Origin of the sequence: Ktedonospora formicarum (genome assembly GCF_016587355.1) — a bacterium.
GTDB lineage: Bacteria > Chloroflexota > Ktedonobacteria > Ktedonobacterales > Ktedonobacteraceae > Ktedonobacter > Ktedonobacter formicarum.
This window is the reverse complement of sequence record NZ_BNJF01000003.1, coordinates 574528-689870: the sequence shown is the minus strand read 5'-3', so window position 1 is coordinate 689870 and position 115343 is coordinate 574528. Positions and strand designations below refer to the sequence as shown.

The window sequence follows — 115343 nt, the reverse complement described above, 5'->3', positions numbered from 1 at the left end:
ATGCACCTTGAGCCGGGTTTGCGTCATGAGACGTTGGCTGCGCTCAACATTGGAACAGGGGTGGGCGCGGGTATCGTCTATGAAGAGAAGCTCTACCGAGGGGGCAGTAATAGCGCTGGCGAGTGGGGTCATACGCCGATGGTGCTGGGTGGTGATCTCTGTCGCTGTGGCAGCTATGGTTGCCTCGAAGCCTACATCGGCGCGCCCGGCATCATTCGACGCCTGAGTACCCTTAGCCCCACAAGCGCGGCCCTACGCCATGGAACCGAGGAGTGCATCATTGGCGCGATAATCCAGGCCGCGATCCAGGGCGATCCTGCTGCCCATGAGATTATGCAGGCCACAAGTCATTACCTGGGAGCGGGAATCGCTAACCTTATTAATCTCTTCAATCCCCAGCGCATCATCCTGGGAGGCAAGATCGGCCTCTTATTGGGGCAAGCCTACCTGCCAGAGATCGTCCAGCAAGCTCGCCGTTACGCGCTCAAAGAGCCGTTTGAAGCAACGAGTATCACGGTGAGTAGTCTGGGTGAGGATGCCGCGAGCCTTGGGGCAGCACGCCTGGCCCTTGAGGGTTTCATGGTTCAAGTAGGTGGTGGGGCCAACTTCGCGCGGCTGCATATGTAGGGATGTCACTTCTCTATTGGTACTCGATTCGGTTGAGTTTGGGAGATTATAGAGATGAAACCGCATAGAGATTATGAATGCAGTATGCTACAATAGTAGGCATCATATCTATCTCTTCAAGGTCTGATTGGACTTGAGAGACGATTCGCTAGTATTTTGCTCTGATCGCGCCTTTTGCGCGGAAGCATACCAGCGAAACACAAGCTCTGGGCGATGTGGTATGTCATCAACTTCTGGACTCTGCGGAGTCGTCTGAGAGATACAAAGCATCCCTCAGACGAGCCCACGGAGCCTTGTACGTTGAGGTCCGTTTCTGGAAGTGGTCGCCAAGGACCCTTCCCCTACCTGACCGGGAGGTCAGTCATGCCGCAAGACGGTTACACTGCCGAGAAGGCTCAGGCTCTCACCGCCGATGAGATCCTGGGAATGACGGGCCAGGAGGTTCGTAAGAGCCTCGGGCCCCACGCTCACCTCCTCGATGAAGGCCAGATCGATGCCGCGAACGAGAGGCTCGTGGCGGACCAGGCCGGTTGCATCTTCTCGATGGGCATCGGGGTCATCGGGATCTGATCCCAACCACACCGCACAAGGCACCAGGCGAACCCGGGAATCTCCCGGGTTCGCCTGCGTTAGTGTCGCCGCTGCTAAAGCGACGCGGCTACATATAGGTGGAGGCGTTCGGGAAGTGGATACCAATGTGGGATGCAGTTGATGTTGTGCTCACGCTCACAAGCCTCTTCATCATATGTAGCTGCGTGGCTTTAGCAGCGGCATTCTCTCGGTTGTTTCCCACAAAAAAGAGGGAGAGGCCTTTGGCTAGCCTCTCCCCCCGTCTCCCAAACAGGATGGTAGGGTGTATTCTTTTCGATCCTGATGCTTCAGCTATAGGAGCTTACTTGCTGTGGGCCTGGTTGAAGGCTTTCAGAAGGCCAGCGTACCAGTAACCGCTCTCCTTCACAACGCGCTTCTGCGTTGGATAATCGATATAGACAATGCCGAAGCGTTTGCTATATCCCTCAGCCCACTCGAAGTTATCCATCAGAGACCAGACGAAGTAGCCTCGCAGTGGTGCCCCTTGCTGGATGGCCTCGGCGAGACCCGCGATATGCGTGCGTAAGTAATCGACGCGCCTGGGATCACTCACATGCCCATTGCCGTTCCAGGCGTCCTTGAAGGCCGCGCCATTCTCGGTCACATAGAGCTTCGAGACCGCGTAATCTTTTGTTAGACGGAGCAGGAGATCTCGCAAACCGTTAGGGTAGACCTCCCAGCCCATCTCGGTATAACAGGCACTGGGAATGGGTGCGACCAGAGAAACCTGATCCGCCAGGGGGATGCGCTCTGTATTGCCCTTGACGAGCAGGCGTGTGTAATTGTTCACGCCCAGGAAATCGATTGGGGTTGAGATGGTAGCGAGATCACCATCCTGTACAGGTGGCGCGTTCAACCCAAGCTGTTCAAAGAAGCCCTCGGTATAGTGCCCACGCAGGATGGGATCGAGGAACCAGCGATTAGAGAAAGCATCAGCGAGCGCGACATCACGCTGCGTCTCAGGGCGCTCGTCATTCGCGTAAACGTGTGCCAGATTTAGGGTAATACCAACCTGTGAATTGGGGGCGCTATGAGCGCGGATACGAGGCACCGCCAGCCCATGACCGAGCATCAGATGGTGTCCGGCATCGAGCGCGGCCTGGCGATCCTGCACTCCCGGCGCGTGGATGCCAATGCCATAGCCCAGGTAAGCGCTACACCAGGGCTCATTGAGCGTGATCCAGTTTGTCACTCGATCACCCAGGCGCTTCGCGACAACTTCGGCGAAGTCGGCATAGGCGAAAGCGGTCTCGCGCTTGACCCAGCCTCCCTCCTGTTGCAGGGGAGAGGGTAGATCCCAGTGATAGAGCGTCACGTAAGGCGTAATGCCCTTCGCCAGCAAGCCATCGACGAGACGATCATAGAAATCCAGGCCCGCGTTATTGATTGCGCCCCGCCCCTCAGGGAGGATGCGAGGCCAGGCGATAGAGAAGCGGTAAGCTCCCAGACCCAGGCTGCTCATAAGCTCGGTATCCTCGGCGAGACGGTGATAGTGGTCGGCTGCCACATTCCCGTTCTCACCCTGGAAGACCTTACCGGGGGTTGCCGAGAAGTCATCCCAGATCGACGAGCCGCGTCCATCCTCGAACGCCCCACCCTCGATCTGATAGGAAGCCGTAGCGGCACCCCAGAGGAACCCTTCAGGGAAGGCCCTGGCTAGCTCCAGATCAGCCGAGGTTAGCTGGGACATATTGTGTATATCTTGCATAGTGAAATCCCCTTGTATTAGTAAGATGGCCCGCCTGCGCTGACAACCCCCATTGGTAGGCTCGCCGGAAGTGATCCGACATGGAATGTAGTCGCTACGGTTTCTGTCAAATGTGGACATTGAGCTTTAGCCAATGCCAGCCCCAAGGCTCAAGTGTTTCAGGCACTCTTATGCATCCTGAGCGGTCTTGATGCCTAGAGGATAGATTTGAGCGAGCATGCGTTTGAAGCCACGAATGCTGCGCAGATTGGGATTAGCAATCTCGTCGATACCAAAGTTGATCAAGGCGAGACCCGCGCCGAGCAGAGCGATGCACAGACCGGGCGCGACATACCACCACCAGGCACCCAGCAGTAAGGCATCATTGTTCTGAGCCCAGTAGAACATGGTTCCCCAGTCAACGACGTTTGAATCGCCCAGGCCCAGGAATTCCAGACCCGCAGCCGCAAGAATAACGTAAATGGCGGTTCCCACGAAGCCCGAGGCCACAATCGCCACCTCGTTAGGAAGAATTTCAAAGAAGATGATACGCCAGGTTGACTCGCCACTTGAGCGAGCCGCCTCGACGAAGTCTCGGTGGCGCATCGTCAAGGTTTGCGCGCGTAAGACGCGAGCCTGATAGGCCCAGCTTGTCAGGGCGATCACCATCGCGACTGTAAACGGCCCCTTGATCGGGACGTAAGCGGCGAGCACGACCGCCAGGGGGAAGCCTGGAAGCACAAGGAAGACATTGACGAGCAGCGTCAGAGCATCATCAACGATACCACCCATATAGCCCGCAACAAGACCTACAAGCACTGAAAGAACGGTCACGAATAGCCCGGTCGCGAAGCCCCAGAGGATGGAGACACGCGTGCCCACCAGCACTTGCAGGAAGACATCCTGACCAGTTTGGGTGGTGCCGAGCCAGTGTGTAGCAGATGGCTCCTGAAGCAAATCAGGGGAGAAGGCATTGGGATCTGCCTGAACGAAGAATGGCCCAAAGATCGCAAGTATGAGGAATATAGCGACAATACATACACCAATGGTCGCTTTACGGTTGCGCCCCAGGCTCTCCAGAGCATTGCGAACTGGCAACAAGGCTCGCGAGAGACTCGAAGCCTCGCTCGGAGTGAGCGTCGCGACCTGCGCGGAGGCAGTTGGTGGAGGTAAGATGCTCGCGGAAGGAATGGTCTGGCTCTCAGCAGACTCTTTTTGAGGGGTATTCATATGCGTAACTCCTTTCTTCCCTTATGACCGAACCCGAGGATCAAGCACAACATAGACCAGATCAGCGATAAAGTTTGCCCCTAAGACCGCCAGAGCGATCAGCAGGAAGATACCCTGTAGAAGCGGATAGTCGGAGTTCTGCGCCGCCTGAAGCAGGGCGAAACCGATGCCTGGATACGAAAAGACGATCTCAGTCAGCAGTGAACCACCAACGACGAAGCCCAGCGAGAGCGCGAAGCCCGTGACATTGGGCAGGATAGCATTACGAGCGGCATAAGCATACATGACACGTCTCTCGCTCAAGCCCTTGGCCTTCGCTAGCAAGACGTAATCCTCAGAAAGTGTCGTAATCATCGCATTACGCATACCAAGCATCCAGCCAGAAATCGAAGCAATGACAATCGTAAAGGCTGGTAAAATACCGTGTTCGAGAGCGCTGAGAATGAAGTCCCCATTCCAGCCGATAGTGACTGATGTCGAGTAGCCACCATTGAGAGGGAACAGGTTCAGGGTATAGCCCAGGACATAGAGGAGAATTAAGGCCAGCCAGAAATAAGGTATGGCGGAGAAGAAGGTCAAGATAGGCGGGAAGAAGCTATCAAGGAAGGAGCCTCGACGCCAGGCGATAAAGACTCCCAGGAGCGACCCTAGCACAAAGCTGATAATCACCGAAATGCCAATCAACGCCAGGGTCCAGGGCACCTCTTGAGCCATAACGGTCGCAACCGGAGTCGGAAAATAGGTAAAGGAGGTTCCAAGGTCTCCATGAAGGGCTTTGCCGAGATATTGGAAATATTGGACCCACAGCGGATCGTTGGTGATGCCAAATTGTAGCTTTAGCGCGTCAATCGCGGCGGGATTCATACGCCCCTGAAAGCGTGCCAGGAGATTGCCAGCGGGATCGCCGGGAGCCAGGCGAGGTATAAAGAAATTGATGGTAACGGAGGCCCAGAGAGCCACCAGATAGAAACCTATGCGGCGGAGTAGATGCTTCATCCAGGTTTTCCCTTCCTTGATTTGTTTCTCATTATGCAAAAACCTGAGCGCATTGCACGATGGTTTTTTGTATAAGAGCTTTTCAACACCCCTGTTTGGGAAGAGGTGGTATTTGTGGGGCACTTTACGGCCCGATTGGGAGGTCCCCATTTGTAGATACTGAGCGCAGTTCGCTAGTGTCCACAAATGGGGAAGCACTGAGGGCTGTTTAAGGCCCTCAGTGCTCGCGTCGAAATGAAAGACCTAAGAGGCAATCTTAAGGTTCAATGCGACGATTTCTGCATCCGGGAAGTCGAAGGGTGCGGGTGAAGCGTAGGCATTGTCCTTGTCAGGCCAGCCAGAGAAGTTAGACGTATTGTACTCATACCATGTCGCGCCGTACACCAGCGGAATGCTGGGGATCTGCTCGACCATGATCTTCTGCAATCCGTTCAACGCCTCTTGCTGTTTCTGAGGATCAGCCGTAGTGGCGTACTGCGTCAGGAGCTGGTCTGTCGCAGGGTCCATCCAGCGCTCGAAGTTCGAGGAAGCCGACTGACCAACAGGCGCGCTATTCTTGCTATTGAGCAGTGAATAGTAGAGGTAGTAAGCGGTTGGGCCAGGGTTGGTCCAGGAGATAGCCATGTCGTAGGAGCCCATCTGGAGGGCGCTGAAGTACGAGTTGAACGCTACAGAATTGACCTTGGCCTCAATACCAATGGCCTTGAGGTTGGCGGCCATGATCTGACAGGCGCTGACCCAGTCGGTCCAGCCAGTGACTACGTTGATGTTGAACGAGAGCTTCTTGCCGCTCTTATCGACATAGATGCCGTCCGAGCCCTTCTTGTAACCAGCGCTCTCCATCAATGTCGCCGATTGGGCAGTATCAAGCTTGAACTGGGTATTGGCGTAGTCGGGGTGCAGATTGCTCTGGTTGGCGGGCAGGACCAGACCTGTTGGGCTGGCGACTGGCTCGTAGCCGCTTTCCGCTACCTTGTAGATCTGCTCGCGATCAATGGCGCTGCTGATAGCCTGGCGAACCTTCAAGTCATTGAAGGGGGCCTTCGCGGTGTTGAGGTAGAGCATGACGACGTTGCGGTTGGGGAACCAGTACTTATTGTGTGCCTTGTCCTTAGCGACAAACGTCTTCTCAATGTCAGGTGTGAAGAGACCGGTCCAGTCGATGCCGCCGCGAGAGAGCAGCAGTTCCGCGCTGGTGTTTGAGTTGAAGGAAGGATAGCGAATCTCCTTCACCTCTGGCTTGCCGGGCTGCCAGTAGTTAGTATTTTTTTCCAGATCGATCAACTGAGGTGTGAAGGACTTCAATTTGAAGGGACCGGTGCCAACGGGCTTGGTGTCAGCATACTTGCTGGGGTCACCGGCGTTGGCCCACAGGTGCTTCGAGACGATCCAGGTCTGACCAGCCAGGTACCACAGGAGTGGAGTATAGGCTGTTTTCAGGTTCACGACAACAGTGCTCTTATCGGGAGCCTGTACGTCTTTAATCGTCTGCCAGAGGCCATTGCCATCGGCTGAAGGATACTTCTTGAGCATCTCCAGGGTGAAGGCAACATCATCAGAGGTGAACTCTACCCCATCGCTCCATTTCACATCGTTGCGCAGGGTAAAGGTGATGGTCTTGGCGTCGCTAGAGAACTTATAGCTCTCTGCCAACCAGGGCTTAACACTTCCATCCATGCGGTTAAAGAAGAGCAGGGTTTCGTAGATCATGCCCTGTGAGCCATAGTTGGCGGTCGAAGAATAAGGGCTAAAGACATTAGTGAAGTCACCCTTAGGGCTGGGAACAACATTCAGGATGCCATCTTTAGGGCGCTGAATCTGCTGCGACCCGCCGCCGCAGGCGGAAAGGATGAAGAGACAAATAGCGAGAAGAGAGAAGAGAACTGTCGTAGTTCGCTTTTTCGCCTTACTAAGCGAAAAGGTAGGGTTGGGAGACATGAAAAACCTCCAGACAACAAGGATCAAACGTTGATCCAGACATCTTGGATGTGGCACTCCTTATAAGAAAACCTTGCCCTCGAATGAGGGTTGGTTTTCACATAAGACCTAAGTGCAAACGAGAAATTAATACTACGCTGTAAAAATGGTCGTTATAACAACAGGCCGTCCTATCATAAGCATTGAAGAACGAACCTCTGTCTGGGTATAAAATAGAGAAAGTTGCGAGCGGCGAGCCTCCCGAGAAGTGCGTAAACTGCTTCGAGGGTGACTATGTGCCTCACACGTTTGGGTATCCCTCCTTTCGCGTGAGCCCAATTCGGGGTTCTAGCATCTGTCTTACGTCTTAGTATAAGTATTAAATTAAGGGTTGTCAATGCGTAAATGATGAGCAAAATGCCCTATTTCGCGAACTCCTTACTTGCCTGTTGGCGAGGTACAAGACTGCCGCTCAATCAAGCGTGTAGGAAGGATTACGCGGCGCATATTCAATGGCTCCTGGTTGATTAAGCTCAAGAGCATCGTCGTGGCAATCCGCCCCAATTCAAGGCGGGGTACCTGCACCGTCGTCAAAGGTGGATTCATAAGCTCCGTAAAGGGCAGATTATCGAAACCGATTACACTCACAATCGAAGGAATTGAGATACCAAGCTCATAGAGCGCGCGATAGACGCCTGTGGCTTGATGATCGTTGCCCGCGAAGATCGCCGTTGGTGGGTCTTCGAGTGCCATCAGTTCCCTGGTCGCGATATAGCCATCGGTCGCGCTAAACTCTCCCTCACGCTGTAGGGCGGGATCGAGAGGGACATTCGCCACCTCTAGCGCTGTGCGATAGCCCGCGAAACGCTCAATTCCGTCCATGGCATAGACGTTCTTGCCGATGTAGGCAATGCGCCTGTGACCAAGTGCGAGCAGATGATTCGTGGCGGCAAACCCACCATCCCAACTGGTAATCGAGACCGATGGCACCGTTGGGGGTGTCCCGCCTTGCTTATGAATTATGACAAAGGGCAGACGATGACGAGAGAGGGCCTCGATGACGTCGTCCGAAGGCAAGACAAAAATGATGCCATCGGCGGGTCGCTCTTTTTCCATCTCCAGCCACTGTAACTGCTGCTCTACCGCATAGTCGGTTGTCGAAAGTACGAGACGCATACCGGCTTCTTTGAGCACCTGCTCAACGCCTTCGAGGATTGGGAAGAAGAAGTCGTCATCCAGACGTGGGACGACCAGATCCACTAATCCTGTCTTCCCCTTCCGGGGGGAATGCGCGGGACGATGACGGGTAAAACCATACTCCTTAATAACGCGTTCAACACGCTCGCGCGTTGGTGGTGAGACATCAACGCGACCATTCAGGACCTTCGAAACCGTCGCCACCGAGACCTCCGCCGCCTGCGCGATTTGGGCAATGGTCGGACGCGCGTCCGCTTTATGCCGTTTCGCCATGCAAGACTCCCTGTGATGAGAGCAATGCCTTTAAACTTTCGCATATTACCGAAAGTTTTTTGCATTTACTATTCGTAAGTGTAGTCAATAATGGCTAGTCTGTCAAGGCTTTTTGAGCTTGTTTTGTAAGCCCTGCAATTCTGCTTAAACGCGAACTTAATGGTTGCTCTGAAGTAGCTGACGCAGGCTTTTTTGAGCTCAGGCTGAGCACTTATAGCCTCTGAGCCCGCATGGGGGGAGGGTGTGCCTTTCGCGCTTTACACTCGCATTATTGATTTTCGAAAACTTTCGAAAATTTAGATAGGGCTTGACAATTTGTTCACGATGTTCTATATTTTCGAATATCAATATAATGACTAAATATGCTGAATTAGTCAAAAAGTTGGGAGCGAAGGAAGGGTGCGACAATTGGCTGTACTAGAAGAGCGCGAGGCGCGGGCGCATCGCATTTTGGATGCTGCTGCTGAGCTTATCTTGCGCTGGGGCTTTCAGAAGACGACACTCGATGATATTTCCAGGCTGGCAGGGGTGGCGAAGAGCACGATGTATCTGCACTGGAAGACGCGCGAGGAACTCTTTAAGGCCTTGCTCAGGCGTGAGAGAGTGGGGCTGGCGGAAGATATCGAGCGGGGAATCGCGAGTGACCCTCTGGGGGTAACGCTGGGAGGTATTCTCAGGCATTGCGCTCTCGCTACTCTGAAGCGTCCCCTGATGAAGGCTATCCTGTTGCGCGATATGGATGTGCTGGGGAAACTGGCGCATAGAGAGCAGCATACTCCGATGAATGTGAGTCGTCTACTGGGCTTCAAGCACTATATTGCCTTTCTGCGTGAGCATGGATTGGCTCGCACCGATATGAGCCTGGAGGAGCAGGTGGTGGTCTTTAGCTCTATCTTTATGGGCTTCTTTATTACAACCCCACTCCTACCAGATGAGTTCGCGCCAGCAGATGAGAAGATGGCGGCATTGATGGCGGAGACCGCGCACCGCACGCTTGAGCCCGCTGAACCTATTTCGCCAGATAAGCTACAAACAGTCTCGGAAGCCTTCACTCTCTTTCTGAGCCAGGCCATAGAGGCAGTGCGGGAGCAGTTTCAAAAGTCGTTATAAGACCTTTAGACTCTTCAGGAAGAAGAGGGGAGCATGGAATATGAGCATAGAGCAGGGGACACCGCTCGTTGTAGCCTTGGATGAGCCTTCGGTTACTCTGGAACAGGTGGGGGGTAAGGGGGCATCGCTGTCCAAATTGGCGGGGGCGGGCCTGCCAGTGCCGCGTGGGTTTCACGTCACGACGGCGGCCTATAAGCGCTTCGTAGCCGAGAATGGATTACAGGAGCAAATCCTGGCTATCGTACCTACCGATGCCTCCGATATATTGGCCCTGGAAGCGGCATCAAGCCAAATTGGTCAGCTCTTCGCGCAAGGCAAGGTTCCAGACGATATCGCCGAAGCCATCCAAACCGCCTATATGGCGTTCGGCGATGAGCGCTTATCTGTGGCGGTGCGCTCATCTGCTACCGCCGAGGACCTGCCCGGAATGTCGTTCGCGGGTCAACAGGACACATATCTTAATATTCAGGGCGTCGATGAGGTCCTAAATGCCGTCAAGCGCTGCTGGGCGTCACTCTGGACCGTCCGCGCCCTCGGGTATCGCGCACGCTACCAGATTGCGCCGCAGGATGTAAGCCTGGCGGTCGTGGTGCAAGAATTGATTCCTGCTGACGCGGCAGGTGTGCTCTTCACGGTGAACCCGCTTACAGGCTCGCGGAATGAGGTGATGATTAACGCGACCTGGGGCCTGGGTGAGGCGCTCGTCAGCGGTCAGGTCACGCCTGACACGCTTGTAGTTGAGCGAGCCAGTGGGAAGGTTATCAAGCAGGAGATTGCGGACAAGGCCGTTATGACTGTGCGCGTGCCCAGTGGCACGCGCGAAGAACCTGTCCCCGAAGATAAGCGCTCAGCGCCGGTGCTCTCTCTTGAGCAGACGCGCGAATTGGCAAACCTCGGCGTACAAATCGAAGCGCTCTATGCACAGCCCATGGATATCGAGTGGGCGCGGAAGGATGCGGGCCTCTTCATATTGCAGGCTCGACCTATTACGACCCTGACCGCCGATAAAGTTGAAGTCGAGGAATGGAATGATAGTCTGGCTCACAATTATCTGTGGTCAAACGGGAACCTTGGTGAGGCCGTGCCGGATGTGATGACGCCCAGCACATGGTCGCTGATCCAGATCTTTATGTCGGAGGCGACCGCGCCGATGTACGCGAAAGGTATCCGGGAGTTTCAGCCTATCGGCAATATTGGTGGGCGCTTTTATATGAATATCAGCCTGACCATGAGCATTGCCGGGGTCTTTGGGATGGGAAAAGAGCACTTCAAGGCGAGTATCGAGGAGGTCTTTGGGCGTATCCCCGCGAGTATTGATGTGCCTCTGCTGCCCGCTTCGCGCTGGCGGCTGCTCAAGGGCGTTTTCTCGGTCTTGAGTTGGTTCCCGAAGCGCCTGCGAGCTAATCAGAAAAGGATGCGTCCCTTTCTCGCTACGGCTACGGAGCGTTGCGAGAATCTGCGTACACGCCTGGACTCCGCGTCCAGCATTGCGGAACTGGTTACGCTGTGGCGGGAGGAGCTAGAGCCGCTCTTCCGTGAGAGTAGCGCGATGCTGGAAGCGGCAGCCAGGCAGGATGGCAACGCGCTCCTTAACCTCCGTCAGAAACTTCGTAAACTGGTAGGGGAGGCTGATGCCAACGCCCTACTCTCTGGCCTGAATAGTAGCACAAGCCAGCTAGCGAGCCTGGGCCCGCTCCTGGGTCTGGCCCAACTGGAGCGGGGCGAGATTGACCGCGAGACATATACGCTGCAATATGGACACCGGAGTCCACATGAGTTCGAGATCTCTATTCCACGCCCGGTAGAAGATCCAAACTGGATTGAAGGTCAGCTGGCGAGCCTGCGCGAAGCCCCTGTGGATATCGAGACTCGACTTGCGCGACAGCAGGAGGTTCAAGCTAACGCATGGATGCGCTTCAGGCAGCGCTATCCGCGCAAGGCCGAGAGCATTCGCAAACGCATTGAGAAGACTACTGCCGTCTTCCGTGACCGGGAACAGGCACGCTCGGAGGTCGTTCGCGTCATCCGGGCGCTGCGAACCTTCGTCCTGCGCGCTGGCAAGCTTACTGGCAAGGGAGACGATCTGTTCTTCCTCTCTATAGATGAGATCATATCTTATCTCAATGGAGACGAAGCGTCCCTGGCGCATGTCGCCACGCGCCGCGCGACGTATGAGCGCTACCACGCCATGCCAGCTTATCCGGCCCTGATCTGCGGTCATTTTGATCCCTTCAAATGGGCGGCGGATCCCCAGCGCCGTAGTGATTTCTACGACGCGAACCAGCAGCATCAAGCGCCGGCCAGTGCGACCATTACTGGCTTTCCAGGCTCGGAGGGTGTCGTAGAGGGTCTGGCGCGCGTCATTATGTCCACCGACGAGGGCGACCAGTTGCGCCCTGGTGAAGTTCTGGTTACAGTGGTAACTAATGTTGGTTGGACACCACTCTTCCCCCGCGCCTCCGCAATCGTTACAGATGTCGGCGCACCTCTATCACATGCTGCTATCGTCGCGCGCGAACTGGGTCTTCCAGCCGTGGTTGGCTGTGGTAACGCGACTATGCGCCTGCACACCGGCGACCGCGTACGTGTCAACGGTAAAGAAGGCACCGTCGAAGTGCTCGCGACCGCAAGTATTGCGTAGAGCGCAACAAGGGGACAAAGCGAGCGTATCACAAGCTCGCTTTGTCCCCTTATGGCGTGAGGTGATGGGCGCTCGTACCACCAACTCAACATTTGTTAGTGCTCCCTATAATGAGAGTGAATAGACATTCTGGGCCGAAGAAACGCGACTTCGCGAAGTAAAGCGAGCAAGCGGCCTATTTACACAAATATGCACTCGGTTACGTCAACAGGCTTTTAGCTAGGATAGCATGTACTGATGTAATGATGTTATGTCATGCTCTGGCAGCGTCTTTTTTGAAGTAAATTGGTGGATGAAAGCCAGTTTTTAGAGCATTGCCCGGATCTGCATGAGCCAGTCGTTGGAATTTTTGGTTTCAGTGCCCTAAATAACGTGACCTGCTGCATGAGAAAGGGACATCTATGTCACACTCGTCCATGATAAAGGGTGCGAGGTCAATAGTATTGTGGGGCGTGTGTGCAGCGCTCCTGGTTGGTATGCAAGAGCGTATTGCCATAGCTACCGATACGACACCAGCCCAATTAACTTCTAATGCGAATGCCACTAAGGTTGCCAAAGCGCAGAATGGTTGTCCGGTGAACATTGGCTATGGCACGACGCCAATATCTGAGGATGGACAGGCTAGCATTGCCATCAATGGTGGAACCAGCGTAACGGTTGAGATCGAGATGGATACCGGGCAGGCAAGCCCATGCAAGATGAAAGTCAAGTTTTCGGCACCTTCAAGCACCGATGATCCTGGCGCTAGCGATAGCACAGACAACAAAGATAACAAAGATAACAAAGATAACACAAGTAAGAGCGGTAAAACAGACTCCAAAGGTGGCGCAAATACCGGTGGGGGCGCGACTATGAAGGGCGGCATGCCGTCGGATTCTGATTATGACTTAACACCCACTCCTACTGAAGATGACAGCTATTACTATTATGAGGGACCCTAAATCCTCATAAGTTTTCAGACATATACAGAAGAGGCGATACCATATGGTATCGCCTCTTCTGTATATGTCTGCTATCTGTGCTCTCTCGTAAGCCAGTTTCCCTATTACTCTGTATGGTCAGCGCAAGCCACGTTCTTGCAGGACGGCTTTCATCAGGTCGGGGCGGTTGGTGAAAAGTCCGTCCGCGCCCAGGTCGAGCAGAGCATGCATGGTGGGCTGGTCGTCGATAGTCCAGTAGTAGACATCCATTCCCAGGCGGTGCGCACCATCGATAATGCGCCGATCCTTGAGGGAGATGCCATGACTCCTGAGCGGAATCTCAAGCGCGTGGGAGTAGCGGCGGTAGAGGCCAGGTAGACCAAGTTTGTGGGCGAGGGTAAAGCGGGTGACCTCAGCCGTCCCTGCTCCCAGCACAGCCTCACCTTCGGCTAGTCGGTTGAAGCGCTTAACGATCTCCTGCTTGAAGGAAGCTACGATGACCTTTCGCTCCAGGTGATATTTTTGGATCAGTTTCCATAGTTCCTCTTCGATGCGCGAGGGTTCGCCTTTGGGGTATGTATCTTTAATCTCGAAGTGAAAGTAGTGCTTCGAGGCATACTTTTCAAAGACTTCCTCAATCGTAGGAATGCGGACACCTTTCCCCGGTAGTTATATTCCCCATGTAGATCTTGAAAGCGATAGCCCGCATCAAGCGCCTGTAGCTCTGCCAGGGTATAGGCATCGACGCGTCCACGCCCATTGGTGGTGGCATCCACAGTGCTATCATGAATGCCAACGACATGCCCATCCCTGGTAAGATGCACATCGATGTCGAGGAAATCTACCCCTATGGCGTCGGCGACCTCAAAGGCCGCCATTGTGTTCATTGGGGCGAGGTCCGCGCCGCCCCGGTGCGCCAGAAGATACGGTTTACGCAACTCTGCGAACATAGGTACCTGCTTTTAACTATCGAAAATGACGGAAGGTGCGGCGCAGGTCGTCAATCCAGCCATATGGGATTTCCCAGGGAATGAAGTGACCACCACGCTCATGCACGTTGATGTTCACATGATTGTACCAGGAAGCCCGGTCACTACTCAAGAAGTGCTGGACCCTATTCTCCGTTGAGACGCCAGGAGGGTTTTCATAGCCCACGAACGTGATCCCGGTTGGAGCTTCGATAATTGGCTGACGTTCATGAGCAGGGGTCCACGGATAGCGGTTTGCATTGGCGTACATGCGCATGGAGGTTTCAATGGCGTTATTGACCCAGAAGATCATGGCATGGGTAAGGAGATCGTCTTTAGAGAAGACCTTTTCAATGTTGCCATCGTTATCGCTCCACTTCGCCCACCGCTCAAGAATCCAGGCCAGCATCCCTACTGGGGAGTCACTGAGACCATAAGCCAGGGTCGTCGAATCGAGCACATGCACCGCGAGATGAGACGCGAAACGGCGATCATATGAGATAATCCCGGTACGAATATGTTCTGGTATATTCTCTGGAATGGGTTGTCCACCACTGAGATCCCATCCCCGATCACCATTGAAAAAACTCAACTTTAGTGCGGAGCCAATATGGATGGCGTGCAGTTCGTCGGCGTATTTATGCCCCAACTGGCCTGTAACGAGGGCTCCAACATCACATCCGCCAGCGGCATACTTCTTGTAACCAAGAATAGTCGTCATCAGTGTGTGCCAGAGGTCCGCCACCTTCCAGAAATTCATGTCCGGGTTGTTGGGGAGTGGCGTCGAGAAGCCGAAACCAGGAAGCGAGGGCACGATGACATCGAAGGCTTCAGCTGGATCACCCCCGAAAGCTCCAGGGTCTGCCAGTGGATCAATAACTTTTGACCAGTGCCAGAAGGTCCACGGCCAACCATGAGTCAAGATCAAGGGAATCGGCTTCGGGCCTACACCAGGTTTACGCATGAAATGGACAGGTACGCCCTCGACATCTACCCGGTAATGCTCGTAGTGGTTGATCGCGGACTCCGCTTGCCGCCAGTCGTAGGTATTAAGCCAGTAATCAACAAGCTCTTCCAGGTAGGCTCGACCAACCCCATAGTACCAGTCGTCATTGCCAGCCGCCAGGGGCCATCTGGTATGCTTCAGGCGTATGCGCAGGTCAGAGAGCAGTTCGTCCGGGACATGAATCTGTATGGGTTGCAGAGGAAACGAGAAACCCGCTACAGAGGTTTCTTCCTGGCTTCCGGGCATAGTTTACTCCTTCGTTTGTTCTAGCGGGTGCTGTTGGGTATTGGTTGAAGAGCGCGGGTGTAATGGTAGCTCGGCCTTTCTGCCCAATTCGACCGCATGGGCCAGGGCTGGTAGGGCTTCCGCGATGGACTGACGCTCATCCTGGGACAATCGGTCGAGCAAGCTAGAAAGCTGGTTCACGCGTGCAGCATGGCGCACTTCGACGATCTGTGCCCCTCGCGGAGTAAGTTGGATCAGTACCGCGCGGGCGTCGCGGGGATCTGTTTGACGCTCCACTAATCCATCGTCTTCCAATCTCCTCACCAACTGGGTAATAGCCGGTTGTGTCATTTGCTCCGTGACAGTCAAATCGGTTAGCCGCATGGGGCCCTTGCGTGAGAGCGTATGTAACACAGACAGGCTCGTAAAGCTTAGTTTTTCCACCGAAGGCAGGCGAATGAAGATCGTCGTAAATTCTTCAATGATGGTTGTCAGATCACCGACATTCAGGTCGGCATCAGAGAATTGTTCTGTCATAGAGAAAATTATATCACAGATTTATATAAATATTTTATGCAAACATAAGCCTGTCACAAAAGTTCACCCTCAACCCTCTTCCAGTATGAGTCTCTTTTTTAAAGGGGGGTCTGGATATTGCAATAGAAACGATTTTCGAATATAAAATTAACAAATGCACATACACGGAAGAAGAGGACTTAGCCCGCTACATGATGTGTCATCTTGATAAGACTGAGGTCTTATTCGAAAACCACCCCTCATACGAGGGCACGGCGCCGCTGGTCGCGGCTAGCGCTCACGCGCTCAGGTTTTCAGATAAGGAGTAAGGGTTAATAAATCGAAAGGAAGATATATATGTCAGAAAGTAATGTTCAAGTGAGCAGAAAAGGCTTACCCCGTAGGCGACCGCCGTGGAATTCCTATGTCCTGGCTCATCCTCTCGTCAGGCGTGTGATGCGGTTCGCGGTCCTCAAACATACCGGGCGACGTTCTGGGCGGGTCTTTGCCACACCAGTAAGCGGACGACCGACAGCCAATGGTTTTGTGGTCCCGCTAACCTTTGGCGAAAAGACTGACTGGTATCGTAACGCGCTGGCTACGAACGGATGTGTAATACAGTGGGAAGGCGTTGAATATCGGTTGATTGATCCACAGATTATAAGTCCGAAGGTGGCCCTTCCAGCCTTCAATCTTGCTGAGCGGATACTGCTGCCGATGCTCGGAATCAAGCAGTATATCCAATTCCGACACGCCCCGGCTGGCGGAGAGGATACGGCTTCACCTAAGGAGGCATCCAGCCAGTCCCAGGTGAAGTGATACGCTAACAGAGATGAAACATGAATGAAACTTTTGAAACATACCGGTCGTACCTTTTTGCCATTGCCTATCGCATGCTTGGAAGCACGATGGATGCGGAGGACATGGTGCAGGAAACTTATCTACGATATCAGGCCACGCCGGGGACGATTCTCTCGTTGAAAGCGTACCTGACCACAATCATCAGCCGCCTGTGCGTGGATCAGTTGCAATTGGCGCGGCGCACGCGGGAGCAATATCTGGGGCCATGGTTGCCGGAGCCGATCGTCACCACAGATGCGCCAGAGTTGGTTGGAGTTGAGAAGCGAGTGGACGAATATGAGTCGATCTCGCTAGCCTTCCTGGTAATCCTGGAGCAGCTACAGCCGCTTGAGCGGGCCGTCTTTCTGCTGCGTGAGGTCTTTGAATACGATTATGCCGAAATCGCGGCCATACTGGACAAAAGCGAGGCCGCCTGTCGCCAGTCTTTGAGCCGGGCAAAGAAACATCTAGTCGATCACCGTCCACGCTTCTCGGCGTCGCCTGAACTTCAGCGTCAGTTACTCACCAGCTTTTTACAGGCCATTGACGCGGGCGAGATGAATGCCTTGATCGATTTACTTGCGCTGGATGTGACTTTCTGGAGCGATAGCGGTGGCAAAGTGAAAGGTTCTCCGACACGACCTGTTTTGGGCAGTCAGGCGGTCGCAAGTCTCTTTATCAGGAAGACCAGCACATTCAGAGGCACTTTGCCAGAAGGCGCGCGGGTGGATTTGGCGGAAGCCAACGGTCAACCCGCGTTGATTATCCGCGCTGGTAGTGATGCCTTTGCTGTGCTGACTATCGAAGTGGTGGCTGGGCGTATCCAGACGATTCGTATCGTTGCCAATCCCGAGAAGTTGACCCACGTCTAATCTCGCAAGTTTGTGGCAATTTGCGCACATTATCAGTTACTCCTTCTCCGGAAACCTGAGCGCGTGTGCTACAACGAACATCAACCCTCGTATGAGGGTTGGTGTTCGAATAAGACCTTAGAGGATGGCAGTGAGGTGTGATTCCAATAGGGGAGGTAGGCGCTGAGCATCAGCCAGCGCCTATTTATGGTTTAGGGTTGGACTTGAGTTTCGGTTTGTGGTTCGGATTGGTTTCGAGCGCGCACGCGCAGGGTCAGCAGGATCATCAAAATAATTGTGATGACAACAATGACCCCGTGAAAGCTCTGATTGAGAATGTCTGATTTACTCACTCCGAAACCAATGGCGCAGTAGTTCAGCAGCGCAGCGAAGGCCAGCGCGACCCGGTGTCTATCATTCCAGCCCCGTCCCGGTGCGGACCAGCGTGTGATAAACAGGATGGCGAGCGCAGCCAGCATCAGGTAAATCAGAGCTGCAACTACCGCTGGTAGTGAGGGGAGCAGTTCAAAGGACCGATGGAAGAAGAGGAAGGCAGCTCCCACAACGAGGCCAAAGAGACCAACCAGCCAGGAATTAGGCGCGTTCTTCTGAGTTGGCTCGCTGTTCTCAGTTTCGTCATGTTTCACAGGTAGGAAGAGAGCTAGTGAGATGATAATGAGCGCCAGGAGTCCGGTCACAACCAGCCAGAATGTATCAGGCTTGAAATTCGGCGTGACGAAGTTGGCATATACATAGGTCAGGAAGGCCATACCTAGCACGAAAATGATGCCGATAATGGAGAGGCCGATGTTGCCAATCCAGCTCTCCTGCCGTACGCGCGGGAAGATGAGCTCGGTCACCAGGATCGGCACTGAGATGCTCCACACGGTATGCAGTCCCAGGACATAGGGGGACCAGACCCAGCTTACCCCCAACGCGTGCCCAAAGTAACCCATAGCACTGATACCGGGGAAGTTGGGGTTAAACAATGAGTGCAGGACCAACCCTTCCTCAATCAAGCCATAGGCGAAGGCCAGTATGGGTATCCATCCCCAGTGCAGACCTCGCCGACGCACGATTTCGCGAATAATGATCGCGCCCGTCCCATAGTATGAGACATTGAGCAAGAAGAGGAATAGAATCGAGGAATTAAGCTCCATATCGCCTAGTAGTAGCTCGGAGATCGCTGGCGTAAGAAGAAGGAGAACAAAGAGTGGCAATAGATGGCGTTTCCGCCGGGGCTTACTTGCTTGTATGCTCTCGCTAGTTATTGTGTTCATAGCATATAAATCCTTTTTAATAGAGGGTGTTCTGTTTTAATGTCATATAGATTTTAGACGCAAAAGAGGCTCAGACGAAAAATGTAGGGCACGAGACAGCTTCGTGCCCTACGTTTTATTCCTTGCAGAGCAAGCGCGCCATAACGCTTGCCAAAGCAGGCTGTGGTTCGGCGATGAGTTCAATTGAGCGCCAGGCAACAAAGCCGTCGGGTCTAACCAGGAGCGCTCCGGTTGCGCTGATGTCAGCGTCCTGCTGCCAATCAGTGTCTGCGACTACAAGGTCCCCATCTGGTGCGATACGGTAAGCTGCGAGACCAAGGGCGCGTGCGGCCTCACACCATGACGCGCCCTCTGCTCCAGCCAGCAAGACAAAGCCGCGTCCGAGCAGATCGAGCGAGGAGACGCGCTGGCCCTCGTGCTCACCCCAAACATGCGGGACGTGGGTGCCGGGCCGACCGTCGATACTTAGAATGTTTTGTTCGGGTAGTTCTCGCTCCTCGGATATTATGGCTCGCGAGTCATACTGATAGCCAAAGCCCATAATACGCCCAAAGCGTCGTTTGAAGAGCTCACCAGAGACGCTGCTCATCGTGAACAGGCCATCCTCTCCCGCCGCTTCAGCAGATTCCTCAGCTGCAAGCGTACCAACGGGGCGGCGCTCGATATCGTAGGTATTCAGCAGTGAGGGGTCGGACTGACCTTTGAGGACTGCTGCAAGCTTCCAGGCTAGGTTATGCACATCTGCGATGCCGCTATTCGCGCCTTGACCACCCCAGGGGGGCATCTGGTGCGCGGCGTCTCCAGCGAAGAAGACGCGTCCATGCTGAAAGCCATCGGTGATGCGTACGGCGCAATCCCAGGGTAATACGCTCTTGATGTTGATGTCCAGGTTGGGCATTCCCAGTGCCGAATGTAGCAGGTCCCGGCAGCGTTCCGGCGGGTAATCCGCTGGTGTCTCTCCCTTCTCCACATGATAAACGATATGGCAGACCCAGCGATCCGTATTGTTGATTGAGGTCAGCAGCCCTCGCATCTCTGGATGATCTATCAGGCACATGCTGAACTCTCGCCCACGTATAAAGTCGGTTAAGTCAGCTTCGAAAAGCACGTTGAGCAGATGCCCAAGCACGCCTTTTCCGGTTGTAGCAATGCCCATTTTGCTGCGAACGGGGCTATTGGCTCCATCGGCGGCGAGCATATACGTAGCACGTACCTGGCTCTCCTTACCGCTCACCCGGTCGCGGATGATCGCGGTCACTCCATCTTTATCCTGCTCGAAGGAGACAAGCTCTGTAGAGAAGCGTAGGTCGCCTCCACGCTGGCGCGCGGCTGCAAGCAGTTCTGGTTCCAGCAGATCTTGTGTGCTCCGTGAGGCGGTTACTGGGCTGATATCAGGGAGGGGCGCTCCACCTCCACTACCTTTTAGCATAGCGGCACGCATGGCCTCGCGTTGTTCAGGTCCAAAGTCTTTAAGCGCCTCTGTCAGCGTACTTCCTTTTAGGATGCCCATAGCGGGATTAAGCAGGGCACCCGCTCTCTGTACTTCAGCCTCCAGCCCTATCTCGCGATAGAGTTCCATTGTCCGAATATTGACGCCACGCGAGCGGGGATGGATCGAGGTTCCCGCATGCCGCTCAACCAGGAGCGAGCCAATGCCGTGATGTTGAAGAAAGAGAGATGCTGATAAACCAACGATGCCACCGCCAACGATGAGCACCGGAACATTTTCCTGTGACATATGAAAACCCTCCGCACTGCTTGTAAAGTCTGAGAGCGCTCTTCTTCGCGCTGCTGTTGATGCAAGTATAGAGCGGAGGGGAGGGGGTAAACATCACCCACCTGGATAATAGAGCGGGTGATTATGGTGGGTGACTACTTAATTTATAGCAGATTGAGCAGGCTAGCAACCTTGCTGGCTTCGACGCGATTATTCACATCAAGTTTGCGGTAAATGCTTTGGACCTGCGCCTTGACAGTGTTGACAGAGACGACCAGCTCACGCGCTATCTCGGGATTTGTATGACCTGCGACGAGCAGGCGCAGCACGCGTAGCTCCTGTGGCGAGAGTGGTTCAAGGAGTGGGGATGCCGGTATGGTCAGTGGTGCGGACCCGGTTTGCTCCCGCTCGAAGACTGCCAGGAGCCCCTGGACATAGCTCACCTGGGCCTTCGCGTGCAAGTGCGGCAGAACTGAGCGCAGGAGTGTTGCCATTACCTCACCTTCATCAAGGAAGAGTCGCGTATAACCCTCTATGTGGGCGCGTGCGAGCACCTCCAGAAGCGCGTGGCGAGCCTCCTGCACCCGTTTCTCGGCTGCGTATGCCAGAGCGCTCAGCAGGCGTGCCTCAAGAGCATGGCGCATACGCCCACCCTCGCGTGCGGCCTCTTCCAGACCTTTGAGATGCTGTAGGGCCTCGCCGTTTGGTTCCTGTGCCAGGAACCAGCGCGCAACAAGGAGTTCTTCGCGATCCCGTTGTAGGCATGGAAGCTTTATTCGGACCTGGGCGCGTTCATCCAGCCAGCGTTGCACGGCTGATAAGTTTCCCGAAGCAAGATGTATGCTGGCCTGAGTGGTTTGAATACTGCGTTCAAGCTGGGTGAAGAGAGGGTACGATGGTTGTGCCTGGAGGTTGGGTGTCTCAAGCCATTCTAGAGCGCTCCGGGTATCTCCTCTGATCTGCTCGATCTGTGCCAACACTAGCACGCTCTGTACCTGGAATTCCATATTTTGGAGCGTGCGACCGATGTCCAGCGCCTCGCGGGCCTGTTTCTCTGCTTCCTCCAAAGTGTTCCACTCGTAAGAGAGGCCCGCGAGACCAACCAGGGCATCGCCAATGTCATCCAGATCTTGTTGCTCTCGCGCCTCATGCAGAATATATTGTAAGTGTTCGGAGGCGCGGTGGAGTGCTCCCATGTCGGTCAACACGCCACTGAGGAGGACGGTATTGGCGCGCATGATAGGCGGCAGATTGAAGGCTCTGCAATACTCGCGATTGCGTTCAATAGCTTGTAACGCGTCATGAAGATTCCCCAGGAAGATTGCGCCTATTCCCACGACAATATGACACATATGGCGCCATGCCATATCCTCTTCAGGCAAGTAGGCAAGAGCCTGCCTGGCCCAGTCCATACCACGCTCAAGATCCCCCCGTTGCCGTGCCAGCAGGGCGCGAAAGGCGAAGACTGAGCCCAACCCCTCTGTGTCCTGGTCGCGCCTCCAACCTTCTTCGGCGATATCAAGCAGGGTATGAATATGCTCGAAGATTGTCGCCGTGACGGATGTTTGAGCAGTGACTATGATATTCAACAATGTGGTGGCGTAGCGCAGGCAGAGGGCAGGATGTTGATGAAGCAGCGGTTCAGGCAAGCGTTCGAGCCAGCGCCGCAGCGCCTGGGGCCCTAGTGTACCTCGCGTCGGTATAAGTTCTGTCCCTAGCGTTTGATGTTGAGTCAGGCGTTCAAGCAAGCCAATCACTCGTTGCATGTCCTGCGCCTGGAATGCCGCCTCAATGGCCTCTGACAATAACTCGCGCGCTTCGTACCATTCACTCGCCTTTAGCGCGAGCGCTCGCAGCGTCTCATTGCCTAGACGCTTACGTGCCTCGGCCTGCATGGCCTCGGCGAAGAGTGCGTGATAGCGATACCAGCCTTCTCCATCGGCAAGTGGTTCTAGAAAGAGGTTTGCATGAGCTAGAGTTGTCAGCACCCGGTCACTCTCTACCCGTTCCACTAGAGCATCACAGAGAGGACCAGTCAGGCGCGCGAGAACGCTTGTGCGCAAGAGGAAGTCTTGAAGTGGCTCCGGTTGTACACTCAAAATCTCGGAGACAAAGTATTCCTGAAGCGCGCTCTGGCTTCCAGTAAAGGAAGAGACAACCGATGCAATCTCACGCTGATCTCGACAACGTTGTAGGGCGAGGGAGAGAAGTCTCAGACCAGCGGGCCATCCTTCCAGGCGGTTGTAGAGCTGTTGAATCATCTCTGGCGAGGGAACATTGATTGCTCCCAGGCTCAGAAAGGCCTGAGCCTCTTCTTGTGTAAATCTCAGATCGGCACTGTAAAGCTCGATGAGTTCTCCTCTAACACGAAAGCGAGCCAGCGCGAATGGTGGATCTGCACGCGTTATCAAGATAAGATGCAGATCAGGTGGAAGGTGTTCGATAAAGAAATTGAGTGACTCATGGATCTGGGGTGTATCGATGATGTGATAGTCATCCAGCACAAGCAACCCTGGCTCAGATATTTGACTTAGCTCGTTGAGAAGGGTGGTTATAAGGCCTTCCAACGGAAGCGGTTTGAAGGGGGAAGACATAGCATCAAGCTGTGATAACGCATCGCGCCCAGGTTGTGATGGTAGTCCAAGGCAGGCATGGGCTACATAGCGCCAGAAGTGGAGCGGATCATTATCATCAATATCGAGCGTAACCCAGGCTATTGGTGACAATTGTCCTTGTGCACGCTGACCCTCCATCCACTGCCGCACAAGGGTTGTCTTCCCTGAGCCTGCCGGAGCTGAGATCAGAGTCAGACGACTCTCAAGCGCCCTATCAATACTGATGAGTAAGCGCTTGCGCTCAATGAGGCCTGATGCCAGGCGCGGTGGCTGCAATTTGGATGTCAGTAGTGGTAAGCTCGCTAAACGGTTGGATTCTGGCTTCTTGCACTTCACAACTTCGGACATTCGATCTCCTCACGACACTTAGATACGTTTCTGACAACCACCATTTGCCAGCCTACAAGAGTATAACACATGTGATTGTTTATGGCTGCGTGCGGAATGAGTGGGCCAGGCTTTCAGCAGTGGACCAAGGATTTGAGCAAGATAAGAGAAGTTTTTTCCTGTCGCTGCGGTAGAATAGATTGTACTTACAAATCGTAAGAAGTCCTCCGCTCCCTGCCTGTGAATCATCCCTGATACAAGAGGGAGAAGGAAAGAAGGAGACACCTATGAATACACCAGACCTGCACGATTTCGCCAAAGTCCTCGACGCTTCTGCGCGGCCTGCAGTGGTCGACCGGGCTACCTGGCAGGCGGAACTGAACACGCTGCTGGTACGGGAAAAGGCTCACACCCGTGAAGGAGATGCTATCGCGGCAGCTCGCCGACGCCTGCCGATGGTAGAGGTGGACCCCTCCACCACGCTGATCGGCCCGCACGGACCGGTCTCGCTGCTGGAGGTCTTCGAGGGCAGAAGGCTTCTGATCGCCTACTTTCACATGTGGCACTTTGATCAACCTGCCGAAGGCCAGTGCGAGGGCTGCACCTTCTCTACCACCCATATCACCGAGCTGTCCTATCTGCATTCCCGCGACGTCACCTACGCGACCTTCTGTGAGGGACCTTACGAGGAGAGCTCGCGCTATCACGACTTCATGGGCTGGACCATGCCCTGGTACTCGGTGCCGCAGGACTCAGTGGACCCGCTGATCGCAGATCGGCACTTCGGCATCCTGGTCAGCTATCTCCGAGACGGTGACCGGGTCTTCGAGACCTACTGGACCACCGGTCGTGGCAATGAAGTGATGGCACCATCGTACGGACTGTTAGATATGACCGTGTATGGTCGGCAGGAGGTCTGGGAGAACTCGCCCGCTGGTTGGCCGAAACGATGGGGAGAAAACGCCAGCGAACCCAACGGCTTCCGTCTAAGCGGACGCCCCATCTCCCAATGGTCCCGGCTTGCCGCCGGACGCTCCGATGACCTTGGTACCGAGACGACGGCCACTGCCTCACATTGCTGCCAAAACGAGCCGTAACACCCACGGAAATGCAGCGAGTTGGCGCTGGTCATCCGGCTCGTTGCCCCCTCCTGAGTCTCACCCTTCCAACGATTTTGGCATATAATTTGAGCTTTTTTCAGGAATCCTGATCTTCTTTACCTTGTATCGTTGTGTGTCGTCTCTTGCAATGTGGTACAATTGTGGTACAAGCGTCATTCTATAATGAAAGGGCGATGTATGGTCAATGGCCTCAAACTGCCGCAGAACGCGAAGAACTCAATGGCCTGGATGCTGACCCACTTCTTAATGATGCTCGCCTGGATACCAACATTGGTTCACATTTGGAGTATGCCAACAGGACGGATGAGTGGACCAATGGGAATGTCGCTTAGCGCTTTCCTGCCCTACTGGTCGTTAATGATGGCTGCGATGATGTTGCCCGCGCTTTCACCAGTCCTCTCCGTCCAACTGGAGGCGCTCGCGGAGCGAGGCTACAACTTCGCTACGCTTATCGTGCGCCTGGGGGGCTTCCTCCTTGGCTACTTGCTGCTTTGGTCACTCTCTGCCCTACCCGTCTACCTGCTCTCGCTACTGGGCGAAATGCTCGCCCACAGTGCCCCTGCGCTGGGCGTGCTAGTGGGTGTGGCGCTGCTCGTACTGGTTGGACTCTACCAGCTCGCGCCGCTGGCTGGACGCTTCTTGCGCCACTGCAATCCTACTCTATTTCAAGAGCCTCAGCATGATTTTTCGCTCGGCTGTCCGGTAGAACTCTCGCGGGGTCGTTCAGTGATCAAGGGAGGTTTTCGGCATGGTTTGCACTGTATGGGGGCGTGTGGCCCTCTCATGCTGGTCATGGTTGTAGTGGGGTTGATGAATTTGCCCTGGATGCTGCTCCTGACCCTGCTGATCTTTCTGGAAAAGACATGGGACCAGGGCCAGCGACTCGCGCTCGCCGTTGGCCCCGCCCTTCTACTCTTCGCTTTGCTCGCCGCTTGCTATCCCACGCTGATGCCCGGCTTCTCCTTCTGATAAACTCAGATGCCAATGGCTTCTTTATAACGGCGTAGCGTCTGCATATGTTCGGTAGGAGATGTGTAGCCAGCATTCATTGTGTTGATGGAAATGTGGGTCGCGCCGAGCTTGCGCCACTCCTCTGTCCAGCGGACCAGGTCGTCGAGATTGCCTTGCGACGCGTCTATTTTGGCTTCGATGCCGAATGTGGAGGGATCGCGCCCGGCGTCTCTCAGATAACCTCGCAGGTGGTCAATCGCCTCGCGCATCTCCTCGCTGAGGGCGCCAAGGGGAAACCAGCCATCCGCGAGACGAGCGGCCCGCCGTAAGAATTTGTCGCCACTGCCACCCATCCAGATTGGGATAGAGTGGTGCGGGGGAAGTGGGTTCAGACCCGCTTGCGGGATGGTCGTAAACTGGCCCTTAAAGTCTACGACCTCTTTGCTCCAGAGTTGGCGCAAGACTTCGACCTGCTCCTCGATGGCTTTTCCGCGTGTTCTAAAATCCATCCCCAGCCCTTCATATTCGATGGCATTCCAGCCAACGGCGACGCCCAGGCGAAGTTTACCACCTGAGAGTACATCTATCTCTGCCGCCTGCTTGGCGACCAGGGCTACCTGACGTTGAGGCAGGATCAGGATGCCCGTGACCAGTTCCAGGTGTGTGAGTGCGGCGAAGTAGCCGAAGAGCACGAACACTTCATGGAACATAGTCTTTGAGGTATATGGTCCGCTCCAGTCTGGGCGAGTTGAGGTATCCGCGCCAAGAACATGATCATAGGCCAGAATATGCTTGTAGCCCAGACCTTCTACCGTCTGTGCATAATCACGGATGACGGCGGGATCTGACCCTATCTCTGTTTGTGGAAAAGTGACGCCGATTTGCATGGCATAATCTCCTATTATCAAGCTTCGGGATTGTCAGCCGCGAAGGCAAGCACTTGTCTGAAGGCAGTAGAGAAGAAGCTTTCATAGGTATCCTTCTCGACAAAGCCAATATGAGGTGTGCAGAGCGCGTTGCTCAGGTGGAGAAGAGGGGTGTCCGTAGTGGGCTCACTCTCGTAGACATCGACTGCCGCGTAGCCGGGGCGCCCCGCGCGTAGCGCTTCCTCCAGTGCCCCCGCTTCAATCAACCCCGCTCGGCTGGTATTGACCAGGAGCGCTGTGGTCTTCATGCGTGCCAGATGGCTTGCTGTGACTGCTCCGCGTGTCTCGTCAGTCAGTTTGAGATGCAGGCTAAGGACATCTGACTGCTCGAAGAGTTCATTCTGGCTGGTGGCGACGGTTAGATCATCCTGGCGCGCGCGTGTCAACGAGCCCTCACGTCCCCATACCAGGACCTTCATGCCAAAAGCCTGCCCATAGCGCGCGACAAGGCTTCCGATGTTTCCATAACCGAAAATACCCAGTGTGCGGCCATGCAGGCTTGTACCTATCTCTTGTTGCCATCTACCTGCTCGCATATTCGCCACCTCCTGGGGAATATGGCGCATCGCTGCCAGGATCAGCCCCCAGGTGAGTTCCGCCGTGGCATAGGGCGAGCCTGTGCTGGCATCTCCCCGAACGACCTTGATACCGCGCTGCTCACAGGCTGCGAGATCAATATGTGGCGCCCCCCGCCCGGTCTGAGCGATAAACTTGAGGCGTGGAAGCCGCTCCAATAACTCCTCGGTGATAGCGGTGCGCTCGCGAATGAGTACAAGAGCATCCGCGTTCTGAAAGCGCTCCGCCAGCGCCGCTACATCTTTCACATTATCGCGATAGATGGTTACTTCGTGCCCATCGAGTAGATGAAAGCAGTCCAGGTGGCGTACAGCGTCCTGGTAGTCGTCAGGAATAACAATCCTCATCTATAGCTTCTCTCCTCACATAATGTATTATGTTGCCAGCATACAACATTGTGTGAGCCTCGGTTGATTGTTCTTCTTATAGTAAAGAGCTCTGAGAACGCCATTACAAAGGGATGCTCTCAGAGCTATCTGTATGGAGCTATCTAGCAGGCATTGCGGCCTGGACTGCGCGTCCATATGCTGTTTCAGCGAAGTGCGTTTGTAGTTCATCTAAGTGGGTATCTACGTTTAATGTCAGGGTGGCGATCCTGTCGAGTAGTTCCAAGTCATCCGGAGTCAGGTCCGCCTCTGGTTTCGTGATCAGGTCGCCCCAGTCGTCGCTCCCTAGCATCTCGCACCGATTGAGGTAGGCAAAATCTTGTAGTAGGGCATAGCGGATCGGCGGCATACCTCGATCAGTGGGGCTATCCCCAAAGTCCTGCGGATCACGTTCACCCGTCCGACAGCGCTGCCAGACTTCGCCTGCCTGCATGAAGGGATCATCCGGGCCTATATCAAGCGTGTTGAAGGCGACATTGTTCCTGTGGCGTATCACCTCATCGATCATTGGGTCTACGCGTACCCAGCGCCCCTGCTCTTCCTGCCAGAACTCAGCGAGCCGGTGGTCCACCGCGTAAGGTTCCGCGAAATAGCTCCCGAAGCCAACGCGCGCCCGAGCCGGGACGCCCTGGTGTCGCAGAATCGATACGAGCAGGACCGCGAAGTTGCGGCATATCGCCCCAATGCGCAGAGCGGGGGGACGCTCGACCGTAAGTGGCATGTTGGAGCGGTTCTCGATGCGCTCCAACATGTCCTCCATACGCCTGATACCAAATCTGGTATTGTCGATCTCCTCTAGTTCGATGTGGTAGCCTTCGCGCAACAATTCGGTATAGGGAGGGATCAGCACGTTCTGCACAATCTTTACTATGCTTGCCATGTCATATGGCAACCCCTCATATAACCGGATCTGGCGACCTGGATTGGTCAACACGCTCTGTTGACGGTAATAGTCTTGAGTCTTCATGATGAGCCCTTTTCTCCTGAAGTGTTCATACTCTGCCAGAAAGGTATCACACTCCTCCTGACATCTCCTGTCAGGAATTTTACCTCGCCATGTTCCTCACATTGAAGGCGCTCTCCCTTTTCAGTTACAATACCTACCAAGCGGTAGGTTGGTTTGTAAGGAGAAGAAATATACAGCGAACTAGCTCTGATTCGGAGGCCCACGAACGCGTGTTGAACACGGCTGAGCGCCTCTTCGGCGAGCGGGGCTATCAGGTGGTGACGTTACGCGATATCGCGCATGAGATTGGTATTCGGCATACCTCGCTCTACCATCATTTTCCGCGTGGAAAGGAAGAGCTTTTTGTGGAAGCGACAACCCGTCGTATGCATGCCTATACAAAGTGAAAACATTGCCAGCGCTATCGTCTATGCTTTGGCACAACCACCTCACGTCAGCGTCAATGAAATCCTGATTCGCCCCACCGAGTCAGAACGCTAGTCATGATATTAAACAAGCCCTGAAAACTCTGCTCAGGGCTTGTTGCTCTTCCTCTCTGCTCATCCATTTAAGCTCAGCTCAGGTTTGGGCACTGTAAATATGAACTAGCAGTGCTCAAGTTATTGCGCAGGTATCAGGCGTTCTTCAAGCTCTTGACGAGTCTCTAAAAACCACACTTCATTGCCACGGTTGGTCTCATATACATAGTCCTTGAAAGCCTTGCTTTGAGCAATGTATTGGGAGATGTCGCCAAGAATGACGAGTCGCCGTCGATATTGTACAAATTTCTGCACGATCTGACCGGCAAGACCTGTTTTGAGCTGAAAGAAAGCCTCATCAAGCCGCTCCACGGGAAGAATGACCATCTCGGCGTGAAGGGAGAATGCATCACCAATCAGATCCAGAGCCTCACGTTCGCTTTTCACTGTTTCCCCATTGGCCTCACAGTCGAGAACCTGAACATCATGTATGGTTGTAAACGAATACGACATTATTCCCTCCATTGCTCTTATTTCGCATAAAAACCCGGTTCCTATATGCGTAAAAATCTCTTTTGGATCTTAACATATCCCCTTGCCTCAGACAATATTCATTGCTATCAATCATAATATTCTTGTCAAGGAATATTCCTTGACAAGAATATTCCTTATGGGTTATACTGTGGATATGAAAACACTATGGACTGCTCTGATGGAGCCAAACCGCTTGCACATTGTCGAGCTGTTGCGCGATGGCCCATTGACAGTAGGCGAGATCACCGAGCGTTTGGCGATCCTGCAGCCGCAGGTATCGAAGCATCTCAAGGTTCTGAGCGAGGCAGACATTGTGGAGGTGTTGCCACAGGCGAACCGGAGGATTTATAAGCTGAGGCGAGAGCCCTTCCAGGAGTTGGAGACCTGGTTACATTCGTTCCATCGCCTCTGGGAAGAGCGCTTTGACCGCCTGGATGACTACCTATTGGAAATACAGGCTGACGAGCAACAAAAGTGAGGATAGTGATGTTTGATAATCAATCGTTAGGCCCTTTTACCAACGAGCGGGAATTCACCGTAGAGCGTCAGTTCGCCGCCCCTCGCGCCCTGATGTTTCAAATCTTTACCCAGCCAGAGCATCTCAAACGCTGGTGGGCACCGCAGCCATTTACTGTCCCTACCTGCACTATTGATTTGCGCCCCGGTGGCATCTGGCATTATAGTATGCGCTCACCTGAGGGCCAGGATCATTGGGGACTCAGTGTCTACCGTGAAATCGTGCCGTCAGAGAAACTTTCCTATACCACGACGTTCGCCGATGAGCATGCTAACCCTATCGAAGGCATGCCTGAGCACCTGACGACCCTGACCTTCACGGAAGAAGATGGTAAAACCCGCGTGACTGCTCTGGTTCAGTTCAGCAGCGCAGCGGATCTGAAAGTCGCGACGGGCCTGGGGATGCTCCAGGGTATGAATATGACCTGGGATTTCCTGGTTACATATGTACATGAACTGCTTTAATATTGAATGGAATTAAAAGTAAAAACAAGGAAGTGATAGTATCATGAGCAATAATGGAAAAATAACCACGGCTTTCTCAATGTCACTTGATGGCTTTGTCGCCGGGCCTAATGAAGATTTTCAGCAACTTTTCGCCTGGATGATGGGCGGCGATACCGATTATGCCCTCAAGATAGGCGAGAACGAGCATAAGCTCAAGATCTCGACAGAGAGCGTCAAAATGTATGAGAACGCCATCAACACGACCGGGGCTCTTGTGGCGGGACGCCGATTGTATGAGCTCACCCAGGGATGGGGAGGTCATCATCCCATTGGTGCTCCTGTTATCGTTGTGACGCATCGCCCCAGGCCGGAATGGGTTCAGAATGACTGGCCGGTGACATTCGTTACCGATGGGCTCCAAAGTGCTATCGAACAAGCCAGAGAGATCGCTGGCGGTAAATCGGTCGCGATAGCCTCCGCAACAATTGCGCAACAGTGCCTTAATGCTGGTCTGCTCGACGAAATCCATATTGATCTGGTTCCCTTCCTATTGGGTGATGGTGTGCGCCTGTTTGAGTATCTCAAGGTCGCGCCCGTAGCCCTTGGAGATCCCCATGTGAGTGTCGGTCAGGGGGTTACTCATCTCACCTACTCCATTAAAAAGTAAAATGAGGAGAATAACATGGGAAAAGTCATGTTCGGCCTGTCAGTATCGTTGGACGGATTTATCGCTGACAAGAACGATGACATCACGGAAGTCTTTGCCTGGTTTGCCAATGCCTGGGATCGTTTCCATGAAGTGGTGGGTGATTCGCTAAACGAGACGGGCGCTGTGGTCATGGGGAGGCGCAGCTTTGATCAGATATACAACGAAAATGGGTGGGTCTTTCCCGATGGCACGGCTCCAGATTGGCCGGTTGTAGTCTTGCAATCGGCACCTCGCGAGGCGGAGCAGAAAGGCAAGACACGCTTCTACTTTGTCAATGACGGTATTGAAAGCGCCATAGCGAAAGCCCAGGAACTTGCGGGCGAGAAACATGTGGCCCTACACGGTGCCAGCGTACCCCAGCAGGCTTTGAAGGCGGGCTTGCTCGATGAGTTCCATATGGCGACCGCCCATGTGCTGCTGGGTGAGGGCGTCCGCCTCTTCGATCACCTTGGTTCAAAGCCATTGCACTTGGAGCATCTTCGCACGCTCGAAACGCCGGGAGCCACCCATCTCTCTTTTCGCGTGGTCAAATAAATCATCATCCGATTATGACCTCTCAGCGCTGAAGCGCTTCGCCGAATCAGGGGATGTGGGCGGGTTGCCATTGGCAATCCTGCCCTCATCCCCTTCTCTCACTTGTGGTAGTGGTCTGTGAGCCATTTTATGTATTCACGTAAGCGCAACCATTTCCACGCCATGATAGGCTAAGAGTATTAGCAGGCTTTTACACGATTACGCGAGAGCGCTCGGCCTCACATATGTAGCCGCGTCGCTTTAGCAGCGGTTCAAAGAGGAGAGATTTGGCGTTGGAAGAAGTGTTGAAGCTGTGGACGAGCTATCTGGCGTCAGGAGTTGAGGGGGTTGCGGGGCTCATTATCGCCTTCGCGGCCTTGCAGGCAACAATGCGTACCATAGGGGTCTTCTTTAGCAGCTATAAGAACGCGGGCCATATGCAAGAGCCCCAGCCTGAACGCATTCGCTTACGCCTGGGGCGATGGCTGGCACTGGCCCTTGAATTCGAGCTTGGGGCCGACATCTTGCGTACAGCCATCGCTCCAACCTGGAATGAAATTGGGCAGCTTGCCGCCATCGCGACGATACGAACGCTATTGAATTATTTCCTTCAGAAAGAGATTGACCGGGCTGCGCAACGCCAACCCTCCTCACCAGACACGTCCTCCCCCCCGCCAACTACAAAGGGGCCGAATAGTATCATGCGGGAGCTATGACTATGCTCTTGTCTCCAGTCTTCAATTTCGTGTTCTGGGCGGCGCTTATCGAGTTCATTGGCGCGTTGCTTATTGTTGGCTACATTGTGGCGGCCCTGTTCGCGCTATTGCGCAGGCGTAGCATACGGCAGGCACGCCTGCTGGTCACCGATGGTGTTCTCTATGCTCTTAGTTTCAAGGTGGCTGGAACACTCCTGAAGACCATCGAGTTGCAGTCATGGCGGCAGATTCTCATGTTTGTGGCGATCCTTGCCCTGCGAACGGCGCTTAAATACGTCTTTCAATGGGAGCGCGCCGAACTTGCCAGCGAAAGGGAGAGCTTGATTGAGCGTTCCAGGTGATATAATGGCTCCTGCTAACGTATGCTCCATACAAATGTATTTCTGTGTGGCTGATCACTATATATGACTGTATCGCTACAAGCCAATCTGTGTGAGGAATTGCTCTTGAAGATTCATTACAACCTTTTCGCGGGTCGTAGTCTGGAACGGCTATCCGCTCTGAGCGATGGTATTTTTGCTATTGCTACTACTTTACTTGTGCTCAACCTGCACGTGCCCCAGGCAGCAGAGGCGGCGGCGCACCTCGATTCGGAGCAATTACTCCTTGGGGCTCTGCTCAGGCATTTACCGGAACTCGTTACCTATCTCATGAGCTTTATGACCCTGGGTATCTTCTGGATTGGGCAGCAGACTCAAATGAGTCACTTCACGGAGAGCAACCGTAACTATTCCTGGATACAACTGGGCTTCCTGGCGACGGTAACGCTGATGCCCTTCTCTACCTCGCTGCTAGCGACATTCATTCAATTGCGCGTAGCTCTGATCATCTATTGGCTGAATATCCTCCTCATGGGGATTGCCCTCCTTGTGGGCCTGATCTATGGGCAGCGCTCAGGTCTGCTCAAAGAGCAGTCAAGGCAGGAGACGAGGCACCAGTTCAAGCGTATTGTTATCGCCCAGGCGCTCTATGCCGTTGGCGCGCTACTCTGCATCATTCATCCCTATGTGAGCATCGGCTTCATTGTGCTTGTTCAGCTCAACTATGTCATCGCGCCCAGAATCTGGAAACTGGACCGCATCTAAGAGGAATCCTTCCTTCATTGTTTGCACAGAGGCTAGAATTGTCCTGCTGAATTATCTGCTCTGATTGGACGGCTGCAAAATAATAATAATGTAGAAAATATTTAAAGAATTTGGAATGAATATTATGTATGTCGGTTTTAAGCTGATACTGCGCAGAGAAATGTTATGAAAAAGAACCGGTCTGCCTCCAAACGGCCAACGGCAACAGCACAGATAGGACAAGAGCAAAACACATCGGAGCTTATCGAGCAGCCATTAATAACGTTTGTTTCTCTGCTTCAAGCACTACCAGTTCTTCCATCCTTAATGTCACCTCAAAAAGCCTGGTACGCGCTGACAGAAATGAAGGATCTGGCACAGCACCTGATCCTACTTGCCAAGCAGGAAATTGATTGTGATCAAATCGGTATGTTTGCGCTCTCGTCTCCTGGAGAATATTTACATCTTGTGGCGGTCAGTGGATTTGCGCCGGAAGAAGCTCAATTCCTACAGGAAAGAACTGGTATTCACTCCCTCTCGGACTATTTTGATGCAGAAGTGGTAGCCAATCTTCATGTGGGACACGTATGCCAATTTTCTCGCGATCGCGTCCATATTCCTCCCGAATACGAGAAAATGATGCGAAATCAGAACGTTCTTATTGCCCCTCTCTCTACCAGAGATTCCTTCATAGGCGTTCTTATTACAGGAAAACAAGGTCACGGAAATGTCTATTCTCAAGAAAATATTGAGGTTGTAAAAGCTATCGCCACCTTGAGTGTGTTGGTGCTTGAGCGTTTCTTTGTGATGTATGAATGGATGCAATCTCAAGCAAACGCGATGGCGCTCGAAGAGACGAATCGACGCATGAACGATTTTCTCAATTTGACCAGCCACGAGTTGAATACACCACTCACTAGTTTGATGGGAAATCTTCAGTTAGCTCAACACCGGCTACAACAATGCGAGAGCGAGAACACCGATAAGCCACGGCTGGCAAGAAGCTTTGAGCGTATGCAACACGTTCTTGAGAAAGCCTGGTCAAGTGCTTGGCAGATGAAGCACCTCATTAATCACATGATTGATGATTCGCTCCTCCAATCTGGGAATCTTGTCCTCCATAAGCAACATCACGACATGGCAGAACTCACACGAGAAATTGTTGAAGATGTACAAGAGACTCATCCACAACGTGTTATACGCCTCTCCTTTGCCGAGCCACAGCCAGATTATCAAGTATATATTGATAGAGCGCGTATACAAGACATTTTATATTGTTTTCTCGATAATGCTCTCATCTATACGGCAAACGAAAGCCCCATCAATGTCTGGGTGGGTAAGCAAGATGTGTCTGTTCGGGTGGCGGTGTGCGACCAAGGACCAGGTATACCACCCGAAGAACAACCTCATGTCTGGAAACGCTTCTATCGTGGAAAAGGTGTGAGCATCCAACACGAGCTTGATTTAAGTATGGGTTTGAGCCTCTATCTGTGCAAGCGCTTTGTCGAACTCAATGAGGGGCAGGTTGGTCTTCATAGCACACCTGGAATGGGTGCCGTGTTCTGGTTCTCGCTCCCTCTGATCAATCATGATTCTGAAATCTCGCATCAAATACAAAGCAACTGATCTAAGCACAATCAAACACTGTTTAGTGAAATGAGGTAAAGGAGGGATACATAACCTATCTTCTCTTAACAATCCCAAACAAACCAAATCACTCTTTTAAAGTGTGAAGCGATATCGCGCCCGTGTGAGGCCCATGAGTTGCGCAACGAGGTATCTTCTGTAGATTTCTGCCTCTCCCGAATCACCTGCCACAAAGAAGCCTGGATGGTATACTCCCAGGAGAAGGTCTTTTCGCCATCACGCAAGGAGAGAGCTATGACGCAAGCTTCTTACAATGATATCGCGGAGTGGTATGATCAATTCCTGCAAGAAAGGCCAGTGTATAAGGAAGTGATTCTGCCCAACCTGTTAGCACTCACTGGAGAGGTCAAAGGAGAAATCATTTGTGATCTGGCTTGCGGCCAGGGCTGGGTCGCTCGCGAGTTGGCCCGACGCGGAGCGCAGGTCACTGGTCTCGACCTGGCCCCAAACCTACTGGCGCTCGCCCAGCGCTATGAAGAGCAGGAGCCACTGGGAGTTAGGTATATGCAAGGAGACGCTCAGCGTGCTGAGGGGCTGAACGACCAGCAGTTTACCGGCTGTGTCTGTGTCATGGCGCTGATCACTATTGCTGATTTGCAAGCAACCTTGCTGAGCATCCGACGGATTCTCCAACCGGGAGGCTGGTTGGTCTTTGCCATTCCTCATCCCTGCTTCGAGACCCCTCACGCTCAGTGGACTTCGTTGCCTGATCCAGAGCATCCACTCGGCAGGATTGTCACCGGCTATTTTGACGAACGGCAATGGTTCTCATCGAACCCAGATGGAGTTCGTAGCCGGGTAGGAGATTATCACCGCATGCTCAGCACGTTCCTCAACCAGCTCGCCACCGCCGGTTTTACACTGGCGCGGGCCCTCGAACCAGGCCCGTCAGTCAAACAGGCTGAGCGAGTGCCGGGCAACCGCGAAGTCCCCACGCTTCTTCTAATCCGTGCTCATCTCTCAGGCGGTTGAGACACATCATTCTCTCTTGATTACTGCCATTGCTCACCTTGGCAACGCCACAAGTATTTGGGCAAATGAGGACTGCGTACGGATGAAGATTGCGCGTATTGAGGGTGTGAAGAGGTGTCCACATCGCGCTAAGCGCGACGCGGACCTTGAGTAAGGCGTGTCTCACTTCTTTCGATCAGGCGAAGGATGCCGCCATGGACCGAGATGTGCTCAAAGCGCCGACCCTCTGGTTGGTAGCTAGCTAGATATTCGCGATATCAACTGGATCATTGCCTGATTGCCGGGATCAGTGAGCAAGAGCTGATGACAGATGGACAGAGCGGCTTCATCATAATGCAGATAGGCAAGGATATGCGCCTTTGCTTCGAGCGCAGGAGTATTGCCTGGTTGTATGCGTAATACTTGTTCAAAGGCTGCTAATGCCTCAGGATAGCGTTCAAGCTGAGAGAGGCATATTCCTTTGTTGAAATAGATGGAAGGGAACTGTGCTTTATAGAGAGGATCGGGAAATTGTCGCGTCGACAGTGCAATGATGCCTTCAAGTTGATCCAGAGCTTCACGGTAACGTTTTTGATTCATCAGCGACTTTATCATGGTATTATAGCTCTCATCTACAATGACAGGGTTTGAAATTGCTGTGTCTTTTGGGGTGTTGTCAAGGACATGTTGAGCAGCTTGCATGTTGTGAATGACTGAATTCTTCGCAGGCTGTACTTGCAGAATTTTCTTATATACATCGAGAGCGGCTTCATAATATTGAAGAGCCAAAAGGGTATTTCCTTTCTCTTCAAGGGCATAAAGATTTGATGGATCAATGTAGAGGGCCTGGTCAAAATCCTCTAACGCCTCCTGGTAACGTCCCAGGTCAAAGAGGACACCGCCCCGGTTATAATGAGCCTTTGAGTGGCGGGGATCAAGCTGGAGCGTCGTATCTAAGAAATCGAGGGCTTCGGCTGACCGTCCATATCTGCCAAAGATACAAGCGATATTATAATAGGTGCTTGCGTGATCAGGCTGAATGTGAAGCGATTGTTCATACGCTTGTAACGCTTCTTCAATACGATTGAGAGCGCTTAACAATACGCCTTTTTCATAGTACACACCATTGTATGTTGGATCAAGCTGAATGCACTGATCATAGACGTGAAGCGCTTCCTCTTTTCGTCCAAGTTGCTCTAATGTTTTGGCCTTATTGAAGTATGCAGCCAGGTCTTGTGGGTTGGCGTTAATAACCTGGTCAAAGGCGGCTAAGGCTTGCGTGAATTGGTGGTTATTAAACAGGCTGACGCCTTTTTGAAAAGCGGGACTTTCCATTCTGTTCTTCCCTTTCTGAGTATCAAGATATACCTTAGCGGGTGTGGGCTCAAATCCTCAAATGAGTATCTATATTGAGCAATGGCAGATGTGGTGAGGTGTATAGATAAGTAAGCAGAGGATCTCTATCTGTTATGAATACCACAATAGCAAGAAAACGCCATTCCCCCTATGGCATAGATCACATTTGCGTGATCGCTGTGGAGTAAACTACTTTGCTGGACACACGCGGTGTTGGTGGAAGCAGGAACCAGGCACTGAATATGGCATGTCCACAATTGGGGAAGTTCTGGATAATGGTTTGACTATTCAGGGAGTCTACCTGAGGTCCCTCTGATCTCTACACTCGTTTGGTGTCAAGAGCCAGGTGAGTTACGCCCTCCATGACGATCAACAAGACATCATCGGCCACCTGTTCCGCCGAGAGCTTGATGCCCTCCTGGTACCAGTGGGCCGCAGCTCCCAAAATTGTCCAGCTTATTACCCGGGCGATCGTTTCCACTGGGACTCGAAATTTGGTACCAGCGCTCATCTCCTGTTTGAGCCATGCTAACAGGAGATCGGCCAGTGCATCTTTGGTGGCCCGCTCAATCAGCGGATCAACCACCTCCGTCGGATCGCACTGATGATACTCATCCTCGAAGTGTTCCAGTACAACCTTCATGAGAAGACGCAATGTCTGCTTATTCCAGCGCGACTCTGGCGGAAGACTCTTCTTTAGGAGTTCTTGAAACTGATCATGAATCAGCTCATCCAGTAAGGCGTATTTGTCGAGATAATGGGCGTAAAACGTTCCTCGATTGACATTGGCCCGGTCGGCAATATCCTGAATCGTCATCGCCAGAAAGCCTTTCTCCTTCATCGTCTCGATGGCCGCTTGCCGTAAGAGTTGATGTGTGCGTTGAACGCGCCGATCCATACTCTTCGGTGGAGTCGCCATAGCGTGTTCTCCCTTCTTCACGGTGTATCTATCACCCAACAAAATTCACTATTTGTCCCCTACCCGACAAAAGCGCGAGTTTGCCGATTGATTGCCTCCATTTCAAGCCCTAGTATTATAAACGACCGTTGCTTCGGGAGCAACGGCTGATCACTATCCACCAGATGTAGGAAAAGGAGAAAACGTCATGCAATATACGACACTGGGAAAGACTGGTTTGGTCGTCTCCAGGCTCATGTTGGGCACGATGACCTTTGGTGAAGGCACCTCTTACGGCTTCGATCATCCGGTGAATCAGGAGCGTGCCAACAATATGGTCTCTCAGGCTCTCGAAGCTGGTATTAACTTTTTCGATACAGCAAACAACTATGGTGAAGGGCGTGCTGAGGAGTATCTTGGCCGTGCCCTTGGTTCACAGCGCTCAAATGTTATCATCGCTACGAAACTTGGCGCTCGGACAGGACCGGCCCTCACAGACGCCGGCCTATCCTACCGTCATGTTATTGCATCAACAGAAGCCAGCCTCAAACGATTGGGAACCGATTATATCGATCTGCTGCAACTCCATGTTCCCGATCCCCTGACACCCTTTGAGGAGACGGCTCGAGCCCTTGATCATCTTATCCAGCGTGGCCTGGTTCGCTATGTGGGATACTCCAACCTGAACGATTGGCAGGCTGCAACCTTCCTGGCAACGCAGCGCCAACATGGGTATGCTCCCTTTGTTTCCGCGCAGATGTATTACTCGCTCTTAGGGCGCGACATTGAGTATGGCGTGGTGCCATTCTTGCGCTATGAAGGGTTGGGGTTGCTGGTCTGGAGCCCGCTTGCAGGTGGTTTCCTGAGTGGGAAGTATTCGCGAGAGCTGACTTCAGAAAGTTCTGGACGGCTGGCCTCATTCGATTATCTCTCCATCCTCTCTATCGACCGCGAAAAGGGCTACACGGTTATCGAGAGACTCCGTGAGATTGCAGCAGCTCATGGGGAAGCGACCCCTGCTCAGATTGCCCTGGCCTGGTTACTGACAAAGCCCGTCATTTCCTCGGTCATTCTTGGGGCTAGTACACCTGAGCAATTTGCTGACAATATAAATGCTTCCAACCTTTGCCTTTCGCCAGAGGAAGTAGCGTCCCTCGATTCCCTTACTGAGCCAAAGCCGCTCTATCCCTATCGATGGCGAGCAAGCGGCGGCGATTCTGTAGTACGACAAGCGCTCAACATAAGCTAAGCTGTGCAAGTGAGGCAGCCTTTCCACGGTTTTCGTAAATTAACTTCACAAATTCGCCCAGGAATTCCTGGGCGAATTTGTGAAGTCCCGGCTTTCTCAAGCTCAAATTTATTCAAAGATTGATCCCAAATACTACATGCTCTTGCAGTCTCAAAAGGAGTGGCGTGCTTACTTTTGCCTGTAGGCAGGTGGTACACGATCATAGAGGTCGTGAAAGTAGAGATCTCCATGAGCAGAAAGCAAACAGATCCAATGTCCGAGAAACATGCCAAAGAGCATGACACATGTTTTGGGCATCGGCCCATTGAACCTTTTGGAGTATCTGCGGTACATACGTATAAGGAGGCAAATCTCATGATAATCATAGGATGCCTTAGAGCAATACCCATCCAGGTTCGTGTCAAACCCAGCCCACCGGAAAACGAGCATACGTTACTACAACGTGTAGCTCGCAAGGATCGCACAGCTCTGGCTGAGGTCTATACGCGCTTTCAGCGCCCCCTCTTCGCCTACCTATTTCACCTGTTAGGGCACAAAGAGCAGGCTGAAGACATATTACAGGAGGTAATGCTCGTTGTCTGGCAGAAAGCACATACGGTCAAGGGCAACGGTTCCATGTCTGGTTGGATCTTTGGAATAGCTCACCATCAGGCATTTAAAGCCCTACGTCAACCTTCACGAGTCATGCTCATTGAGATTGAGGCTGCTTCAATGATACCCGATACAGCCCTAGAGCCAGAAGCGCACGCGCTCTATCAGGCAAGCCAAGAAGAGCTTACGCAAGCGCTAGCTTGTCTGACTCCCGAACATCGCGAGGTCCTGGAATTGGCCTTCTTTCAGGATTTCTCCTACAAAGAGATTGCGGCGATTATTGGCATCCCAGAAGGTACTGTCAAGAGTCGCCTTAGCTATGCCCGGCGCGCTCTGAAGGCCGCATTACTTCGGAATGGATGGGAGATATAATCATATGTTCAACCCATATAGCAATTCTTCGACCTCCACTACCTGTCCACGAGAACATCTGGAAGCATACATCAATAATACTCTTGCGTATGAAGAGCGGCACATGATAGACATCCATTTCAAACAGTGCGCTTCCTGTAGGAAGGAGTTTGAGCACTGGTCTCGGATATATGAGACACTGCAGGCAATCAAAACCCAGACTCCCAATCCTAGACCCGATTTGTTTCAACTGGTGGAGCAACGCATTGATGAGCGGAATGTTGCCGCCTCTCTGCACAGACTAGTGGAGCATACATTCAGGCTTGGTGGCATTGTAATGGAACATGTTGGGGCACAGCTTCGCCTTGTTCGTCACGACCTCTGGTGGATGCCACTGCCACTGATTCCTCTGGCTCTAGCCATAGCAATCTTCGCGCGACAGATGGAGTACTCTGCCCCTATATTAGCCTTTCTTGGCTCACTCATAACAGCCCTGGGTCTTGCCTTTCTGTATGCTCGCGAGAGCGATCCTGCGCGGGAGGTGATTCTGAGCACACCCATGCCTGCTCACCTGCTTCTCTACTTACGTAGCGGCATCATGTTCACTTATAATCTGTTGATCAATCTGCTCTGCCTCCTCCCGCTGCTGCTCACGCAAGGAACACCTACCCTCTCCTGGTTTATCACGAACTGGCTGGCTCCTCTCTGCTGTCTGACCGCGCTTTCGTTACTGGTAAGTGTCCTCTGCAACGCGAATGCCGCCATCTTTCTCTGTATGCTGCTCTGGATTCTACGCCTACTTGCAAGCTCCACACAATTTCATCCCATCAATTTTGCACAGCAATATGAGAGCTTCTGGCACCAGAGTCCAGCCCTCTTTCTCATCGCCTTTATAGCCGCTTGCATATCATTGCTTTTTATCAATAGAAGGGAACGTTACATACTATGATGCCAATATCACTGCTAGTTCCCAAACCAGGGCCACGTGCCACGCTTGGGCAGCTTTGGGCAACCATCGCTGCTGAGATACTCATGCAATGGCGACGCTGGGGCTTCTGGCTCGCCTTCCCTCTGGCAGGCTCGCTTGTTGCCCTGATCTACATCCAGAATGCCATAGACATGCAGAATAATGGGGTCCTACTCACACAACGTTTTGCTCTGGATATGGCAGGAATTGTCAACCTCTTTACCTTTCTCAACACCTATTACAGTACTGTGCTCTATGCACTCATCGCATCCTTGTTGGTCGCGGACCGCCTACCACGCGATAGGCAACTTGGGATGCTTGAATTACAACGGGCAGCTCCATTTGGTCACGGGGTCTATGTGCTTGGCAAGTTCCTGGGGAACTATATCGCCATTCTGGTTCCGGCCTTTCTCAGTTACTTGATCTGTGGCAGCATTCTTGTCTGGTTGGGATTGTCAACAGACATCTTCTGCAAACTGGCCTTGGCCTTCACGCTCGTTTTCTTACCTGCGTCTGCCGTAACCGTTGCCCTGACCCTTCTGTGCTCAAGCCTGTTCCCCTTGCGTGTTGTGCAGATTGGCTTTCCGTTACTCTGGCTCGATGCAACCATCTCGCTCTTCGATTGGCCTACGATTAGTAGAACCATCTTTAATCCTGCAGGTCGCTACGTCTATCCAGTATTCTTCCCGACCTCTTCAGTGGGAAAGGCCATTTCAGACCATCCACTTGTAATGGCACAACTCAACATTGTCATCCTATGGCTCACCGCTAGTATCTCTCTGATAGTGCTCTATATCAGCCTGCACTATCAAGCACGAAGGAGCGCAGGAAACTAATGTCGAAATCAAGAATACCGCTTGGGTATGACTCATCGCCCTCTTCACATGCCATGCCCTGGCGAGAATATGTCTTACTCGCCTGCTATCATCTACGCCTCCTAAACTGGTGGCTCTATGCGCTTATGCTTCTAGGTTTTCTTGGTTCTTGTGCCATCTTCTGGCTCCAGATACGTACGGGTACAATAGAGAGCATCCATCAAGGCGACTCCTTAAGCCGTTTCATACTCGAAACGGGTGCGGGACTGATCTCAGGGGCACTTGCCAGTACCCTTGTGATAGGTGATCCTTTGCTCGAAATTTCAATGGCGACACGAACGGGCATCCTACGCATTCTTTTGTGGCGCTACCTACTCACCTGCCTTACCCTGTTCGTCTGCTCAGTAGCCTATCTGGGCTGGACATTACACTTTGGGGCAACGTACACACAACAACAAAGCCCCCTTTCCTTGCTTTTGGTCTGGCTTGCTCCAGTCGCACTATTGAGCATGTTGAGCATGCTAGGAGCATTTTTTACATGCAATGCGACGCTGGGCGCAACCCTCTCGATCATCCCTCTTGTGGCTGACGTATTCTTGCATGATGAACTACTCAGCATCGCTGCGATGCGCCCCATCTTCATTCCCTATACCTATTGGGCACATGATGCCCCCGATTGGTGGGTCAACCGTCTCACCTTACTTGGAATCGCTGGCACGCTCGCGCTCTGTTCTTGGTGGCGACTGAGGCACGAAGAACACCTGCTCAGTGATGCTCGTTAGAAGAATGAAAGGAGGCTCTCAATGTCTATCACTATAGAAAATGTGAGTAAAAACTATAGTTCCGTCCAGGCATTGAAAGGAATCACACTACATATTGAGGATGGCATGTTTGGTCTACTTGGCCCTAATGGCGCAGGAAAGACGACCCTACTGCGTATTCTGGCGACGCTGATCCGCCCATCGAGTGGGCAGATAACCATTGATGAATATAATGTCCTTACGCAATCTGGATGCAAAGCCATTCGTAGCCAACTTGGTTATCTCCCACAAGAACTTGCCTTTTACCCCGATCTCACTGGTCGAGAGTTCCTCGATTATATGGGTCTTCTGAAGCGCCTGTATGACAGACCCGCGCGCCGTAAGCAGATGGATGCGCTGTTGGATGTCGTCAGCCTGAGCGCAGTAGCCGACCACAAGGTAAAGACCTACTCAGGAGGGATGAAACGCCGCCTCGGTATCGCTCAAGCCCTATTAGGCAATCCTCGCCTGCTGATCGTTGATGAGCCAACTGCAGGCCTGGACCCAGAAGAACGCATTCGCCTGCGCACATTGCTCTCACATCTGGCCCACAGACGCGTCGTCTTGCTTTCTACACATGTCGTCGAGGACATTAGCCAAACATGCAGACACATCGCTGTGCTGAATAAAGGTGAAGTTGCCTTTCAGGGTCTCACTTACCAGATTACAAAGGAGGCCCAAGACCATGTCTGGCAATTCCGAACAGACACTCCATATACCCCATCACTGGAGCAGAGCACCATCTCAGTTCTACCACAAGAACATGGAACCCTCTATCGCATCGTAGGACCTCGCCCAACAGCTCAAAACATCACAGATCTTCAAGCCGTTGCCCCCTCTCTAGAGGATGGCTATATCTGGCTTCAACAACGCCACACCCTGAGCAAACGAACGCCTACAAGGAATCATGAGGAAGCCTCACTTACTTGAAACCATCATGATGCATTGCGTGGGAGCAGGAACGTGATTGCTGATAGGAGCATACTGAAGGCCGCGAGCCTTCGCCCTTTCCATTGTGGCCTGAATGAAACAACCAGAGTATCCAATGCTTTGTAGTCCCCATGCCATGTGCGAACCATTAGCGATCATATTGTCCACCTCGCCTTGCGCGTCTGCCGGTTCCGCTACCAGAATGAGCAAGGTCCACAACTATCTTTGCAGAACACATACCCGATGGTCAGCCTTGCTTTTTCTATATCGATTCGGTATACTGGATGTAGTAGTATCGAATCGATATAGAAATGCAGGCAGAGCAATGACAGAGAAGCAGAATCTACCAGAGAAAAAGGATGTTGGGCGAGTCAGTGGTGGACGTAGCCCGCACCCTGCATATGAACTGTTTGTGGTGGGCGAACTCATGAATGGCCCTCAACATGGGTATAAACTCCATGCGATTATACAGCGCATTCTGGGTCCATTTCATCGGCTTAGCTGGGGGACGCTCTATCCCCTAATTCGTCGACTTGAACAACAAGGCCTGATTACCTCTGAGCATGATCAAGCTGAGGTTGCAGAGGGGCAGAGGCAGACACGCAAGCTGTATCATCTCACTGAAGCTGGTCGAGACCGTTTCTTCGCCATCATGCATGATCCGGGCGAATATACTCCGGACTATCCAGACCTGTTTGCTGTCAAGCTCTCGAAGTTCAGCCTGGTAGATGCATCCCTACAGCTTGCTGTATTACAGCAGTATCGCGAGTACCTCCGCGTTTTGCGTGACCATTACATGCGCGGAAGCGCTATGGTGCGCTCGAACCCTGGAATTGAGGCACAGGAACGCCCTTTTATTCTGCAGTTGGCTGATTACCACATTCACTCATATGATGCGACATTAGACTGGATTGAGACAAAAATTAGCATTCTGATGGAACAACAGGAAAAAAACGAGAAGTGAGAATGGCGAACATATGAAGAAACCACAAAAAATAGAACAACAAAAAAGTATCATCGCACCTCAGGAAGGGGAGCCGGGTACGAACAAATGGACGCGAAAGAACAGAGGCAAGCGCATACTTCTAGGCGTACTTTGTCTCCTCCTCATAGCTGGTGGTGGCATTGGGTGGGGCGTATGGTCTTCTCGCTATCCTGATAGGATCAATATGGGGACCGCCTGTCAGATGGACGGTATGAAAGACATGAGTATGAGCGATATGGAAAAGATGTGTCAAGCTGGCAATGCTGGCCCTGGTACACCTATAGACACGCTCCAAGCGCCACAGACAGCCCCACGCATTGATACATTTACGCTTACCGCCCGATCTGCGCATCTTTCCTTTGGTTCGGGCAATTCCAGCGATGCCTGGACATTCAATGGGACCTCGCCTGGACCCACCCTTCACGTACGGCAGGGGGACCTGGTGGTTGTCCATCTTGTCAATCATCTTTCCTTTGGGGTCACCATCCACTGGCATGGCATGATCGTCCCCAATAGTGCAGATGGGGTCGCAGGCGTCACCCAGGACGCCGTCAAACCAGGTCAGACCTATACCTATCGTTTTCTGGCAAAAGAAGCTGGGACGTACTGGTATCACTCACATCAGGAAAGCTTTGAGCAAACAGGCCATGGTCTTTATGGAATAGTCGTCGTTGATCCTATCACCTCAACAGTACATGATGACGTCGATACAACACTTGCGCTCCATTCCTGGAATAGCAGCCCAACGCTCAATGGAACCATGGGAACGGTGCATGTTTCGGCCCAGCCTGGTCAGTGGGTTCGCCTGCGTCTGGCCAATACCGATAATTATCCCTATCATGTGACCCTGCTTGGAGCATCCTTTCTGGTTGCTGCGCTTGATGGGCACGATCTCAACGGACCTACGCCGTTGGCAGCGGTTCCCCTCTCGATTGACGGAGGACAGCGTTATGACCTGCGCTTCCGTCTCCCTGAGTATGGTCCAGTCGCGTTGCTCCTTGCCAAAGATGGTGACCAACAATATACGAAGGTACCCGCAGTGCTTGTGGGGCAGGGACAATTTGTTGCCAGTGTCCTTCCCTCTCTTAGCCAGAACGAATTTAACTTTGCGACCTATGGGCAACCACTAGCAGATCCCATTACCCTTCAAAGCCACTTTGATGTGACCTCTACCATCTCGCTTGGCTTCACGATTGGTTTTTCTAATGGTCGACCCGGGCCGGTCTTTACCTTAAATGGAAAAACCTTCCCGGATAGTCCTGAAATTGTGGTCAAGCCGGGGCAACTCATTCGACTCCATTTCGAGAATAATGCGGATAGTGGTATTCACCCAATGCATCTGCATGGACATACCTTCACTGTCCTGACAAAGAATGGTCAAGCACTGGCCGGCAGTCCTATCCACCTTGATACGATCAGTGTGCGACCGCATGAAAGCTACGATGTAGCCTTTTACGCAGATAATCCTGGACTATGGATGCTCCATTGCCATAATCTGTATCATGCGAATCATGGTATGGACATGATGATCGTATATCCCAACATCTCTACTCCCTATACCATTGGCAATGCATCGGGAAATTTTCCCGATTAAGAGAGAACGAGTGGGCAAACTGATGCAGCTTCCATCTCTCACACCGGGCTGCATCAGCCCTTCGCCGTCTCGCTCGGGCAAGCCTCTGCGAAGCAGGAAGCCCTCGCGAGGTGACTCGATCAACCCCTCGCTTTCGCTATGGGGAGGATGTCAATAATTGTGAGCTGAAACAATCACAAATGGACATTCTTCCACCCTTCAGGCCGCAGGAGTGTTCTTATCTTTGTGGGTAATGCTCAGGTAGATGACCAGGCCTATAATCACAAGCCCTAAAACCAGGCTCACCAGCCCTGTCCCTAGCCCAACCCCACCCTCACCCTGAGCTTTCCCAAACCAGTCGGCGAATGAAGCACCGAGCGGTCTTGTCACTATGTACGCGAACCAGAAAGCAAAGATCTCATTCAGCCCCAATAGCCAGTAGGCAAGAGCTGGTAGAGCGAACAATACAGCGAATAGGACCCCAGAAGAAATGTAGCCTAAACCCAGCGTTGTCGCGGTCATGTCGCCTAAAGCGGTGCCGAGCGCGAACGTCGCCATGACTGTCGCCCAATAAAACAGCTCGCGACGACGTGTGTAAATGCTGTGAATAGAGAGCGTTTTCTCGCTCACATACCAGGCGACAAAGATGACGACAAGCGCAATCATAAACATCACAGTCGAGATAAGATATGGTATGCCAAATCCAACGTGCAATACATCAGCAGCCATCGTGCCAAATATCGCGACCATCGTGACAGTAAACCAGTAAATTGCCGCCACATAGCGCCGTACCGAGAACTGTAGTATGAGTGCGATAAGCAAGCCCACACCACCAAGGGCTACAGCGATAACCGGATCAAGTTGGTGAGCGAGATAATCCGAGGTCGTTTCGCCCATTGCAGTCGTCAACAATTTAATGATCCAGAAGTAGACGGTAATTTCAGGAACTTTTTTCATGAATTGAGTCGCGCGGCGCGGAGGTTCGACAATCCCTCGCTGTGTGTTTACAATGTCAGGTTTGTCCAATTCAGTATCCATGTTTGATTGATGTTGTTGTATGCTTTGATTCATGTACGCTATTTCCTCGCTCTCTCTGCTTATAAAATAAAAGAAGCTATTACTTCCGTAGTGTATTGGACCACCAGATAATTAGGCGAATCTCTCATAGAGGCACGCGCTCCTCGATAAGCAAAGCAACAATGATGAGAATAACCGTTGCAACGAAGAACTCCGTTCGCGTTAAAGTTAGCCTGGGATGTCCTGATAAGCATCTATCGCTGAACCAAGAAACCTGCCCACTACTGCGCCAAAGAGTGCGAAAATCAGGCGTAGCGATGATCCAACGAGTGCAGAAGGACGGCATATTTCCTGTCATGAGTGTCGGAAGACACTCGAAGATTGGGAGATTACCGCCGATCATACAGAACAATTATGAGAGGAGCGTGAGAAGAGACAGAGCGAACTCTCATTTCTTGCTGAAAATTGAGCCAAACCACGGGTCAGCCTGGTTGGCCATTACTGGTGCAAACGATGCGAGGGAGTTCATTCAAAGTGATGGTTGGGGTGAATGGAGTTGATTGGCCTGAGGCGTGTTCGTAAAGGCAAGGCTTAGTTTTCCCTCACCACTGTTTCCAGTCATATCATGTTTTCTGTTTTGCCACTTGTGCGTCATTGGGAAAATATCACTTCCGGAGCTCTTCTGCTACGAAACTGGGTCAATAATGTCTTCAGGACGTATTTCTTTCCTGCGCCAGAGTCTCTTTGCCCTGTTTCCCATCAGAGCCAGAAGGCAATGCAACCCAAAATGTGGTCCCTTGTTGCTCTGAGGACTCTACCCAGATTCGTCCCCCCTGTTGCTCAACCATATATTTACTAATCGTCAGGCCAAGCCCCCACCCGGTGATGGCGGAATGCCAGACATGATCGCCCCGATAAAACGGCTCAAAAAGTTGTTCCTGCTGTTCAGGAGCAATAAAGGAACCATCATTATGGACCGCCAAGAGTACTTCTTCCTTCTTGGTACATACCTCCACTCGCACAGTGGTATGAGCCGGTGAGTATTGGAGCGCGTTGCTGATCAGATTGAAGAGAACCTGATAAAGCCGATCTTCATCAATTTGAATGATGATCTGGTCTGAGGAATATATGAGCACAATCTCATGATTGGTCAAGGTATCAAAATAGCTGATGACCTCACGGCAGAGACCAACCAAATCGCAGCTTCTTCTTCGTAAGGGAATGTTTCCAGTATGGAGATAGGTGAAATTGAATAAATTGTCAACTAAGGAATGCAAACGCTGTGTTTGCTTTTCTATCTTTGCTAAATTTGTTGGCAAAAAGGCGTAGTTTGCAGGCAATGGGGTTCTCGAACAAGGCGACGTAAGGTGAGTTGCTCGATCCCCCGGAGGCTCGTCAGGGGGGTCCTCAATTCATGTGATGCCTGAACCACAAAGCGATCGCGAGCGCCGCTCGCTCGCTCCAATTGCTTGTTAATCTCCTGTAATTCCTCCACATGGTGAGAGATTATCTTATTGGCAATGAAGAGCTGGTCTCGATAATGTTTCTGGCGAACGACCACCCACAGCGCCACGAGTTGGATGACGATAAACTGACCAAATAAGAGAATATTGGGCCAAATAAAAAATGTGATGCTTCCAAGGGGGGAACAATCCAGTAATCTAAAGCAAGGATCTCAATCACTAACGAGAGGAGCGCTGGACCAATTCCCCAGATCCCTCCAACCAATAACGTAACAATAACAAACGGTGGCATAATAAAAAAGTTGCGGAGGCCAGATACGCTCTCCAACCATGGGATCAAAAAGGCCACTCCGGTCAGCGAGAGTGCAACGGAATAACCAATGAGAGGCGAACGCCACCATTGATGAGGATGACGGGCCAGTTGAGATGCGTGTTGCTTATGAACTCTCTGCATACTGTGCACCATAACCATTTCTGCGAAAGAGTTGGAGGTATGCCATTTTCTATGCCAAATATTCCCGCGAAGCCGATTTCGGTTGTGGGGGCTTCCCCTTTCCCTGTTCTTCCCTAAAAAAGTGCCTTCAATTTAGATCAGAAGAACAGAACGAGTGCACATTATCCTTCCTTCACTATCATATCACGCTACCCTTCTCGATCCAGTAACAGGATATATGTTGAGTTTTTCGCCATATATTAGTTTCCTGAGCTTGAAGGTCAAAACGTGAACCCAACAACAGTCCAAGGAAAATAAGAAGAGTGGGAAAGAGGTTGTTACAGCCTTCTCTCCATTCCCACCGATGAATCGTGCTGGTACGCCTCTTCTCCCAGAACGAGAAGAAGAACGCAAAGTTTATTCCAGAACACGACGCTGTTCCATTTGCGCACGAGAGCGGATGTGGCGCTTCATCCCTGCCATCAATGACCAGGGCTTTTTTGCCACCTTCTCTGTAAAGAGAATGAACACGATAAGAATTGCAGCAAGGATGAACGAGGAGCCGACAGTGCCAAAACCCAAGCCACCTTGTGCATGTGGTTTTGTAAGAAGATCACCCATTGTCGCACCGAATGGGCGAGTGAGAACAAAAGCTATCCAGAACAAGAGGGTTTTAGAGATGTTGGTGAAAAAAGTAGCGAAAAGTATCAGCGTTAGTAGACCTGAAATGAGAAGCACGCCTCCCATAAATCCGAGGTGAGAATCATCTGCCAGGAAATCACCCAGAGCGGTCCCCAAAGTGTTTGAAAAGAGGATTGCGGCCCAAAAAATACACTCAATTTTCACTGTGGTGATAGCGTTTACCGAGAAAGAAGCTTTACTGAGTCGCCAGAACCCAAAAATAGCGAGCAAAAGGGTGCAGAGAATCAGGGAGCCTTGAGCATAGCCCAGCCCTAAAGTGCGATCCATATAATCGGATATGGTGGTACCAGCGGTACTGGTTGTAAGAATGACGGTCCAGTAAAGAAATGGATGATACTTTTTCGAGAGAAGTTGCATTACCAGTGCAATGACAAATAGCCCAATAAAGAGCAGAGAACTCATCGCATAGCCGATATGCATGGTCATAGATAAAAGATCGCCACCCGTTTCACCCAAAGTGGTTGCACAAATCTTCATGATCCAGAATGCGATGGTAATTTGAGGGATTTTCTTCATCAGCATGTCCTCCTCCTACATAGTTTACTGAAGAAGAGAAGTGACGCAGAGAAGAGTACTGACTCTATCGAAGTAACTGTACAGAAGTAGATGTGCGTTGTAAATAGTGTATACTTCCTTTGCGCTTAATTGCTACATTCCATCATGATTTCATCAAGGAGATTCCACAAATGCAGAACATTCCACCACAATCAGTGTATCCACCACAGGTGATTCCTCAGCAAATATCACGCTCGGGAGGGCGTGTTGCACTTAAATATGGATTTATTGCAGGTGCTATTTTGAGTGCCATCTCCATTGTCGTATTTATCACTTTTCTCATTCCAGGTACGAGCGATGCGCTCTACAATATGTTCCCTCAGGCTTTACTCGGCAACTATATCAGCCTCTCTAGCACCATCGTCAGCTTGTTTGTGGCCCTCTTGAACATGATTGTCTACTTTTTTGTTGGTCTACTTACAGCCAGAAGTACAGGAAAAATGGGAGCTGCTATGCTTGCCTGTCTATGGGCGCTTCTCTGTTTCCTCGTCATTGATATCTGTACATATGTTATCGGTGCCTTCATGATTCTTCCTCTTATAGATGTACAAGTACAATCCATAATTTCTCTGCTGATTTCCTATGTATTCGCCTTTATGATTGATCTGGTTCTAGCCCTCGTGCTGGGGTTTGGAGCAGGAGGATTGGGAGCGTTGATCGGGAGGCAAAAAAACAGCTTCGAGCCTCTTCGCTAATGCTCTGTAGATGCTGTTCCTCGTTTTTGCTCTCAGTTTGCTACATTGACAGTGAATAATATCAAAAGAAAGCCGCTTGTGTACTAATTTCACAGCGGCTTTCCTCCCTTGGCCCTCTCTTGCCTAACGCAGAATAATCCTGCCTGTGGATGGCCCCAGGACAGGGAAACACGAACCATCATCGATGTGCTTCCATCAAGTAGGATGCGTTTGACCTTCACGAACCTTTTGTGGCTCTCGCTCGTAACAGGGAACAGCACACGGCGGAAAGGAGTCCAAAAGTCGCGTTCTATGCAGGAGAGAAGTGATGAACAATTAATGGCGGCCGTGATGGCAGGCGATCAGGCGGCATTAGCCGGGCTGGTGACCCGCCACCACGGTCCACTCCTCGGCTATCTCTACCGTCTCGTCGGTGGTGATCGGCAGCTTTCGGAAGATCTGGTTCAGGAAACCCTGCTGCATGTGTTACGGCAGCGTACATATCAGGCTGAGCGCCCCTTCAAGCCCTGGCTCTACATGATTGCCACCAATCTGGCACGCGACTATTTCAAGTCTGCCCCGGTGCGAAAGTTGTGGCAAGGGGGGAACTCTGAGGAAGCCCTGCTGCGCCTTTACGATAGCGAGCCTTCCCCGGAGGAACGCGTCCTGGCGGCAGAACGGGGCAGCGAGGTGCGGGCGGTGCTCGCTCAGCTTCGGGAGGAATATCGCATCGTGATAGTGCTCCGCTTTTATCAAGGTTTCAGCTTACAAGAAATCGCTGAGACGCTGCAAATCCCTCTAGGTACGGTCAAATCGCGTCTTTCGGTGGGCGTTCACCGCTTGCGCAGTATGCTGGCCCCAGTACAGAAAGGAGTGGACTAGATGCTCGATCCCCAATCATCCTGGCCGTTTGAGCGACCAGAGCAGTTGACTGACGCACTGCGTGAGCAGGGAGCCACGCCAGAAGAGCGTGCCGAATTACTCCCCACCTTGCGTCGCCTGTCCGAGTGGCAGGCACCACAGCCGTCACCCGCAGATACCCGGCATCTGCTCGCCCGGCTGACGAGTGCGTTGCCTGCGCTCTCGCCCGTACGCCAGGCCATTCGCGAGCAAAAGCTCCGCCAGCGCACCAGCATCGCCTTTCTGCTGGCAATGGCCCGCACGCAGGTCAGCCTCTTTGGTCTGGGCTTCTGGCTGGTGAGCGCACTTATCACGTTGATCGGCGCAGGGGTTGTGTTAAGCAAGGTGGTTTCAGATCAGGATGTAGTGCTACGCGCCAGCGGGCCACTACTGGCCTACCTGGGAACCATCGCCGCCTTTCGCGGCAGAGATGCGCGGGTGCTGGAATTGGAGCTGGTCTGCCTGCCTTCCCCACCGCAACTGGCCATAGCCCGGCTGGTGATTGTGCTGGGTTATGATGTTGGCCTGGGCCTCGCTCTGAGTCTGGTGCTCTGGGCGGGTGGCACCGAGCAGGTGCTGGCGCTGACACTCTCCTGGCTCATGCCCCTGCTCCTTGTCGCGGGACTAGCCCTGCTGCTCTCTTTGCGCCTCTCGATCCAGACAGCAGCCTCCCTGGCCTATGGGATCTGGCTAGCTATCCTGGCCATCACCACTACCTCTCATCTCCAGGCGCTTCTGCTCGCGCCTGCGCGGGAGATGCTACTGGGTTGCATCGGCCTGACGGGGCTTGCCATCGCGCTGCTGCGCATGCACACCGCCATGCACCGCCTGCTCCCCCATTCCTAATGTTTGCGAATGCTTGCCGCGCGTTCGCGAACCTTTTCCGGGGCTGGCTCGTAAGAGGGCACGTGCAACACTCGCTGCACCTCCAAAATCGAACACATAAAAGGAGTGTACCATGAATATTACTGCGTTGACCAGCACCGGGAAGACCACCCGAGCAATCGATAGCCCGCATCCGCTTTTGAGCGTTATGGCCTGGGAGCTTCGTCGTTTCTTCGCCAGCCGCCTCTTCTGGCTTCAGGCCCTCGGCTTCTTCTGTTTCCTGCTCTTCGTAATATGGGCTATGAAGATGCCATCCCAATTCGGCAGGCCGACCATGCCCGGCAAGGAGGCGTTGGATGGTTTCATTACCGGAACCAGCGCCTGGGGACTGCTTATGAACCTTCCATCAGCGTCTTTGCTGCTGCTGGTTCTCCTCCTGCCCTTTGTCACGGCTGATGGCGTGACGCGGGATCTGAACCGACGTACCCACGAACTGCTCCTGACGACCTCGCTACCGACCTGGGCGTATGTCTGGGGACGCTATCTAATAGGCCTATTGGTCAGTCTGGGGCTGGCATTGCTCTTGCTAGCTGCCATCCTTTTGATGGGCCTGCTGCTGCATCTGACCATCCCGGCGTATCCCCTGCCACCAACCAATGTCGTGCTGCTCCTCTGGGTCGGCATGGTCTTACCAGCAACGGTCCTGGTCAGCAGCCTCGGCTTCGCCCTGAGCACTTTGTTTCCACACCTGACCAATCTGGTCAAGATCGTGATCCTGGTGGCGTGGGTCATAGGAGCGGTGATTCTCCCCGCCGGGCTGCGCGGCACCACCCTCCCTGCCTGGTATGTCAATTGGGACCCAACCAGCGCGGTTACAGCGCTCGGACTGCTCCCCAAGTATTCCCTTAACCTCAGCACGATCACTAACCAGACGCAATTTCAGCAGATCCTCCTCACTGTTGAGAACCAGATGCCCGACATCACAGGCTGGTTCGCGCCCCATCTGGTATTGGCCGGTCTCAGTCTACTGCTAGTGCTGATTGCGGCCCTCGCCTTCAAACGGTCCCGCGACGTGCTAAGCTAAGCTGTTCGTACACTACGGAAATGATTATGAGCGGGAAAAGAGCAGAAGCAAGGAGTTTTTTATGGAATTAACGATTGAAAACCTGAGCAAGCGCTATGGGCAGAATTGGGCTCTACGTCAGCTTTCGCTGCGCTGCGGGCCGGGCATGCTTGGACTGGTTGGCCCCAATGGCGCTGGTAAGACGACCTTAATGCGCATGATTGCAACTCTCCTGACTCCCACCGAGGGGACCATCCTCTGGAATGGGCAGGATATCCGCACTCACGGCGCTGCGCTCCGGCAGGTATTGGGCTATTTACCTCAGGATTTCGGCGTCTATCCAGAGTTCACCGGACGACAGTTCCTGCGCTACCTGGCCGCAATGAAAGGACTGCCCAGGTCGCTGGCTTACCGACGCGTTGACGAGGTGCTGGAGATGGTGCAAGTAGAGCAGGTAGCCGACCGCAAGCTGCCCACCTATTCCGGCGGCATGAAGCAGCGCATCGGTATTGCGCAGGCTCTACTCAACGACCCCGAACTCTTGATTGTCGATGAACCAACTGTCGGACTCGACCCCGCCGAGCGCGTGCGTTTTCGCACCCTGCTCGCCAGCCTGACCAGCAACCGGATCATCATTCTCAGTACCCATATCATCAGCGATGTGGAGGCGGTTGCCAACCGCTTGCTGATTTTGCAGGAGGGTCAGGTGCTGGCCGATACGCCGCCGCAGGCATTGCTAGCCCATGCCACCGGGAAGGTCTGGAGTGTGACGACCAATCAGACCACTGCCCTGCAGTTACAGGCGAGCTATCAAGCCAGCACGATGGTCAACCAGATGGACGGCGTCACGCTGCGGCTGATCAGCGCCACGCGTCCGCACGAAGCCGCCATCGAGGTTTCCCCCAGCCTGGAAGAAGCCTATCTGCTGGCGACGGGTAGGCAAGAGGTAAGTGCCAGAGAGGAGGACAAATGATGGAACCAAAAAGAACCGATAGCCTTGGCTTCGCGCAAGTACTGCGCTCAGAGTGGACCGCATTCTGTCAAGTCCGAGGCTGGGTGATCGCAATGGTAGTCGCGGCGTTGGTGACAGTGCTCTTGGGACTCGCGACGACAGGGTTCATGAATTGCGAAGGTCCGAACGGACGTGCCTGCCCCCTATCCCGATTGGACCAGGCGGTGAAGCAGTGACGGACAAGTTCTACTTCGTGCATCAGCCCCTTGTCGGGGATGGCAGCATTACCGTGCGGGTCACCTCGCTGACCGGCCTGATCACCTACCCACCACCCAACCACGACCAGATTGTCCCTGGCGTCGTGCCATGGGCGAAGGCTGGGATCATGATCAAGGAGAACATGAAGCAGGGGTCAGCCTACGCAGCCATGATGATCACCGGCAGTCATGGGACGCGGATGCAGTACGACTTCACTCAGGACACAGCTGGCAGCCCAGGCGGTGTCTCTGCGCAATCCCCACGCTGGCTACGGCTAACCCGTTCTGGTGACATACTCACTGGTTACGAGTCAACTGACGGCACGCGGTGGACCCAGGTCGGCACTGCTCATCTGGTCGGGTTGCCTGCTACAGTGCAGGTTGGACTCTTCGTCACCTCACCGGGCGACGTGACTGTACAAGAGGGGGCCAGCCGCCTCACTCAAGCCACCGCTACCTTCGACCACGTTAGTCTGCATGACAATATGTGGACCGGTACCAGTGTAGGAAGCCTCCAGGACACATCAGCTTCCTCTGGGGGAAACCTCATCAATGGTGTGCCGGCTTTGTCCATTGGAGGTTTCAACAGATCTGGCGATACGTTTACTGTGACCGGATCTGGCGACGTTTCACCGGGGACTGAGGAGGGCTGGACCACCGGGCGCTACCTCATTGGCGCGCTGGTCGGGCTGATAGTGGTGATCGTTGTGGCAGTATTCTTCAGTACTTCCGGACGTCCGCTTGAGCGCAAGTACTTGATTCATCAATGGGGGCAAGTGTTGGCCGCGAAGGCTATCGTGATTGGTCTGGTCACTTTTACTACCCAAGCGGTGGCCGCCGTCGTCACGGTCCAGCTCGGCAAGTACATCATGCTCTCGACTGGCAAAACTGTCCAGCCGGTGGTTCCCCTCACCGAACTGCGTGTCATGTTCGGGACCGCTGCGCTTGTCGGGGCCGTTGCCATCTTCTCCCTTGCTCTCGGTGCCTTGTTCCGGCGTCGTGTGGTGGCTATGACTGTCAGCATCGCTCTCATTGTCTTCCCTTTCATCCTTGCCAATCTCGCCCCCCTTGCTGTATCCCAGTGGTTGCTCCGGCTCACGCCTGCCGCTGGATTTGCGATCCAGCAAAGCCTTCCAGAGTACCCACAGGTGATCAGCCTCTACACGCCAGCAGTTGGGTACTACCCACTGGCTCCGTGGGTTGGCTTCGCTGTGCTCTGCGGCTATACAGCGCTCGCTTTCAGCCTGGCCGCTTTCCGGCCTCCCCGCAAGGACGCATAAAGCTTCTGCCGTCATTGCCCCAATCTGGGAGACACCTATCTCTGCGGGCCCCAGGTAGGCCAGATCTTCAGGTCTGGCAGAAGGGAGCACTCATCGCCATGTAGCACGGCTGCACATCGCGTCTAGGCCAAACTGTTTTTCTGGCTTCTCCTTCCCCGCATCTTGGCAAGGAAAACAGCTTGGCTCCCTTTGGAAGCGAGGTGGAGAGATTGCCTCTCTCCACCTCTCGCAAAATTGACAGATGTTTCTTTTGCGAAAAGTACGCAAGAACAACAAAGGAACTTCTATGGCTAAGATCCTGGCGATTGTGTGCAGGAAGGCACAACAAGTGACAATGAATGACGTTGAGCGGTGAATGACCAACTCCCAGTAGCAAGCACTTGCAGTAAAGTCAGGGTACCAAAAAGCAAAGGGATACATGATTTATCTCCTTCCATGTGATGGTGACTGGACAGATGAACTTGTTGTGTGTGCCTAATATAGACTTGAAAAGGTCTAAGGAGAAAGAACAGGCGATGTATGAAGCCGACAGAGAGCACACCTCCAAAGCAGCCTACTCTATTGGGCTCACCTTCCGGGCAAGCCAGAAAGCGACTTGTGACTTGGTTGTGGCAGTATAATATGGAACCAGGGTTCCTCCCCTTTCCATTGCGCCACCTTGCCATTGGTTATGGACTGGCGCTTGTGCTTCCGTGTGTTGCAGGCTTTCTTGCCATTGTGTTGCTGCAACTCGTTCCCCAACTCCAGTTTTCTGAGTCACTCATCTTGCTTGCCATCCTGTTGATCTCGTCGTGCTGGGGTCTCCTCCCTGGTCTGCTCGCAAGTTTTGTTGGCATTGCTTTCTACCTTGTGATGTTGCTGCCCCCGCGTTTCCCTTTCGTGATCGAGGCTCGTGTAGATATCTTTAGTACCGTGATGTTCACCCTTACCAGTCTCTGTATCAGTTTGCTGACTAGTCAACTTCAACGGGCACGCCTTCAGGCACAGCAAGCACAAGGGGAGGCTGAACGAGCGAAGCAGATGATGGACGACTTTCTCAGCATGATCACTCACGAATTACTCACCCCACTCACCGCTTCCCACCTTAGCTTACAAATTATCAAGCACAAGATGAAACAAAGATCTCCAACACAGGTGGCGGAAAGAGTGGCCCGAGAGCATTTCCTCCAAGTGACCATCGAGCGTGCTCTCCACCAATTGGATGTTCAGCAGCGTCTCGTCTATGATCTGCTGGATGCTTCGCGCATTCGCTCGAAGGGCCTGGAGCTTTCTACGCAACGCTGTGACCTCGGAGAGATTGTGCGCAATGGTGTCGAGGTGCAGCGTCTCCTTCATCCTGAGCGTACTCTATTGCTGACCGAAACGTTGAATGAGATCATTCCTGTGGAGGCTGACCCTGATCGTGTGCATCAAGCTCTTGGCAATTATCTCTCCAACGCGCTCAAATATTCTGCTCCTGATACCCCAGTGTCCGTTTCGGTCACACGTACTCCGTCTCATGTTCGAGTCTCTGTTTCTGATCACGGACCGGGTCTGACTGCCGAGCAACAACAGGAGGTCTGGAAGCGCTTTTATCGCGCTCCTGGCATTTCTGTCCAAAGTGGATCGAGTGTCAGTCTTGGTTTAGGTCTTCACATCGCACGTAATGTTATTGAACGTCTGGGGGGACAGGTTGGCATACAGAGCAACCCAAGTCAGGGATCAACGTTTTGGTTTTGCCTGCCCTTGACTTATGAAAACGGCTCAGAGGAAAGAATGCCACTGTAAATGTGAGACGATTTCATGAAATCGTCTGATGTTACCTGAAGTTGTGAGGGACCGAGAAAGACTGACACAAGTCCTGGCGGAAGTGTTGGATTCACGATTTCACCCACTTGAAATCATAGAATCACTTCTCTCAATGCATAGATGCGTTAGGACTGAGGCGGTTAAACCGTCCATTCTTTATCAAGGAGTTCAGGGATATAGGCGCGCGTTGGTGCCGGGCCACCATGTACCCCGTTATTCCGAGAGAAGAGCATCCGCTCTCTCCCTCCTTTTTTTCAGCGATAGATCTCCATGCCATGTATGTCATAATTTCTCACCCATAAAGCTCTGCTGGCATGTTCTGTTCGTCTGCTTCATTTTTGCCTGGTTTCCCGGTCCAAGCAAAAGTTTGCGAAACTCAGGTGGGCAAGCAGAAGCAATACAGCAGGTCATGATTCCAACCAGTTCTCTGTTTGCTCCCCGCTTGCCCGTGTTCCGGTACCTATCCGTTGTACAGATGGAACGCTCGTTATTATCTCTGCACCCATGCGTGCAATGCGTCTCAATCGCGAATGACGGCTTTCGCGCGCATTAAGAATTCGCCGAGATAACCGTCATGCGGGATGCCTGGCGCTATCCAGTACGTCGGGTGGTTGCCGATATACAGGTTTCGGATCGTCGGATCTGCGAGCAGTTCGTCCAGCAGCTTCTCGTCATGGGTGACTGCTGTGAGTACCAGGGTATCTTTGAATGGAGCGATTCCAGCCTCCCGTGTCCATGGTGCGATCCACACGCATGGAAAGGCAAGCTCAATATTCGCCTGCTCCGCAAGCGGATTGTCCAGTTGGTGGACAGCAGGCCGCAGTACCGCACTGCCATCGCCCAAGTCATCAACGATCCCGTTTCCTCCCAGATAGGCCCGGGTCCCGGCTGCTTTGTCCAGCAGGTACCGCTCGATTTTCTTCGCGGTCTCCAGAGGGTAGGCTGTGAGAACCGCTTGATCATTTTCCGGCGGCAGGCTTGGAATTGCTGCAAGCCGCTCGGCTATTGCCTCAGCGACCGGCGTGGGATCGCCCTCTACGAACACAGCCGTGGTGTTAATGCAGGCCGTTCCACCCATGTTGCTAATCGAATCAACTATCATGTCGAGAGACGAGTGCCAATCCGAGTCTGCGGTGACCAGGATTTTTGATCGACCTGGTCCATTGGGCAGAATGGTGGGATTTGCAGCATACTTATCGATGACCTCCTGTCCCCCATAGACCATACTCAGATCGGCCTGGCGCAGAATCTCGTTGGCTGCGTCGTAGTCGGTAGGGAGCAAAACAACCTGATCATCACCGAACCCACAGGACCGCAGCGCGCTTACCAATCGATACGGGGTAAGTGGTTCCCGCCTGGAAGGACGGACGGCCACGCGGTAGCCCAGCGCAAGTGGCTCAAGCCAGAGGCTATGTACGCCAGGTTCGTTGCCAGGAGCATGTACCGCGAAGACGTTTCCGCGCCGTATCCAGACGGCTGTACCCTCATGGGCCTGCGGATCGCGCCAGTCATTGACCGCTCCGATAGGTCGGGCCTGCTGCGAGCTCCAGTAGACGCTGGCTGCATAGTGAGCAACTGCCTCGACGGCGCTGCGTACATTGGACAGCGGTGTGCCGGATATGCGGCATACCATGTGCTGGTACGTTGCTGAGGACATGCCATCAACTTCACCCGTTGCAAACAGTTTCCCAGCCCTGGTAAGGGCCGTCAGACGATCATTCAGAGGGAGTGTCTGTGCTTTATGTAGCGCGGTCATCGCTCGTGTGACAAACAATTTGGGCACCAGACTCAGTTCGGCCATCGGATGGCCTGTTACATCCGTGATGGTCTGGCGATTATGTGTTCGGTACGCTCCTTTAGGTCCAAGCGCGTCTATACAGCGCAGTTGACTACTTACACTCATCAGTACACCCCCTCGATCACTACTTCATTGCCAAACCGCGCGACAGGAGACACGTCAGCAACTGAGTCGCCGACCTGGCCTTCTGGCGGTTCGATTCGAAGAGCCATGTCGCGTTCCAGGTTGTTGGGAAGCAGCATGTTTTTGCTGATGTGGTTCATCACGACCTGGCCTCGTTGACCGTAGTCTACCGGTTGCCTGCTGTCAGGATCGATGATGGAAAAAGTTATAAAAGGTGAGGGCGGATCATAGATAGAGGGATCGTCGTCGCTAAGACCGGGGCGCTCAGGGACGCCGCCGAGGATCATCGTGCTTCCATACACTCCCACGAGCTTCACATTGGGAAAAATCTCGGTCCGAAACAGATGGCGAGTATCGAAATCCATGTGCGCTCCAGCCCACAGGATTCCTTTCACTTTCCGATTGATTAATTCCACCAGATCGTCGTGCTGAGCGATGCGCTCCAACAGCGGTGGAGTGGTTGTGAGGGCACCGATGTCCTGGCTATGCAGCAGGAATGAGGCTTGCTCAATGAGGTGATCGACATAAGCGCGTGCCTCATCGCTTTTACCAGCAGCAATGAGTTTCTTGACCCAGCGCGGATCCATGTCGATGGTGAACGAGAGACCGCCGCGCGTGTTAGCCTGCAATTTAGCGAATGCGCCAACCATATGAGGTCCTCTCGGAAGAAGGGCAAGCCAGTTCACATTTCGCGGGAAACCATGTGCGTCGAGTCGTGTGTCCATCCATGTCCCCATCTTGCTTGCCCAGTCACGAAGAATGACCACTCTCTTGGGGACACCCGTTGTACCACCGCTTTCAGGGACGCCAGCAACATCTGGATGCGCACCATATCCTCTGGGAATGAGGTCTTCCGCCCGGACGTTGCGCAATTCGTCAACAATATTGGGGAAACGTGCCAGATCTTCGAAGCGTTTGATATCCTTGCGTGGGTCGAAAGGCAACGACTTCGCCCGTTCCAGCCAATATGCCGAACCCGTCTCCGGATTGAAATGCCACTCCATGGCGGCAGAAAGAAACTCCTGGGGGTCTACTCTGGCATCAAGTGGGAGATCCAGGATGGATGAGAACACGGTCATGTAAGACTACCTCCTTCTTTAGATGCTTTCCGAAGGTGATGCACCACCGAAAAGCAAAACGATCCTCTTCTACCATCATTTGAGGTCTGCGAAGGCAACCTGCAGATGTTCCGGACCATGCAGGGCGACTCTCTTTGAACGAGAGGTGTCTCTTGACAGTATGAACCCAGGGACAAAGATCAACAAAAGAGAACTTTACGATGTTGCCCAACACTATGAGAGTAAGCCATCCTCTAAAAGCACGCGGTGATTGAACAATTGCGAGACCAAATGTTTGCAGCGCTTCCAGGGATTGAGCTTTCGTTTTTCTCTTTCTTTGTGAGGACATGTTTCACCATCCAGAGCAGAAAAATCAGAATGTGCTTCAGAAAACCCTTGTATTCCAACTCAATTCTCTGACTATAATCAGAGAATGAGCAGTCACTTTTTCAGCACATCTGGAGGTTAGGCGTGGAAATATCCTTAGTCGAACAGGTTCGCCGCTTCAATCGAACCATGACCGAGCGCGTCGGGGTTCTCAACGATCACTTTCTGGGTCGAGACCATCCGCTTGGCGAAGCGCGGCTCCTGTGGGAGATCGGAGAAAAGGGGACTGAGGTTCGGGAACTGAGACGCAGGTTGTCTCTTGATTCTGCCTACGTCAGCCGCCTACTGCGCTCGCTTGAGCAACAATGCTTGCTGGTGGTGAGGACAAGTGAACAGGATGGACGGGTTCGCCTTGTCCATTTGACCGAAGCTGGCCTTCGTGAGCGAGTCGCGCTGGATCAGCAAGCTGATGCCTTTGCTCGTTCCTTGCTGGAACCACTCAGCGAGGGCCAGCGTGTGAAACTAGGGGCAGCTATGGCACAGGTCGAGCGGCTTCTCATCGCCTCAATGGTCCAGATCACCGTTGTCAATCCAACCAGTCAGGATGCCCGATGGTGCCTTGAGCGCTATTTCGCTGAACTGGGCCAGCGCTTTGAGGCGGGTTTCGATCCTACCTTGAGCATTACGGCGTATGCACACGAACTTACGCCTCCTGCTGGTCTGTTGCTCGTGGCCCGTCTGCGAGAGGAGCCGGTAGGCTGCGGTGCGTTAAAGTTTCACGAAACCGCTCCAAGCGAAATCAAGCGCATGTGGGTCGCGAAAGGGGCGCGTGGGCTGGGGTTAGGACGGCGGCTCCTAGAAGCTTTGGAGCACGAGGCAAGACAAACGGGCGTCAAGATCCTTCACCTTGAAACGAACCGCACACTCACGGAAGCCATTGAGCTGTATCGCCACGCTGGATATCAGGAGGTTGAGGCTTTCAATGATGAGCCCTATGCCCATTACTGGTTTGAGAAGCGCCTTTGAACTTAGGGAAAGGCGCTTCTCGCAGCGCGACAAAAGGGAAAATCAGCTCTTCTCCAAATGGAGGGCCTACGAGGGGAAAATGCTCACTAGTTGCCGAACGCCAGCTTGAATCTCCTGCTCATTGACGGCTCCATAGCCAAGAACAAGGCCACCTCGCAGAGATGAGCCGAGCGTCATCGCGGACACAGGGATGATCTCAACCCCGCAGTTCGCTGCTTGTTGTGTCATGTGCTGATCATCAAAGTTCGGTGGAAGCCAACCCATAAGATGTAAACCGGCTTGAGGAGGCAGCACTTCTATACACCCTCCAAGTTCCTTTTGCAAGGACTCAATGAGGAGCGCTCTTCTCGCTGCATAGAGATCGCGCATACGGTGGATATGACGCAGCATATGCCCTTTGGTTATCCAGGCTTCCAGGGTCAATTGGTCAAGAATTGGCACATGAATATGGGTATAACTACAAAGGGCGAGGAAGGGGGGGATGAGTTGAGGCGGAAGGATCAGATAGCCAATACGAAGTGACGGAAAAAGCACTTTGCTAAACGTTCCAATGTAGATGACGCGTTGGGCGAGATCAAGACCCTGTAAAGCATCAAGCGGTCGACCACTGAAGCGATACTCGCTGTCATAATCATCTTCGAGAATCCAGGCATTGGCTTGCTTCGCCCATTGCAAGAGGGCAACGCGTTGCGACAGATGCATGGTAATACCCAAAGGAAATTGATGTGATGGAGTAACGTAGGCCAGGCGTCCATGTGGATACCGCTTTTGCCCAATGGCAACATTGATCCCTTCCGAGGTCACAGGGATAGGGGCCAGTTGCGCGCCTGCGTTGAGGAGAGCCCGTTGTGCTCCTGGATAGCCTGGATTTTCTATCCAGGCAAGGTCTCCAGGATTCAGAAGGAGGCGTGCCGCCAGATCTAACGCGGTCTGTGCTCCTGGCACAATAAGAACTTGCTCTGCCTGGCAATGCACGCCTCGGGTGATGCTTACATGAGAAGCAATCGCTTCACGGAGCGGGTAAAAACCTGCGACCTCCTGATACGTCCCCATGTGTTTTAGGAGAGACCGGGCGCAGTGAGCTGCGACCTGGCTCCATTGTTGAAAGGGAAATGCATGTAGGTCTGGAGTGCCTGTGCGAAAAGCACGAGGGGGAGTCGATCGACGATACGTCTGGATGGAGGATGCGGTAGCCTGGCTCATTAAGGCTTCTCCCAAGTGAGATAAGAAAAGGGTAGTGTGTGGGGTTTCGTCGAGGGCTGCGTTTCTCTGTGGACATCCTTTGGGAAGAAAAAAGGTTTCTGGAAGATCACACGCTACCCTGGTCCCCTGTCCAACCCTTCTTTCGATGTAGCCTTCAGCACAGAGTTGATCATAGGCATTGTTCACTGTATTGAGCGAAATCCCTAATTCGCTTGCTAGAACCCGTGTTGATGGGAGGAGATGACCTGGTTGCAATTGGCCGCTGAGGATAGTGTGACGTAGTCGATCATACAACTGGCGATGCAATGGCATCGTGAGTGTGCGATTGAGGGCAAAATCCGCTGTGTTGTGAAGGGCTTGTCGTTTTTTTGTCATGATTGACAAGGAAGTTCTTCGCAAATGAAACCATGAAATGTGCAAAAATGATTCTTGAAAGGGCTCTCTTTCTAGAGTATGCTTCCTATAAAGGTCAGCACACATGCTGGATACAAGGCTTCTTAGTGGTCGAGATTGCCAAAAATGAGAAGGGAGTATGCGCCATGATGGAGAAGGCATTTGTCGTTCTGGAGTGTCAGTGGACTGGGAATGACGTACATCGAATTCGACATTTACAGCAGGAGCAAGTAGCCTCTAGTCCCTATGCTCTCGTTCCTGGCACTATGCAGACGTTGCTCTCCCCATTATGGCGAACGTTGCATGCCGGTGGCAAGAGCTGTTTACCTAGCATCAAATGGGCAGGGTATAAAGGTTAATTATGTCCAACTCATACATAGCTCGACCAGCAAATGATACCATAAAATTTGCAAAAATGATTCTTGAAAGGGCTCTCTTTCTAGACTATGCTTCCTACACAGTTCAGGATACAGGTTGGCAGTAAGGCTTCTTCGTGGCAGGGATTGTTGAGAATAGAAATGCACATTAATACAGGCATATTCTGCGAGAATACCCATACCGAACTGGTGGATCTGTAATTGGTAAGAAAGGTTTTGATGAACTTTTGTGGAGTGTCGACAGAAGACATATTCAAGGCTTTCCAACACGCATCAGCCTATGTTTAAATATTACAAGCCCGACTCATGGGCAAAGAAGTGAGAGGTACAGTATGAAGATTGTGGTTATTGGTGGCAGTGGACTCATCGGAAAAAAACTTGTGAGCAAGCTTCGAGAGCATAACCATCAGGTCATAGCAGCATCACCTAGCACAGGCGTCAACACCATCACCGGTGAGGGGTTAGCTCAAGCGCTTGTTGGTGCTCAGGTGGTCGTCGACGTCGTGAATGCGCCTTCGTGGGAGGACAAAGCCGTTTTGGATTTTTTCGAGACATCAGGTCGCAATCTCCTGGCCGCAGAAGTAGTTGCCGGTGTAGGACATCATGTCGCCCTGTCTATCGTTGGTGTTGACCGTCTTCCTCACAGTGGGTACTACCGAGCGAAGGTGGCCCAAGAAGATCTGATCAAAGCGTCTATGGTTCCCTATACCATCCTTCACGCAACGCAGTTCTTCGAGTTTGTTGGCGGCATCGCCCAGGAGGCGAGCGATGGACAAACGATTCGCTTGCCGCCAGCTTTTCTCCAGCCGATCTTGTCTGATGACGTTGTGACTGCGCTGGCTGATGTCACCCTTGGATCACCTGTGAACGGCATCGTTGAAGTGGCTGGTCCTGAAAAGATCCATCTTGATGATCTCGTGCGTCGATTTTTGAGTGCGAACAATGATACACGCCAGGTCATTACAGATGCCCATGCGCGCTTCTACGGCACAGAGTTGGAGGAGGACTCCCTCATACCAGGCGACAGTGCGCGGATTGCCCCAACACGTTTTGGGGACTGGCTCAGTCGCTCTCACCCCCAAAGTTAAGTCAGGAAGGGAGGATAGATTCCCGACCACAACACACCTCTTCCTCACCATCGATTCCTGGGTGCTTCATCTCTTCGACGAAAGCAAGGAGAAGCAGAGTTTTCTTCAGCCCAATGAGCGGGAAGATGTGACTTCTTTCACTTAAAGAAAGCAAATTACTCAGATACATAGGGTGGTGATGATGCTTTTGCCTCAAACCGTCGGCAGACCATGAATGAACTGCATGTGTTTACGAGGAGGGGCTATCTTTTCACATCTCTCACTCCTGTTCCGAGTTATACGAGCAAGGAAGCATCTTCCTTGCCAGGGATGGGACCACATGAAAGGGATAGTTACTGCGTGATGTCGAATGGAAAACAGACCAGGCACCTCGACCTTGAACAATGTGAGGCGCGCATCAAGCATGTTGATGCGCAAAAGCAAGCGGAGCAACAACTCAAAGAAAGCCAGGAGAGCTTGCGGGTGCTGGCTGAAACGGTGCCACAGATGGTATGGGTGACACGATCCGACGGTAAGCACGAGTATACAAACCAGCGTTGCCGTGATTACACTGGATTAACGCTTGAGCACACCCAAAGCGACAGCTGGGCTCATCTTCAGTTCGTCCACCCAGATGATCGTACAGGCAATCAAGTTTCCTGGCAGCATGCCCTGGACACAGGAACCATGTATGAGCACGAAGAGCGTCTCAGAAATGGCCAGAATGGAGGATATCGCTGGTTCTTAACGCGCGCCATGCCGATGCGCGATGAAGGTGGTCACATCGTCAAGTGGTTTGGCACGAGCACCGATATCGAAGACCAGAAACGAACGGAGGATGCCTTACGCCAGAGTCAGGAGCGCATCCACGCCCTGATCGACTCCAATATTATCGGCATTACTTCTGTCGAGATGGAAGGAGAAGTGATCGCAGTCGCCAATGAGGCGTTCCTGAGCATGACCGGTTATACCCGAGAAGAGGTGCAGAGCAGGAAGTTGAGCCGAATGAACATTGTCCCCCCAGAACAAGTGCCGCTCTTCGAGCGCGCGAACCAGGAGCTCTTTGAACGCGGGCAACACACTCCTTTTGAGACCGAACTGGTGTGTCAAGATGGCAGTTGGCTGCCTGTGTTGGTGGGTGGCGTTATCTTCCAGGAGCAACCGCGTCAGATGGTCACCTTTGTGCTGGATAATTCAGCGCGCAAGGAACTGGAGCAGCGCAAAGACGACTTTATTAGTATGGCCAACCACGAGCTGAAGACCCCACTCACTGCGGTCAAATTGCAGATCCAATTGGCGCGCAAACGATTCGAAAAGCATTCCCAGCATGAGGCGAACACCGCACTTGCCCGGGTGGAGGGGCCTGTCAAGCAACTGGAACGCCTGATCACAGAGTTACTGGATGTCTCCAGGATGCAGGCAGGGGGCCTCGAGTATCGACGGGAGCAGGTGATCTTTGACGAGTTGTTGCGGGAGACCATCTCCACCATTCATCACCTCCATCCAAGTCATACCATCCTGGTTCGCGGAAGCGTGCAGCCCACCCTGATGGGGGATCGAGACCGGCTGGGGCAGGTCTTTACCAACCTGCTGAGCAATGCCATCAAGTATTCGCCAGATGCCCAGACCGTTGAGATAGATCTTTCAGCCTCAGACGATGCGGTCACAATCCATATTCGCGATCATGGTCTGGGTATCCCGCGAGAACTACGCGACAAAATTTTTGAGCGATTCTATCGGGTCACTGATTTCAAGCGGAAAGCAATTCCTGGCCTGGGCATGGGGCTCTATATTGTGGACAAGATTGTCAAACATCATGGAGGAGCCATCTCGGTGGACAGTGCTGTTGGGAAAGGCTCGACCTTTACAGTGACCCTTCCTCTCATGAGGGATGTCTGAGCAGTTGACGCGTGGTGTCCACGCTAACTGAGAAGATGGCGGGCACTGTTTCGGTACAGTTGTCACCATCACAGGCCAGATTCTTGCGAACACACTGGGTTCTGAGTGTTATACACAAATTCTGCTGAATTACATTATAAGCTCAATTTTGCTCCAAGTGTGCTGAAGGGAATCAACGGAATGTAGATGCTCTAGCACAAAGATTGCGAGGTTATTCATTGGCTCAATCAGATTTTGAAATGACTCTTACGCATATCGCAGAAAAGCTGGAAATAACAATTCCAGTACAAGGATGGAAACGAGTTGAATTTTTACTCCCCTTTTTAGAACAAATGCGTCAAGAAGGGGCTATAGTACTCATTAAATTCGATGGAGAGAAAAGTAAGGTCTACGGCACTGAGCCTTATACGGTCTCGGTTATAGGAGCTTTCATGGGTGAAGATTTTTTCCGAATAGACTCCTTCTCTCTTGAAGAGGCTTTGATACACACGATCACCCATTACACCCAAGTAAAGTGGAAACATTTACTATAGAGGCCGACATAAGATAAAGGAATAGGAAAGCTGCAAATATGAAGGATGGGCTGATCAAACATCAACCTACCCTTTTTTCTTTCTGGCAAGCGATATCCCACGGGATGCGCAACGAGACCCGCTAACTGAACAATAATGGCGAAAAGGAAGCCCATCGACTCATATTATCCTGGATGAAAAGAGACAAGATTTCTCGGTGCAACATCTTGCTCAGTCTACGCAAACCGTCGTGTTTCAATCATCAGCCCTTCCCGTCTTCTCGGATCGAGACTCCCTCCTCTCCTGGTATTCCTGAACATGATTCAGCCCACTGATCTTGTCGGCCACTCATCCCGGACACTCGCTTGTGCCAGCGACTTGACTCTGACATGATGTCATGGTTTAGAATGCTGAGGACGAGATGAACACGGAGGTGAGAGACACATGAACATTGGCGAACTTGCGCGCCAGACGGGCGTCAGTATTCGCTCCCTGCGCTACTACGAAACCAGGCAGTTGTTATCCTCTCAGCGGGGGGAGAACGGATATCGCTCCTACGGTAGCACGGCGATTGAACGAGTGAAAACAATCCAGTTTTACCTGGGCTTGGGACTGACCACCAACGAAATACTTGACGTGGTGTTTTGTCATAAACCTGAAGAGGATGAGGCCCTTTGTGAGCAGGCAGAAGCATCCCACTGCCCAGATGAGGTGAACTTCTGCCTGGAAAAGCTCGCAGAAATAGAGCAACAAATTACTTCCCTTGAAAAGGCAAAAATGTACCTCAAACAACGTCTAGAGCGGGCACAGAAGCCCCTCTCTGTGTGATAAGAAGATCCTCTTACCCATATTTCCCCATCCCGCAGCGGGATGGGGAGTAATCTTCGTGAATAGGACGAGGGTGTGCCTGATTTTGGAGCTCTTCCAGAGACATATAAAGGAGATCAGAGAAGAAATGCAACATATGAGTGATGTATCTGTTATTGGTTTAGGACAAATGGGTAGAGCGCTCACGCATGCACTGCTTGAGCATGGCAATCATGTCACCATTTGGAATCGAACCCGCCCGAAGGCTGAATCACTAATTCAGGAGGGGGCGGTTCTGGCAGAGAATGCGGCATCTGCGGCAGACGCGAGCCCTGTTGTGATTATGTGCGTTGCCGACTACGAGATTGCGGACAGCATATTGAAAACGGAAGAGGTCGTTGCTGCCCTGAGAGGTCGAATCCTGGTTCAACTGAGCACTGGCAGTCCTCAGCAGGCACGAGAAAGCGAAGCGTGGGCACGAGCACGAAGCATTGACTATCTCGATGGAGCCATCGCGGCTACTCCAGTCCAGATAGGTAAACCTAATTCCACCATTTTTGTTTCGGGCGTGCAGGCAGCGTTTCAAAGAAGTGAGTCGCTACTAAAAAGTCTGACTGGAAACGTCGTCTACCTGGGGGAGCTGATCGGGGCGGCATCTGCTGTCGATCTCGCGTTTCTCTCCTATCTCTTCGGCTCGATGCTGGGCTTCTTTCATGGGGCTCGTCTCCTGGAAGCCGAAGGCCTTCAAGTAGCGTCCCTGGGTCCCATGATTGCCAGCACCGCTCCAGCCATTGGGGCAATGATGAAAAATAGCGCTGATGCCATCGCCAGAGATGCCTATGAACACCCCGAAAGTTCACTCAAGATCTGTGCGGAGGGAGTCGAACTCCTTTTGCGACAGGCACAGGAGACCCACATCAATAACGAGTTCCCCAAGTTCGCCACACACCTCTTCGGGAAAGCCGTTACTGCGGGTTATGGAAACGAAAAAGCCGCTGCTCTGATGAAAGTGCTCCGCGCCGATGCGCATTAAGGCCCTCACTTTTCCCTATTTGGGGGAGCAAGGGGAGTGGTTTCTCATACATTTTCTGCAAAGAGATTCGATAACGAAGGAGAAGCGAAATGGAAAAATATAGAGGGAAAAAGGCTGTGGTCATCGGTGGGACGACTGGCATGGGACTCGCAACAGGTATGGCACTGATAAAAGGAGGTGCGCAAGTCCTGCTCACCGGTCAAACGGAAGCTCATCTCGAAGCCACACGAGGACAGGTGGGAATGCAGGCAGACGTGGTCCGATTCAATATGGCGAGCATTGCCGATATCCACCGCCTTTATGAGTTGATCGAAGAGAAGCTTGGTCAGGTCGATTTTGTGTTCATGAATGCCGGGGTCGCGCGCCTTGAGCCGTTCGATCAGGTCGCTGAGGCCACCTACGACCAGGTTTTCAACGTCAACACCAAAGGCGCGTTCTTCACAGCACAGCGGTTGGCTCCCCTTGTCAAGGATGGAGGAGCGTTCGTTTTCACATCCTCCATCGCAGACGGGAGGGGGACGCCTGGTATGGGTGTCTATGCCGGGTCAAAGGCGGCGCTCCGTGCTTTTGCGCAGGTACTGGCTGCTGAACTGCTGCCCAGAAGCATCCGAGTGAACATTGTCAGCCCTGGCTTTATCAAGACAGAGACGATGGGGGCCGCTGGGCTTTCCCAAGCGGAGAGAGAAGCGTTTGAGAAGGTGGGGGACCAGATCACCCCCATGAAGCGTCATGGAACCGTCGAGGAGGTGGCTCGTGCAGTCTTGTTCCTCGCCTTCGACGCGACCTTCACTACAGGCAGTACGTTCTATGTCGATGGGGGGCTCGCCCAAGGTCTCACTCCCCCACGTCAGTAGAGCCAGCGATCCGAGAGAACATGAGAGGGAAGGAGCAACACCCGATGAAGTGGCTCTCCTTTGAGTGAGACGCATTTTGTCAATATTTCTAAGGAGGGATGCTGTGGAGGCAGATGTCTGTGCAACATCTGCCTCCACCTTGTTATTTTTCACCTTTCCAGCGAATAAGGTGAGAACAAGGTAACAATATCACCTGTCACGCCTCTCGATATCGCCTCGTGATACAGTCAGAGCGAAGCAGGCAAGAGGACTTGCTCAGGTTCCCTCAAAGGAGGTGCGCCGATGAAAAAATGGTGCAATCTTATGCTCCTTGCAAGTTGCCTCCCATTGCTCATCCTCTGGAGAGGGGCAGCGCCCACGCCAGGAGCATACACACCGCACACGCGTTCCATCACATATGCCCTCTATGGTCGGAGAACTGGTTGTGCTCCCTGATCGAGAAGCTGTTTCGGGCGCATAGTGGACAGCGCAGATCTCTTGTGTGTTCGTCGCGGAGATACCATGTGAGGATAGCTTTCGTATCTTGGTGGCTTCTGTTGAGAGGAGAGTAGCAGTCCATGACCATGCCAAATACCGTCACTGCCGACGCCATTTTTCAGATTGCGAGTGGTTTTATGGCCTCCAAACAGTTGTTTGCTGCCAGTGAACTCGGACTCTTTGAGCATCTGGCTGATGGCCCCATGACGTTAAAACTGTTGGCGCAACGGATAGGGATTCCCTGCCACCACGTTCGTATCATTGCCGATGCCATGGTGGCTTTGGGCCTGGTCGAACGCCACCATCATCAGTATCAGAATAGCCCAGTGGCTGCTGCCTTTCTTAGTGGACACTCTACTCCTGATTTGCGTCCATACTTGCGCCTGTGGAACCAGATCAGCTATCCAGCATGGCAGCAACTGGAGATGCGCCTTCGTCCCGATCACATTCCTTCTGAACTGGTGAATGAGAAGAAGGTCAAGGTCTTTTCGGAAGGGGTGGAAGCCATCACCAGTGGGGCAGCCCAGGCTCTTCCTCGCACCTACGATTTTCGCCGTCACCGTCGGGTGCTTGATCTTGGTGGGGGAACCGGATCGTTTCTCCTGGCGCTCTTACAGCAGCAGCCTGCTATCGAAGCCACCCTCTTTGATCTTCCGCCAATAGCGAGATTCGCACGCCAGCGCTTGCGAATGGCTCCTGGGGCTGAGCAGATCACGGTTGTGGAAGGTGATTTCTTTCACGATCCCCTTCCACCTGACCAGGATTGTGTGCTTATTGCCCATGTTGCGCATATGTTCTCACCTGAACGAAACCGTGCCTTGCTCCAGCGCCTCCGTGTCTCGGTCGCTGCTGGCACACGCCTGCTGCTGGTTGATTTCTGGACCGATAGTACCCATACGTGCCCTCTGTTTGCGGCTTTACTGGCAGGTGAGTTCCTGGTTGCCACTGGCGAAGGCGATGTGTATAGCGAGGAAGAGGTGCGAACATGGCTGGTGCAAAGCGGCTGGCATTACCTGGAGCACCAGCCGCTGAGAGAGGCTTCCAGTCTTATCGTCGCTGAAGCCCACCAATGAGTGGATCTGTTGGCCTCATTGCAGACGGTGCCTGTCGATCTCCTCTTCTATTCTGCTCTTTAATCCGCAATGGCCTGATAGGTCAGCGCCAAGAAATCGTCGCCAACTTGTGTGTAGAACGGATTGGTGCCTACAACCTGAGGCAAGAGCGTGGCTATCAGATCTTCTTGCGGGTCTGCCATCCATGTGGTTCCAAACGCTCCCGGCCAGTAAAATGAGCCAACAGAAGGCCCTAGTCCAATTTGCCTGGTCCTGACCGCAACCCCATAGCCAAATCCCCAATTGTCCCACATCGCGGCTGATCCATCTATATGGTAGCGATCAAACGCAAAAGAAGTGTGTGTGTGCTGCTCAGGCGTGAGATAATCGATTGTCATCGCCTCGACAGTCTTGCGCGAGAGGATACGGACTCCATCCAGTTTTCCCTTGTTCAGCAACATTCGCCCGAACCGTTGGTAATTGTCAGCCGTAGAAACGAGGCCCGCAGCTCCAGACGGGAAAAGCGGCGGCTCAGCCCAGAACGTAGCTTGAGGACGATCCCGCATAGTAAGCCCTCCATCAGGAGCTTGCGCATAGAGAGTAGCCAGCCTGTGACGCTTTTCTGCTGGCACTGCGAAACTTGTATCTTCCATTCCCAGAGGCTCGAAGATGCGCTCACGCAACGCTATTTCCAGCGTTTTGCCTGTGATCCGGGCGATCAACACGCCCAGGATATCAGAAGCTACTTGGTAGTGCCAATTCGCTCCTGGCTCATTGAGCAAAGGGAGTTCGCCTAAATGGGCCATCCAGTCATCAGGAGCTAAGTGCTTCGCGCCAGGAATCAGCAGTGCATCAGCTATCGGTGCGGCGATCATGGCAAAAAGGTGGGGTCTCAGGCTGGATTTTCCCCAACCAATGCCCAGACGATATGTCAGCAGATCGTGCAGGGTGATTGCTCGTGGAGAGGGATACACATCATTTAGCGAGCCGTTAGGGTCACGCATGACCATCCGATTGGCCAGCTCTGGGAGCCAGGTATCGATCGGATCGTAGAGACGTATCTTGCCCTCTTCAACCAATGTCAAGGCGGCGACAGCGACAATTGGTTTGGTCATCGAGGCGATCCGAAAGATCGTATCGCGCTTGATGGGGAGCTGTGCCTCCTTATCCTGCCAGCCAATGGTCTCGATGTAGGCTTCTTCACCGTGTCGGTGAATGAGTGCGACGATCCCGGCGATCTCGCCGCGCTCTACATAGCCCTGTAAGGTTCTCCTTAGACGGCGCAGACGTTCTTGTGAGAGTCCATGGTGCTGGATTGTAGTTGTTGTATTCATAAGGATCTCCTGTATTCTCAGGTTCGTTCGTCCGCGTGTTGCGGTAGTGCACATTTCTACCATACACACCAGGAGAGCATAGCAAACGAATGGCGACATCCTTATGTCATAATTGGAAGGAGTGAGAGGCAATGATGAGGGATTGACATAAGAGCTCCTTCTTCGGAAGAATTGGAATGCTCTGAAGCTCTTGACGCCCCAACAGTAAGGAGCCGAACAGGTTGCGCTATCCCTGATTAGCTTACCCAAATTGTGCTTAACAAGCAAGCGTATGAGCTGGCAGTGGTGCGGGATGGAGGGCTACGGGAACTGAGACAAGATGTGACGACAATACGTGTGTGAACGTGCCGATCGATCATATTTCAAGTCGAAAAAATTCATGAAAATCAATGCAGTAGGAAGATTAAAAGCTTTTGGAGCGGATTGACCCAAAGTGGCCGGTTTCTGTCCTGGGAAGAGATTTCATTTCCTGGTAAGCTTTTGTGTTGTTGGGATCATTCTTGGATTCGCACACTTTACTCTTTTAAATCAAAGCGCAAGGAATGAATATCATGATGAATCGTCGTATTGTTCTCAAAGGTCTCGTATTGCTTGCAGGTGTAGCGCCATTTGGCGTCCTTACACAGTGGTCTTCAAAGGGGGAGCATGCGCTTGCCCTTCCCAAAACGTCCAAAGCCCTTGTAATTGCCTCCACAAAGGATCTTGGTACCGTTGGTCATCCCAAAAGCGTAGCATCACGAGACGGTGGCGCTACAGCTCTGATTGGAGGACAACTGCTCTGGACATTCAATGACACATTAGTCTCTGGTGACTCACATGTCCGTTCGAATTCTGCTGCTCTGGCATCTCCCACGAATCCTCTTGTTGTGCATGAGCCGCTAGATGCCAAGGGCGCTCCCTATCAATTTGTACCATTCACCGCCGATGAGCAAGCGTATAATGACTCAACCGGCAAACCAGACGATAGAATAGCTCTCTGGCCCGGTAGTGTGATCAATTATCAGGGAGGTGGGCTCGTCTATTCTTATAAACTCAAGGTACAACCCGGTTTCCTCAATTATCAATTCATGGGCATCGCTCTCGCCCGCGTTCAGGCAGGCAAAACGGTAGCTACACGTGAGCCAGGCCTGCTCTTTACCTATCCTGAGCCAGATTTTGTAAATGCAATGATCGATAACAATACCATTTATGTCTTTGGTCGCCCACACAATATGGATACGAGTAATGGCCCGTATGTGGCTGCGCGCGCGCCGCTGGCACAGGCAACTAATCGAAGTGCCTATACCTTCTGGAATGGCAGTAGCTGGACATCAGATGTAAATCAGGTCGCGCCGCTCTTCACGAATGTCCCTGGTGCCATGACCGTCTCCTATAATTCGTACCTGGGGCAGTACCTTGCAGTATATAGTCAGGGACTCAGCAACAACGTTGTACTGCAAACAGCCCCAAGTATTGTCGGCCCCTGGAGTTCCCCTGTTGTCGCCTTCGCTGGCCTTCCACCATACCAGGGGGGAACGGATTACGCAGGTATTGAGCACCCAGAACTCGCCAAAAATGGAGGTCGGACGATTTACATCAGTTATTACCGAACACTGAGCCAGCTCACAGGAGAAATGCATCTCGTTGAGCTCAACTTCCAATAAATTTTGAGGACTGCTTTTCGACTTCGCCGCCAGTGGGTCATGCGCCCTGGCGCACCACCGCGCATGAAAAAGGGTAGACTACTAGCAGGGCGGGTGTAACGTCAGAGATCGATTTGTTACTCGCGCTGCGAGCCGGACCACCAGTGTGATCCAGGATGCCTCACAAGCACCACCGTCTGTCGCTCCCACTTGGGAAGCACGCAAGGGAGCATTTGATCCAGCTTGGGCATCCCGTCACCTGTCCATTTCTCTTCGGAGGTGACTCATGAACGTTGTGTATGAGAGATGCGCGGGGCTCGATGTCCACAAGAGAACGGTCGTCGTGTGCGCCAGCATTCTTGCTTGTTGATATGCGCGATATCAACAGGTAGTAGAACTTAACAGGCAGGGGATAGCGACGAAAGAGATTGCGGGCGCATTGGGCTGAGTGATCGAACGGTTCGCGACTGGCTCAAGCAAGGAGCCTTTCCCGAAGCTCAAAAACCACGCAAAAGGAAAGCGGTTGGATGCCTGGCTGGCCAGGGTCGCGGTGAGTGAGCTGCCAGAACTCCGGTCCTTTGCAGCAGGGATAGAAAAAGACAAAGACGCAGTACAAGCTGGTTTAACCTGGGCGATCAACAACGGAATAGTCGAAGGACATGTGACGAAGCTAAAGCTCATTAAGCGACAAATGTATGGAAAAGCCGGATTTGCTTTACTTCGTCAGTGCGCCCTGCATGCTCTGTAAAGGGGCTCTATGAGCCTTGGAGATGTTTGATAATGAAGCTTGCTCCGGGATGGCGTCTTTCTTTCAGTGCGGCAATGGCCTCCTGGCGTGGATAATCCACGCGCTTGTGCTCAATAGAATATCCCGATGCTTCGGCTGATAAGAGCACATAACTGGCTCGAACATCGGGAGGCAACGCGAGACCAACACTTCCGAGATTGACAACGTGCTTTCCCTGGACCACGATCTGCATGGGCCGATGGGTATGTCCAACGCACACCAATTCAGCCTGACACTCGATGAGCAGCGCTCCTATCTCGTCTGGGCTTAAGTCATCATGAATCCCTGTTCCATCGTCTTTTCCTGGGGCGGCGTGAACGCCGAGAAAACGAGTGCCATCAGGAAGCTCCTCTCGCAATTCCAGGGGAAGATTGGTCAACCATTCCAGCCATCCCTTTGCGGTAATGGCACCTTGCGTCCAAGCAAAGGTTTCCGCTACCTCTTTAAAGATGGGTAGGAGAGCTATGTCCTCTTGCACTTGTTCTCGTGTTGGAGGCGGGCGATCTCCTGTTACCACATAGCGGTCTGTATTCCCACGTGTACATCGAAGGTTGGGTAACTGAGACAGTCGCTCGAGTACCCCGACCGGATCATGACCCAAAGCGACGAGGTCACCCAAGACCCAATAGGCATCTATACCTCCTTCTTCTCGCAGTGCCGCTAGAACAGCATCCAATGCAACGGAATTGCCGTGAATATCTGAGAGGAGAGCAATACGCATGATTCGTCCTTTCGAGGGCATCCTTTGAGAAAAATATGATGCTCTACGAAAGAAGTATAGATGAGGAACGCTACTCTGTCTATCTTTAGAGGGAGGGCTTCGCGTTTCTCCTTGCTTGTCTGATGTCCTTGACCGTTTCCTTCGTGCTTCACGCAAAGCACTATATGGGTTTGTGATTGAAGAGCAGGCTGCACCGACGGCTTCCGCAGCGAGCAACGTTCCATCCTCCGATGAATCGATTCTGGCCACCATCTATCGTGAGAAGCAAGCCCACAACTATACGACGGACATGGACTTTCTAGCAGGATTGGAGTTGATACTTGCTGAAGAGAAACAACAAGTCAGTAGCCAGCCGCCATCATAAACCGATCACCAGCCTTTTGTTTGCTTTGGGCTGCCAATAGCACGGTTGCATGTTTTTGTTCCAGAGTAGCTCGACTGGGAGATCATTCAAAAAATCGAGCCATTTCACTGCGAAAGTTGAGGCGAAATGAAAGAGAAGGGTATCAATTCTTCAAGCAATAAAAAAACCTCGGCTTTCTGTCTCAGATTTCCCGCCGAGAGGAACATGTTTTGAGACGCATGAAATTGGGAACAAGACCCTGAAAGTTTCGGGTGTTTGGCGGTCTCAACAAACACCCGATTCTGTAACTCATCAATCAGCTTCACTTACCCGTTTTATTTCAATATGGTAGAAGGCAGAAGTCTGGTAGCCTCCTTTTCCCCTTGCTGATAATCCCTTGGAACCAACGAATTTCTGGTGCTGCCTCCCTATACACCCGAGGTCGCTTGACAGCCTCCCTTTTCGCCTGTTATGCTATGACCGACTAGTCGGTCATAGCTAATGGATAGCAGCTTCCCTCTGTTGTCTTTAGGCCAGGAGCAGCAGCGCGCAGGTTCCCGGTCTTTCGAAGGAGATACTCATGCTTACGATCGAAACACGTGTTGGACGCGTCGCGTATGAGGAGCAAGGGGCAGGTCTTCCGCTCGTGCTCCTGTCCGCAAATCCAGGCGATCATCATCATTTTGACAGCATCGTGCCCCAGCTTTCGCGTTCTTTCCGCACGATTGCCCTGGACTGGCCCGGCTACGGTAACTCTCCTGCGCCAGAGCCGCCTCAGTCGGCCTCGGCCATGTTCCTAGCCGATGTGCTGGAGGAGGTGGTAGATAGTCTGCACCTGGAGTCGGCCTTTTTTTTAGGCAACTCGGTTGGTGGCTACGCGGCAGCACGGCTTGCCATCCGGCATCCCGAGCGCGTACGCGCGCTCATCCTGGTGGATTCGGGCGGGTTTAGTCCGCCAACGCTCTTTATACGGCTGGGCTGCTGGCTCAAAGGGCGCGAGTTCGTGACCCGCCTGATGGCGACGAGCTTTGCCAGGTTCTATCTCAAACGGCGCACGCCTCTGGTGAACCGGCTGATTGCCGAGATCGACGCGGGGCGGGCCATCCCCTCACGCATCGCCGTCGATGCTGCCATCTGGCGCAGTTTTACCCGCCCCGACCATGATTTGCGCGCGGCGGCGGCTCAGATCCTCGCCCCCACCCTGCTGATCTACGGACGTTTTGACCCGGTGATCCGAGATGGGGACAACGCGCGCGCGAGTATTCCGCATGCCCAGTATGTGGTGATGGAAACCGGTCACGAACCCTTTGCGGAGGATCCTGACGCCTTCCTCAAAGCGCTTGAAGCCTTTTTCCTTTCCATTCCCGACGATCGGAGGTCCCATGTCTCATCCCACTCGTCAGGCGCTCGTTGACGCAGGACTTGATCTGGCCACCAGCGGTGGCCTCTCTCGCCTCACGGTCGATGCCGTTGTCAACAAGGCGGGCGTTGCAAAAGGCACGTTTTATGTGCATTTTCCTGACCGCACCGCTTTCCTGGTGGCGCTGCACGTACAGTTTTATGAGCGGCTGCGTGACGCTCTTCTCCAGGCCATTGCCCCACTCTCCCCTGGCGCTGAGCGGCTACGCAAGAGCATGGAAACCTACCTGGATGGCTGCCTGCACGAGCGAGCCGTCAAAGCTCTCTTGTTAGAAGCACGCTCTGAGCCGCTCATCGCTGCAGAGGTGCAACGGCGTAGCGGGGAATTCGCCGCTATAGCACAGGCAGACTTTCAGGCTATGGGCTGGCCTGATGCTGAAATCAGCGCCCGTTTCTTTGCCGCTCTGGGTGCCGAGACGGCCCTGGTGGAACTGGAAACTGGACGCAACGAAGCTGCACGGCGCGCCCTCTGGCATTTCGCGCGCATTGAAGAAGCCTCGCAAGAGTAACCTCACAGCTATGAAAGGAGATACAGGATGAAAATTGTTCGCTTTTACGAATGTGGTGAACCGGATGTGCTGCGGCTGGAGGAAACCGCGATCCCTCACCCCAAAGCCGGGCAGGTGTTGCTCCAAGTTGAAGCGAGTGGCGTCAACTATACTGATGTTGACCACCGCCGCAGTTCCTCTGCCTCAAGAGAACCGCTCACTTTCCCCTCTACCCCAGGAGTAGAGGTCGTCGGCGTCATCGTCGAAGCGGGCGAAGGCGCAACGGCTCTTCCTATGGGAACACGGGTGATCGGGTTGCTCTCGCACGGTGGTTATGCTGAATATGTGGCGGTGCCAGCCGCCTCAATCATTCCAGTGCCTCCTGGTCTGGATGCCGCTCAGGCAGTGGCCCTCCCTATCCAGGGACTGACCGCCTATCACATTCTCGCTACTTTGGGGCACATCCAGCCAGGGGAGCGTATTCTCATTCAGGCGGCGGCAGGCGGCGTGGGCACGCTGGCCGTTCAACTCGCCAGGCTCCTGGAAGCCGGGCAGATCATCGCCACCGCTAGCACCCCGGCGAAACTTGACCTCGCTTTGTCGCTGGGCGCAGATGCGGGCATCAACTATACCCAGCCAGACTGGGCCACGCAGGTCTTGCAGGCCACCGATGGCAAAGGGGTTGACCTCATCCTGGACATGATTGGCGGGGTGCAGTTTTCTGAGAACTTCACGTGTCTCGCCCCACTGGGGCGCATCGTCACGTTCGGCAAAGCCAGCGGGCAGCGCGCGGTCATCGACCCCGAAAAGCTGACGGCGCGTTGCTCCACCGTGACCGGCTTCTACGCGGGATATGTCGCAACGCGCCCCCATCTCGTGGTGCCAGCGTTGAAAAAGCTGTTCCAGTATGTGCTGGCGGGGCAGTTGCACGTGCAGGTCCATCACCAATTTCCATTGGAGGAAGCCGCAGACGCGCATCGCTTGATGGAGACGCGCCAGAGCACCGGCAAAATCGTGCTGCTCCCTGGGTAGCACAGGAACTAAAGGCGGCTGCGTGAAATGAGCTTCCTCTCATCGACGCCGGTACGTGGGCTTCGAGACACGTCTGTTTCCCCTCGCATTGGTGTTGAGGGAGGAAGGAAACCACACGCAGTTATTCATTCAGGAAGGAAATTGGAGCGCATGAGGACCGTGTGGGCGACTGTCCATATCTGCTGGCTAACGCCCCACGCCTTTCTCTTCGTAAATGAACGGAGTTGGCTGCCCCTCGATGCATGGATACATCTCAAGAAACCAAGGGTTTTGAGACAACTATCCTCCTGCTTGGGGAAGGTAGCCACCATGCCGGAACCAGCCCTGTGCATCCTGTGCTGTCGCTGTTCGTAGTGCTTGAACAATGGCTTCTTGCAGCGCTTCACGCGTGCGAGCTCCAGCCCGACGCAGGGAGATCTTCAGTTTCGAGAAGGTTTCTTCAATCGGCGAGAAGTCCGGCGAGTAGCTCGGCAAAAAGAGGAGCTGGCATCCCCTGGCCTGGATCAACTCCTCCACCCGCGCGGACTTGTGGGCTGCCAGGTTATCCATTCTCGCGTCGTTGCTTGAGATACCGCTTGATCGTGGCTCGTGAAACTCCAAAGAGTTTGATGATGTCTGTTCGCTTGTATCCCTGATCAACAGCTCGCGCTACCCGTTCTCTTAAGTCTTGTGAGTAGGCTCTCATCAGCTCTCTTCTTTCCGTCCTTGCTCGATTCTCTGGTCCTTTTTCCTATTCTATCATTGGCTCAAGCTTTTTGCCAGCCGCGGTAGGGCAGCTTCGCTTGCTCAAGCACGCACAAGCGATCAGCGAATCGGCTGTTTTATTTACTGAGCAATATGAAGTGATGGCGAAAATCGAGATACGCGGTCAAGTCCGGCTGGAGGATACGACCACCTGTCTCGTCTTAGATTGGGTAACAGTCTCACAGCTTGATGACATGTTCGATCTACTTGGTTTATGAGATGCGACGGAACTGGAAGCCGATGAACGCCTCTTGTGGGCCTCACCCGAAAGAGGGGAGGCAAAGCCCTCAGAGCCTCCTATGCTTCCTCCCTACTATGAAGTGTCGCTCCCTCCAGCTTAAATGCCTGGTTGATCGTTTCTAGAAGGAGATCGATATCAAAAGGTTTGTACAAAATTTGAATACCTTGCGAAACTAAGTAGCCTTCTTGCTCTTGCACCTCGTTAATAGCGGCTGTACACACGATTACAGGGATTCGGGCTGTGGGATGGTGCATTTTGAGGAGCTGGAGCATTTGCCAGCCAATCTTCTGAGCACCAAAAATGAAGTCAAGAATGATAAGGTCTGGCTGAATATGCTCAATCTCTTGTACCTTCTGGAGAGGGAAAGATGAGAGGATCACTTCAAACCCTTCAAATTCTAAGATTTCCCGAAACATCTCAAGAATAGACTGTGTGTCATTCACGACAAGTATTCTTTGTTTGGTTTGTTTCTGCTTTTCCGCTTCCAGTTTCTCTGCCATATCTGACCTCCTCATAGGTCAATCACGTTTCGAGTAACCCTTGGGTGGACACGTGCGAAAGCGCGTTGTCCCGCTCCTTTTCTTGATGGGAAAAGGAGCGGGACAACCCTGAAGATAAGGCCGCCAGAAGCGATGGATGCAATATTTATTTCCATTTCTTCTTAAGGATAAACGCGAAGGATGATAGGTCACCTGTCGCACGCTTATCGTAAAGAGAGAGGCAAGAATGTGCAAAATGCGGTGGCTCTTATAGATATGGTGCACTTGAACTAGTGTCGTCTGATGTCACCTGAAGTTGTGAGGGACCGAGAAAGACTGACATAAGACATGACGGAAGTGTTGGGGATCACGATCTAGGAGCGTAGAGTGGGAAGAAGGATAGAAATCTTCATTGAAAGGTGAAATTTGACGCTTCGATGCCTGGGAAAACTGCATCCCATCAGGTATACTCGGGGTATGGTAAATATTCTCACCATGCTCGCCGGCTCACATGTTGTGCAAGGAATTATCGTCGGCGCCGTGTTAGCGTTTCTCACGGCCAATATCATTATGAACGCGGTGGTGAAAGCCATGACCACGACCGTTAACGGGTGGAGCACCACCACCAAATGCGGCCAGCCCGGCAATGGCATCCTCCTACGGGCCGCTTGCGCCAGAAACCTGCCCGCCGTCAATGTGGTGCAAGAGGCTGCGTACTGGACGACGACTGTCGACGGTGCGGGGCACAGGCTCTCCGGCCAGCGCAATTACGTCCTGCATTTTCCTGAAGGACAACTCCCGCCCAACGATGCATTCTGGTCGCTGACCATGACCGATGTGGTTGGGTACATGGTCAGCAACCCCATCGATCGCTCTAGCGTCGGCACTCGCTCTGGCCTGGTGCAGAACGCCGATGGCTCACTTGACATTTATATGCAGAGCACGGCTCCCGCTGGGCACGAGTCCAACTGGCTGCCGGCACCGACAGGCTACTTCAAGCTGATGCTGCGCGCGTACCTGCCCGGCCGTGCTGTCCTCGACGGTGAGTACCACGTGCCACCAGTCATGAAAGTGTCATGAGATGAACAGGTTGATTCTAAAATACAAATATCCCATCACGTTCGCCATCCTGGCAGTTCTCGCCTGGGTCGTCTATAGGTATTTCTCGCTTGGGGGAAGCCAGCTCATTTCGTTCGTCGTTGTAGCAGTTCTCGTCTGGGGACTCGGCACGTTCGTCTTCCTTTATTTTTGGCCGTCTATCACGTACAGTGCCTACAAAAGAGCGGTCGTTGTGCATGGGCTCGGCGGCGACCCCATCCCCATCAATACGCTTTACGCGGTGCCCACTCCCTCTTCGCCCTCAGCGTCAAACTCCAGCTTATTAGCAACAGGGACCGACGATGTACTCTACATCGGCGGCTTGCTCGACCTCTCCAAAGGGCCGCAAATCTTGCACGTTCCGGACATGGCGGGCCGTTACTACAGCGTGCAGTTTACTGATCCGTCGGACGGCACGAATTTTGCCTATGTCGGCAAACGCACCACGGGAACTGAGGCAGGCGATTACCTCATTATTGGGCCGAGCTGGGAAGGAACCGTGTCGCAGACAATGACACAGATTGCTTCACCGCACAATTCGGTGCTCGTTATTGGTCGTGTATTTGTCGAGAGCGACAGTGATCTGCCGACTGCCTACGGACTTGCGAAGCAGATCCAGCTCACAGCACTCAGTCACTGCTAACCCAATGTGTTTCAGGATTTGCGCTACAGAGGCGCATAAGCAATTTATTTACAAGAATCTCTGGCTTCTACCCTGGATTTAGAGCGGTTTTCGAGGCGCCGAGGCGTCAAGTTTCACTGAAAGGTGAAACTTTCCATCCTTCAATGCAAAATTGGTCAGCCCTTCAGTGCATTTACCAAGAATCTTCTCGCGGTTTGAAGCCACGGCAACAAAAGGGCCACCCCAGAGTCGGTCGGCCTATAGACGTACAAAATCCTATAGTGGTTTCTCGGCAACATTTCTCCTTTCCTTGAGGTCAAGAGTAGAGTGGGAAAAATACTTGCTTGTCGTTCTTTGTCCCACTTGAGAGGCGTCTTGTAGCAGGTAGCGTTCAGTATGACCAAGGGGCGCGAAGAAGAAGGAGCACCCATCTCATTCTCTTGACAACGGTCTCTCAATGGCAGTCAGTAGATTGTGACCATTGAGAGACCATATCCACACAATAGGGACTCTTATTCCTTCGCGAGCACGTAGGCACGCTCCTTCTCACGTCCTGCTCGATCAACGGGATCAAATATGTCGCTTCATCCCTTGAGATCCCATGAAAGAAGGGGGAAAGCTCAAACATAGCTTCCCCTGCACCTTCATGAGAGCAGTTTCACTTCTTGTTCGTCCCACATCGCAAACAATGATTGCATCTCAGCCCCTACGTAGGCACCAACCACTCTTACATGTCGGTGCACTAATTGGACGCCTACGATGATCGAGGTAAACTCGTCTTCTACTCGTAGTCGGGCAATGCTCTCTTTTTCCCCTCTGAGCATCACAAAGCCGTTGAGATCACTCCCATGGGGCTCTAGAGCGATGGCCTCAAAGCTCTCGATCTTTCCTTCTCGTTGCAGGCGGATGCAGTAGTGCATCGCCGCATTGAGCGTTGCTGCCGCAGCCTTTTCACGCCCAGGGATGATTTCACCCCAACCAACCAATAAAGCGCCTTTTGCCATATCAAAACTTCCTTTCCTCCTAATCTGCTTCCCACGAGGTATGGACCTCTGCTAGAGGCTAGCGGGAATGCATCTCTCGTTATAAGTACATCTGGCTATCCTAACGTCTGATCAAGCCATGCAAAGAGTTCCTGGTTTAGACGAGTAAGCGCCCCAAAATGGCAGTGTGCTCCTGCTCCTTCTTCACTGGAAAAGGCAAGATAGGTCTTGGGGCAGGTGACAGCATCATAGAGCTTCCTGGCTTGCCCTTGGAAAAAGAGGTCCTCTTGGGCATCACAGACCAATAATGGACAGGTGATCTGCTCGGCACATCCCTGCATGGTATAGTGCCTGGCTTCTTGCATGACCTCAAAAGGCGATGAGGCAGCAAACGTCCACATGCCTTGTGCTATTGACCAGCGCAACAATGTATTCTGCTGGCTTTGCGCGTGAGCAAGTGCATTAGCCACCGCTTCTTGTTCTTGAGAAGAGTGCCCGGTCGGCGGCAACGACATCATCTTCTCAATCGCCTCCCCAAAGGAATAAATGCCATCAATTGCCACACATGCCGCCAGGCGATGCTCATAGGCAGCCGCGCGAGGAGCCAGATACCCACCCAGGCTGATGCCAAGCAACACAAGACGACTGGGATCGACCTCAGGGCGGGAAATCACATAATCAACTACTGGAGTAATGACGGCTTCCCAATCGGGGCGAAATGGCACGTGTTGTTGGCGAATCACGCTTCCCTGCCCAGGTCCCTCGAAGGCAAGACAATGGTAGCCGCGTGCTAATGCCGCATACACATGTTCGCAGTAGAGTTCCTCTCCAGTAGAGTCGTAGCCACCATGCAGAATCAGGGTTGGCCTTGGCGTCTCTGAAGCATCGACACGATAGAAATAGCCTGGCAGCGTCGTTCCTTCATAAGGAATCTCGACTTCTTCATAGGGTGACTCAAAAAGAGCAAGTGCCTGACGGAAACAGGATCGACTCTGCTCCCATGTTGGCAAACTGCGGGCATCGTCGGGAGTGATGTGCAGATAGAATTCGGCGCACCGGTAGTAATTGGATGCTCGCAGATAGGACTCCCGCGCGCTGATACGTTCACCACGCGCTAACGAGGCATCGGCAAAGGCGTGGACACGCTCCGCCGTCCGTTTCCACTCGGTATACCAACTCTGGGTATCTCCTTCGCGAATGCGTGATGCCGTTGAGAGGCATTCGCCTATGTCGGCTCCCCCAGAAACGGAGTAGCCCAGGGCACGCAGCAATTCAAAGTCAAATGAATGATCCTCAAAAACAAGGCTCATAGATTCATCTCCTTCCTCTATCAGCAGACGTTGAGACAGAACAAGCAGTTACCCGAACGCCTACCATGTATACCTCAATGTATATATATTAAATTTGATATATTGCAATTCTAAACGAGAATTACTACAATGTCAAGTAGGATATATATTAAATTTGATATAAAGAGAGGTGAAAGCAATTGAGCCCCGTTCGCTATGCGCTCTTAAGCCTGCTTGCACGTGAACCGTTGACTGGGTATGATCTGGCGCAGCTTCTCAATGCGCGTATCGCTCCTTTCTGGCCGGTTCGCTACAATCAGATCTATCCAGAACTTGCGCGTCTGGAAGAAGAAGGATTGTTGAAGCACCATGCCGTCGAGTCAACTTCTTACCGACCCACGAAAAAGGTCTATGAGATGACGGCAGCCGGGAGAGAAGCATTACGAGAGTGGGTGTTACTTCCCGTTGAGCCGACCGTCATGCGTGATGAATTCTTGTTGAAGATCTACAACCTCTGGCTGCTAGAGCCAGAGGAAACCATCCATCAACTGCATGAACAGAGAGCATTGCACGCTGAGCGCGCCAAAGCGTACGAAGAACATCTGGAAGAGGTAAAAATACAGATGGGACCAAACACTCAGAACCACCGCGATCCTCTCTTTGCCAGTATTGCCGTGATTGAAGCAGGGATGACCTATGAACGGCAATATGTTGTCTGGTGTGATCATGTGCTCAGCCTACTAGCGTCGGAGGTGCCATAACACGATATGCATTTCTCATGGCGGTGCTTGTGGAAAGCACAAAGGAACATCATCCGAAAATCTTTCCACAAGCACCAGCAGAGGCTAGCAGGGATTGATCGAGGGTTTGTGTATCAGGCGAAGACCGGCGAGACATCCATGTAGATACGGAGATCTTGAACGAGGTTATCTCTCTTGCGCAAGATTGACGTGCAGGGAAGAGAGGCAACCTTCCCATCGTGGCGCGTGTAATCGATGAAATGTTGGTGGCCCAGAAAGAGTTGGGTTGACGAGGATGCTGGGCCAACTGAGAAAGTTGGACGTGCTCATTCTAGATGAACTGGGATTCATTCCATTGAGCCCGCGATGGAGCGCCTGCTCGCGAAACTCGAGGGCTGACGCCCTGAATTGTACATGGCGAGTCGGCAGCCCAAACCAGGGAGACGCGCGCAACGCGTCCGCCGCTCCTCGCACAGCGAGCATCGTGTTGTCAAGCCGTGCTTCCTTAGCGAATATACCATACTCCATATGCACGCATTCGCGCCCTCTACCTCTCGCCCTCCCCTTTCCAGTTTTCCACTTGCTCAGATGAGGCGAGAGCAGTTTCTTCCCTCTGCGCGTCTTGTGTTTGGGCATGTGAGATGGTATCATATTGATCTCATCACTTTCTCCGATTGGTTGCCTGTGTGACCAGGGAGAAGCTTTGCTGCAGCCTTTTCGTTACGCTGCACATATGCGCGGAGAACTGGCGCGTGGAGCAACGGAGCCGAGAAGATGTGGTGAGTGGTACAAGGTCAGGACTTCGCACGATGCAAGCCAGGTGTAGAGTCAGGGCAAGCAAGGCACGAAAAGCCCGGAAGTTGGTCAGTCGAGACCACTTCCACGAGCAGCCAGGGAGGCTGACGTGGCACTATCACGGGATTGGATCCGGAAGCGGACGCCGGATCAGATCAAGGATCTGCTGGAAACGCAGGTCAAGGGGATCAAGGTCGAATGGCTGACCCGCGAGCAGTTCGAGGCGCTGACGCGCCAGCAGATCGGATGGCTGCCGAAGGAGCAGTACCAGAAGATCAAGGTCGAGTGGCTGACCCGCGAGCAGTTCGAGGGGCAGAGCGGTGGGCTGCTCGACAAGCTCACCAGGGGGCAGGTCCAGAACCTGCTGTACTGGCAGCTCAGGGCGTTGACGTCGTGGCAGGTCGCCGGCCTCAACGTCGGATGGCTGACCGTCGAGCAGATTCAGTATCTGCCCGTCAGTTTGCTCACGAGCTTCCCGGCCATGCAGCTCCGCCAACTGACGGTCAAGCACGCAGAGCATATGACGGAGGATCAGGCCGCTCAGATGCGCGAGCAGATCGAGCGGCTGCGCAGGAGTGATCGCGTTCTGTGGATGGATCTACAGGTGCTGCTTCCGGCACTCAATCGGCCGCGTCGCTGACCAACCATCACCATCACATCAGCACCACAACGGATGGCCCTCCTGGGACACCCCAGGGGGCCGCCCCGTTGTGGGGATCATGACGCCCTTTGAGTGGCGCCGGTAAGAACTTGTTTATGTCTCTCATTTCTGCTATACTCACCCGTGTTGGGGACCTGGGAAAAGCCTGTTGGGGATCTGCTGTCCTGGTGGGTACCTGTGGTTTCTCTTTTGATGCCTCTTGTTGTGTTCAAGGAGTCTATGCCAAATCCGTCTGCTCATACACTCATCTGGTCTGCTGAGAACCACCGCTATTTGCTCTATACCCCTGATCATCCACCGCAGGTGATCACGTCGGAAAACGAGGACGTGTGGCATGCCTGGTTGGACACGCATTCCTCTTTTTCCTTTCAGGGGCAACACGGTCATCTCAACGTCCTCAAAGAGACTCGGGCACGTGGAACTGGCTACTGGTATGCCTACTCCAAAAGCGCCGGTCAGACCTCCAAGCGCTATCTCGGACACAGTGCAAAGATCACCCTCGCGCGTTTAGAGGAGATAGCCCATATCCTCCAGAAACACCATTCGGAACATGCGCAGGCCGCTCCTGCCCTTATCTCCACGCAGACAGCGCATGTGAGCGAGGAAACCTCTCGTGGCATGCTCCAGCAAGGGAGCGAACTCCGGGAAACAATGGTTGTGACCAGATTTTCTCCCCCACGTCCGCCTGCCCCGCTCGTGGTCCGAGAACGATTGCTCTCTCTGTTAGATGCTGCCTTCTCTCGTCCTCTGACCTTGCTCTCTGCCTCCGCAGGGTGGGGCAAGACCACCCTGCTCTCCGCCTGGGCGCATCAACATCCTCATGCTATTGCTTGGCTCTCATTGGAAACGTTGGACAATGACCCCAGACGCTTCTGGCTTTCAATCATCGCTGCCCTGCGCCGATGTCGACCAGCGATTGGTGGGCGTGTGCTCACTTTGCTACAAGCACCGACCCCTGAACCGCTTTCTCTGAGCGTGACGACCCTGCTCAACGAGTTGGCAGAGAGGAATGAAGAGCCGCTCCTGCTGATCCTGGACGACTATCATGTGATTGAGGAGGCGACGATTCACACCTTTCTGGCCTTCTTTCTAGAGCATCTGCCGATTCACGTCCATCTGGTGCTCGCGAGCCGTGTTGATCCTGATCTTCCCCTTGCTCGCTTCCGTGTGCGTGGTTCTTTGGGCGAGATTCGCACCACCGATCTGCGCTTTACGCGGGAAGAAACACAGCATTTTCTTACACAGCGCATGGAACTCGCTCTCTCGGAGACGGATGTTGGGCTGCTGCAAACGCGTACCGAGGGCTGGATTGCCAGCTTGCAATTGGCCGCCCTTGTGCTCCAGAACCATGCTGACCCATCCATCTATGTGCAAACACTGAGCGGAAGCCAGCGCTTCGTGCTCGATTACCTGCGCGAAGAGATCCTTGCCAGCCTGTCAGCAGAACTGCAAGCCTTCTTGTTACAAACGAGCTGGCTGAACCCGCTGAGTGCCTCGCTCTGCGATGCCGTCAGGGGAAGAGAGGATAGTGCGCGCCTACTCGAACAGGTGGAACGAGCCAATCTGTTTCTCCAACCCCTCGATGAGCGTCGGCAGTGGTACCGCTATCATGCCCTCTGGGCGCAAGCCATGCAACATGAAGCACGGCTTCGCCTGGGAGCAGCCGCGCTTCGTGTATTGAGGAGCAAAGCGAGTCAATGGTATGAGCAACAGCAGATGCTTCCTGAAGCAATAGAAGCAGCGCTTGCTGGGGAAGATTTTGGTCGTGCGGCGTCGCTGATCGAGCGCTTTGTCATCCCGCAGAGTTTTCGCAATGCGTACCATACATTGTCTCGTTGGCTGAAACAACTGCCTGAGGAGATCGTGCGAGCCCAACCAGATCTCTGTCTCCTGTTTGTCCTCGCGTTGACGTTTACAACCGATCGGCGTTCGTCTGAAACCTGGGAACAGGTCGAACGGCTTCTTCAGTGGGCGAAGCAGGGTTTTGAGGCAACACGACAGTGGGAGCAACTGGGGGAAGCACTGCAACTGCACGCCGAACTGGCCTTTTTTCAAGGGGATCTCGAAGACGCGTTGCCATTGTCTCGTCAGGCTCGACCGCTGCTTTCCGAACATAGTCTGATGTATCCGGACAATGTTGGGTGGAGTGGATTAGAAGCCTTTCTGGCAGGCGAGATGGAGGCAGCCTGGTCGCGCCTTCTCGAAGCGTACAGGAGAGCGAAAAATCTCAGTCTGTTCTCCTCGGCGATTTCCGCGTCCCTTCTGTTGAGTGCCGTATGCTTGGAACAGGGCAATCTGCGCAGGGCCTCATACTATTGCCGGCAAGCTCTTACTCATATGAATCAAGATCAGGAGATATCCCGCCAGCAATTGCTCTTGGAAACAGGGGAGGAAGAGCCTTTCTTCGCCTCCTGGGCCTATCATTGTCTTGCTCAACTTTCGTATGAGTGCAATGAGCTGGCAGATGCGCGGCAGACGTTGTCTCAAGCTCTGGCGCTCCGAGAGAAGCCGGAGACAGGGGTTCACGTTCTGGCATCGGGTTCGTTTATCCAGGCTCGCTTGTTGCATGCTGGTGGAGAGACCACTCTGGCTCAGGATGTACTCTCACAATGGGAGATGCATACGCATTCCCCCTGGTCTTTGAGAGTACTACGCGTCTACCGGGCACGACTCCAACTGGCCGCTGGAGATCCGTCAGCAATCGAACTATGGGCACAGGAAAAGGATCAGGCGTTCAGCTCCCAGGCACCCGAGTTGGAGGAAGAGCTTCCACTTATGCTCCAGCAAGAAGAAGCGCTGCTCCTCGTGCGGTTGCATATTGCGCAAAAGAGGGGAGAGGCTGCGTTGAACGAGTTGGCCCCCTGGAAAGAGAAGGCTCTGGCTCAGGGACGCAAACACAGCGTTCTGGAAATCCAGATTCTGGAGGCTCTAGCCCACTTCGTCCGTCAAGAACACAGCCAGGCGAGAATCTCTCTTCTCCATGCCTTGCGACTGGCCCACTCTGAAAACTATCAACGCCTCTTTCTGGATGAAGGTCCAGCGATGGAAGCGCTGCTGAACATGCTATTGCCAGAACTCCGCGAGACTTCCCTGATCTCCCATGCGCGAACCTTGCTGAGCGCATTTGCTCAGGAATCAGGTGCTCAGCCCAAAGAAGAGACGGCGTCTATCAGGAAGGATGTGCTGCTCTTGGAGCCACTCAGCGAGCAGGAACAACGGATTCTCCGCTTGCTGGTCGCCGGGCGCTCCAATCCAGAGATCGCCAACGCCCTGGTGATCTCTGTCAATACTGTGAAAACCCATGTCCAAAGCCTCTACCGCAAGCTGGATGTCCATAATCGTGTGGAAGCAAGCTCGGTGGCGCAGCGCCTCTCCTTACTCTAACTTTCCCCATTCTCCGCTCACCCATTTACAACCACTCCATCGGGCGATCACAACTCACCCGATGGGGCTGTATCCTTCAACTATCCCGAATGAAAGGAAAACAATTGAGAAAACTTGTTTACTATGTTGCATCGACCTTAGATGGTTACATCGCCGGACCAGCCGGCCAGTACGATTTTTTTCCAGCCGCTGATAGAGCCACTGATCTTTTCCCCTATCTTTTCGAGGAATTCCCAGAGACGCTCCCTGCCCCTGCCCGCGCTCACTTCGAAATCAGCGCTGCCAATAAACATTTTGATACGGTTGTCATGGGGCGTGGAACGTATGAACCAGGTTTGAAGGCGGGTCTAACCAGTCCCTATCCACAGCTCCGCCAGATCGTCATAAGTTCCAGCCTGTCAGCAGAGATCGATCCTTCCGTCGAATTTATCTCTAGCGACCCTCTCAAGAAGGTTCAAGAACTCAAGCAGGAAGAGGGGATGGATATCTGGCTCTGTGGAGGTGGTAAGCTTGCTCAACAGCTTCTCCCTGAAATAGATGAACTTATTCTGAAGCTCAATCCTATCGTGATTGGCAATGGTATACCGCTTTTTTCTGGTCAGTTTCAGGTAAAGAAGTTTCGTCTGGTTTCTTCGAAGACCTTTGAGAGTGGTGTGATGATTTTCCAGTACCATAAACTCTAGCAGGCCAAAGCATTGGTTGAAGGAGGAACACATCTCCACTATGTTACAACGTATTCAGACAGCTCGACTTCAATTTATTCCCTATCTTCTGAATCACCAGTGGGAAAACCAGTTGAACCCTCGTCGAGAACTATGATCCGTTGACCTTCGCTCTATCCTGCGCTGCGCAGAATAGAGCGAAATACCGTGTGAGTCCCTGATGAGAGAGCCAGCAAGAATAGGTACCGGCAGTGAATGGCCAGGAGCAGCGCCTGGTCACTCCATGTCCAGAGCAGGTACCTCCTGTTGTTTTTCGTCCTTTTGAGGAAGATAGCGCTCGGCGTGTCCCAGAGGCGTAAACGAGAAGCCGAATGGGATGAGCATAACCAGGATGCCGATGCCCGCGTAAACCAGCGTCACATTCCCGGTCAGACTGATGATAAATCCTCCGAGCAACGAGCCCAGGGGGATGGCCGACCAGGCCAGGAAGGTGGCAATACTCATGACGCGTCCTAAAAGCTGATTGGGAACGATCGCCTGGCGTAGGCTTCCCGTGTTGATGTTAAAGAGAATGCCCAGACCCTGCGCAAGTGCTTGAATGAACAGAGCCAGCCAGTACCAGGGAGTGAAAGACAGAATGAGCGTAAAGAGGCCCATCAACATGAGCGCACTCAGGGCAACCTTGCTAAAAGACCACCTTGTGCGCAGGACTCCGGCCAACAAAGAGAGAACCACTATTCCAATACTTCCCGCCGTATAGAACAGTCCAACCTGGGTGTCGCTGGCGTGGAAGCGGTCTTTTGCAAACAGGACAAGCTGCGCATTCTGTGTGGCCTCCACAAAGTTGACCAGGGCCATCATCAGCGAGATATTGCGCAGTACAGGATGCCGCCAAACGTAACGTAATCCTTCACTGACATCCTGGAAAATGTGTTTGTGTTCCGCTTGCTCGTCTTTGCTGGCATTGAAGCTGATGGTAATGAAAGCAAAAGAGAGCGCCGAAAGCATAAAAGAGAGCGAATCGAGAAGCATAAGCGACACCAGAGGTACAAAAGTCACCAGAACCCCTGCCAGGACAGGTCCCAGGATACTGGCCGCCGAGTAGCTGGCCTGAATACGCCCATTGGCCGTGACGAGATCATCCTGGTCAACAAGGTTGGGGATAGCCGCAAATTCACCTGAGGTAAAGCTGATAGTCAGGGTTGAGTGAAGAAAGCCGACAAGATAAATCCACCAGACGGAGAGCCAACCCAACCGGGCTGCCATGGGAATGCTCGCGATGATAGCCGCGCGGCCAATATCAACCCAGATCATCATACGCTTGCGGTCAACGCGATCAGCCCACGCGCCGAGGAGTAAGCCAAAAAGCAAATAGGGCAGCATAGTTACAGCCGAGGCTATACCCAGGTTGAGTGCTGAACCGGTGATTTTATAGACAAGCAGGGGCAGGGCAAAAAGCGTCACCGAACTCCCAAGATTCGAGATGGTCTGGCCAGTCCAGTATTTCCAGAAGTTCGTATTGATTTTTCGGGGGATGCGATCGCTCGTCTTCTGTTGCATTGTCGTCAGGAGTTCCTTTCCTCATGCTCTGCTTCTGCGGAAGATGAACCAGGGTTTTGTAAGTAAGGGGGCGCTAAAAAGAAGGCGGTACAGAGCCCATAAACCTGCCCCTCGGGATCTGCTGGTTGGGTCGCGAACTCGTATATCAGGTCGGAGAGTCGCTTGCCAAATTCTTCGGCGTGCTCCCGCGAGAGCCGGGCGTGCGGGAAGCTCGTTGTGCAGAACGAGAATACTTCTTCCTCATCCAGCACCAGAGAATCGGCGAGTTGTTCGCGCGCTTTTGTGAGGAAACGGAGTGTTTGCTCTGCGCGCGGCGTAACCTCCGGGGGAAAGTCGAACTGAAAGAGACGAGCAGTGCGTGTATAATACTTCGCCACAATTCCATGGACCAGGCGGCGCGCGACGACCCGGGCAAGTCCCGCCGCTTCCAGGACTTGCAGGTGGTGCCCAATTGTGCCCGGCGGGATGTTCAGTCTTTCACCAATCTGCTTAGCCGTGGCTGGCGTATGCTTGATAATATCCAGAATGTGCAAACGCGTATCATCACCGATTGCTTTAAACTGCTGCGCGGTATATACCCTGAGCGTTGCTGGAAGTTCGGGCATAGTTACAGCAACGCCCTCAGGCAGCAACTCCTCATTATCTTTCTCTGGTTGTGCAGGCATAAGTTTTCCTTTACCACTTACGTGCGTTTTATACTGCTCGTATGATAAATAGAGAACGTACGGTAAATACCGTACGTCAATAAAATTATACCTGCTTTTTTGCCTGGATGTCAACGTCTGAACACAAAACGCACGCTATCAACCACAGCCAGCCAGAGTCCCACGATGAGAAGAAATCTTGCGCATCTGGACAGCAACGAGTAGAGAGAGTTGACTGGCGATCTGAGACCTTTTTCAACTTTGCCTCCCCTTTGAGAAAAGATTTGTTCGTTTTTCTCTTTAGAGGAGGCACGTTTTTTATTAACAAGTGAGCTGCCTTAAGCTCCAACAGTATCTGTCTTAACTTCTCCGGCTCGCTCATAATTGGCGAAAATCACACCATTTGGTGTAACCAAACTGTCTGTTAATGTAAAGGCCGCAGGAATAGTGCCCTCACTTAACAAACGCTTACCCATGCCAAGCGTGATTGGGAAAGTTTTGAGCCATAGCTTATCAACCAGATCATGTTTGAGCAGTGTCTGGATCAGGTTACCACTGCCGTGAACCTGAATATCAGAACCTTCTGAGTTCTTGAGATTTTTGATGTCATCGACGCTTTTCAGAAAAACTGAGTTTTTCCAATCTGATTTGTCCATGGTATGACTCATCACATATTTTGTGACGTCATTGATGCCAGGCCACATGTCTGCATGCTCAGGCCAGTAGGACGCAAAAAACTCAAATGTTTTCCTGCCTAAAAGAAGATCTGCAGGCTTCATATATTTTGCCATGAATTCACCAGCCGCTTCGTCAGCTTCGGTAAAGTACGGCGCAGTCCAACCGCCATATTTGAAGCCGTCTGAAGTGTCTTCGTCAGGTCTACCAGGAGCTTGCATGACGCCATCAAGCGTGAGGAACATGTGGACGATAATTTTTCTCATAAAAAGCACTCCTTATCAATTGTTGGGTGATGAGAGAAAGGCAATGCCGCCAGGTCTCTCCTCCGGATCTCGTGTTTATGTGTGAAGACAAAGCTCTGCGCGTTTCTTCTCTACTCGGCTCCAGATGACGAACGTTGCTCGCGAAAGCGAGCATAGCATGAGGGCGCGAAAATAACTTCTCTGATCTTGCTTTCTTCTCAAAGAGACGATCTTCCGCAGAGGTCTGGATGCGGACCAAGGTATCGGCGATATCGTTCATAGGTACCTCGCTTCTCGATGGAGTACAAGTCTGTGTTTTCTCATAGGATCGTTCTTTCATCTCAGCTTTTGTAAGCACGGACGAGGATCGCTCCTGGAAAGGTAGAGAAGCGTGGGGGGAGCAACTCCTCCGTTTCTATCTGACAAAAACTGGCTTCCTTGAGGAGAGCTTCCAGTTTTTGTATATGGCTCCCTCCGGCATGAAAATTCGCTGCTTGGCCTGCACGTTCCTGCTTGGGTTTGAAGTCAGCAATGACGAGTCGTCCACCAGATTTGAGGACACGAGCGATTTCCGCAAGCCCCTGGCGTTTGAGAGGAACTGGCAAATGATGCATCATCAAGGTCGAGAACACCACATCAAATGTCTGATCTGGGAAGGGGAGTTGTTCAATCACCCCAAGTTGGAACTCGACTGGAAGGTTGCGCCGAGCCGCTTTCGCACGGGCACGGGCGATCTGCTGGGCTCCCGGATCAATTCCCTCAATGCGGCCCATGCGGCCAATGTGGCGCGCTGCTTCCACCGCGAGTGTCCCCGTACCACATCCCACATCAAGCACCTGCTCCCCCAGTTGCAAACGTGCCAGGCCGATGGTCCTCTGCCTGAGCTTTCGAAACGCTCCATGGAATGAAAAGGTATCGTGGAACCATTCCCCTAGATCGTAACGCCAGCCATCATTGAGAACCAGCCCTTTTGTGTCTTTCGTTGATCCTTCAGCCGAGGAACGGTGGCGGTGGCGTGCAAATGAATGCATAGATTGTTGCTCCTTTTCAGCGAAAAATGCTCTTTTTCTAGAAATACCTGTTTGTGTGTAGGAACAGGCTCAAGACAGAGCGAACGATCTGGCTCGTTTTCTGAATACGTTTGTCTACAGAGTGTAGCCTATCTTTACATCTGTTCCTACTTCGAGTATGCTAGAAAAAGCACGACGAATCAAGAAGCAAAAAGAGCACTATTGTAGCATAAGAGACACAAGAAAGGAATGCGTCGATGAAGATCTCTGAAGAGCACGCAGATTTGCGTGTTCGGCGCACTCACAAGTTGCTGTGGGAAGCACTGATGGCGGAACTTTCCGAGCGGCCATTTGAGGAGGTTACTGTCAAAGATATCTGTGAGCGAGCGATGGTTCATCGCACCACATTTTATAAGCATTATGAGGATAAGTACGCCTTACTTGAGCAAGGAATGCGCCAGATGTATGAAGCATTGCTTGCGGAAGGGCATAGGCCACCCGGCGCATTCTCTCTGAATGATCCGCCACCCTATTTTATTCGCCTGTTTGAGCATGTCGCACAGCATCAACACTTCTACAAGTTAATGTTGTGTGGGGAAGGGATTGGTCGGTTTCAGGAACTGATCAAGAAGTATGTCGCAGAAGTGGCTTTGGTCAAACTGCACAAATTAGCTCCTGCCAATGAGTCCTTCACCTTCCCGCTTGCTATGCAAGTGCAATGTTTTGCGGGAGCCGTCCTCAGCCTCTTAGCCTGGTGGCTTGAGAATGATATGCCTCTTTCTCCTCATCACATGGCGCAATATTTGCTCTCGTTCCACAACACATTGTTCGCTCACCATTGACCAGGGCTGTTCACTTTTTCACCTTCTTAGCCTACCTGGGAGCGGTTAGCTCACCTGTTCCTAACGGATAGCTTGGGGCATTGGATTAATCGATCGCCATCTGTTACAGCCGGAGGCAACGCGTTTGTCCTTACGTTGGCTACAAGCTGATCGTGCTCCTTACGCAGGAGGTTTCTGGAACCTGCACGAGGTGGGCACCATCTCACGTTTAAAGCTATGTGAAGAACATTTTCCGTTTTAGAAGGGTTCATGAAATGCAAAGACCTGCAGTCCAAGAAGAGACGACAGCAGTTATCAGCCCACATGGAACACACTCGAAACAATTGTCGTTGCTCCTCCACCCTTTGTCTCTGAGCCAACACGATAGTCTAACCGCGCTCGATATTGACCTGTCGGCCATTGATCGGAAATGGCGAAATTGACCTCCAGAGTTTCTCCCGTTTTCAAGAAATGGAGTTGAGGCATGAACTTGCGTGCGCAGGGCGCAACAGGCTCCCAGGAGTTGGCACCCTGCCGCTCCAAAAGGAGCACGGTGCAGTCTGTTCGAGCATTGAAAAAAGAGATTGCCTGCTTGCTCTGATTCTTGATTGTCACGCTCATGTCGCTCCCTACCTGATAGCTAGCTGCTCCTACCTGCAAGGTGACGGAGTCAGGAGGAGCCGTAGGAACTGGAACTGTTGGCGATGTAGACCGTATGCTCGTCGGAGGCGCTGTCGCGTCACTTTTCGCGTTATACTCGCATCCGACCAGGAAAAACGCAATCATGATACTCATAAGAAGAAAACATCGTTGAGAGATAGATAGAGAAGTATGTATCAATATGGGCCTTTCTTCAGTGTTGAAGTACGATATTTCAAGAAATACTCCTAGACAGGAGACGGCTCTGCATCTTCAGGAGTTCCTTTTCTTATCCAATGGGCCACTGGTAACCGTGATGGGGAGGGTTATAATATGTTTTAAATACATATGGTATATGAGGATAACTATGCCCATGTGTCCCCTTGCTGCCTTGTGACACGTGTTCATCAAAGGGAGGGATCTCTTTTATGTCGAATAAAGCCATTGCGGTCTGGTTTCTCTTGTGTGTACTTTTTCTCATAATGGCTGTGGCTCTCGGTATCTATGCCAATGTTGTCTTAAACCCCGATCTTCACCAATATTGTCGCTCTGCTCAACATTCTGGAGAAACAACGTGCCGAGCCATCATCGAAGATGATTTCTCTGGTTCTGTCCTGGATATCTATTTCCTGGCAGTGATAGTCTTGCTCATGGCATTGGTATGTGGCTGCATCACCTGGATTGGTGCTCTGGTAAGGCAAGGCAGGCAAAGACAATGGGGCTGGTTTCTTGGGACGCTGACCTTCAGTGGGATCGCAATCCTCATCTACCTGTTAGTGGTACCAAAAACACAACGGATTCCTGCCCCCTCTCTCGATCAGCGCCTCCCCCCAACTTCGTAAGCCTTTCAACATGGAGCCTGATCGAAAGAACCGAGTGTGAAACATAGAGGTCTTCTGGGTCGGATAAGATAAAACAGAATATCCTATGATTCTCCAGCCTTGCCAGAACAGGATAGAGTGAAAAGAAGACAAGAGTAGAACCATGAAATTAGTATCTACAGAAAGATTGAATATTTTTCGTGAAGACATCACACCCCCCTTTCACTATGCTCCTCACTGAATTGGCCGACCCGGATAGCCAGGTGCGCCTGCAGGCCATCAAAAGCATTATGCGCCGTCGTACCGAGTGAATACAGGCATATAGTGCGTTGTTGACATTAATCAATGATTCTGAATATCACGCATGTAAAGCCGCAATTAAAGCGTTAGGCATGCTCAATGATATGCGAGCGTTTGCAGTACTGGCTTCAATGGTCATGCACAATGATGCACGCCTGCGTCTACTCATACTCCAAACCATGGCAAAGCTGGATCAAAATTGTGCATCAAGAAAGCCCATGCGAGATGCATCTCAGGACGCATCTCGCATGGGCTTTCTTATATCCAAAACACTATTTGTTCCGGGAGCTAAACGCTTCAAGAAGGGGCATAAAGTGGGTAAGCTGGTTGCGAGCCCAGATCCCAAAGGAGGTGGTTGGGACGAAAAAGCGAGCGACCTCTGGTACACGTGCCTGGGTTGGCTCTACAATGGGCCGCATTATCTTTTCATATTGCGTAAAGGCTTGACGATAATCTGCGTGGGCTCTGGCGAGTTCCTCCGCAAGTGTAGAGGCTCCAACCATAGCCAGCGTGCTTCCCATGCCAGATAGGAAGGCCGCGCAATGGGCGGCATCACCGATGAGCGCGACCCTTCCCTGTGACCAGTGCGGCATCCGAACCTGGCTGACCTCATCAATGTAGAGGTCGGGCGCGTCTCTGACCGCATCTAACAACTGAGGAACTTCCCATGCCGATTCGCCAGCGAAGGCGTTGAGCAGAAGGTGTTTCTTCTCCTGAATGCTGTGGTAGTCATAATGTAATTTGGGTGAGCGGAAGACAAACATAGCGTAATCCTGATCTGGATAGCGAGAGAGGCCCGCCATTCTTCCGGGTGTATTATAAAACGTGACCCGGTTTGCCTGTGCATTGGTCTCTGGGCCAACCTCGACAATGGAGACATACATGCCAAGGTAACGGACAAATTGCGCCTCCTCTCCGAAAACGAGTCGCCGTACCGCCGAGTGCAGGCCATCAGCCCCGATAACCACGTCGAACTGACGAGCCTCATGATGAGCAAAGGTTACATCAACACCCGTCTCGTCTTGTTTCAATGCCGTAATCGTATCCTGGAAAAGAAAGTCCACAGACTCTTTTGTCAACCCATAGAGGATGTCAACCAGTACATCGCGGCGAAGTTCCACATCCTCACCGGGCTGCTCGTCGAACTGATTTGGGTTAACCTTTCCTATGGGTTTGCCAGAGGCATTTACAAAGGTCATACCATCAGTGCCCACCTGTGCTGCCTGGACCTGTGGTAAAATCCCCATGCGAGCGGCTACATCCAGGGCCTGACCTCGTACATCAATCGGAGAGCCACCCATGCGAGGCCCTGCACCTTGTTCAACTACAGTCACGTTGAAATGATATTGCTTGAGCCAGTAAGCGAGCGTTAATCCGGCGATGCTAGCGCCGGAGATAAGAATATTCTGGATTGGAAGTTGTTGTGACATTTTCGTTCACTCCTTGAAGGATCTTAAAAACAGGCGAGAGGACTACCTCCTCACAAGCGTGAGACAGAGCGCTAATGTTGACACTATTCCCATTTCGTTACATAGTGAAGTATTCGTAATACCCTATCTGTTGTGAGTCTACTTAATCCAAGAGCTAAAAACGAGAAGCAATCAAGGGAAAGTGTTACCTATGTAACAGGGAGCGGAATGTGTCACATATCTCTGGTGATCTGCGAGTTCGGCGCACGCAGAAACTTATACGGGAAGCGTTTATCGCCTTAATAGAGGAGCGCGGTTTTGACGCGTTGACAGTAGCTGATATCGCGAGCCGGGCGATGGTCAGCCGTACAGCCTTCTACCGCTACTATGAAGATAAATATGATATGGTGTTGAAGCTCTTTGAAGAGATTGTCGCCGCGATGAACAAGGAGCTCGATAGTTCCCGGCGCGAGGCTGTAGACAACATGAACGCGCAGACCTCATTGCAGTCATGGGGAGAGCTTTTCCAGTATACAGAGGAAATATTGCCTCCATATGTGACGCTGTTTGAGCATGTCGCGGAATACGAGAGGTTGTATCGAGCCTTGCTTGGCAAGAGAGGGAGTACCTGGTTTGTCATCAACTTGCGTGCTTATCTTGCCAGGATGATAGAAGAACGTCTCCAAGCCCTTCTGAAGGGGCTTGTGAGGCAACAGAAAAACTCTTTACATGTTTTCGAAGATGGCTTTGTGCCGACTCAGATCGCGTCCCTACTTGTTGATACGATAACCTGGTGGTTGGAAGAGGAGAGGCCATACTCACCCAGGCAATTAGCGATCTATTATACCCATATGATGTGTGCCATTCTTAAAGATGTTCCTGCCTGGGATCCAAGTATGTGAGGTGAACTCGCCAGGCGCAAGAAGTGGGTTGGTTGCATCAGGGGCCGATTATTTTCCCTATTTTAAACACATCTACTATTGATGAAATATCTGCTTTTCATCTTCTATCCGAATTTTTCTAGAGTCTGTTAGTGATTCAATTTTGAATTCTGGTCAGGGAGCACATATTTTTAACTTCAATTAGCCTCAACGCCTGTGCGTAGTTTCTTCATTTGATTTAGAACCTGGTAGAATAACGTTTATGAAAAGAAAACCTATTGTTTATCTAATTTGTGGATTTATCGGTGCTGGTAAAACTACTTTTGCAAAGAAGCTAGAAGAAAAAACTGGCGCAGTAAGAATCACGAAGGATGAGTGGTCAATTCGTTTAATTGGAAACGATCCTACAATCGATGGATATGAGGAATGGGATCATAAAATCTGTGAGTTAACAAGGGATGTTGCATTCCAGCTTGCTGAGAAAGGTATTGATGTCATTATTGACGAGGGATTTTGGGAAAAAGAACAACGAGATGAGATGAGAAGAAGAACAGGTACAATTGGTGCTAAGGCGGTAATGTACTATGTTGAGACGCCGATAGAAATGATACGAGAAAGGGTTGTGGGAAGAAACAATAATCTCACGAAAGACTCGTTTAAGATTAGCCGAGAAATGTTGGATAATTATCTGATGTATTGGCAACCTCCTGGTGAAGATGAAGATTACATTCTCGCCAGTGAGGTGAAATAATTGGAGGGGAAGATGCATGCCTTTGTCCTCTTAGCTGGTGTACTTGATCAGGGAAAGAAGGTTTGCCAATAGATTGCCATGTTCTTGCAAACAGCCTTTTCTAGAGGATCTATGCAAGAATATGTTTCTGGCCCAAAAAAACTACGACTTCAAACCTGATCTGCAAAGGCACTCTTCCAACGAGGCAAGATAGGTCTGTGGATCACGGCGAAAGCGGAGTCGGCGGCGACGGCCCTCGTGGCGATAGTCGAGGGTCTGGAGAAGTGCTCGCCAGGCGGTAATATTGGAGGGGTGGAGGTCCGCAGCCAAGATGGACCAGAGCATACTCTAAGGCAGTTGAATGGGTTTAGGGTGACTGTTTTTGCCGCAAAAAGAGCGCAAAGCAGCATCCAGGAAGTCTTTTACTATTGAGGCGAAGCCGCTTGAGAAGTGCATCTGTCGCTTAGAGTATGTTCTGCCCCTGTCAATCGAGTGATCCTCTTGGCATATCCACAGAAAAATCGCTACGCTTATATCGTATCACCTGTTCTCGTGGAAGCGAAACTGGATTTCAAAGGCCTCTGCGTCGTCGGCAATCCAGCGTAAGAGTCGCTCCCCCTCCTGCTGCAACTCGTTTTGAACAGCGAGCGAAAGTGGCCCAAACGGCTCTATCACAAGTGTTACTGAGGTGTCTCGCCGTTCAGTCTTCCACAAACCATGCACAAAGCCATCGACCAGAAAGACTTGAACCACAATATTGCCATGAGAGATAAAAGGTCGATAGGCGTTGGTTATTACACGAAGGCGGTCAGCGTAGCCATATATAAGATTGTCAAACGCCGGGAGGAAACGTACCGGTGCGGGTGTCTCAGCGGGAGGGATAGGCGCATCCAGCAGATCAAAGAGTTCTTTTCCCTGCTCATCTCGATATATTTGCAGTTCTGGCCTGAGAGCTTCAAGGGAGCTCTGAATACCGGTCAGCCCCGACCAGGCCTGAATATCTCTGGCACTAGCCGGGCCGAAGGCCGCCAGATAACGGCGAATAAGGTCATGCAGCCCCTCCTGCGGGGAGGCAAATGGTTGTCCGAGCCAGGCCGACGCCTGGATGTGAGCTGGCTTGCCTGTGAACCCCCACATGCCAGCAGGGAGTATCTGGATAAGCGCCAGGTGCATTCTTACGGCGTCGGCGATCTGCTGCTTGCCCATACCGGGGAAAAACTCTTCCATCTTTGCCCGCAACTCGACTCCCGTACGTGGCTGTTCCTGGATATAGGCTTGCATCACCTTGACGAAGCGATCCAACTCAAAGCCCTGCGCTTTGCGAGCGAAGAGATGGAGATTGCGGTTGAGTGTGGATCGAAGGAGAGGATGGATCCACAAGTAATCCTCTGCCATCAAAAGATGCAGGGTCCCACGCAGCGACGATGCTCTCACTACATGTCTCGCCTCAAGAAGATTGCTCAAGAAGTCACGCTCAAAGGCGCGCAGGCGCGTCCACAGGCCAATATAGGGAGCATTAGACACCTGCCCTTGTAGAGCAATGAGATGCTTTATGGCATCTAGGAGTGATTGGCTCACTCGCTCTAGCAGGAATTGGCGCGCAAGAGTGGCGCGGTTGAGTTCGCGCAACGTCAGTATACGTTCTGCCATTATCTCTTCTTTTCCCTTTGTTATGATCAACTTGGAACAAATGAAAACCATGACGGCGGACCAGCCTGTCGCCGATGGCGATCCATAAAACGGTTATTTATACAGCTCGCTAAGGACAATATAGCGTCGAAGGAGGACGGAATCAGTCCTTTATAGAGGATCATAATGAAGAGAAGGAGAGGAGAATTATTATCCTTGTTCGCGATAGAGACAGAAGATCTACAGATAGCCATTTCTGTAGATCTTCTGTCTCTATTGATGGAGGTGAGCAAGAATATGAGAGGGGAGGTCTTCGTTAGGCACAACAACGTCGGCATCCTCAACAACTTCGACTACAACCATTAACTCCAGGTCACAGCATCGATGTATATGGTAGCTTGAACGCCGTATAACTGGACACCCAGTGTCCTGGCTGAGCCTGGCATTGTGGCAGGAATGGTATAGCTCAGGCGATACCAGGTTCCACTGGGAAGGGTGACAAAGGAGCCACCATACCATTTCCAGTTCTGGTCCATGACAAAGAGTGTGGCCTGAACATCGGTGCCTTGAGCCGCGTAAATATAGGCGGTAACCGTTTTCCCCGCTGGGAGGGAGGTGGGTAGCGTATCGTTGAATACGAATGGGAAGTCTTGATCGTTGGCGGAGTTAAACGCCACCAGCAGAGATTGCCTGCCATCCATAGCTACATTTGCGCTGCTTGCTAGCTGTGATATGTTCCCGTTTTGTCCCCATCCGTTTGTGCCGTTCTCAAACGAGAACGTATAGCTGTTCGTTGGCGCTATAGGAGTCGGCGTTGCCTTTACAGATGTGGGGTTTGCCGCTACCGTTGCTATTGCTGTTTGCGTTTCCGTCACGGACGGCGTTGCCTTCTGCGTCGCAGGCGTCTTTGTGGGACGACTCCCAGAGGTTCCGTGTGATGTAGCTAGCATGCCAGGCGTGCTGGTTGGCGCGGTATTGGCGGTGTCTTGCCGCGAGTTCGCGTTTGACCCTGGTGTTTGCTGCTGCAACCAGAAGATGCCAGCCCCGCCAAGCAATACCAGACAAATGATAATCTGAATGATATATCGTCCTCTACCGGGCCGGGAGACTTTGCGCGGCGGATCTGGCGGGATACGTGTCACGGCTGGGGGAACCTGCACATCCTGGGACGGGGTGATACCAGCCATCGCGACTGTGGGGGTGCTTGCCTGCGCTTGCCCATCAAGCTTTCCCGTCGTTTTTGTCTTTGACTTCGTTGACGTGGTGGATGTGCCCTGTATGCCAGAGAGGGAAACATGATTGCTTGCCCATACGCCTGGTATTTGCGGAGAGATCGGCGGTGGGAGCGTGATCTGTCCTGACGGTATGCCAGGGGATGAGACCTTATCGTTAAGAGATAACGTCCTTTCATCTAGGGCTTGAAAGGGGTTAGAGATCATCGGGTCCTGGGTGATCGGTCCGTTATTATGGCTTGCCCGTCCCTGATCTTGCTCTGCTTTCTTGAGATCACTAAGCCATGTACCGGCAGTTTGCAACGGTTTACTCACGAGAGCGGAAGATATAATTGCTGGATTATCCAGTTGAGCTTGCGATTGATCATAACGTGTTCCCAACTGATCGAGTAGCTCTTCCATTCTCTTCTTATCTGAGATTGCCTCAGAAGATCCTTCCTCCATCACAAAACCTTTCTCATGTTGATTGTATCAAAAATAGAATATTGGCATATAACGAGAAATATGGTTATTAGCGGAAACTGCCGCTAATAACCAATAAAGAAGCCTCGATTTTCTGCATGTGTACATCAAGTCCAGGTCACAGCATCGATATACACGGTCGCTTGAACGCCGTATAACTGAACACCCAGTGTCCTGGCTGAGCCTGGCATTGTGGCGGGAATGGTATAGCTCAGGCGATACCAGGTTCCAGCGGGAAGGGCGACAAAGGAGCCACCATACCATTTCCAATTCTGATCCATGACAAAGAGTGTGGCCTTGATATTGCTCCCCTTCGCTGCGTAAATATAGGCGGTGACCGTTTTCCCACCTGGGAGGGAGGTGGGTAGCGTATCGTTGAACACGAATGGGAAGTCGTTGCTATTGACAGAGTTCAGCGAAACCAGTAGCGATTGCTTGCCATCTCTGGCAACACCTGCGCTGCTTGCTAGTTTCGATATGTCACCATTTGGCTCCCATCCGCTCGTCCCATTCTCAAACGAGAACATATAGTCGCCCATTGGTGTTGTAGGGGTAGGAGTTGGTTTCACGGGAGTAGGTGTCGGTTTTACAGGCGTAGGCGTTGGCTGTACAGGTGTAGGCGTTGGTTGCGCGACGGTTGGCGTTGGTGTCGGCGCTCCCTGAGAGCCATCGAGCGCGATGTCGAAAGAGACGACGCTGAGGGGAGACATCGTATAGGCGAACTGCCCATTTGCATATGTCCCGTTCTTCCCGCTCAATGGTAATGTGCTCCCATCAAGCGTATAGGCCGAATAACGACCGCTCACGCTGCTGTTTAAGTTGATGGTCAATGCCTGCTGGTTTTTCATATCCTTATTGACCACCGTGACAAAGATCTTCTTCCCATCCGCCGAGCGGCTTGCCACCAGGTCGAGCATACTGCTCTTACCCGAACTCTTGAGCAGGGTGGTTCCTGTATGGTTGCCAAAGAGGAAGAAGGTGTAATAGGGGGTATAGGGGGCGAAGCTCTGATTATTGAGCAGGCCCAGATTGTTATCCCCTGCTTCTGATAGAGCATAGAAGTTGAACATGTCGGCTTTGGCCTGGATGCCAGTCATAATGGTGCTCGCGGCATACACGGCATCATAGTTTGTGTGATAGAACTGGTTATTGCCGCTGGCCAGATTGTTCCAGGCCATATTGTATTCCGTGAGGGCCGTTCCGAAATGTTTCCCAGACTGGCTCTGGATTGCCTGAACCTTGTGTACTTCATCGGCATAGCGCGATGTATCGGTCAGGCGCTTCTGATCGTCCGACTCTTCATATTTGCCATAGTCGTGCCAGCTTAAAATATCGAGCAGGTCGTTGGTATTTTTCGCGGCATAGTCAACGACGCCACCTTGACCGAGATCGGCCCAGGGAGCTGCGGGACCGACAAGATGGATGCTTGCGTCCACGCCTTTCATCGCGCCGCCTACGATTTTGACAAAGTTGGCCCAATCGGCCTTATCGGTGATTTTGCCATCCTGCTCGTTTGTCGGCTCGTTCCACATCTCCCAGTAGCGTACTTTATGGCCCAGGACAAGCTGAACATTGTAGCGATTGATGACCTGTTTCATAAAGAGGGCGTAGCTCTTCCAGTCATGCTCCGCGATGCCTCCTGGATAGCCTGCGATGACGAAGAGTGGCTCCGCTCCCGCGTCAAAGACGCTTTTGAGAACCGCATCCATGTGGGTAAAATTACAAACCGTTGGCGAGCTACACATTGGCGCTCCTCGGTAAATTGCGTACTGAATAGCCCCAACGCGCACCATTTTGATATTGGCGTCGCGGATACGTTGAATCGTGGTTGGGTTTCCCGCCCACGCAAGATACTTATCTGGAGCATTTACTCCCCAGACAAAGGGATTCACGTTGCCGTTGTTTGAGTTCATATCGATGGATAGCGTTGTATTGTTTGCTGCGAATAGCCGTATAGAGGTAGGTATGGCTACCCCCAGAGCCACCAGCGCGACGAGTATACCAATCAATAGCGGCAAGCGCTTCTTAAATAGTCCAAACATCTACGATTTCCTTCCCTGCAATGTAAGATGTCGTGGTGTGAATACAAAGGTTTGAGCTTAGGGATGTGACGAGGTGGAGCGAACACACTGGTTCTTCAGCGAGTGTGAACAGGCAGTGTTCGGAAAGATGGCAACGGAGGGGATGCATTACTCCTTTTCCCCTATGAAGCATAGGTATAAAGTAAGCGAATGAAGTGAAGGATGGCAATGATATGTATGAAGAAAAAATAGAGTGGCTCTACGTTGAGAATCTAGATTTTTCCCATCCTGCTAACGAGTAGCAAGGACCTTTGAGCAAATAGTACAATGAGAGGAATCATGGGATCAAGGGAATAGTAAAGATGTCTTACCTCAACCATTCTTCACTTCAAGGGTGGCAGAGAAACAAGGCTCCCTATGCTCTTGCCCCTTGTGGGCCTCAAACCCAAATCAATTATTCTTTCAACAATATCTATAGGTCATATGACCCTTGCCCTCGTTTGCTCCCCTGCCTTATGCTCTCTGCTATCGACCAATAAAGTTACGACAAATCCTCATCGAACCTTGCCAGAGCCTGAATAATAGCCCTATGTAGAAATGTCTGTAAAAAGATCAGCCCTGTTTCGCCTGGTTCGAGTGTGTGAAACACTACGGAAACCACTATGGTGTCGTTACCAAAGTCGTGGCAAGGTTTGTCCTGTTTCGAGAGGAAAGGTACCTATTCTTACACTCTTTTGGTGTTTTCTATTAGATGCATGGAGTGCGACAGTATGCAATTTTTGGGACTTGAGATCGGTCACTATCAACTTACCCAACTCATCGGGAGTGGTGGTATGGGAGAGGTCTACCTTGCAGAGGATCTGCATCTTTCTCGTCAGGTAGCCATTAAATTATTACGTATGGATCTTCTTGCTACCACAGATACACATAATTTGCAAGAAATGCTCCATCTTTTTCAACATGAAGCTCAAGCTATTTCCCGTCTTAGCCATCCTCACATTCTCCCTTTATATGAATATAATGAGCAAGATGTCCAGGGGACGAGAATCTCCTATATGGTGATGCCCTTCTGCTCACAAGGCTCGCTTGAACAATGGCTGTTGAGGAGGCATCATCCTCTCCCACTTCCTTTATCAGAGGCTCTTCCCCTCCTGCGCCAAGCAGCAGACGCGCTTCAATATGCACATGACCATCATATTCTTCATCGTGATATCAAACCCCAGAATTTTCTGCTCTCAGAGCAGGGTTCCGCCAGTCATCCTCATCTCATGCTTACCGACTTTGGAACGGCAACGGTCATGAATGCCCCAACAACTTCCGGAACGGTCGTACGTGGGACGCCTGCCTACATGCCACCAGAGCAATGGACTCAACGCGCAACCTATGCATCCGATCAATACGCGCTGGCGGTGATGTCCTATTATCTTCTCACCGGGCATATGCCTTTCCCTCATACGAGCAATCTAGGGGTTCTGATGAATCAGCATATTCATCAACAACCAGCTTCCCCTAGTACACTAATACCTTCTTTGCCTGAATACATTGTCTCCGCCATCCTCAAAGCACTTGCAAAAGATCCAGAGCAGCGCTTCCATTGTGTCTCAGACTTTGTGAAAGCGCTGGAAGGGGCTAGTCCAGATGATGTTATCCAATCTTCCCAGGCCTTAATAGTCCCATCAGTTCCACCCCCACCAACACCCTCACCCACCACGTATCAGCAGCCTGCATCTTCGCAGACATTGCACTCTACTGACACGCTCGCTTCTCCACACCCACTTTTGACGCCCGTGCGTACACTCCCACCTGCGCCTTTGGGCGTGCCATTCCCTATTCCAGGAAGACCTTTTCCTCCACCAAATACATCGACTTCTCGAAGAAAAACGTGGACCATAGTCATCACCCTCCTGATACTCGTACCTTTTCTCTGTTGCGCTATCCCGAGCCTTATCTTTACCTCACTTCATCTGGACTCGGACGTCACCAATGCTCCCACCACCACGACTCACACAGAGACACAGGTTCCAACCACAACAACACGCACAAGATCAGGCCAAGCGGGCCCTGGTGATGCTCAGCAAACAGCTACTGCGGAAGTTCAGCAAACAGCCACCGCCATTGTTGCCCCAACGGCAACAGCCTTGGCGCAAGCTCAGGCAACCGCCGTTTCTCACATATCCCTCACCGACGCTACCCAGAATGCTCCCGAGTATAGCGATACGTTGAATGATCCAAACCAGGGCAATACCAGTAGTAAGGGCTGGGTTCAGGATAACTGGTGCCAATTTCACGAGGATGGATACCATGTCACGCAAGACGACGAACACAACCAGCATGCGTGCGTAGCTTCCAGGACTTCCTATACCAATTCGACGATTTCCGTCGATATGCGAATCCTCCGGGGGCATAGCGGAGGCATCTTTGTTCGTTTCCAAGACAACGGTGGGGTGTATGGAGGGTATCTCTTCGAAATCAGCAGCGCCGGAGAGTTTAAGATCTCAAGCGTGGATTGGCAGGCGAATGCCTTAATCGACTGGACCGCCTCATCGGCTATTAAAATGGGTGGGAAAAACACGCTTGCAGTCATCACATGTGGTCACCATTTTAAATTCTATGTAAATAATATCTTCCTTGGGCAAACGTCAGATGACAATAATTCCTATACCTCGTCTTCACCCATTGCCCTCGCTGCTCTTGCCGACAATTCACCAACCGAAATCACCTTTAGCAATCTAAAGATGTATTCTTCCATTTGTCCGCCCATAACGCAAAAAAATGTATAAGATTACTGATAAGTGCTGCACGTAGCCGATTCTTTATCCGTACATCGGTCTGAACCCCTCCAGAGAGTACGCAACGCCTTTATACTCTATAAAGAGGGTTTGATACTCATTGAGTCAAATCATAGATGTATTTTGTTTTGAGACCGCTGTCAATCACGAGTTCCCTTGTGCACTGGTCTCTCTCAGTGTGCGATTGGAATGGGAAGAGAAGGAGAGGAGCATGGTTCCCGCATTCAAGAAAAAAGGCGTATTTCGCATGATGGTAAGCCAATTCCTGGCAATGGTATTGTTGTTCAGTACAACCTCAACGGTGTTGGCCTCTTCAAGGCTGACGACAGCCCACATCCGTTCCAAAGCAACAACTTCGTTCATAAGAGGGTCTAGTAAGAACGGAGAGGATGGGAAGTGGTACTCTGGGGGGGATCAACAGGAAGATAGTGTAAATGAGGGTCATAACTGGGGATATATTCAAGACAACGTCAGCAATAGCGGAGATAACAATGGAAATTTCATGCGCAATCAAGGACGCACGCTAGGAACGCAGGTAAACACACAAGCGAGCGACTTTCCTTCCCCAGGAAACGGCGATGTGAGCGGCGGGTATTCTGGGGGAGACAAACAGGAGAGCAGTGTGAATGAGGGTCATAACCGGGGGTACATTCAAGACAACTCCAGTAGTAGCGGAGACAATAACGGAAATTCGACGAAAAATCAGGGGGATACGATTGGAACCCAGGTGAATACCCAGGCGAGCAACCAAATAGATGTGCGAGTCAATGTACAAGTAAACGCCGGTTTTCGCGATCGATGACAGAGAGTACGGCTTGTGCTTGGATGCTCTCTCACGCAAAAAAACGGAGAGTGTAATCTGACTTGATTACTGGCGAAACTCTGTCATGAGATACAATGGTGTAGAATCTATGTGCGTTGGCTTCATGAGAAGTTACTTTTCTCAAGATACTCCATCGTTGAGTTATCGCGCCAATGGTCTTTCGTGGGGAAATTGAGTATCCAGGGAGTACTTGCATTGTAAAGGCTCGGTTGACCAATACGCAGTTTCCCCTCTCGGCACTCTTGTTGCTAAGACACAAACATATGCGGGTTATATACCCGGCTCGGTTTTGTCGAAATCGGGAAATAAAGAAGTCATTCCAGGGCTCTTTAGTACTCTTTTCGAGAAAAAAGATTCTCAAAGGCATCGAGAAGGTGAGATTGCAACACCTTTGTTAGATGGTTTCGGATTGATTGCGTTATGCAAGAGCGTCATCTCTCCTCACCAAAGTAGCCCATGAGTCATGAATTGCTTCACAGAGCCATACAACGGTGTTCGCAAAGGTTGCGCCACCGCATTCTTCAGCCAGTCTTGTAAACCAGCGTGTTCGCCCTGGCAACTTGTGTGTGATGAGATTGCCAGCTTTTCTCCACGACGTATACAATAATGGTATGTGAGTTCTCTTTTTCTCGGCATGCAACCCGATTGAGCATTTCTAAAAGGAGCTTCCAGGTGAGGAAAAGATGGCAACATGTCTCACCGTGCACACCGAAATGGAGTGGAATGCTGAGGGGGAAGCACTTTCCTCATGCTCGCCCTCTAGAGGAAGCACGCCAACGACTCAACCAATTGGAAGCCATCTGGGAATCGTTCCCGGAGAGCCTCATTGTCTGTAATCACAACCAGGCGATTGTACGGATTAATGCCGCTGCTCGTAAACTCTTTGAAGTGAGCTCCGAAGCTCAATGCCAAGGAAGAGACTACCAGCAATTTCTCACTTCCTACATCCGCCCTGATGAGCAGCCACCATGTGCCTCCTCAGAGAAATGGTCGATGAACCTTGCGCTTGCCGGGACAGCAGGAGCTGATTTGCCAGAACAGACACTGCTGTTGCATCTGCCTTCCGAGCGTAAGGTATCGGTCACAGTTCGCACCTTTCCCGTGAGTGCTCAAGGGCGCGATACAGAAGAAACCGTCTCCATCTTTCATTGGGGGGATAAAATCTCCTATCTCCACCGTGTTCACGCATCGATGTTGGATTTGCTCACCGCGATTGCGCAGATTCCCGAGCAGATGGAATGTGTCTTGCCAGAAGAAACCTTCCTCCTCTCGTCTCCGGTGCTCTTCGTGGCCCAGCAGGTGGTGGATGTCATCCATTCTGTCCTTGACTGTCCCAGGGTGAAAATGCTCGCGCACGGTCATCGAACGGGCCGTCTGTATTTTGTCGCAGGGAGTGGCTTGACCGCTGAACAAGAACGGTATTGGCGGGACATTGGGGGAAACTTCCATCCCTCAGAAGTGCTCGACGACGCGGCATACGCTCGCCTGGGCGCCCATCAGGAAGTGGTGCTTGCATATGAACAGTTGCACACCATTGAACGTCTAGGAAAACAACTGCCTTTTCCGGCATCTCTTTACTCTGTGTCTCATGACACAGAGACGATCCTGATCGTTCCTCTGTTTCTGGAGCACGAGTGGGTTGGTTCGCTGATGGTCATCAAAGCGAGTTCGGAGGGAGCGTACACACCAGAGGAGATCGCGCTGGTGAAAGTCGTCGCAGCGCAGACTATGCTGGTCATCGATGGCATTCATGGTTTCTCTGCCCAGGAAGGGCAAAAGAATAGAGCACTTGCCCAGCGCGAAGTAAATCGCCTGGTCGGCGAATTCTTGACCCTGGCTACCCATGAACTGCGCACCCCACTGACGGGGATTATGGGGAATCTGCAATTAGCACAGCGCCGCTTGGAGACCTTCAAAAAACAGCTTGCTTCTCCATTCGCTCAGATACAAGAACCTCTTACTCACGCTCAGCAACCTCTAGCAGCCGCCTCGCAGAGTACCCAGCTTCAGCAGCAGATGATCAATGACTTAATCGATGATGCACGGATCCAGACCAATACACTCACATTGTCCTTGATCCCTGAGGACCTGGGGGCCCTGCTCAGAGAGGTGGTGACCAATCAGCAACACGCTGCGCCAGAGCACACTATCGTGCTGGATGTTCCGCCTTTGGAGCAAGGCGTGCCCATCCTCGCCGATGCTGGGCGAATCAAGCATGTGCTCGATACGTATCTGACGAATGCACTCACCCATGCCCCTCAGGACAGCCTGTGGTAGTGCTGTTACGAGTTGCGGAATCGCTTGCCCGCGTCTCAGTTCATAACGAGGGATCAGGCATTGCGAGAGAAGAGCTTGATCATATCTGGGACCGCTTCTATCGCGCCAAAGGCAGTGCTATCCAGCATGAATTGGATCTGAGTTTCGGATTGCCTCTCTATTTGTGCCGAGTGTTCATTGAACGGCATGAGGGGAGCGTTGGGGTGCAGAGCGCTCCTGGTCAGGGAACCACGTTCTGGTTTACCTTGCCCATCACCTCATCTCGGGGAGCGTGACACAAGCGCTCTTATCATATAGCTCAATTTTTGTGAATATTGCTGTAGCTTCTCAAGAAGGTTCCTGAATACCTTCCCCAAACAGCTTACAAAAGTGAACTCTCGTCACCAGGAATGGTTCTTCAGTTTCCGCTCAAGAATAGCCACTCCCTCAGTCGCCTCTCACTACAAGAGTGGTAAAACAGGTATGAAAAGTAAATTTTCGCGTATTTAACATAAGTAGAATAATGGGCAATAAAGATATAGAGTGTACAGGAGAATAGAGATCCTTTCACCTTCACGGCCTATCAGGCCCGCCGGGGAATTCACAAGTACTTTACACTTCGCTGGGTAATCCTGTCCGTAAAGCCATGCAGTAGTGAAATCGCGAACCCGTCAAGATGCAAGAAGAGCAAAAGTACACACAAGAGAAACCAGATCGCAATGGTTTTCTTCGACATAGAAGAGATCCCTACATGATACTGGGTCTTGCACATTTTTTGGCACTTCCCGTGACGAAAAAAGAGGGATAAAAGGCATATGCTGTCTTCCTGCTGGTCGGGATCAACCGATTTCTTGTTCATTCGCACATACGGCTTCTCAATGGTATACTACAATCTCTGGTTTCTTTCGGAAATTTAGGAGTCTTTGCAGAAGGAGAAAAAGAATTTGGTCGCTATCACAGATGCAGAGAAAGATGGTTTACGACGAGCGAATCAAACAACAGCGAAGCTCTTACAAAATCTTGCGGCGCTAGCTCGTCCAGGAGTAACAACAGGTGATCTCAACGACTACGCGATGGGCTACATCGCCCAACTAGGAGCAATACCCGTCTTTGCAACAGAAGAAGGTTTCCCAGGCTGTATTAATACGTCAGTGAATGATGTTGCTGTCCATGGAGTACCAGGCAAGCAGAAGTTGAAGCTAGGGGATGTGCTCAGTATTGATGCAGGAATGCTGTTAGATGGGTATGCTGGCGATTCGACGATTACCATTGCTGTTGGCAGGGTCGCTCTAAAGCATCAATATCTGATCGAGACAACACGCGAGGCTATGATGGCTGGCATTCAGGCCGCACGGCCAGGAAATCATATTGGCGATATTGGATACGCGATCCAGCGTGTGGCTTGGGCACACGGCTTTGACGTCATACGCGAATATATTGGACACGGCTTAGGCCATGTTATGCACGAAAAGCCTGACGTGCCAAGCGTTGGTCATCCTGGAACTGGGCCGGTAATCCCAGAAGGACTGGTGATTACGATTGAACCCACCCTGGTTGAGAAATCTGCACGAGTGAAAGTTGATGCAGATGGATGGAGCGTTCGGACGAGAGACGGCGGCTGGGCAGCACAGTTTGAACATACGGTGATGGTAACTCGACAAGGGGCAGAGATTTTGAGCACACTCTAGCCTGTTCACTGTCGCAGCGTGTGCTGCTCGAATTCTGGAATGGGCAGTTGAATCGGGTTAACAGGTTTGTGCATCCTGCGCGCTGCGTAGTCAGGTCACTTCTTAAAAAACTGCCATTCATCAGGGTCGAGTGTGCCTGCTGGATCTCCGGTCAGGTGCGTGCATTGGAGAACTTGTGGTTCGCGAGCCTCCGCTGGATCGAGAACAATGTTTCGGCATAGATCTGTCAGGGCTGCCCAGGATCAATACGCTCCTTTCGTGCAGAACAAGGCCCTTGCCTCACCGTTGCCTTCTTTTTCCTTTGCAGCCCTCTTTTATTGGATCACAATGCGATACGCACCTCAACAAAATACTATTTTCGCCGCAGACAGCAAGCTTTTCGCTTGCCTTCCGCCTGTGGAGCAGGCGTCACTTCCCGCAGAACTTATCAAAATGTAATTCGGGTATTTATTGAATTCGCGCGCGTAGAAATGATGCGCTTTTCCCCTTTGCGATCGATTGAAAAAAGCAAAGAAAATGTCGATTAGTAACGTACCAGTCTGTTTTCGGACATCGACACTCTGCCCAACACTATCAAGTCTCTCTCGTCGTCAGATGTCTTTACGTGGATTCTGTAAAAAGGCTATCGATACGCTATGAAGAGATTCCATGCCCGTCGCACTCGGCAACTGACGCTCGCTCCCAGTGAGACGCTTACCACCATTCTTGATACGCTGCCCGATGCGGTGTTCCTCCTCGATAAGAACGAGCGGATTACCTATGTGAATGCACAGGCGCGCACCTTCGCCGGAGGCACTTCAGCGACGATCGCGGGCAAG

General features: G+C 52.3%; 106 protein-coding genes and 3 pseudogenes (2 of these 109 only partly in view). 67 read left to right on the top strand and 42 right to left on the bottom strand.

The features are described from left to right. Positions 1-627, top strand: the 3' portion of a protein-coding gene (locus tag K3T82_RS29550; protein WP_236031633.1) for an ROK family protein. It extends 297 nt beyond the left edge of the window; the window shows 627 of its 924 coding nt (coding positions 298-924); the start codon falls outside the window, past its left edge; its stop codon occupies positions 625-627. 300 nt (positions 628-927) lie between these two features. Further along, on the top strand, positions 928-1197 hold the full coding sequence (locus tag K3T82_RS29545; RefSeq protein ID WP_220197105.1) for a hypothetical protein: 270 nt from the start codon (positions 928-930) through the stop codon (positions 1195-1197). Between the two features lie 322 nt (positions 1198-1519). Here K3T82_RS29545 and K3T82_RS29540 read toward each other — a convergent pair whose 3' ends face one another. The 5 genes from K3T82_RS29540 to K3T82_RS29520 all read right to left on the bottom strand — a co-directional run bounded on the left by K3T82_RS29540 (position 1520) and on the right by K3T82_RS29520 (position 8518). Then, complete coding sequence (locus K3T82_RS29540; RefSeq protein ID WP_220197104.1) at positions 1520-2926, bottom strand: GH1 family beta-glucosidase; 1407 nt, start codon at positions 2924-2926, stop codon at positions 1520-1522. A 168-nt stretch (positions 2927-3094) separates the two neighbouring features. Next, on the bottom strand, positions 3095-4135 hold the full coding sequence (locus tag K3T82_RS29535; RefSeq protein WP_220197103.1) for an ABC transporter permease: 1041 nt from the start codon (positions 4133-4135) through the stop codon (positions 3095-3097). 21 nt (positions 4136-4156) lie between these two features. Then, positions 4157-5131: an ABC transporter permease gene (locus K3T82_RS29530; protein WP_220197102.1), complete on the bottom strand. Its 975-nt coding sequence runs from the start codon at positions 5129-5131 to the stop codon at positions 4157-4159. A gap of 243 nt (positions 5132-5374) precedes the next feature. After that, a complete protein-coding gene (locus tag K3T82_RS29525; RefSeq protein ID WP_220197101.1) occupies positions 5375-7069 on the bottom strand; it encodes an ABC transporter substrate-binding protein in 1695 nt (564 codons plus the stop codon). 417 nt (positions 7070-7486) lie between these two features. Next, positions 7487-8518, bottom strand: a complete 1032-nt coding sequence (locus tag K3T82_RS29520) for a LacI family DNA-binding transcriptional regulator (RefSeq protein ID WP_220197100.1) — start codon at positions 8516-8518, stop codon at positions 7487-7489. 408 nt (positions 8519-8926) lie between these two features. Between K3T82_RS29520 and K3T82_RS29515 the strand changes: the two genes are divergently transcribed. From K3T82_RS29515 to K3T82_RS29505, 3 genes are all read left to right on the top strand, one after another. After that, positions 8927-9628 carry a TetR/AcrR family transcriptional regulator gene (locus tag K3T82_RS29515; RefSeq protein WP_220197099.1) on the top strand — a complete coding sequence of 234 codons (702 nt, stop codon included), beginning with the start codon at positions 8927-8929 and terminating at the stop codon, positions 9626-9628. 40 nt (positions 9629-9668) lie between these two features. Then, positions 9669-12269, top strand: a complete 2601-nt coding sequence (locus tag K3T82_RS29510; protein ID WP_220197098.1) for a PEP/pyruvate-binding domain-containing protein — start codon at positions 9669-9671, stop codon at positions 12267-12269. A 401-nt stretch (positions 12270-12670) separates the two neighbouring features. Then, entirely contained in the window at positions 12671-13210 is a 540-nt protein-coding gene (locus tag K3T82_RS29505) for a hypothetical protein (RefSeq protein ID WP_220197097.1), read from the top strand. A gap of 117 nt (positions 13211-13327) precedes the next feature. On the opposite strand, the pseudogene K3T82_RS48120 reads toward K3T82_RS29505, so the two are convergent. The 3 genes and pseudogenes from K3T82_RS48120 to K3T82_RS29485 form a co-directional block, all read right to left on the bottom strand. After that, positions 13328-14067, bottom strand: a pseudogene (locus K3T82_RS48120) (glycerophosphodiester phosphodiesterase family protein). A gap of 88 nt (positions 14068-14155) precedes the next feature. After that, the gene (locus tag K3T82_RS29490; protein ID WP_220197094.1) at positions 14156-15409 is read right to left on the bottom strand and encodes an epoxide hydrolase family protein; all 1254 of its coding nucleotides are present in this window, start codon (positions 15407-15409) and stop codon (positions 14156-14158) included. A 3-nt stretch (positions 15410-15412) separates the two neighbouring features. Continuing rightward, a complete protein-coding gene (locus K3T82_RS29485; protein WP_220197093.1) occupies positions 15413-15925 on the bottom strand; it encodes a MarR family transcriptional regulator in 513 nt (170 codons plus the stop codon). A gap of 336 nt (positions 15926-16261) precedes the next feature. Between K3T82_RS29485 and K3T82_RS29480 the strand changes: the two genes are divergently transcribed. Beyond that, positions 16262-16723 carry a PNPOx family protein gene (locus K3T82_RS29480; RefSeq protein ID WP_220197092.1) on the top strand — a complete coding sequence of 154 codons (462 nt, stop codon included), beginning with the start codon at positions 16262-16264 and terminating at the stop codon, positions 16721-16723. A gap of 20 nt (positions 16724-16743) precedes the next feature. Further along, entirely contained in the window at positions 16744-17616 is an 873-nt protein-coding gene (gene sigJ / locus K3T82_RS29475; RefSeq protein WP_220197091.1) for an RNA polymerase sigma factor SigJ, read from the top strand. A 191-nt stretch (positions 17617-17807) separates the two neighbouring features. Here the strand turns inward: sigJ and K3T82_RS29470 are convergent, their stop codons facing one another. The 3 genes from K3T82_RS29470 to K3T82_RS29460 all read right to left on the bottom strand — a co-directional run bounded on the left by K3T82_RS29470 (position 17808) and on the right by K3T82_RS29460 (position 23555). After that, complete coding sequence (locus K3T82_RS29470) at positions 17808-18875, bottom strand: hypothetical protein (protein WP_220197090.1); 1068 nt, start codon at positions 18873-18875, stop codon at positions 17808-17810. 115 nt (positions 18876-18990) lie between these two features. Then, positions 18991-20613, bottom strand: a complete 1623-nt coding sequence (locus tag K3T82_RS29465; protein ID WP_220197089.1) for an FAD-dependent monooxygenase — start codon at positions 20611-20613, stop codon at positions 18991-18993. A 143-nt stretch (positions 20614-20756) separates the two neighbouring features. Then, positions 20757-23555, bottom strand: coding sequence for a winged helix-turn-helix domain-containing protein (locus K3T82_RS29460; RefSeq protein ID WP_220197088.1), 2799 nt, complete (start codon positions 23553-23555; stop codon positions 20757-20759). A gap of 266 nt (positions 23556-23821) precedes the next feature. On the opposite strand from K3T82_RS29460, the gene K3T82_RS29455 reads away from it, so the two are divergent. Together K3T82_RS29455 and K3T82_RS29450 are read left to right on the top strand one after the other, a co-directional pair. Next, positions 23822-24631 (top strand): DUF899 family protein, encoded by an 810-nt coding sequence (locus tag K3T82_RS29455; protein WP_220197087.1) that lies wholly within the window; start codon positions 23822-23824, stop codon positions 24629-24631. Between the two features lie 201 nt (positions 24632-24832). Beyond that, positions 24833-25624 (top strand): copper chaperone, encoded by a 792-nt coding sequence (locus K3T82_RS29450; RefSeq protein ID WP_220197086.1) that lies wholly within the window; start codon positions 24833-24835, stop codon positions 25622-25624. Between the two features lie 5 nt (positions 25625-25629). On the opposite strand, the gene K3T82_RS29445 is transcribed toward K3T82_RS29450, so the two are convergent. The 3 genes from K3T82_RS29445 to K3T82_RS29435 all read right to left on the bottom strand — a co-directional run bounded on the left by K3T82_RS29445 (position 25630) and on the right by K3T82_RS29435 (position 28461). Next, on the bottom strand, positions 25630-26493 hold the full coding sequence (locus K3T82_RS29445) for an LLM class F420-dependent oxidoreductase (RefSeq protein WP_220197085.1): 864 nt from the start codon (positions 26491-26493) through the stop codon (positions 25630-25632). Positions 26494-26510: 17 nt separating this feature from the next. Further along, positions 26511-27455, bottom strand: coding sequence for a D-2-hydroxyacid dehydrogenase family protein (locus K3T82_RS29440; RefSeq protein ID WP_220197084.1), 945 nt, complete (start codon positions 27453-27455; stop codon positions 26511-26513). A 139-nt stretch (positions 27456-27594) separates the two neighbouring features. Beyond that, a complete protein-coding gene (locus tag K3T82_RS29435) occupies positions 27595-28461 on the bottom strand; it encodes a transglutaminase-like domain-containing protein (protein WP_220197083.1) in 867 nt (288 codons plus the stop codon). 89 nt (positions 28462-28550) lie between these two features. Between K3T82_RS29435 and K3T82_RS29430 the strand changes: the two genes are divergently transcribed. Further along, positions 28551-28847, top strand: coding sequence for a helix-turn-helix domain-containing protein (locus K3T82_RS29430; protein WP_220197082.1), 297 nt, complete (start codon positions 28551-28553; stop codon positions 28845-28847). Positions 28848-29060: 213 nt separating this feature from the next. Here the strand turns inward: K3T82_RS29430 and K3T82_RS29425 are convergent, their stop codons facing one another. Continuing rightward, positions 29061-29432, bottom strand: a complete 372-nt coding sequence (locus K3T82_RS29425; RefSeq protein ID WP_220197081.1) for a DUF4180 domain-containing protein — start codon at positions 29430-29432, stop codon at positions 29061-29063. A 175-nt stretch (positions 29433-29607) separates the two neighbouring features. On the opposite strand from K3T82_RS29425, the gene K3T82_RS29420 reads away from it, so the two are divergent. From K3T82_RS29420 to K3T82_RS29380, 9 genes are all read left to right on the top strand, one after another. After that, on the top strand, positions 29608-29931 hold the full coding sequence (locus K3T82_RS29420; RefSeq protein ID WP_420799361.1) for an ArsR/SmtB family transcription factor: 324 nt from the start codon (positions 29608-29610) through the stop codon (positions 29929-29931). A gap of 8 nt (positions 29932-29939) precedes the next feature. Beyond that, entirely contained in the window at positions 29940-30434 is a 495-nt protein-coding gene (locus K3T82_RS29415) for an SRPBCC domain-containing protein (protein WP_220197080.1), read from the top strand. A 43-nt stretch (positions 30435-30477) separates the two neighbouring features. Next, positions 30478-31083: a dihydrofolate reductase family protein gene (locus K3T82_RS29410; RefSeq protein ID WP_220197079.1), complete on the top strand. Its 606-nt coding sequence runs from the start codon at positions 30478-30480 to the stop codon at positions 31081-31083. Positions 31084-31098: 15 nt separating this feature from the next. Further along, positions 31099-31659 carry a dihydrofolate reductase family protein gene (locus K3T82_RS29405; RefSeq protein WP_220197078.1) on the top strand — a complete coding sequence of 187 codons (561 nt, stop codon included), beginning with the start codon at positions 31099-31101 and terminating at the stop codon, positions 31657-31659. 266 nt (positions 31660-31925) lie between these two features. Next, complete coding sequence (locus K3T82_RS29400; RefSeq protein ID WP_220197077.1) at positions 31926-32354, top strand: DUF1622 domain-containing protein; 429 nt, start codon at positions 31926-31928, stop codon at positions 32352-32354. A 2-nt stretch (positions 32355-32356) separates the two neighbouring features. Continuing rightward, a complete protein-coding gene (locus K3T82_RS29395; protein ID WP_220197076.1) occupies positions 32357-32695 on the top strand; it encodes a DUF1622 domain-containing protein in 339 nt (112 codons plus the stop codon). A gap of 105 nt (positions 32696-32800) precedes the next feature. Further along, positions 32801-33439 carry a TMEM175 family protein gene (locus K3T82_RS29390; protein WP_220197075.1) on the top strand — a complete coding sequence of 213 codons (639 nt, stop codon included), beginning with the start codon at positions 32801-32803 and terminating at the stop codon, positions 33437-33439. Between the two features lie 165 nt (positions 33440-33604). Then, positions 33605-35044 (top strand): GAF domain-containing sensor histidine kinase, encoded by a 1440-nt coding sequence (locus K3T82_RS29385; protein ID WP_220197074.1) that lies wholly within the window; start codon positions 33605-33607, stop codon positions 35042-35044. Between the two features lie 255 nt (positions 35045-35299). Further along, a complete protein-coding gene (locus K3T82_RS29380; protein WP_220197073.1) occupies positions 35300-36037 on the top strand; it encodes a class I SAM-dependent methyltransferase in 738 nt (245 codons plus the stop codon). A 237-nt stretch (positions 36038-36274) separates the two neighbouring features. Here K3T82_RS29380 and K3T82_RS29375 read toward each other — a convergent pair whose 3' ends face one another. After that, positions 36275-37351: a tetratricopeptide repeat protein gene (locus K3T82_RS29375; RefSeq protein WP_220197072.1), complete on the bottom strand. Its 1077-nt coding sequence runs from the start codon at positions 37349-37351 to the stop codon at positions 36275-36277. A 340-nt stretch (positions 37352-37691) separates the two neighbouring features. Further along, complete coding sequence (locus K3T82_RS29370) at positions 37692-38291, bottom strand: TetR/AcrR family transcriptional regulator (RefSeq protein ID WP_220197071.1); 600 nt, start codon at positions 38289-38291, stop codon at positions 37692-37694. Positions 38292-38478: 187 nt separating this feature from the next. Here K3T82_RS29370 and K3T82_RS29365 point away from each other — a divergent pair, with 187 nt between their 5' ends. The 8 genes from K3T82_RS29365 to K3T82_RS29330 all read left to right on the top strand — a co-directional run bounded on the left by K3T82_RS29365 (position 38479) and on the right by K3T82_RS29330 (position 46552). Further along, entirely contained in the window at positions 38479-39519 is a 1041-nt protein-coding gene (locus K3T82_RS29365; RefSeq protein WP_220197070.1) for an aldo/keto reductase, read from the top strand. Between the two features lie 354 nt (positions 39520-39873). Then, on the top strand, positions 39874-40482 hold the full coding sequence (locus K3T82_RS29360; protein WP_220197069.1) for an RNA polymerase sigma factor: 609 nt from the start codon (positions 39874-39876) through the stop codon (positions 40480-40482). Beyond that, the gene (locus tag K3T82_RS29355) at positions 40466-41410 is read left to right on the top strand and encodes an anti-sigma factor family protein (RefSeq protein WP_307811221.1); all 945 of its coding nucleotides are present in this window, start codon (positions 40466-40468) and stop codon (positions 41408-41410) included. Before K3T82_RS29360 ends, K3T82_RS29355 begins: the two co-directional genes overlap by 17 nt. Beyond that, positions 41407-42264 (top strand): ABC transporter permease, encoded by an 858-nt coding sequence (locus tag K3T82_RS29350; protein WP_220197067.1) that lies wholly within the window; start codon positions 41407-41409, stop codon positions 42262-42264. Before K3T82_RS29355 ends, K3T82_RS29350 begins: the two co-directional genes overlap by 4 nt. Continuing rightward, on the top strand, positions 42264-43025 hold the full coding sequence (locus K3T82_RS29345; protein ID WP_220197066.1) for a hypothetical protein: 762 nt from the start codon (positions 42264-42266) through the stop codon (positions 43023-43025). Before K3T82_RS29350 ends, K3T82_RS29345 begins: the two co-directional genes overlap by 1 nt. 21 nt (positions 43026-43046) lie before the next feature. Beyond that, the gene (locus tag K3T82_RS29340) at positions 43047-43973 is read left to right on the top strand and encodes an ABC transporter ATP-binding protein (RefSeq protein ID WP_220197065.1); all 927 of its coding nucleotides are present in this window, start codon (positions 43047-43049) and stop codon (positions 43971-43973) included. Positions 43974-44298: 325 nt separating this feature from the next. Further along, entirely contained in the window at positions 44299-44937 is a 639-nt protein-coding gene (locus K3T82_RS29335; protein ID WP_220197064.1) for a PadR family transcriptional regulator, read from the top strand. Between the two features lie 13 nt (positions 44938-44950). Beyond that, positions 44951-46552, top strand: coding sequence for a multicopper oxidase family protein (locus K3T82_RS29330; protein WP_220197063.1), 1602 nt, complete (start codon positions 44951-44953; stop codon positions 46550-46552). A gap of 198 nt (positions 46553-46750) precedes the next feature. Here K3T82_RS29330 and K3T82_RS29325 read toward each other — a convergent pair whose 3' ends face one another. The 4 genes from K3T82_RS29325 to K3T82_RS29310 all read right to left on the bottom strand — a co-directional run bounded on the left by K3T82_RS29325 (position 46751) and on the right by K3T82_RS29310 (position 50662). Next, on the bottom strand, positions 46751-47488 hold the full coding sequence (locus K3T82_RS29325) for a COG4705 family protein (protein WP_420799360.1): 738 nt from the start codon (positions 47486-47488) through the stop codon (positions 46751-46753). A gap of 770 nt (positions 47489-48258) precedes the next feature. Continuing rightward, a complete protein-coding gene (locus tag K3T82_RS29320; RefSeq protein ID WP_220197061.1) occupies positions 48259-48744 on the bottom strand; it encodes a sensor histidine kinase in 486 nt (161 codons plus the stop codon). A gap of 107 nt (positions 48745-48851) precedes the next feature. Beyond that, positions 48852-49109 carry a histidine kinase gene (locus K3T82_RS29315; RefSeq protein WP_220197060.1) on the bottom strand — a complete coding sequence of 86 codons (258 nt, stop codon included), beginning with the start codon at positions 49107-49109 and terminating at the stop codon, positions 48852-48854. Between the two features lie 752 nt (positions 49110-49861). Continuing rightward, positions 49862-50662 carry a COG4705 family protein gene (locus K3T82_RS29310; RefSeq protein ID WP_220197497.1) on the bottom strand — a complete coding sequence of 267 codons (801 nt, stop codon included), beginning with the start codon at positions 50660-50662 and terminating at the stop codon, positions 49862-49864. Between the two features lie 170 nt (positions 50663-50832). On the opposite strand from K3T82_RS29310, the gene K3T82_RS29305 reads away from it, so the two are divergent. The 8 genes from K3T82_RS29305 to K3T82_RS29270 all read left to right on the top strand — a co-directional run bounded on the left by K3T82_RS29305 (position 50833) and on the right by K3T82_RS29270 (position 58419). After that, the gene (locus K3T82_RS29305) at positions 50833-51396 is read left to right on the top strand and encodes a hypothetical protein (protein WP_220197059.1); all 564 of its coding nucleotides are present in this window, start codon (positions 50833-50835) and stop codon (positions 51394-51396) included. Positions 51397-51687: 291 nt separating this feature from the next. Beyond that, the gene (locus tag K3T82_RS29300; RefSeq protein ID WP_220197058.1) at positions 51688-52257 is read left to right on the top strand and encodes an RNA polymerase sigma factor; all 570 of its coding nucleotides are present in this window, start codon (positions 51688-51690) and stop codon (positions 52255-52257) included. Then, positions 52258-53121: a hypothetical protein gene (locus K3T82_RS29295; protein WP_220197057.1), complete on the top strand. Its 864-nt coding sequence runs from the start codon at positions 52258-52260 to the stop codon at positions 53119-53121. It begins immediately after the preceding gene. A 112-nt stretch (positions 53122-53233) separates the two neighbouring features. After that, positions 53234-54184 carry an ABC transporter permease gene (locus K3T82_RS29290; protein WP_220197056.1) on the top strand — a complete coding sequence of 317 codons (951 nt, stop codon included), beginning with the start codon at positions 53234-53236 and terminating at the stop codon, positions 54182-54184. Between the two features lie 61 nt (positions 54185-54245). Continuing rightward, positions 54246-55136 (top strand): ABC transporter ATP-binding protein, encoded by an 891-nt coding sequence (locus K3T82_RS29285; protein ID WP_220197055.1) that lies wholly within the window; start codon positions 54246-54248, stop codon positions 55134-55136. Next, positions 55133-55351 (top strand): hypothetical protein, encoded by a 219-nt coding sequence (locus K3T82_RS29280; RefSeq protein ID WP_220197054.1) that lies wholly within the window; start codon positions 55133-55135, stop codon positions 55349-55351. The genes K3T82_RS29285 and K3T82_RS29280 overlap by 4 nt, the downstream gene beginning before the upstream one ends. Beyond that, entirely contained in the window at positions 55348-56652 is a 1305-nt protein-coding gene (locus K3T82_RS29275) for a DUF1349 domain-containing protein (protein WP_220197053.1), read from the top strand. The genes K3T82_RS29280 and K3T82_RS29275 overlap by 4 nt, the downstream gene beginning before the upstream one ends. 519 nt (positions 56653-57171) lie before the next feature. Further along, positions 57172-58419 carry a sensor histidine kinase gene (locus K3T82_RS29270; RefSeq protein ID WP_220197052.1) on the top strand — a complete coding sequence of 416 codons (1248 nt, stop codon included), beginning with the start codon at positions 57172-57174 and terminating at the stop codon, positions 58417-58419. Between the two features lie 541 nt (positions 58420-58960). On the opposite strand, the gene K3T82_RS29265 is transcribed toward K3T82_RS29270, so the two are convergent. Together K3T82_RS29265 and K3T82_RS29260 are read right to left on the bottom strand one after the other, a co-directional pair. Further along, positions 58961-60343 carry an aldehyde dehydrogenase family protein gene (locus K3T82_RS29265; RefSeq protein WP_220197051.1) on the bottom strand — a complete coding sequence of 461 codons (1383 nt, stop codon included), beginning with the start codon at positions 60341-60343 and terminating at the stop codon, positions 58961-58963. Beyond that, the gene (locus tag K3T82_RS29260) at positions 60343-61440 is read right to left on the bottom strand and encodes an acyl-CoA synthetase family protein (protein WP_220197050.1); all 1098 of its coding nucleotides are present in this window, start codon (positions 61438-61440) and stop codon (positions 60343-60345) included. Before K3T82_RS29260 ends, K3T82_RS29265 begins: the two co-directional genes overlap by 1 nt. Before the next feature lie 450 nt (positions 61441-61890). Here K3T82_RS29260 and K3T82_RS29255 point away from each other — a divergent pair, with 450 nt between their 5' ends. Next, the gene (locus K3T82_RS29255) at positions 61891-62772 is read left to right on the top strand and encodes a bifunctional helix-turn-helix transcriptional regulator/GNAT family N-acetyltransferase (protein ID WP_220197049.1); all 882 of its coding nucleotides are present in this window, start codon (positions 61891-61893) and stop codon (positions 62770-62772) included. Positions 62773-62838: 66 nt separating this feature from the next. Here the strand turns inward: K3T82_RS29255 and pdxR are convergent, their stop codons facing one another. Beyond that, entirely contained in the window at positions 62839-64350 is a 1512-nt protein-coding gene (gene pdxR / locus K3T82_RS29250; protein ID WP_220197048.1) for a MocR-like pyridoxine biosynthesis transcription factor PdxR, read from the bottom strand. 164 nt (positions 64351-64514) lie between these two features. Here pdxR and K3T82_RS29245 point away from each other — a divergent pair, with 164 nt between their 5' ends. From K3T82_RS29245 to K3T82_RS29210, 8 genes and pseudogenes are all read left to right on the top strand, one after another. Next, the gene (locus K3T82_RS29245; RefSeq protein ID WP_220197047.1) at positions 64515-64727 is read left to right on the top strand and encodes a hypothetical protein; all 213 of its coding nucleotides are present in this window, start codon (positions 64515-64517) and stop codon (positions 64725-64727) included. A gap of 350 nt (positions 64728-65077) precedes the next feature. Then, positions 65078-65833 (top strand): SDR family oxidoreductase, encoded by a 756-nt coding sequence (locus tag K3T82_RS29240; RefSeq protein WP_220197046.1) that lies wholly within the window; start codon positions 65078-65080, stop codon positions 65831-65833. Positions 65834-66238: 405 nt separating this feature from the next. Next, positions 66239-67711 (top strand): annotated as a pseudogene (locus K3T82_RS29235) (PAS domain-containing sensor histidine kinase); the annotation flags it as partial. A gap of 218 nt (positions 67712-67929) precedes the next feature. After that, positions 67930-68244: a hypothetical protein gene (locus K3T82_RS29230; RefSeq protein ID WP_220197044.1), complete on the top strand. Its 315-nt coding sequence runs from the start codon at positions 67930-67932 to the stop codon at positions 68242-68244. A 423-nt stretch (positions 68245-68667) separates the two neighbouring features. Then, positions 68668-69051 carry a MerR family transcriptional regulator gene (locus K3T82_RS29225; RefSeq protein WP_220197043.1) on the top strand — a complete coding sequence of 128 codons (384 nt, stop codon included), beginning with the start codon at positions 68668-68670 and terminating at the stop codon, positions 69049-69051. A 136-nt stretch (positions 69052-69187) separates the two neighbouring features. Continuing rightward, a complete protein-coding gene (locus K3T82_RS29220) occupies positions 69188-70063 on the top strand; it encodes an NAD(P)-dependent oxidoreductase (protein WP_220197042.1) in 876 nt (291 codons plus the stop codon). Positions 70064-70152: 89 nt separating this feature from the next. Beyond that, complete coding sequence (locus tag K3T82_RS29215) at positions 70153-70917, top strand: SDR family oxidoreductase (RefSeq protein WP_220197041.1); 765 nt, start codon at positions 70153-70155, stop codon at positions 70915-70917. 557 nt (positions 70918-71474) lie between these two features. Then, on the top strand, positions 71475-72467 hold the full coding sequence (locus K3T82_RS29210; RefSeq protein ID WP_220197040.1) for a methyltransferase: 993 nt from the start codon (positions 71475-71477) through the stop codon (positions 72465-72467). 59 nt (positions 72468-72526) lie between these two features. Here the strand turns inward: K3T82_RS29210 and K3T82_RS29205 are convergent, their stop codons facing one another. Next, entirely contained in the window at positions 72527-73780 is a 1254-nt protein-coding gene (locus K3T82_RS29205) for a serine hydrolase domain-containing protein (protein WP_220197039.1), read from the bottom strand. Between the two features lie 551 nt (positions 73781-74331). Here K3T82_RS29205 and K3T82_RS29200 point away from each other — a divergent pair. Both K3T82_RS29200 and K3T82_RS29195 read left to right on the top strand, forming a co-directional pair. Continuing rightward, positions 74332-75423, top strand: a complete 1092-nt coding sequence (locus K3T82_RS29200; protein ID WP_220197038.1) for a DUF4185 domain-containing protein — start codon at positions 74332-74334, stop codon at positions 75421-75423. Between the two features lie 493 nt (positions 75424-75916). After that, positions 75917-76150, top strand: a pseudogene (locus K3T82_RS29195) (transposase); the annotation flags it as partial. A 7-nt stretch (positions 76151-76157) separates the two neighbouring features. Here K3T82_RS29195 and K3T82_RS29190 read toward each other — a convergent pair. Beyond that, positions 76158-76910 (bottom strand): metallophosphoesterase family protein, encoded by a 753-nt coding sequence (locus tag K3T82_RS29190; RefSeq protein WP_220197037.1) that lies wholly within the window; start codon positions 76908-76910, stop codon positions 76158-76160. Between the two features lie 172 nt (positions 76911-77082). On the opposite strand from K3T82_RS29190, the gene K3T82_RS29185 reads away from it, so the two are divergent. The 4 genes from K3T82_RS29185 (at position 77083) to K3T82_RS29170 (ending at position 80192) form a co-directional block, all read left to right on the top strand. Then, a complete protein-coding gene (locus tag K3T82_RS29185; RefSeq protein WP_220197036.1) occupies positions 77083-77274 on the top strand; it encodes a hypothetical protein in 192 nt (63 codons plus the stop codon). A gap of 559 nt (positions 77275-77833) precedes the next feature. Continuing rightward, the gene (locus tag K3T82_RS29180; protein WP_220197035.1) at positions 77834-78667 is read left to right on the top strand and encodes an alpha/beta fold hydrolase; all 834 of its coding nucleotides are present in this window, start codon (positions 77834-77836) and stop codon (positions 78665-78667) included. Beyond that, on the top strand, positions 78636-79181 hold the full coding sequence (locus K3T82_RS29175; RefSeq protein ID WP_220197034.1) for a TetR/AcrR family transcriptional regulator: 546 nt from the start codon (positions 78636-78638) through the stop codon (positions 79179-79181). Before K3T82_RS29180 ends, K3T82_RS29175 begins: the two co-directional genes overlap by 32 nt. 27 nt (positions 79182-79208) lie before the next feature. Next, the gene (locus K3T82_RS29170) at positions 79209-80192 is read left to right on the top strand and encodes a quinone oxidoreductase family protein (RefSeq protein WP_220197033.1); all 984 of its coding nucleotides are present in this window, start codon (positions 79209-79211) and stop codon (positions 80190-80192) included. Between the two features lie 279 nt (positions 80193-80471). On the opposite strand, the gene K3T82_RS50195 is transcribed toward K3T82_RS29170, so the two are convergent. Beyond that, positions 80472-80741, bottom strand: a complete 270-nt coding sequence (locus K3T82_RS50195; RefSeq protein ID WP_220197032.1) for a transposase — start codon at positions 80739-80741, stop codon at positions 80472-80474. After that, entirely contained in the window at positions 80734-80877 is a 144-nt protein-coding gene (locus tag K3T82_RS29160; protein ID WP_220197031.1) for a helix-turn-helix domain-containing protein, read from the bottom strand. Before K3T82_RS29160 ends, K3T82_RS50195 begins: the two co-directional genes overlap by 8 nt. 70 nt (positions 80878-80947) lie before the next feature. Here K3T82_RS29160 and K3T82_RS29155 point away from each other — a divergent pair, with 70 nt between their 5' ends. Beyond that, positions 80948-81154 (top strand): hypothetical protein, encoded by a 207-nt coding sequence (locus K3T82_RS29155; RefSeq protein WP_220197030.1) that lies wholly within the window; start codon positions 80948-80950, stop codon positions 81152-81154. 79 nt (positions 81155-81233) lie between these two features. Here the strand turns inward: K3T82_RS29155 and K3T82_RS29150 are convergent, their stop codons facing one another. Beyond that, positions 81234-81677, bottom strand: coding sequence for a response regulator (locus K3T82_RS29150; RefSeq protein ID WP_220197029.1), 444 nt, complete (start codon positions 81675-81677; stop codon positions 81234-81236). 456 nt (positions 81678-82133) lie between these two features. Here K3T82_RS29150 and K3T82_RS29145 point away from each other — a divergent pair, with 456 nt between their 5' ends. Together K3T82_RS29145 and K3T82_RS29140 are read left to right on the top strand one after the other, a co-directional pair. Continuing rightward, a complete protein-coding gene (locus tag K3T82_RS29145; RefSeq protein WP_220197028.1) occupies positions 82134-82736 on the top strand; it encodes a DUF1214 domain-containing protein in 603 nt (200 codons plus the stop codon). Position 82737: 1 nt separating this feature from the next. After that, entirely contained in the window at positions 82738-83397 is a 660-nt protein-coding gene (locus K3T82_RS29140) for a DUF1254 domain-containing protein (protein WP_220197027.1), read from the top strand. A 623-nt stretch (positions 83398-84020) separates the two neighbouring features. On the opposite strand, the gene K3T82_RS29135 is transcribed toward K3T82_RS29140, so the two are convergent. Both K3T82_RS29135 and K3T82_RS29130 read right to left on the bottom strand, forming a co-directional pair. After that, positions 84021-84380 (bottom strand): hypothetical protein, encoded by a 360-nt coding sequence (locus K3T82_RS29135; RefSeq protein ID WP_220197026.1) that lies wholly within the window; start codon positions 84378-84380, stop codon positions 84021-84023. A 95-nt stretch (positions 84381-84475) separates the two neighbouring features. Continuing rightward, complete coding sequence (locus K3T82_RS29130) at positions 84476-85669, bottom strand: alpha/beta hydrolase family protein (protein WP_220197025.1); 1194 nt, start codon at positions 85667-85669, stop codon at positions 84476-84478. Between the two features lie 179 nt (positions 85670-85848). Between K3T82_RS29130 and K3T82_RS29125 the strand changes: the two genes are divergently transcribed. Beyond that, the gene (locus tag K3T82_RS29125) at positions 85849-86409 is read left to right on the top strand and encodes a PadR family transcriptional regulator (RefSeq protein WP_220197024.1); all 561 of its coding nucleotides are present in this window, start codon (positions 85849-85851) and stop codon (positions 86407-86409) included. 165 nt (positions 86410-86574) lie between these two features. On the opposite strand, the gene K3T82_RS29120 is transcribed toward K3T82_RS29125, so the two are convergent. Next, positions 86575-86916, bottom strand: a complete 342-nt coding sequence (locus tag K3T82_RS29120; protein ID WP_220197023.1) for a hypothetical protein — start codon at positions 86914-86916, stop codon at positions 86575-86577. A gap of 376 nt (positions 86917-87292) precedes the next feature. Here K3T82_RS29120 and K3T82_RS29115 point away from each other — a divergent pair, with 376 nt between their 5' ends. From K3T82_RS29115 to K3T82_RS29105, 3 genes are all read left to right on the top strand, one after another. Continuing rightward, complete coding sequence (locus K3T82_RS29115; protein WP_220197022.1) at positions 87293-87823, top strand: hypothetical protein; 531 nt, start codon at positions 87293-87295, stop codon at positions 87821-87823. A gap of 240 nt (positions 87824-88063) precedes the next feature. Further along, positions 88064-91228, top strand: a complete 3165-nt coding sequence (locus K3T82_RS29110; RefSeq protein WP_220197021.1) for a winged helix-turn-helix domain-containing protein — start codon at positions 88064-88066, stop codon at positions 91226-91228. Positions 91229-91332: 104 nt separating this feature from the next. After that, positions 91333-91911 carry a dihydrofolate reductase family protein gene (locus tag K3T82_RS29105; RefSeq protein ID WP_220197020.1) on the top strand — a complete coding sequence of 193 codons (579 nt, stop codon included), beginning with the start codon at positions 91333-91335 and terminating at the stop codon, positions 91909-91911. Positions 91912-92166: 255 nt separating this feature from the next. On the opposite strand, the gene K3T82_RS29100 is transcribed toward K3T82_RS29105, so the two are convergent. The 4 genes from K3T82_RS29100 to K3T82_RS29085 all read right to left on the bottom strand — a co-directional run bounded on the left by K3T82_RS29100 (position 92167) and on the right by K3T82_RS29085 (position 96045). Beyond that, complete coding sequence (locus K3T82_RS29100) at positions 92167-93450, bottom strand: MFS transporter (RefSeq protein WP_220197019.1); 1284 nt, start codon at positions 93448-93450, stop codon at positions 92167-92169. A 5-nt stretch (positions 93451-93455) separates the two neighbouring features. Continuing rightward, positions 93456-94115, bottom strand: coding sequence for an ArsR/SmtB family transcription factor (locus K3T82_RS29095; RefSeq protein WP_220197018.1), 660 nt, complete (start codon positions 94113-94115; stop codon positions 93456-93458). 317 nt (positions 94116-94432) lie between these two features. After that, positions 94433-95035 carry a dihydrofolate reductase family protein gene (locus tag K3T82_RS29090; protein ID WP_220197017.1) on the bottom strand — a complete coding sequence of 201 codons (603 nt, stop codon included), beginning with the start codon at positions 95033-95035 and terminating at the stop codon, positions 94433-94435. A 320-nt stretch (positions 95036-95355) separates the two neighbouring features. Beyond that, positions 95356-96045 carry a class I SAM-dependent methyltransferase gene (locus tag K3T82_RS29085; protein WP_220197016.1) on the bottom strand — a complete coding sequence of 230 codons (690 nt, stop codon included), beginning with the start codon at positions 96043-96045 and terminating at the stop codon, positions 95356-95358. Between the two features lie 236 nt (positions 96046-96281). Between K3T82_RS29085 and K3T82_RS29080 the strand changes: the two genes are divergently transcribed. Then, entirely contained in the window at positions 96282-96866 is a 585-nt protein-coding gene (locus K3T82_RS29080; RefSeq protein ID WP_220197015.1) for a TetR/AcrR family transcriptional regulator, read from the top strand. Positions 96867-97160: 294 nt separating this feature from the next. On the opposite strand, the gene K3T82_RS29075 is transcribed toward K3T82_RS29080, so the two are convergent. Beyond that, a complete protein-coding gene (locus tag K3T82_RS29075) occupies positions 97161-97640 on the bottom strand; it encodes a hypothetical protein (protein ID WP_220197014.1) in 480 nt (159 codons plus the stop codon). Positions 97641-97912: 272 nt separating this feature from the next. On the opposite strand from K3T82_RS29075, the gene K3T82_RS29070 reads away from it, so the two are divergent. Then, entirely contained in the window at positions 97913-98326 is a 414-nt protein-coding gene (locus K3T82_RS29070; protein WP_220197013.1) for a hypothetical protein, read from the top strand. Between the two features lie 551 nt (positions 98327-98877). On the opposite strand, the gene K3T82_RS29065 is transcribed toward K3T82_RS29070, so the two are convergent. Then, positions 98878-100035: an FAD-dependent monooxygenase gene (locus K3T82_RS29065; RefSeq protein WP_220197012.1), complete on the bottom strand. Its 1158-nt coding sequence runs from the start codon at positions 100033-100035 to the stop codon at positions 98878-98880. Between the two features lie 209 nt (positions 100036-100244). Here K3T82_RS29065 and K3T82_RS29060 point away from each other — a divergent pair, with 209 nt between their 5' ends. Next, positions 100245-100916: a TetR/AcrR family transcriptional regulator gene (locus K3T82_RS29060; RefSeq protein ID WP_220197011.1), complete on the top strand. Its 672-nt coding sequence runs from the start codon at positions 100245-100247 to the stop codon at positions 100914-100916. Between the two features lie 241 nt (positions 100917-101157). Then, complete coding sequence (locus K3T82_RS29055; protein WP_220197010.1) at positions 101158-101646, top strand: P-loop nucleotide/nucleoside kinase family protein; 489 nt, start codon at positions 101158-101160, stop codon at positions 101644-101646. A 141-nt stretch (positions 101647-101787) separates the two neighbouring features. On the opposite strand, the gene K3T82_RS29050 is transcribed toward K3T82_RS29055, so the two are convergent. The 4 genes from K3T82_RS29050 to K3T82_RS29035 all read right to left on the bottom strand — a co-directional run bounded on the left by K3T82_RS29050 (position 101788) and on the right by K3T82_RS29035 (position 106990). Continuing rightward, positions 101788-101970: a hypothetical protein gene (locus K3T82_RS29050; protein ID WP_220197009.1), complete on the bottom strand. Its 183-nt coding sequence runs from the start codon at positions 101968-101970 to the stop codon at positions 101788-101790. Between the two features lie 195 nt (positions 101971-102165). Continuing rightward, on the bottom strand, positions 102166-103275 hold the full coding sequence (locus K3T82_RS29045; RefSeq protein WP_220197008.1) for a winged helix DNA-binding domain-containing protein: 1110 nt from the start codon (positions 103273-103275) through the stop codon (positions 102166-102168). 341 nt (positions 103276-103616) lie between these two features. Then, on the bottom strand, positions 103617-104888 hold the full coding sequence (locus tag K3T82_RS29040) for a hypothetical protein (protein WP_220197007.1): 1272 nt from the start codon (positions 104886-104888) through the stop codon (positions 103617-103619). A gap of 167 nt (positions 104889-105055) precedes the next feature. Then, the gene (locus K3T82_RS29035; protein ID WP_220197006.1) at positions 105056-106990 is read right to left on the bottom strand and encodes a GH39 family glycosyl hydrolase; all 1935 of its coding nucleotides are present in this window, start codon (positions 106988-106990) and stop codon (positions 105056-105058) included. Positions 106991-107739: 749 nt separating this feature from the next. Here K3T82_RS29035 and K3T82_RS29030 point away from each other — a divergent pair. The 6 genes from K3T82_RS29030 to K3T82_RS29010 form a co-directional block, all read left to right on the top strand. Continuing rightward, entirely contained in the window at positions 107740-109749 is a 2010-nt protein-coding gene (locus K3T82_RS29030) for a serine/threonine protein kinase (protein WP_220197005.1), read from the top strand. Positions 109750-109969: 220 nt separating this feature from the next. Further along, a complete protein-coding gene (locus K3T82_RS29025) occupies positions 109970-110560 on the top strand; it encodes a hypothetical protein (protein WP_220197004.1) in 591 nt (196 codons plus the stop codon). Between the two features lie 744 nt (positions 110561-111304). Beyond that, the gene (locus K3T82_RS29020) at positions 111305-112858 is read left to right on the top strand and encodes a histidine kinase dimerization/phospho-acceptor domain-containing protein (RefSeq protein ID WP_307811216.1); all 1554 of its coding nucleotides are present in this window, start codon (positions 111305-111307) and stop codon (positions 112856-112858) included. Further along, complete coding sequence (locus tag K3T82_RS49660) at positions 112852-113133, top strand: sensor histidine kinase (RefSeq protein ID WP_307811215.1); 282 nt, start codon at positions 112852-112854, stop codon at positions 113131-113133. The genes K3T82_RS29020 and K3T82_RS49660 overlap by 7 nt, the downstream gene beginning before the upstream one ends. Before the next feature lie 648 nt (positions 113134-113781). Further along, the gene (gene map / locus K3T82_RS29015; protein WP_220197003.1) at positions 113782-114525 is read left to right on the top strand and encodes a type I methionyl aminopeptidase; all 744 of its coding nucleotides are present in this window, start codon (positions 113782-113784) and stop codon (positions 114523-114525) included. A 635-nt stretch (positions 114526-115160) separates the two neighbouring features. Then, on the top strand, positions 115161-115343 hold the start of the coding sequence (locus K3T82_RS29010; RefSeq protein WP_220197002.1) for a PAS domain S-box protein. 2760 nt of this gene lie beyond the right edge of the window; 183 of the gene's 2943 nt are visible here — the first part of the coding sequence; it begins with the start codon at positions 115161-115163; its stop codon lies beyond the right edge, outside the window.

Coding starts and splice junctions, on each gene's coding strand:
- K3T82_RS29540 (WP_220197104.1), bottom strand. CDS start 2,926: ATGCAAGATATACACAATATGTCCCAGCTAACCTCGGCTGATCTGGAG.
- K3T82_RS29535 (WP_220197103.1), bottom strand. CDS start 4,135: ATGAATACCCCTCAAAAAGAGTCTGCTGAGAGCCAGACCATTCCTTCC.
- K3T82_RS29530 (WP_220197102.1), bottom strand. CDS start 5,131: ATGAAGCATCTACTCCGCCGCATAGGTTTCTATCTGGTGGCTCTCTGG.
- K3T82_RS29525 (WP_220197101.1), bottom strand. CDS start 7,069: ATGTCTCCCAACCCTACCTTTTCGCTTAGTAAGGCGAAAAAGCGAACT.
- K3T82_RS29520 (WP_220197100.1), bottom strand. CDS start 8,518: ATGGCGAAACGGCATAAAGCGGACGCGCGTCCGACCATTGCCCAAATC.
- K3T82_RS29510 (WP_220197098.1), top strand. CDS start 9,669: ATGAGCATAGAGCAGGGGACACCGCTCGTTGTAGCCTTGGATGAGCCT.
- K3T82_RS29505 (WP_220197097.1), top strand. CDS start 12,671: ATGTCACACTCGTCCATGATAAAGGGTGCGAGGTCAATAGTATTGTGG.
- K3T82_RS29490 (WP_220197094.1), bottom strand. CDS start 15,409: ATGCCCGGAAGCCAGGAAGAAACCTCTGTAGCGGGTTTCTCGTTTCCT.
- K3T82_RS29485 (WP_220197093.1), bottom strand. CDS start 15,925: ATGACAGAACAATTCTCTGATGCCGACCTGAATGTCGGTGATCTGACA.
- K3T82_RS29480 (WP_220197092.1), top strand. CDS start 16,262: ATGTCAGAAAGTAATGTTCAAGTGAGCAGAAAAGGCTTACCCCGTAGG.
- sigJ (WP_220197091.1), top strand. CDS start 16,744: ATGAATGAAACTTTTGAAACATACCGGTCGTACCTTTTTGCCATTGCC.
- K3T82_RS29470 (WP_220197090.1), bottom strand. CDS start 18,875: ATGAACACAATAACTAGCGAGAGCATACAAGCAAGTAAGCCCCGGCGG.
- K3T82_RS29465 (WP_220197089.1), bottom strand. CDS start 20,613: ATGTCACAGGAAAATGTTCCGGTGCTCATCGTTGGCGGTGGCATCGTT.
- K3T82_RS29460 (WP_220197088.1), bottom strand. CDS start 23,555: ATGTCCGAAGTTGTGAAGTGCAAGAAGCCAGAATCCAACCGTTTAGCG.
- K3T82_RS29455 (WP_220197087.1), top strand. CDS start 23,822: ATGAATACACCAGACCTGCACGATTTCGCCAAAGTCCTCGACGCTTCT.
- K3T82_RS29450 (WP_220197086.1), top strand. CDS start 24,833: ATGGTCAATGGCCTCAAACTGCCGCAGAACGCGAAGAACTCAATGGCC.
- K3T82_RS29445 (WP_220197085.1), bottom strand. CDS start 26,493: ATGCAAATCGGCGTCACTTTTCCACAAACAGAGATAGGGTCAGATCCC.
- K3T82_RS29440 (WP_220197084.1), bottom strand. CDS start 27,455: ATGAGGATTGTTATTCCTGACGACTACCAGGACGCTGTACGCCACCTG.
- K3T82_RS29435 (WP_220197083.1), bottom strand. CDS start 28,461: ATGAAGACTCAAGACTATTACCGTCAACAGAGCGTGTTGACCAATCCA.
- K3T82_RS29430 (WP_220197082.1), top strand. CDS start 28,551: ATGTTCCTCACATTGAAGGCGCTCTCCCTTTTCAGTTACAATACCTAC.
- K3T82_RS29425 (WP_220197081.1), bottom strand. CDS start 29,432: ATGTCGTATTCGTTTACAACCATACATGATGTTCAGGTTCTCGACTGT.
- K3T82_RS29420 (WP_420799361.1), top strand. CDS start 29,608: ATGAAAACACTATGGACTGCTCTGATGGAGCCAAACCGCTTGCACATT.
- K3T82_RS29415 (WP_220197080.1), top strand. CDS start 29,940: ATGTTTGATAATCAATCGTTAGGCCCTTTTACCAACGAGCGGGAATTC.
- K3T82_RS29410 (WP_220197079.1), top strand. CDS start 30,478: ATGAGCAATAATGGAAAAATAACCACGGCTTTCTCAATGTCACTTGAT.
- K3T82_RS29405 (WP_220197078.1), top strand. CDS start 31,099: ATGGGAAAAGTCATGTTCGGCCTGTCAGTATCGTTGGACGGATTTATC.
- K3T82_RS29395 (WP_220197076.1), top strand. CDS start 32,357: ATGCTCTTGTCTCCAGTCTTCAATTTCGTGTTCTGGGCGGCGCTTATC.
- K3T82_RS29385 (WP_220197074.1), top strand. CDS start 33,605: ATGAAAAAGAACCGGTCTGCCTCCAAACGGCCAACGGCAACAGCACAG.
- K3T82_RS29380 (WP_220197073.1), top strand. CDS start 35,300: ATGACGCAAGCTTCTTACAATGATATCGCGGAGTGGTATGATCAATTC.
- K3T82_RS29375 (WP_220197072.1), bottom strand. CDS start 37,351: ATGGAAAGTCCCGCTTTTCAAAAAGGCGTCAGCCTGTTTAATAACCAC.
- K3T82_RS29370 (WP_220197071.1), bottom strand. CDS start 38,291: ATGGCGACTCCACCGAAGAGTATGGATCGGCGCGTTCAACGCACACAT.
- K3T82_RS29365 (WP_220197070.1), top strand. CDS start 38,479: ATGCAATATACGACACTGGGAAAGACTGGTTTGGTCGTCTCCAGGCTC.
- K3T82_RS29360 (WP_220197069.1), top strand. CDS start 39,874: ATGATAATCATAGGATGCCTTAGAGCAATACCCATCCAGGTTCGTGTC.
- K3T82_RS29355 (WP_307811221.1), top strand. CDS start 40,466: ATGGATGGGAGATATAATCATATGTTCAACCCATATAGCAATTCTTCG.
- K3T82_RS29350 (WP_220197067.1), top strand. CDS start 41,407: ATGATGCCAATATCACTGCTAGTTCCCAAACCAGGGCCACGTGCCACG.
- K3T82_RS29345 (WP_220197066.1), top strand. CDS start 42,264: ATGTCGAAATCAAGAATACCGCTTGGGTATGACTCATCGCCCTCTTCA.
- K3T82_RS29340 (WP_220197065.1), top strand. CDS start 43,047: ATGTCTATCACTATAGAAAATGTGAGTAAAAACTATAGTTCCGTCCAG.
- K3T82_RS29335 (WP_220197064.1), top strand. CDS start 44,299: ATGACAGAGAAGCAGAATCTACCAGAGAAAAAGGATGTTGGGCGAGTC.
- K3T82_RS29330 (WP_220197063.1), top strand. CDS start 44,951: ATGAAGAAACCACAAAAAATAGAACAACAAAAAAGTATCATCGCACCT.
- K3T82_RS29325 (WP_420799360.1), bottom strand. CDS start 47,488: ATGAAAAAAGTTCCTGAAATTACCGTCTACTTCTGGATCATTAAATTG.
- K3T82_RS29310 (WP_220197497.1), bottom strand. CDS start 50,662: ATGAAGAAAATCCCTCAAATTACCATCGCATTCTGGATCATGAAGATT.
- K3T82_RS29305 (WP_220197059.1), top strand. CDS start 50,833: ATGCAGAACATTCCACCACAATCAGTGTATCCACCACAGGTGATTCCT.
- K3T82_RS29300 (WP_220197058.1), top strand. CDS start 51,688: ATGCAGGAGAGAAGTGATGAACAATTAATGGCGGCCGTGATGGCAGGC.
- K3T82_RS29295 (WP_220197057.1), top strand. CDS start 52,258: ATGCTCGATCCCCAATCATCCTGGCCGTTTGAGCGACCAGAGCAGTTG.
- K3T82_RS29290 (WP_220197056.1), top strand. CDS start 53,234: ATGAATATTACTGCGTTGACCAGCACCGGGAAGACCACCCGAGCAATC.
- K3T82_RS29285 (WP_220197055.1), top strand. CDS start 54,246: ATGGAATTAACGATTGAAAACCTGAGCAAGCGCTATGGGCAGAATTGG.
- K3T82_RS29280 (WP_220197054.1), top strand. CDS start 55,133: ATGATGGAACCAAAAAGAACCGATAGCCTTGGCTTCGCGCAAGTACTG.
- K3T82_RS29270 (WP_220197052.1), top strand. CDS start 57,172: ATGAAGCCGACAGAGAGCACACCTCCAAAGCAGCCTACTCTATTGGGC.
- K3T82_RS29265 (WP_220197051.1), bottom strand. CDS start 60,343: ATGAGTGTAAGTAGTCAACTGCGCTGTATAGACGCGCTTGGACCTAAA.
- K3T82_RS29260 (WP_220197050.1), bottom strand. CDS start 61,440: ATGACCGTGTTCTCATCCATCCTGGATCTCCCACTTGATGCCAGAGTA.
- pdxR (WP_220197048.1), bottom strand. CDS start 64,350: ATGACAAAAAAACGACAAGCCCTTCACAACACAGCGGATTTTGCCCTC.
- K3T82_RS29245 (WP_220197047.1), top strand. CDS start 64,515: ATGATGGAGAAGGCATTTGTCGTTCTGGAGTGTCAGTGGACTGGGAAT.
- K3T82_RS29240 (WP_220197046.1), top strand. CDS start 65,078: ATGAAGATTGTGGTTATTGGTGGCAGTGGACTCATCGGAAAAAAACTT.
- K3T82_RS29225 (WP_220197043.1), top strand. CDS start 68,668: ATGAACATTGGCGAACTTGCGCGCCAGACGGGCGTCAGTATTCGCTCC.
- K3T82_RS29220 (WP_220197042.1), top strand. CDS start 69,188: ATGAGTGATGTATCTGTTATTGGTTTAGGACAAATGGGTAGAGCGCTC.
- K3T82_RS29215 (WP_220197041.1), top strand. CDS start 70,153: ATGGAAAAATATAGAGGGAAAAAGGCTGTGGTCATCGGTGGGACGACT.
- K3T82_RS29210 (WP_220197040.1), top strand. CDS start 71,475: ATGACCATGCCAAATACCGTCACTGCCGACGCCATTTTTCAGATTGCG.
- K3T82_RS29205 (WP_220197039.1), bottom strand. CDS start 73,780: ATGAATACAACAACTACAATCCAGCACCATGGACTCTCACAAGAACGT.
- K3T82_RS29200 (WP_220197038.1), top strand. CDS start 74,332: ATGATGAATCGTCGTATTGTTCTCAAAGGTCTCGTATTGCTTGCAGGT.
- K3T82_RS29190 (WP_220197037.1), bottom strand. CDS start 76,910: ATGCGTATTGCTCTCCTCTCAGATATTCACGGCAATTCCGTTGCATTG.
- K3T82_RS29180 (WP_220197035.1), top strand. CDS start 77,834: ATGCTTACGATCGAAACACGTGTTGGACGCGTCGCGTATGAGGAGCAA.
- K3T82_RS29175 (WP_220197034.1), top strand. CDS start 78,636: ATGTCTCATCCCACTCGTCAGGCGCTCGTTGACGCAGGACTTGATCTG.
- K3T82_RS29170 (WP_220197033.1), top strand. CDS start 79,209: ATGAAAATTGTTCGCTTTTACGAATGTGGTGAACCGGATGTGCTGCGG.
- K3T82_RS50195 (WP_220197032.1), bottom strand. CDS start 80,741: ATGGATAACCTGGCAGCCCACAAGTCCGCGCGGGTGGAGGAGTTGATC.
- K3T82_RS29160 (WP_220197031.1), bottom strand. CDS start 80,877: ATGAGAGCCTACTCACAAGACTTAAGAGAACGGGTAGCGCGAGCTGTT.
- K3T82_RS29150 (WP_220197029.1), bottom strand. CDS start 81,677: ATGGCAGAGAAACTGGAAGCGGAAAAGCAGAAACAAACCAAACAAAGA.
- K3T82_RS29145 (WP_220197028.1), top strand. CDS start 82,134: ATGGTAAATATTCTCACCATGCTCGCCGGCTCACATGTTGTGCAAGGA.
- K3T82_RS29140 (WP_220197027.1), top strand. CDS start 82,738: ATGAACAGGTTGATTCTAAAATACAAATATCCCATCACGTTCGCCATC.
- K3T82_RS29135 (WP_220197026.1), bottom strand. CDS start 84,380: ATGGCAAAAGGCGCTTTATTGGTTGGTTGGGGTGAAATCATCCCTGGG.
- K3T82_RS29130 (WP_220197025.1), bottom strand. CDS start 85,669: ATGAGCCTTGTTTTTGAGGATCATTCATTTGACTTTGAATTGCTGCGT.
- K3T82_RS29120 (WP_220197023.1), bottom strand. CDS start 86,916: ATGGAGTATGGTATATTCGCTAAGGAAGCACGGCTTGACAACACGATG.
- K3T82_RS29110 (WP_220197021.1), top strand. CDS start 88,064: ATGCCAAATCCGTCTGCTCATACACTCATCTGGTCTGCTGAGAACCAC.
- K3T82_RS29100 (WP_220197019.1), bottom strand. CDS start 93,450: ATGCAACAGAAGACGAGCGATCGCATCCCCCGAAAAATCAATACGAAC.
- K3T82_RS29095 (WP_220197018.1), bottom strand. CDS start 94,115: ATGCCTGCACAACCAGAGAAAGATAATGAGGAGTTGCTGCCTGAGGGC.
- K3T82_RS29090 (WP_220197017.1), bottom strand. CDS start 95,035: ATGAGAAAAATTATCGTCCACATGTTCCTCACGCTTGATGGCGTCATG.
- K3T82_RS29085 (WP_220197016.1), bottom strand. CDS start 96,045: ATGCATTCATTTGCACGCCACCGCCACCGTTCCTCGGCTGAAGGATCA.
- K3T82_RS29080 (WP_220197015.1), top strand. CDS start 96,282: ATGAAGATCTCTGAAGAGCACGCAGATTTGCGTGTTCGGCGCACTCAC.
- K3T82_RS29075 (WP_220197014.1), bottom strand. CDS start 97,640: ATGAGTATCATGATTGCGTTTTTCCTGGTCGGATGCGAGTATAACGCG.
- K3T82_RS29070 (WP_220197013.1), top strand. CDS start 97,913: ATGTCGAATAAAGCCATTGCGGTCTGGTTTCTCTTGTGTGTACTTTTT.
- K3T82_RS29065 (WP_220197012.1), bottom strand. CDS start 100,035: ATGTCACAACAACTTCCAATCCAGAATATTCTTATCTCCGGCGCTAGC.
- K3T82_RS29055 (WP_220197010.1), top strand. CDS start 101,158: ATGAAAAGAAAACCTATTGTTTATCTAATTTGTGGATTTATCGGTGCT.
- K3T82_RS29050 (WP_220197009.1), bottom strand. CDS start 101,970: ATGCTCTGGTCCATCTTGGCTGCGGACCTCCACCCCTCCAATATTACC.
- K3T82_RS29045 (WP_220197008.1), bottom strand. CDS start 103,275: ATGGCAGAACGTATACTGACGTTGCGCGAACTCAACCGCGCCACTCTT.
- K3T82_RS29040 (WP_220197007.1), bottom strand. CDS start 104,888: ATGGAAGAGCTACTCGATCAGTTGGGAACACGTTATGATCAATCGCAA.
- K3T82_RS29035 (WP_220197006.1), bottom strand. CDS start 106,990: ATGTTTGGACTATTTAAGAAGCGCTTGCCGCTATTGATTGGTATACTC.
- K3T82_RS29030 (WP_220197005.1), top strand. CDS start 107,740: ATGCAATTTTTGGGACTTGAGATCGGTCACTATCAACTTACCCAACTC.
- K3T82_RS29025 (WP_220197004.1), top strand. CDS start 109,970: ATGGTTCCCGCATTCAAGAAAAAAGGCGTATTTCGCATGATGGTAAGC.
- K3T82_RS29020 (WP_307811216.1), top strand. CDS start 111,305: ATGCTGAGGGGGAAGCACTTTCCTCATGCTCGCCCTCTAGAGGAAGCA.